Source organism: Arthrobacter sp. 001422645 (genome assembly GCF_059816125.1).
Map to the genome: position 1 here is coordinate 343,569 of NZ_JCBANT010000001.1, position 111,764 is coordinate 455,332.

Below are 111,764 nucleotides of genomic sequence, written 5' to 3' on the forward strand. Positions count from 1 at the left end.
TACTTCGCGTCCTTCTCGGCCTTGGCGTCTGCTTCCTCAGCGGCCGGAGCCTCTTCGGTAGCTGCTTCAGTCTCGGCAGCTTCAGCGGCCGGAGCCTCTTCGGTTTCAGCGGCTTCGGTCTCGGCAACCGGAGCAGCTTCTGCCTTGTCAGCGTCCTTCTTGTCAGCATCGCGCTTGGCGGCGGACGTAGCCTCGGCTACAACTGCCTGCTTAGCGGAAACCGGCTCGAGAACCAGTTCGATGACAGCCATGGGAGCGTTGTCGCCCTTGCGGTTGCCGATCTTGGTGATGCGGGTGTAGCCGCCGTTGCGGTTCTCCACTGCCTGTGCAATATCGGTGAACAGCTCGTGGACGACGCCCTTGTTGCTGATCAGGCCGAGCACACGACGGCGGGAAGCCAGGTCGCCACGCTTGGCGAAAGTCACCAGACGCTCGGCGTAGGGCTTCAGTCGCTTGGCCTTGGTCACCGTGGTGGTGATCCGCTTGTGCTCGAACAGTGCGGCGGACAGGTTCGCGAGCATAAGACGCTCGTGAGCCGCTCCGCCTCCGAGGCGCGGACCCTTAGCGGGGGTAGGCATAATAGTTTCTCCTCATATGGAAGCCGTTGGGCTGCGCACACCGTGGTGCATCAGCCCGCGGGCCAAGATCTGTTTGTTAGAGCTCGTCGTCGCTGAAAGCGGCGTCGTCCTCTTCAATTGCTGCGGCGCGTGCTGCGAGGTCAAAACCGGGAGGCGAGTCCTTGAGGGACAGGCCCAGTTCAACCAGCTTTGCCTTGACCTCATCGATGGACTTCGCACCGAAGTTACGGATGTCCATGAGGTCGGCCTCGGAGCGGGCCACGAGTTCACCCACGGTGTGGATGCCCTCACGCTTGAGGCAGTTGTAGGAACGGACAGTGAGGTCCAGATCCTCGATCGGCAGGGCCATGTCCGCTGCCAGGGCAGCGTCCGTCGGCGACGGGCCAATCTCGATACCTTCAGCTGCGGTGTTCAGCTCGCGGGCCAGACCGAACAGTTCCACCAGGGTGGTACCTGCCGAAGCAACGGCATCGCGCGGAGCGATGGCCTGCTTGGTCTCGACGTCGACAATGAGCTTGTCGAAGTCAGTGCGCTGCTCAACACGGGTAGCTTCCACGCGGAAAGTAACCTTCAGGACCGGCGAGTAGATCGAGTCGACCGGAATGCGGCCGATCTCGGAGTCGCCGGACTTGTTCTGAGCTGCCGAAACGTAGCCGCGGCCGCGCTCGATGGTCAGTTCGAGTTCGAACTTGCCCTTCGAGTTCAGCGTGGCAATGTGCAGATCCGGGTTGTGGAATTCGACGCCGGCCGGCGGAGCAATGTCCGCGGCGGTGACGACTCCCGGGCCCTGCTTGCGCAGGTAAGCAACAACCGGCTCGTCGTGCTCGGAGGAAACCGACAGGTTCTTGATGTTCAGGATGATCTCAGTGACATCTTCCTTGACACCCGGAACCGTGGTGAACTCGTGCAGCACGCCATCGATCCGGATGCTCGTGACAGAGGCACCGGGGATGGAGGAGAGCAGGGTACGGCGGAGGGAGTTTCCGAGGGTGTAACCGAAACCGGGCTCCAGCGGTTCAATGATGAAACGGGAGCGGTTGTCGGAGACGACCTCTTCGGAGAGGGTGGGGCGCTGTGCAATGAGCACTTAGGTTTCCTTTCGGCGAGCATCCGCTATATGACGCAACACAGGTGGTGGAAAGATCGGTCTGAAGACTTAACGCCGCCGGGCCTGCCCGGACCCGAGAGGGTCCGGGCAAGCACCGGTGCGTTGGAAAGCCTTAGACGCGGCGGCGCTTCGGCGGACGGCAGCCGTTGTGGGCGCTGGGGGTGACATCCTGGATGGACCCAACCTCGAGGCCAGCGGCCTGCAGCGAACGGATAGCCGTTTCGCGTCCGGAACCCGGTCCCTTGACGAATACGTCGACCTTGCGCATACCGTGCTCCTGTGCACGCTTTGCGGCGGCTTCGGCGGCCATCTGGGCTGCGAACGGGGTGGACTTACGTGAGCCCTTGAAACCAACCTCACCGGACGAAGCCCAGGAGATGACAGCACCGTTCGGGTCCGTGATGGACACGATGGTGTTGTTAAAGGTGCTCTTGATGTGCGCCTGGCCCAGCGCGATATTCTTCTTGTCCTTCTTACGCGGCTTGCGAACCGCGCCACGAGTCTTCGGGGGCATTTTTTCTCCTACAGAAAGTTATCGGGGGAAGCCGAGTTAGTCCCTCAGGGACTAGCGCGTCTTCTTCTTGCCTGCGACGGTGCGCTTCGGACCCTTGCGGGTACGCGCGTTGGTCTTCGTGCGCTGTCCGCGTACGGGCAGGCCCTTACGGTGGCGAATACCTTCGTAGCTGCCGATTTCAACCTTGCGGCGGATATCTGCTGCTACTTCGCGGCGAAGGTCACCCTCAACCTTGTAGTTGCCTTCAATGTAGTCACGCAGCTGGACGAGCTCGGCGTCGGACAGGTCCTTGACCCGAACGTCCGCGCTGATGCCGGTGGCAGCCAGGGTTTCGTGTGCACGGGTCTTGCCCACGCCGTAGATGTAAGTAAGCGCAATTTCCAGCCGCTTTTCGCGGGGAATGTCTACGCCAGCGAGACGAGCCATAGTGGCAGTGCTCCTTGAATAAACCGGAGGTCGTAGGCAGTACACCCGCACGATCCGTACGGCCCCAGCCTCCGACCGGGGGTTAGCTGTCCGGACTCGTTAGTGCTCAATGTCCCAGATCAGCTTGTGCTGCCTTTATTTACTTGCGTGGGTTAGCAACCCAGGATTTCCCGAGAGGGAAATTAGCCCTGGCGCTGCTTGTGGCGCGGGTTCTCGCAGATCACCATGACCCGGCCATTACGGCGGATCACTTTGCACTTTTCGCAGATCTGCTTGACGCTCGGCTTGACCTTCATGGCATTCCTTTGCGTGTTGCAGTTGGTCAGCTGGACCGGCCTTCGGCTGTTGCTCTGGCCGCCCAGTGTTTATTTGTAGCGGTAGACGATACGACCACGTGTCAGGTCGTACGGGCTCAGCTCCACCACTACCCGGTCCTCAGGGAGAATCCTGATGTAGTGCTGGCGCATCTTTCCAGAGATGTGTGCCAGAACGATGTGCTTGTTGGTGAGCTCAACGCGAAACATCGCGTTGGGCAGCGCCTCGGTCACAACGCCCTCGATCTCAATGACCCCGTCCTTCTTGGCCATACCCTCCGCTAACTGTTGTTTGCCGCAGCCCTCTGGCTTGCACCGGAAATGACCGCGGACGTTTTTGATTGATTGGCTGATGCCTCCCGGCCACAAAAGGGCACAACAGGGCAGACAACCAACAGACAACACTACGCCATTACGGCCCGAATGTTAAATCCAGCAATCGTAGCGCACTCAGCGGCCGTATGCACCAAATTCGCCCGCTGGCGTGCTCACGGACTCCGCGCAGCCGATCCCGTCAAGGATGGCGAGCCGCACGACGTCCGCTGCCGCACTCTGCAGCGTGATAAGACTCACCTGCCGGGCGGCCTCGCTGCTGCGGTCCAGCGCGAGCGCGCCGGTGGCGAGGCAAAAGACGGTGTCCCCGTCCGCCAGGGTGTGGCTGGGATCCAGCGCCCGGGCCAGGCCGGCGTGGGCAGCCGACGCCGTGCGCTTGCATTCGGCCTTGTCCAAGATGGCGTTCGTGGCGACGACGACGAGGGTCGTGTTGAGCGCGGGCGGCTGCGGCACCTCGCCTGGCGCGGTGGCCGTGGCGGCTTCCGCCGCCTCGGCCGAAACCCTCGGCGTGCTCGCTCGTTCCTCGCTTAGACGCACGCTGCCGGGTTCCCCCCGCGCCGGCGATGTGCCAAATGGCAGTCCCAGCGCGTTGACCACGGCCAGCGCTCCTACGACGACGCCGTTTTCCAGGGTGATGGAGGCTGTGCCTACTCCCCCTTTGTATTTTCCTCTGCCGATGAGGGCTCCGGTGCCTGCTCCTACGTTGCCGCGTTCGACGTCGTGCTGGATCTTGCGGGCGGCGGCGCCTGCCGTGGCTGCGTAGCCCATGGCCGCGTCCGGGCGGGCGGCGAAGTCGCCGCCGCGGCCGAGGTCGAAGATCGCTGCGGCCGGAACGATCGGGACCACACCGCCGGTCACGGCGAACCCCCGGCCGTTCTCCTCGCACCAGCGCTGGGCGCCGTGCGCCGCAGCGAGGCCGAACGCGCTTCCCCCTGTCAGGACCACGGCGTCCACGGTGCGGGTCAGGGTGGTCGGGTCGAGGGCGTCGGTCTCGTGCGTCCCCGGACCGCCTCCCCGGACATCGACGGACCCCACCGTCCCCGCAGGAGGCAGCACCACCGTCACCCCGCTCAGCCAGCCATCGCCGGTCCGGCCGGCGTGGCCCACTCTCAGTCCCGGCACGTCCGTAATCGCAGTCATGGGACCATTGTGCGCCCTCGCGGCGGATACCCTCTCGCGATACGACAAATCCCTGGCGCTGCCGTGCTCCTGCGTCGCCAGGGATTTCTCGTGTCGCAGGGCAAGGTGTGCGTCGCCGGCGGTAACGCAGGGATCGGGTCGGGCGGTTGGTGCCATGACGGTCGCGCACCGGACGTGAGAGCGGATCTAACCGGGCGATGTTGTGTAGCCAAAGTCTTCGAGAGTGTAGATTTTCTCGTTGACTTCGACTCGTGTGTATCGCCGATTCGGGACTTTGAATCCGTTGTACGCCGACCCGAAAACAACCAGGGCTTCTGCAGCGACCGTCATCCAGAACTCCTTCGCCAAGTCGTCCGTGAAGGTGCAGTTGATCAGGTGCTTGGTCCGCAGTTGTGCCCTCACTGCGCTGCCGAAGGTGATGAATCTGAACACTAGGAACGGCAACCCCGTGTGAGGGTCGACGCCATACTCACGGGAGGTTGTAAAGGGAATCATTCCGCCGGGATGGACGAGGTTGAAAACCTCCGTGGTGTACCGGCTCCCAGTCACCAGCCATTCAAGGTACACGCCGGTGTCAACATCCACTACCCGTTGATCGTAGCTGTCCGCAATCGCTTCAACTTTGAACATGTTTGCTTCACCCCCGGTGGACCAGAGGCGGCGTCACTCTCGCATTGTGCGAGCAATGATTTCAGCCCAGTGCAAACATTAGTCGCTGGCCCGGCTCCAACGTGGACTCCCGAGTATCCCTGGTTCGCCTTGTTGCCGTTGCCGAGACAACCAAAAGCCCGACGGGGTCATGGAATCGGGACGGACCCGGCGGACGGGCCTGGTTTCGTGGCTGCAGTTTCCGTCCGACGCCCTAAATCCCTGGCGCTGCCGTACTCCGGCGTCGCCAGGGATTCTTCGCGTCGCCGGAGCCGAAGTGCGTCGCGTGCGCGTCGCCCCGTGCGGGCCCTAGGGGATCGGTACGGGCACGACGCCGAGCGGGGCCAGTTTCGCCGCTCCCCCGTCCGGGGCGGACAAAACCCAGATGCCCTTGTCGTGGACCGCGACGGAGTGCTCCCACTGGCAGGACCGCTTGCCGTCCGTTGTCACAACGGTCCAGTCGTCGTCCAGTACGGCTGTTTCGATGCTTCCGCGGACCAGCATCGGCTCGATGGCCAGGCAGAGTCCCGGGCGGATCTTGGGACCGCGGTGGTTGGTGCGGTAGTTCGGCACATCCGGCGCCATATGCATCTCGGAGCCGATCCCGTGGCCCACGTAGTCCTCAAGGATGCCCAGGGCCTTCCCGGGGACAGAGGAGACGTAGTCGTCCACGGCATTTCCGATGTCGCCGATGAACTTCCCGGTCGCCAGGGCAGCGATCCCGTGCCACATCGCCGCCTCGGTGACCTCGGAAAGCCGCTGATCCTCGGGGTCGGCGGTGCCCACGATCACGGTGCGGGCGGAGTCGGAGTGCCAGCCGCCCAGGATTGCGCCGCCGTCGATGGAGAGGATGTCACCGTCCTGCAGGACGCGGCTGCCGGGGATTCCGTGCACCACTTCCTCGTTGACCGAGGTGCAGATGGTGGCGGGGAAGCCGTGGTAGCCGAGGAAATTGGACGTGGCGCCGGCGTCCTTGAGCACCGCGGCGAACACGGCGTCGAGGTCCTTGGTGGTCTTCCCCGGTGCGGCGGCCGCAACGGCGGCGTCCAGGGCGCGGCTGAGGACGAGCCCGGCCTGGTGCATGGAGCGCATCTGGGCGTTGGTCTTGTATTCGATGCGTGGCTGGCCGAATGCCATCCGCAACTTCCTTTCAATGGGGCTGTGCCGCCCTGGGAGGCGGGCGGCCAAATGGCTGAGGCTCCTCCCGGTGTTCCGGGAGGAGCCTCGAAGTGCACGGGCCGATCAGGCCGACTGGGCCTCTTTGATGGCCTGCATGACGCGGTCGGTGACCTCGTCGATGCCGCCGATGCCGTCGACCCGGGTCAGGATGCCGCGGTCGGCATACTTGGCCACCACAGCTTCCGTCTGGCCGTGGTACAGGTCCAGGCGGTGCCGGATGACGGCTTCGTTGTCGTCAGTGCGCCCGGTCTCCTTGGCGCGGCCCAGCAGGCGGGTGACGAGTTCCTCGTCGTCGGCCGTGAGCTGCAGGACGACGTCGAGCTTCTGGTCGCCGTCGGCGAGGATTCCGTCGAGGTAGTCCACCTGCGCGGTGGTGCGCGGGTAACCGTCCAGCAGGAAGCCGTTCTCGACGTCGTCCTCGCTGAGACGGTCGCGGACCATCTTGTTGGTCACGCTGTCCGGAACGAAGTCGCCCGCATCCATGTACTTCTTGGCTTCGAGGCCAAGCGGCGTCTCACCTTTGACGTTGGCGCGGAAGATGTCCCCCGTGGAGATCGCAATGACGCCGAGGCGCTCTGAAATGCGCTCCGCCTGCGTTCCCTTGCCGGATCCGGGAGGTCCGATAATCAACATTCTCGTCATCGCAAAAGCCCTTCGTAGTGACGCTGCTGTAGCTGCGCATCAATCTGCTTGACGGTCTCCAAACCTACGCCGACCATGATCAGGATCGAGGTGCCACCGAACGGGAAGTTCTGGTTGGCGTTGATCAGGACCAGTGCGACCAGCGGTATCAGTGCCACAAATGCCAGGTAAATGGCGCCGGGAAGCGTGATCCGGGAGAGCACATACTGCAGGTAGTCCGCGGTCGGCTTGCCGGCACGGATACCCGGAATGAAGCCGCCGTACTTCTTCATGTTGTCAGAAACTTCTTCAGGGTTGAAAGTGATCGCAACATAGAAGTACGTGAAGAACACAATCATGGCGAAGTAGAGCAGCATGTAGATGGGGTGGTCGCCGCGGGTCAGGTTGTTGTTGACCCACTCAACCCAAGGGGCCACGGGCTCGCCGGGCTTGGGCTGGTTGAACTGCGAGATGAGGCCCGGCAGGTACAGCATCGAAGAAGCGAAGATGACGGGCACGACGCCGGCCATGTTCACCTTGATCGGGATGTACGTGCTGGTGCCACCCACGGTGCGGCGGCCGATCATGCGCTTGGCGTACTGCACCGGGATGCGGCGCTGGGACTGCTCCACGAAGACCACCGCGGCCACGGTCAGCAGGCCGATGACGAGGACCATAAAGAACGTGCCCGGACCCTGCGAGGTCCAGATGGCGCCGAGCGAGCCGGGGAAGCTGGCAACGATGGACGTGAAGATGAGCAACGACATGCCGTTGCCGACGCCCTTTTCGGTCACGAGCTCACCCATCCACATGATGAGGCCGGTACCGGCCGTCAGCGTGATGATGATCAGGAGCGTGGTGACGATGCTGTCATCCGGGATGATCGGCAGCTGGCAGTTCGGCAGCAGCTGGCCGGAGCGCGCCAGCGATACCAGCGTCGTGGCGTTCAGCAGGCCCAGGGCGATCGTGAGGTAACGGGTGTACTGCGTCAGCTTGGACTGGCCCGAAGCGCCCTCCTCGTAAAGCTGCTGGAACCGGGGAATGACCACCCGGAGCAGCTGCACGATGATGCTGGCCGTGATGTACGGCATGATGCCCAGGGCGAAAACCGACACCTGCAGCAAAGCACCGCCGCTGAACAGGTTGACGAGCTGGTAGATACCGCCCGAGGTCTCACCGGTCTGCAAGCATTGCTGGACATTCTGGTAGCTCACACCAGGCGAGGGGATGAAAGCACCCAAGCGGAAGATTGTGATGATTCCCAGCGTGAACAACAACTTGCGTCGCAGATCAGGCGTGCGAAAGGCCCGGCCAAATGCGCTAAGCAAGCGTCCTCCTGAGTATTAAGTAAAGTCGTGTGAGATAGGTCAAATAAACCCAACAACCGAGTCTAACGGGTGGACGCGCCCTGCGAACAATCGCCGGGCCGGAAAAACAGAAAAACTCCCGGCACCCGGGGCCGAAGCCCCGGTTACCGGGAGTTTTCACAACGGGCAACTGCCCCGCCGCCTCCTTAGAGGGCGGTGGTGCTTCCGCCTGCTGCTTCAATCTTTTCTGCGGCGCTGGCCGAGAATGCGTGGGCGGTGACGTTCACCTTGACGGTGATGTCGCCGGTGCCCAGCACCTTGACGGGCTGGTTCTTGCGAACGGCACCCTTTTCGACCAGGTTCTCCACGGTGACAGTGCCACCTTCCGGGAACAGCTCGTTGAGCTTGTCCAGGTTTACAACCTGGAACTCAACCCGGAACGGGTTCTTGAAGCCGCGCAGCTTCGGCAGGCGCATGTGCAGCGGCAGCTGGCCGCCGGCAAAGCCAGCCTTGATCTGGTAGCGGGCCTTCGTACCCTTGGTACCGCGCCCGGCGGTCTTACCCTTGGAACCTTCGCCACGACCAACACGGGTCTTGGCGGTCTTGGCACCCGGGGCGGGACGCAGGTGGTGAACCTTCAGTGCGTTCTGCTTCTCAACAGTGGCGCCCTGTGCCTTTTCGGCGGTTTTCTTCTCTGCCATTTACTTCGCCTCCTCTACCTTTACCAGGTGCGGAACCGTGTTGAGCATTCCGACGGTCACGGCGTCGGCGGTGCGGACAACGGTGTGTCCGATCCGCTTCAGGCCGAGGGACCGCAGGGTGTCGCGCTGGTTCTGCTTGCCGCCAATGGCGGACTTGAGCTGAGTAATCTCCAACTTTGCGTCGGAGACAAGCACGTTCTTAGCCATGACTCAGACACCTGCCTTCTGGTTCAAGAGAGCCTTTACCATTGCCGGCGGGGCGATCTCGTCGAGCGGGAGGCCGCGGCGTGCTGCCACTGCTGCCGGCTCTTCGAGTCGCTTCAGCGCGTCAACGGTCGCGTGAACGATGTTGATGGCGTTGGAGGAACCGAGCGACTTGGAGAGGATGTCGTGGATGCCCACGCACTCCAGTACCGCGCGGACCGGACCACCGGCGATAACACCGGTACCAGCGGAAGCCGGACGCAGCATAACAACGCCTGCGGCGGCTTCACCCTGAACGCGGTGAGGGATGGTGCTGCCGATGCGGGGAACGCGGAAGAAGGACTTCTTGGCCTCTTCAACGCCCTTCGCGATGGCGGCAGGAACTTCCTTAGCCTTGCCGTAGCCAACGCCGACCATACCGTTGCCGTCACCGACGACGACGAGGGCGGTGAAGCTGAAGCGACGACCACCCTTGACGACCTTGGAAACGCGGTTGATGGTTACGACGCGCTCTACGAACTGGCTCTTTTCGGCTTCGCGGCCACCGTCGCGGCCACCACGGCCACCACGGTCGCCACGGCCCTGGCCGCGGTCGCCACGCTCGCCACGACGAGCGCCACCACGGCGGTCGTCAGTGGTAGCAGGCGCAGCGGTCTCAGTTGCCGGAGCAGCTACAGCTTCAGTCACCTGAATGTCCTTTTCGTTATTTTCGGTCACAGTGCCAGCCCACCTTCACGTGCGCCGTCAGCGACGGCGGCGATCCGGCCGTGGTACTTGTTACCACCGCGGTCGAAGACAACTGCTTCGATACCGGCGGCCTTGGCACGCTCGGCGACGAGCTCGCCAACGCGCTTGGCCTTGGCAGTCTTGTCACCGTCGAATGCCCGAAGGTCGGCTTCCAGAGTGGAGGCGCTTGCCACGGTCAGGCCCTTGGTGTCATCGACAACCTGGACGAATACGTGGCGTGCGGAACGGTTGACGACCAGACGAGGACGTACAGCCGTGCCGGAGATGCGCTTGCGGATACGAAGCTGGCGACGGCTGCGCTGGGCAGACTTGCTCTTGTTCGTACGCTTCTTGTTAATTGCGATCGCCATGGTTACTTACCAGCCTTTCCGACCTTGCGGCGGATGACTTCGCCTGCGTAACGGATGCCCTTGCCCTTGTAGGGGTCCGGCTTCCGCAGCTTGCGAATGTTGGCAGCAACCTCGCCGACCTGCTGCTTGGAGATACCTGAAACAGAGAGCTTGGTCGGGGTCTCTACTGCAAAGGTGATGCCGTTCGGTGCCGTGATGTTGACCGGGTGGCTGTAGCCCAGAGCGAACTCCAGGTCAGCGCCCTTGGCCTGAACGCGGTAACCGGTACCGACAATTTCAAGCTTCTTCTCGTAGCCTGCGGTGACACCCTGGATCATGTTGGCGATCAGGGTGCGGGTCAGGCCGTGCAGCGAACGTGAGGCGCGCTCGTCGTTCGGGCGGGCGACAGTCAGGGTGCCATCTTCCAGGGAAACCTCGATCGGGCTGGGCACAGTGTGGCTCAGCTCGCCTTTGGAACCCTTGACATTGACGACAGAGCCGTCAACCTTGACCTCAACGCCGGCAGGAACGGTGATGGGGAGACGTCCAATACGTGACATTATTCTCTTCCTTTCCCGTTACCAGACGTAAGCGAGGACTTCGCCGCCCACGCCCTTCTTGCCGGCCTGCTTGTCAGTCAAGAGGCCGGAAGAGGTGGACAGGATTGCGACACCCAGGCCACCGAGCACGTGCGGCAGGTTGGTGGACTTTGCGTAAACGCGCAGTCCCGGCTTGGAAATACGACGAACGCCAGCGATGGAACGCTCGCGGTTCGGACCGAACTTGAGCTCGAGGGTCAGCTTCTTGCCAACCTCAGCGTCTTCTTCTTTCCAGGAGGCGATGTAACCTTCGGCCTTCAGGATGTCGGCAACGCGTGCCTTGAGCTTGCTGTACGGCATAGACACGGAATCGTGGTATGCCGAGTTTGCGTTGCGCAGACGCGTAAGCATGTCTGCGACGGGATCTGTCATTGTCATGGTGGGCTCTTGCCCTTCCTCATAACGGTTTCCGCCGTGCTGCTTTCCCGAGCAAAGCTCGGAACCAGCGCGGACGGACCTTTTACGTAGCTAGATTAATCTTCGGTCTTGAACGGGAAGCCAAGCGCCTTGAGCAGCGCGCGGCCTTCGTCGTCGGTCTTGGCAGTGGTCACGACGGTGATGTCCATGCCGCGAACGCGGTCGATGGAATCCTGGTCGATCTCGTGGAACATAACCTGCTCGGTCAGACCGAAGGTGTAGTTGCCGTTGCCGTCGAACTGCTTGCCGCTGAGGCCCCGGAAGTCGCGGATACGCGGCAGAGCCAGCGTGACCAGACGGTCCAGGAATTCCCACATGCGGTCCCCACGCAGAGTTGCGTGTGCACCGATCGGCATGCCTTCGCGCAGCTTGAACTGTGCGATCGACTTGCGGGCCTTGGTTACCTGGGGCTTCTGGCCGGTGATCAGGGTCAGATCGCGGACAGCGCCGTCGATCAGCTTGGAGTCCTTGGCGGCATCTCCAACACCCATGTTCACAACGACCTTGACCAGACGGGGAACCTGGTTGACGTTCTCGTACTTGAATTCCTCAACGAGCGAGCTCTTGATGGAATCCGCGTACTTGGTCTTCAGACGAGGAACGATCTTGCTTGCCGGAGTCTCGAGAGTCTCAGTCATTAGATGTCCTTCCCTGAGCTCTTGGCCACGCGGACACGCACTTCGCGCTTCACGCCATCGCGCTCAACGGTCTCGGTGCGGAAACCGACGCGGGTGGGCTTCTTGGTGGACGGGTCAACCAGAGCCACGTTGGAGATGTGGATCGTAGCCTCGACGACTTCGATGCCACCGGTCTTGGTGCCGCGCTGCGACTGACCGACCTTGGTGTGCTTGGTTACGCGGTTAATTCCTTCGACCAGCACGCGGTTGGTCTCGGGGAACACGCGCAGAACCTTGCCCTGCTTGCCCTTGTCGCCGCCGCGCTCAGCCTTGGCGCCAGTGATGACCTGAACGAGGTCACCCTTTTTGATCTTAGCCATGGACTAAAGCACCTCCGGAGCCAGAGAAACGATCTTCATGAACTTCTTATCGCGAAGTTCACGACCAACCGGTCCGAAGATACGGGTACCGCGGGGGTCACCGTCGTTCTTCAGGATCACAGCTGCGTTCTCGTCAAACTTGATGTAGGAACCATCCGCACGGCGGCGTTCCTTCTTGGTACGGACGATGACAGCCTTGACGACGTCGCCCTTCTTTACGTTGCCGCCCGGAATTGCGTCCTTGACGGTAGCGACGATTACGTCGCCAATGCCTGCGTAGCGACGGCCAGATCCACCGAGAACGCGAATGGTAAGGATTTCCTTAGCACCCGTGTTGTCGGCGACCTTGAGTCGCGACTCCTGCTGAATCACTATTTACTCCTTGCGTCGCGCTGGTTCTCAGACCGAAAATCTTCCTACGGAATGAGCCTTGCGGAACGGTTGATCGGGGTGTCTCTTGACCTGCCTGGATTTTGCCAGACCAGGCCTAAACTCCCGTGCCAAAAACATTTGCTTCCCAACCGGATCCCGACGAGTCGGGGCGCAAGGGGGCACTATGCCGTGGCACGATTGTTTACGAGGTTGATGACAGCGCACAGATAGCGCCATACAAACTCAAAATCTTAGCACGTTTTGGGCATATCCCCATATCACAGCTGCCCTGCCGCCGCACAGGTGAAGCCGTTACGGCAGCGCCCCCTACCCCGGCAACGGAGAAACCCCCGTTCCCAGAAGGGAACGGGGGTTTCGGCGCAGATCCCCTCGCGGGGAGGCTGCAGGTGTTACTTGGCCTTCTCGAGGATCTCCACCAGACGCCACCGCTTGGTAGCGGAGAGCGGGCGGGTCTCGGCGAGGAGAACGAGGTCGCCGATGCCGGCGCTGTTCTCTTCGTCGTGAGCCTTGATCTTCGTGTTGCGGCGGATGACCTTGCCGTAGAGGGCGTGCTTCACGCGGTCTTCGACCTGGACAACGATGGTCTTTTCCATCTTGTCCGAGACGACGTAGCCGCGCTTCGTCTTACGGTAACCGCGCTCGTCAGCCTTGGCTGCGTCGGAAACAGTTTCCGTCACGTTCTCGTCCTTTTCACTCACTTGGCATCCTCCTCGGTGTCAACCGTTTCAGCCTTTTCGGCCTTCTTGGTTGCAGCCTTCTTGGACTTCTTCTCTTCCTTGGCTTCCACAACCGGTGCGGCAACCTCGGCACGAATGCCCAGTTCGCGCTCACGGAGAACGGTGTAGATGCGGGCGATGTCCTTCTTTACCGCGCGCAGACGACCGTGGTTCTCCAGCTGACCGGTGGCGGACTGGAAACGCAGGTTGAACAGCTCTTCCTTGGCCTTGCGGAGTTCTTCAACGAGACGCTCGTTGTCGAAACCGTCCAGCTGTGCGGATGCAAGTTCCTTGGATCCTACTGCCATTTCTACTCACCACCTTCGCGACGCACAATGCGTGCCTTCAACGGCAGCTTGTGGATTGCCAGGCGCAGGGCCTCGCGAGCTACCTCTTCACTGACACCGGAGAGTTCGAAGAGAACCCGGCCCGGCTTGACGTTTGAGACCCACCATTCCGGAGAACCCTTACCGGAACCCATACGGGTTTCGGCAGGCTTCTTCGTCAGCGGACGGTCCGGGTAAATGTTGATCCAGACCTTGCCGCCACGCTTGATGTGGCGGGTCATCGCGATACGGGCAGATTCGATCTGACGGTTCGTGACGTATGCCGGGCTCAGAGCCTGGATACCCCATTCACCGAAGGAGACCTTGGTGCCGCCCGTAGCAGCGCCGGAACGACCCGGGTGGTGCTGCTTACGGTGCTTGACTCGACGTGGGATAAGCATTTAAGCCTGTCCTCCTTCTACAGCCTGTGCCGGAGCGGCAGCAGCTGCCTCAGCTGCCGGCGCTTCAGCAGCAGGTGCTGCGTCGGCTGCCGGGCGGTCGTTACGACGACGGCGGTCACCACGGTCAGCGCCACCCGGGCGGCCCGGGCGGTCGCTGGCACCACGGCCGCGGGACGGAGCAGCAGCTGCCTGCTGAGCCAGTTCCTTGGCGGTGACGTCACCCTTGTAGATCCAGACCTTCACGCCGATGCGGCCGAAGGTGGTCTTGGCTTCGTAGAAGCCGTAGTCGATGTTCGCGCGGAGGGTGTGCAGGGGCACACGGCCTTCGCGGTAGAACTCCGAGCGGGACATTTCTGCGCCGCCCAGTCGACCCGAGCAAGCGATACGGATGCCCTTGGCACCTGCACGCTGTGCGGACTGCATGGCCTTCTTCATCGCACGGCGGAAAGCCACGCGGGAAGTCAGCTGCTCAGCAACGCCCTGGGCAACAAGCTGTGCTTCCATCTCGGGGTTCTTGACCTCGAGGATGTTCAGCTGAACCTGCTTGCCGGTGAGCTTTTCGAGCTCGCCGCGGATGCGGTCTGCTTCTGCGCCGCGGCGGCCGATGACGATGCCCGGACGTGCCGTGTGGATATCCACACGGACACGATCGCGGGTGCGCTCGATTTCAACCTTGGCGATACCGGCGCGCTCCATGCCCGTGGACATGAGCTGGCGGATGCGGATGTCTTCGCGAACGAAGTCCTTGTACCGCTGGCCGGCCTTGGTGCTGTCAGCAAACCAGTGCGATACGTGATCGGTGGTGATGCCGAGTCGGAACCCGTGCGGGTTAACTTTCTGTCCCACTTAGCGAGCCTCCTCTTTCTCCGGGGTAGCGACTACCACGGTGATGTGGCTCGTGCGCTTCTTGATCTGAAATGCACGACCCTGGGCTCGCGGCTGGAACCGCTTCATGGTCGGGCCTTCATCAACAAACGCTTCGCTGATGATGAGGTCACCTTCGTCAAACGCCACGCCGTCGCGGTCCGCGAGGACCCGGGCGTTGGAGATTGCCGACTGAACTACCTTGAAAACCGGCTCCGAAGCTGCCTGCGGGGCAAACTTCAGAATTGCCAGAGCCTCATTCGCTTGCTTACCACGAACAAGGTTGACGACGCGCCGGGCCTTCATAGGCGTTACGCGGATGTGACGCGCAATTGCCTTGGCTTCCATTGCTTTCCTTCTCTCGTCTTTGACGTAAGTGCAGGCGCCTAGCGGCGCTTGCCCTTACGGTCGTCCTTGACATGGCCGCGGAATGTCCGCGTGGGAGCGAATTCGCCGAGCTTGTGCCCGACCATCGACTCAGTGACAAACACGGGGATGTGCTTGCGTCCGTCGTGTACGGCGATCGTGTGGCCGAGCATGTCGGGGACGATCATCGAACGGCGGGACCAGGTCTTGATGACGTTCTTGGTGCCCTTTTCGTTTTCCCTGGCTACCTTCACAAAGAGGTGCTGGTCAACGAAAGGACCTTTTTTCAGGCTGCGTGGCATGTGTCCAGGCTCCTATCGCTTGTTCTTGCCAGTACGACGGCGACGAACAATAAGCTTGTCGCTCTCTTTGTTGGGACGGCGGGTGCGGCCTTCGCGCTTACCGTTCGGGTTGACGGGGTGACGTCCACCGGACGTCTTACCCTCGCCACCACCGTGGGGGTGGTCGACCGGGTTCATGGCGACACCACGGACGGTCGGGCGAACGCCCTTCCACCGCATACGGCCGGCCTTGCCCCAGTTAATGTTCGACTGCTCGGCGTTGCCGACCTCGCCGACGGTTGCGCGGCAGCGCACGTCAACGTTGCGGATTTCACCGGAGGGCAGACGCAGCTGGGCGAAACGGCCTTCCTTGGCAACGAGCTGGATCGACGCGCCGGCGGAGCGGCCCATCTTGGCGCCGCCACCCGGACGCAGTTCAACTGCGTGGATTACGGTACCGACCGGGATGTTGCGCAGCGGAAGGTTGTTGCCGGGCTTGATGTCAGCGTCGGCACCTGCCTCTACGGTGTCACCCTGGGCCAGCTTGTTCGGGGCGATGATGTAACGCTTGGTGCCATCAACGTAGTGCAGGAGGGCGATGCGAGCCGTGCGGTTCGGATCGTACTCGATTTCGGCAACGCGGGCGTTGACACCGTCCTTGTCGTGACGACGGAAGTCGATCAGACGGTACTGGCGCTTGTGGCCACCACCCTTGTGACGGGTCGTGATCTTACCGGTGTTGTTACGGCCACCCTTTTTCGGGAGGGGACGTACCAACGACTTTTCCGGCGTCGACCGCGTGATTTCAGTGAAGTCCGCTACGCTCGAGCCGCGACGGCCCGGGGTAGTCGGCTTATATTTACGGATTCCCATAATTTATTTCCTCGTTAAAGTGGTCTCCGCTACGAGAGCGGACCGCCGAAGATGTCGATAGTGCCTTCTTTGAGGCTCACAATTGCACGCTTGGTGTTCTTGCGGGTACCCCATCCGAATTTGGTGCGCTTGCGCTTACCGGCACGGTTGATGGTGTTGATCGAGTCGACCTTGACGGAGAAGATTTTCTCCACGGCCAGCTTGATTTCGGTCTTGTTCGAGCGGGGGTCCACCAGGAAGGTGTACTTGCCCTCGTCGATCAGGCCGTAGCTCTTTTCCGAGACGACGGGTGCAAGCACGACGTCGCGCGGATCCTTGAGGGTGGCTGCACTCACTTGGCATCCTCCTGGTTCTTTGCCACTGCCCGGTCAGCAACGAATGCTTCGTAGGCAGCCTTGGTGAAGACAACGTCATCGGAAACGAGAACGTCGTAGGTGTTCAGCTGGTCTGCGTACAGAACGTGAACATCCGTGAGGTTGCGCACGGAGAGTGCAGCAACATCGTTGGCGCGCTCGATGACGACGAGCAGGTTCTTGCGCTCGGAGACACCTCGCAGAGTTGCCAGTGCAGCGCTGGAGGACGGCTTGGTGCCGGCTACCAGTTCAGCGACAACGTGGATGCGGCCGTTGCGGGCGCGGTCAGAGAGAGCGCCGCGCAGTGCAGCAGCAATCATCTTCTTGGGGGTGCGCTGGCTGTAGTCACGCGGCGTGGGGCCGTGGACAACGCCACCACCGGTCATGTGAGGAGCACGGATTGAACCCTGACGGGCGCGGCCGGTGCCCTTCTGCTTGAACGGCTTGCGACCTGCACCGGAAACTTCGGCGCGGGTCTTGGTCTTGTGGGTACCCTGGCGAGCAGCAGCGAGCTGTGCAACGACGACCTGGTGCAGCAGCGGCACGTTGGTCTGTACGTCGAAGATCTCTGCAGGCAGGTCAACCTTGACAGTGCTAGTCATTGAACTAGGCTCCCTTCACGGCGGTGCGTACGAGTACGACCTGGCCGCGGGCGCCGGGGACGGCGCCCTTGATCAGGAGCAGCGACTTCTCGACGTCAACCGCGTGGACCGTGAGGTTCAGCGTGGTGTGACGAACGGCGCCCATGCGGCCGGCCATTTTCATGCCCTTGAAGACGCGGCTCGGGGTGGATGCGCCACCGATTGAACCGGGCTTACGGTGGTTCTTGTGGGCACCGTGGGAAGCTCCAACGCCGTGGAAGCCGTGACGCTTCATAACACCGGCGAAGCCCTTACCCTTGGTGGTGCCAACGACGTCGATCTTCTGGCCGGCTTCGAAGAGCTCTACAGAGAGCTCCTGGCCCAGCTCGTAAGAGTCAGCATCTGCAGTGCGCAGTTCTACGACGTGGCGGCGAGGCGTGACGCCTGCCTTTTCAAAGTGACCAGCCAGCGGCTTGGTGACCTTGCGGGGATCGATCTGGCCGTAGCCGATCTGAACGGCGACATAGCCATCAGTGTCTGCATTGCGCAGCTGCGTGATGACGTTCGAGTCAGCCTGGACCACAGTGACGGGGATGAGCTTGTTGTTCTCGTCCCAGACCTGGGTCATGCCGAGCTTCGTGCCCAGCAGGCCCTTTACGTTACGGGTTGCGGTCATAGTCTCTCAGCACCTCCCTACAGCTTGATTTCGATGTTCACGTCGGCCGGCAGGTCGAGACGCATCAGCGAATCAACAGCCTTGGGCGTGGGGTCGATGATGTCGATCAGACGCTTGTGAGTACGCATTTCGAAGTGCTCACGGCTGTCCTTGTACTTGTGCGGAGAGCGGATGACGCAGTAGATGTTCTTCTCCGTCGGCAGCGGCACAGGGCCTACTACCGTGGCGCCTGCGCGCGTGACCGTCTCAACGATCTTCCGTGCTGAAACGTCAATGACCTCGTGGTCATATGACTTCAGCCGGATGCGGATTTTTTGTCCCGCCATGTCGCCTGACTCTCTTTCAGTCTGTGCTTCCCCTGTTTGGGGCTGCCCTGTTTACTTACGCGTTGTGTGGCTGCCGAAGCAATTGAAGTCGTAACTACCACCCGCCGCACAAGCTGAATCCGGATGAATCCGGGTTCCTCAACCTGCCGGCGTAACCGACCCCCGCGGTCGGGCGTGTCGCGCTGTGCACGCGTACTCGTCCGCAGTTCCATGGGGAGTGGGTTATGTTTGGGCTCCTACCTGGACCCTGACACCCGGCATTATCCGGATCGGGACGCGAAAGAGCGCTTGAACAACTCATCTAGTATGCCGGAATTAACGGGCATAAGCCAATCAGCGGCCGCGCTCGGGTGGCCACGACGCCCGCGGGGAGCACTCGTCGGGGCCCGGGCGACTGCAGGACCGGCGTTCCGGTCATTGCCTTCAGCGGACGGCGTGGGCATGATGGGGTCATGTCTGTGCAGGATTCCGTAGCGGTCCAGGCCCTGGCCGCGCGCCTGAGCCCGGATTTCCAGCTGGGCGTGGCCTCGGCCGCATTCCAGATCGAGGGGTCCCTCGCGGCCGGCGGCCGCGGGCCTTCCGGCTGGGACGCCTTCGTCGAGAAACCCGGAAGCATCCAGGATGGCCACTCCCCCGCGGTCGCGTGCGACCACTACAACCGCGCCACCGAGGACGTCGAACTGATGCGCACCCTCGGCGTCGACTCGTACCGCTTCTCCATCTCCTGGCCGCGGGTCCAGCCTGATGGCACCGGGCTGTTCAACAGCGAGGGACTCGATTTCTACGACCGGCTCATCGACCAGCTGCTTGAGGCCGGCATCTCCCCGATGGCCACCTTGTACCACTGGGACACTCCCCTGCCGCTGGAACACCGCGGCGGCTGGCTGAACCGTTCCACGGCGGAACGCTTCGCCGAGTACAGTGCGGCAGCCGGCCGGCGCTTCGGCGACCGTGTGGCCCAGTGGGTCACGCTGAACGAACCGGTGTCAGTCACCCTCAACGGCTACGCCCTCGGGGTCCACGCCCCGGGCCATGACCTGCTCTTCGACGCCCTGCCAGCCGTTCATCACCAGCTGCTCGCCCACGGCCTCGCCGTGCAGGCGTTGCGTGCGGAGGCGGTCACGGGCGCCGTCGGCGTCACCAACCTGCATTCCCCGGTACGGCCCGCAACCCGCTCCATTTCGGACAAGTTCCTGGCCGGCATTTTCGACCTGACCCTGAACCGCGTGTACGCGGACCCGCTTCTCCTGGGCCGGTACCCCAAGGTTCCGCTCGTCGCCAAGCCGTGGTTCCGTTCGCTGGGGAAGGTCTCCGACGCCGACCTGCGGACCATCCACCAGCCCCTGGACTTCTACGGACTGAACTACTACTACCCCGTTAAAGTCGCCACCGGACGCGGTCCGGGCGAAAGCCCCGTGGGCAACACCGAGGCGATGCTCAAGATGCCGTTCCATATGGCCGCGTTCCCGGAATACGCCACCACGGGCTTCGGCTGGCCCGTGGCTCCGGACCATCTGGGCCCGCTGCTCCGGGAACTGAAGGACAGGTACGGCGGGGCGCTCCCACCGCTGTACATCACAGAAAGCGGGGCCAGCTTCCCCGAACCCGACCATGTGTCCGGTCCCATCGCCGATGCTGACCGGATCAACTACATCGCGTCCCATCTGGGCCATGCCCTGGAGGCCACGGCACCCGGCGGGATCGCTGAGGATGTTGAACTGCTGGGCTACTACGTCTGGACCCTGATGGACAACTTCGAGTGGGCGGCCGGGTATTCACAGCGATTCGGTCTGGTCCATGTGGACTTCGACACCCAGGAACGGACGCCCAAGGATTCCTACTACTGGTACCAGGCGCTCAGCCGGGCCCGCAGAGCCTGAGCCCGCGGGCCTACTTGTCCTTGTTGGCCCGGTTGATGCGCTTGGCCCGCTCAATCTCGTGGCGGAAGTGGTTCTTGGCCCAGAAAACGCCGGCGACGACGGCAACAGCCACCAACAGGAAAATCAACCAGCCCATTGTGAGCTCCCTTCGATTGGAAGCAACGATATCAGCGCTTGGCCCCGGTCAACCACGGTCCGCCGGCCCTCGTGCCGGCGCACGGCGGACCTTCGCCTCGGCGGGGGTCAGCGGACGCCCTCCCACAGGGCCCGCTCCCACGGCCGGGGATCCTCCACCACCTGGGAGACCGCGCCAAACCGCATGGTTGCCCTCCGCCGAAGGTCATACCTTGGCCAGCCCGGGTCCCCGGTGCCGGCGAAGGAAACCCACGCGGCGTGCATGCTGCGCGCCAGTTCTTGCGGCGGGTCGTTTCCCAGCAGCGGTCCGAAGAGCGGAGCATCCGTGGCGGCCGTGTCGAATACAAAGGGAACTTCGACGGCGTGGACCGCGCCGAGGCCCGGCGAGGCCCAGTCGAACTCGTACATGAACGTGCCTGCGCCCGCACTGCCGGCGGTGGCGTGGGCGTCGGCAAGCCGTATGGCGGGGATCCGCATCCACCAGTCCGTCTGGACCGCGGCCAGCAGTTCACCGGGCGGCGCTTCGGGGTATCTCATCCGGTAGGCGGACAGGGCCTGTTCGGCCGGCAGTCCGTAAGCCGCCAGGGACTGATAGCCGTAGGCACGGACCGGACCGGACCGGATTCCCACGGTAATGCGGGCCATCGCCCCGCTGGCCACCAGCCACAGCCGCCAGTCATCGGTATTGGTGCCGACGATGACGTCCACCGCTCCCCCGGCTCCCGCCGCGATCCGCTCTATCGGCGGGCCCGGCAGGATGTCGCCGTCGACGACCGGCTGCCCCGGCATCACGCTCGCGACGACGGCCTGTCCCCAGCGTTCCGGGTCCGGGTCGGCGAGCAAGTCATCCTTCAGCGCGGCCTGCGCCGCGAGGAGCCGTTGGACTCCGACGGCGGCGATCGCATCCCGGGTGGCGGGCACCCCCAGCTTGCCGGCCAGGTATCCGGCGATGCGCAACGCATCAACAGCCGGCGTGACCTGGTGGGCCGCGCCGCTCTGCAGGATGGCTCTGTTGAACAGCCGCTCTGCGCGGGGCATCGCCAGCAGCATGCCAATACTCATCGCCCCGGCGGACTCGCCGAAGACCGTGACGTTGCCGGGGTCCCCGCCGAAGGCGGCGATGTTCGCCCGCACCCACTGCAGCGCCGCGACCTGATCGAGCAGGCCAAGGTTGGCGATGCCGTCGTCGAGGTAGAGGAACCCCTCCGCGCCGGGACGCCAGTTGATGACAACACAGACCACCCCGTCCCGGGCGAAGCGGCTCCCGTCGTAGGCCGCCGTCGAGCTGAGCTCGAACATGCCGCCCTGGATCCACACCATCACGGGGAGCTTCGTGGCGCCGGGATCCGGCGTCCAGACGTTGAGGTTGAGGCAGTCCGCCGAGGGGGCAGCGCGTTCCACCGCCGCGAACGCGGAGCTGACGTCCGTCCAGTTCTCCGAGGCACCGGTCTCCGGACCGCCGGTGGCGGGAGGCGCCACCTGCGGGGGCTCCGGCCCAAGCGTCGTGGCGTTCCGGACGCCGGACCACGGCTCGGCCGGCTGTGGCGGCCGGAGCCGGTTCGCGCCGAAAGGCGGTGCGGCGTACGGGACTCCGAGAAAGGAATGTACGCCGGCCGCAGTGCTGCCGCGCAGCTCGCCGCCAATAGTCTTGACCACTACGTTCATCACACCATCGTGGGTCCTGACGCCGGGTACCGAAAGGGGCGTTGGTCCTTCAGCGGCAAGAGGGCACAAAAAAACAGCCCCGCTGCAAATGCAGCGGGGCTGTTCCTTACTTCACGGAGGCCGTCAGACGGCTGTACCGATCAGAGATCTAAACACAGATCAGCAAGTATTACTTGAGGATCTTGGTAACGCGTCCCGAACCAACGGTGCGGCCGCCTTCGCGGATAGCGAAGCCGAGGCCCTCTTCCATGGCGATGGGCTGGATGAGCGCAACGGTCATCTCAGTGTTGTCGCCGGGCATAACCATTTCCGTGCCTTCCGGCAGGGTGATAACGCCGGTTACGTCCGTGGTGCGGAAGTAGAACTGCGGGCGGTAGTTGGAGTAAAACGGGTTGTGACGTCCGCCTTCGTCCTTGGAGAGGATGTAGACGTTAGCCTCGAAGTCGGTGTGCGGGGTGATGGAACCCGGCTTGACGACAACCTGGCCACGCTCGACATCGTCGCGCTTCAGACCGCGGAGCAGGAGGCCACAGTTCTCGCCGGCCCATGCTTCGTCGAGCTGCTTGTGGAACATCTCGATACCGGTAACCGTGGTCTTCTGGACCGGGCGGATGCCGACGATCTCGACCTCGGAGTTGATGGCAAGGGTTCCACGCTCGGCGCGGCCCGTAACAACGGTGCCACGGCCGGTGATCGTGAAGACATCTTCGATCGGCATCAGGAACGGCTTGTCACGGTCACGTACGGGGTCCGGAACGGACTCGTCGACAGCTTCCATGAGGTCCTCGACGGACTTGACCCACACCGGGTCGCCTTCGAGAGCCTTCAGGCCGGAGACGCGGACAACCGGAGCTTCATCGCCATCGAAGCCCTGAGCCGAAAGCAGCTCGCGAACTTCCATTTCGACGAGGTCGAGGAGCTCTTCGTCCTCAACCATGTCCGACTTGTTCAGCGCGACCAGCAGGTAGGGAACACCAACCTGGCGGGCGAGCAGGACGTGCTCGCGGGTCTGAGCCATCGGGCCGTCAGTGGCGGCAACCACAAGGATTGCACCGTCCATCTGAGCGGCGCCGGTGATCATGTTCTTGATGTAGTCGGCGTGACCCGGAGCGTCTACGTGTGCGTAGTGGCGCTTCTCGGTCTGGTACTCAACGTGGGAAATGTTGATGGTAATGCCGCGCTGACGCTCTTCGGGAGCAGAGTCAATCGACGCGAAGTCGCGCTGCTCGTTGAGAGTCGGGTACTTGTCGTACAGCACCTTGGAAATCGCGGCCGTCAACGTCGTCTTACCGTGGTCAACGTGACCAATGGTGCCGATGTTAACGTGCGGCTTAGTCCGCTCGAACTTTGCCTTTGCCACAGGTTCCTCCTAGAACGTTTTCAAATGACTTACCCTTCAACCGCGCTTGTCGCGGCAGAAACTCCAGTAAGTCTACTTGGGGGGCTTTGGTTTGATGAAATTGCAGATTCAGGAACTAATACTAGTCCCACGAGTCTGTCGGTGCAGATGGCCGGATCCGGCCTGACCGGTAAGCGGCGGACCGGGGACCGGCCATCTGCACCAGGTGAATCTCCGTAGTTAGAGACGCACCCGAGTTTTTTGTAGCTGCGAGAGTCGCGGGGACTATTCGCCGCGGTTCTTCTGGATGATCTCGTCGGCGACTGCTTTCGGGACCTCGGCGTAGCTGTTGAACGTCATGGAGTACACAGCGCGGCCCTGGGTCTTGGAACGCAGGTCACCGATGTAGCCGAACATGCCGGACAGCGGAACGTGCGCACGGATGACCTTGACGCCCTGGGCATCTTCCATGGACTGCATCTGGCCACGGCGGGAGTTGAGGTCACCGATAACTTCACCCATGTATTCCTCAGGGGTGCGGACCTCTACATCCATCAGCGGTTCGAGCAGGACAGGGTTCGCCTTGCGTGCGGCTTCCTTGAAAGCCATACGGCCGGCGATCTTGAACGCCATTTCCGAGGAGTCAACATCGTGGTACGCGCCGTCAATCAGCGTGGCCTTGATGCCGACAACCGGGTAGCCGGCCAGGACGCCGTCGTTCAGTGCATCCTGGATACCGGCGTCAACGGACGGAATGTATTCGCGCGGAACGCGGCCACCAGTGACCTTGTTCTCGAACTCGTACATCTCGCCTTCGGACGTGTCCAGCGGCTCGATCGCGATCTGGATCTTTGCGAACTGGCCCGAACCACCGGTCTGCTTCTTGTGCGTGTAGTCGTGACGCTCTACAGCACGCTTGATGGTTTCGCGGTAAGCAACCTGGGGCTTGCCCACGTTTGCCTCGACCTTGAACTCGCGGCGCATGCGGTCCACCAGGATGTCCAGGTGGAGCTCGCCCATGCCGGCGATGATGGTCTGACCGGTGTCTTCGTTGAGGGAGACCTGGAAGGTCGGGTCCTCAGCGGAGAGCTTCTGGATGGCCGTGGAGAGCTTCTCCTGGTCACCCTTGGTGTTCGGCTCGATCGCAACAGAGATCACGGGCTCCGGGAAGCTCATGGACTCGAGGACGATCTGGTTCGAAGAATCGCACAGGGTGTCGCCCGTGGTGGTGTCCTTCAGGCCGATCGCTGCGTAGATGTGGCCGGCGGTAGCGCCGTCAACGGGCATTTCCTTGTTGGCGTGCATCTGGAACAGCTTGCCGATGCGCTCCTTCTTGCCCTTGGTGGAGTTGACCACCTGGGCGCCTGCTTCCACGTGACCGGAGTACACGCGGATGAAGGTGAGCTGGCCGAAGAAGGGGTGAGCAGCAATCTTGAACGCCAGGGCCGAGAACGGCTCCTCGGAGGACGGCTTGCGGGTCAGTTCCTTCTCTTCGTCGCGAGGATCGTGACCGATCATCGGGGGGACGTCGAGCGGGTTCGGCAGGTAGTCCACGACGGCGTCAAGCATCGGCTGTACGCCGCGGTTCTTGAACGCGGAGCCACAGAAGACCGGGTAGAGCTCGGAGTTGATCGTCATCTTGCGGATGCCGGCCTTGAGCTCGTCCTCGGAGATTTCTTCGCCTTCGAGGTACTTCTCCATGAGCTCTTCGGAGGACTCTGCAACGGTCTCAACGAGCGTTGCGCGGTACTCTTCAGCCTTTTCCTTGAGGTCAGCCGGGATCTCCTGGATCTCGTACTTGGCACCCATGGTGACGTCACCCTTGGAGTCGCCGGGCCAGACCAGGGCACGCATGTAGAGCAGGTCGACGACGCCGATGAAGTCGTTCTCGGCGCCGATCGGCAGCTGCATAACGAGCGGCTTGGCACCGAGGCGGCTGATGATGGTGTCGACGGTGAAGTAGAAGTCAGCGCCGAGCTTGTCCATCTTGTTGACGAAGCAGATACGCGGAACGTTGTACTTGTCAGCCTGGCGCCAAACAGTCTCAGACTGCGGCTCCACGCCTTCCTTGCCGTCGAACACGGCAACTGCACCGTCGAGGACGCGCAGGGAGCGCTCAACCTCAACCGTGAAGTCCACGTGGCCGGGGGTGTCAATGATGTTGATCTGGTTGTTTTCCCAGAAGCAGGTCACGGCGGCAGACGTGATGGTGATGCCGCGTTCCTTTTCCTGTTCCATCCAGTCAGTCGTCGAAGCGCCGTCGTGCGTTTCGCCGATCTTGTGGTTCACACCCGTGTAGAACAGGATGCGCTCGGTAGTAGTGGTCTTGCCGGCATCGATGTGGGCCATGATGCCGATATTGCGGACCTTGCTAAGGTCGGTAAGCACGTCCTGTGCCACGGTGTCTCCCTTTCGGATGGACTGCACGTTCGCCGCCGGCTCGGTTGAGCCGGCGGCGTCCGGGAAGTATTACCAGCGGTAGTGTGCGAAGGCCTTGTTGGACTCGGCCATCTTGTGGGTGTCTTCGCGACGCTTCACAGCGGCACCGAGACCGTTGGAGGCATCCAGAATCTCGTTCTGGAGGCGCTCGGTCATGGTCTTCTCGCGGCGGGCCTTCGAGTAGCCAACCAGCCAGCGCAGGGCGAGGGCGGTGGAGCGACCCGGCTTGACCTCAACCGGAACCTGGTAGGTGGCGCCACCGACACGGCGGGAGCGGACCTCGAGGGAAGGCTTGACGTTCTCCATGGCCTTCTTGAGGGCTGCAACGGGGTCGCCGCCGGACTTGGCACGAGCACCTTCGAGTGCACCGTAAACGATGCGCTCTGCGGTGGACTTCTTGCCGTCAACGAGCACCTTGTTGATCAGCTGGGTGACCAGCGGGGAGCCGTAAACGGGATCTAGAACTAGCGGCCGCTTGGGGGCCGGACCCTTGCGAGGCATATTACTTCTTCTCCATCTTTGCGCCGTAGCGGCTACGAGCCTGCTTACGGTTCTTGACACCCTGGGTATCGAGGGCGCCACGGACGATCTTGTAGCGGACACCCGGAAGGTCCTTAACGCGGCCGCCACGGACGAGCACAATGGAGTGCTCCTGCAGGTTGTGGCCTACACCGGGGATGTACGCGGTGACTTCAACGCCGCCGTTGAGGCGCACACGTGCAACCTTACGCAGAGCCGAGTTCGGCTTCTTCGGGGTCGTCGTGTACACGCGGGTGCAAACACCGCGGCGCATCGGGCTGCCGTTAAGCGCGGGAGCCTTGGTCTTCTTGACCTTAGGCGTGCGGCCCTTGCGGACCAGCTGGTTAATCGTAGGCACTCTCGTGTTCTCCGTTTTATCCGGAGCGGCCGTTGGCAGCCGCTCTCTTGTCGCTGCGCCCCGCCGCTCGAGCTTTGAAGTTCTCTCCAGAGCAGCTGAGGCGAAGCCTTAATAGTCGGACCGCACGCCGGGATCCACGGACTTCCATCCTGAATTGCCCCTAGGCATGCGAAAATGTGGCATACGTTGCACAAGAACCCTGCAAACCGGAAACGTCGTCCTGGTTCAGCCTTCAGCTCTCAGCTGTCTAACTAAACCGGCGCACTCATCCACTGCCACAATAACAATTAGTCTCAAGTCTAACACGGACGGGTCCCAGCCCTTAATCGGCGCGGAACCGGGCTCCTCCGACGTCGGCCGCTCCCCGGTTTAAACGGGGATGGTCCCCCACCTTGCGGCGAGGGACCATCCCGTGGTTCAGGCGTTGAACTACCAAGGGCAGGGTGGCCGGGTCCCTACGTGGCGCGGAACGCGACACGAAAGGGCCCGCCCTGCCCGTTAGCGGAAGTCGCTGCCCAGATCGTAGTCATCCAGCGGGATGGCGTGGAACTCAGGAGCTCCGTCGCCGCCCAGGGAATCGTAGGAGAAGTCACTGAACGCGCTGGGGCCGGTGAACAGATTGGCCTTTGCTTCTTCAGTGGGCTCCACGGTGACCTCGGTGTAGCGCGGGAGACCCGTGCCGGCCGGGATGAGCTTACCGATGATGACGTTTTCCTTGAGGCCGAGCAGCGGATCGCTCTTGCCTTCCATGGCCGCCTGCGTCAGGACGCGGGTGGTCTCCTGGAAGGAAGCTGCGGACAGCCAGGACTCGGTCGCCAGGGACGCCTTGGTGATGCCCATGAGCTCGGGACGGCCGGAAGCCGGCGTCTTGCCCTCGGACACAACGCGGCGGTTGGCATCCTCGAAGCGGCTGCGCTCGGCGAGCTCGCCGGGCAGCAGATCCGATTCGCCGGACTCGATCACCGTGACGCGGCGCAGCATCTGGCGGACGATAACCTCGACGTGCTTGTCGTGGATACCGATGCCCTGGCTGCGGTACACGCCCTGGACCTCGTCCACCAGGAACTTCTGCGCGGCACGGGGGCCCATGATGCGCAGAACCTGCTTGGGGTCGACCGGGCCGTTGATGAGCTTCTGGCCGACGCTGACGTGATCGCCGTCTTCGATGAGAAGACGTGAACGGCGCAGCACCGGGTAAGCGATCTCTTCGGATCCGTCATCCGGGGTGATGACCAGGCGCATCTGGCGCTCGGACTCTTCGATGGCGATGCGGCCGGCTGCTTCAGCAATCGGTGCGACACCCTTCGGAGTACGGGCTTCGAAGAGCTCCTGGATACGGGGCAGACCCTGGGTGATGTCGTCGCCACCGCTGGAGGAAACAGCACCACCGGTGTGGAACGTACGCATGGTCAGCTGGGTACCCGGCTCACCGATGGACTGTGCGGCGATGATGCCGACTGCCTCACCGATGTCGACGGTCTTACCCGTGGCCAGCGAACGGCCGTAGCACAGGGCGCAGGTGCCGACGCTGGACTCACAGGTGAGTACGGAGCGGACCTTGACCTCGGTGATGCCGGCGGCGAACAGTTCGGCAATGACGACGTCGCCGCAGTCAGTGCCGCCCGCGGCCAGGACCTTGCCCTTGGAGTCAACGACATCCACGGCCAGGGTACGGGCGTACGCGCTGTTCTCGACGTTCTCGTCCAGGACCAGCTCGCCGTTGGCGTCAGCCACGGCGATGGCGGTCATGAGACCGCGCTCGGTGCCGCAGTCCTCTTCACGGACGATGACATCCTGCGACACGTCCACCAGACGACGTGTCAGGTAACCCGAGTTGGCGGTACGCAGCGCGGTGTCAGCCAGACCCTTACGGGCACCGTGCGTGGCGATGAAGTATTCCAGCACCGACAGGCCCTCGCGGTAGGAGGACTTGATCGGACGCGGGATGATCTCACCCTTAGGGTTGGCCACCAGGCCACGGATACCCGCGATCTGGCGGACCTGCATCCAGTTACCACGTGCGCCGGAGGACACCATGCGGTTGATGGTGTTCATCGGGGACAGGCTGTCACGCATCGCCTGGGCGATTTCGTTCGTTGCCTTGTTCCAGATTTCGATCAGTTCCTGGCGACGCTCGTCGTCGTCGATCAGGCCCTTGTCGTACTGGCCCTGAATCTTGGCAGCCATGGTCTCGTAGCCGGCGAGGATCCGCGGCTTGTCCTGGGGCACCTCGATGTCGGAGATGGCGACGGTGACGCCGGACCGGGTGGCCCAGTAGAAACCGGCATCCTTCAGGTTGTCCAGCGTTGCGGCCGTGACCACCTTCGGGTAGCGCTCCGCGAGGTCGTTGACGATCCGGGACAGCTCGCCCTTGTCGGCTACATCCTCAACCCACGGGTAGTCCTCGGGCAGGGTCTCGTTGAAGAGGACCTGGCCCAGGGAGGTCTGGACGAGCACGGTCTGACCCGGCTCCCAGCCTTCCGGAGCTTCCCAGCCGGCGTAAGGCACAAAGCCCTCAAGCCGGATCTTGACCTGGGAGTTCAGGTGCAGCTCGTGCAGGTCGTACGCCATGATGGCTTCCGACACGGAGGAGAAGATCCGGCCCTCGCCAGCTGAACCGACACGCTTGGTGGTCAGGTGGTAGAGGCCGATGATCATATCCTGCGAAGGCAGCGTCACCGGGCGGCCGTCAGACGGCTTCAGGATGTTGTTCGAGGACAGCATCAGGATGCGGGCTTCAGCCTGGGCCTCGGGGCTCAGCGGCAGGTGGACTGCCATCTGGTCGCCGTCGAAGTCAGCGTTGAAAGCGCCACAAACCAGCGGGTGAAGCTGGATTGCCTTGCCTTCAACAAGCTGCGGCTCGAACGCCTGGATGCCGAGACGGTGCAGGGTAGGTGCACGGTTCAGCAGCACGGGGTGCTCGGTGATGATCTCTTCGAGGACGTCCCAGACCTGCGGGCGGTAACGCTCGACCATCCGCTTGGCCGACTTGATGTTCTGCGCGTGATTGAGGTCAACCAGGCGCTTCATCACGAACGGCTTGAAGAGCTCCAGTGCCATCTGCTTCGGCAGGCCACACTGGTGCAGCTTCAGCTGCGGGCCGACGACGATCACCGAACGGCCGGAGTAGTCAACGCGCTTACCCAGGAGGTTCTGGCGGAAACGACCCTGCTTGCCCTTGAGCATGTCGCTCAGGGACTTCAGCGGACGGTTGCCCGGTCCGGTGACCGGACGGCCGCGGCGGCCGTTGTCGAAGAGGCTGTCAACAGCTTCCTGAAGCATGCGCTTCTCGTTGTTGACGATGATCTCCGGAGCACCCAGATCAAGCAGTCGCTTGAGGCGGTTGTTGCGGTTGATCACGCGGCGGTACAGGTCGTTGAGGTCGGAGGTCGCGAAGCGGCCGCCGTCCAGCTGGACCATGGGGCGCAGTTCCGGCGGGATCACCGGGACGGCGTCCAGCACCATGCCGAGCGGGCTGTTGTTGGTGGTCAGGAACGCGTTGACCACCTTGAGCCGCTTCAGGGCGCGGGTCTTGCGCTGGCCCTTGCCGTTGGCGATGACGTCACGGAGCATGTCCGACTCGGCCTGCATGTCGAAGTTCTCAAGACGCTTCTTGATCGCCTCGGCACCCATGGAGCCTTCGAAGTACATGCCGTAGCGGTCGCGCAGTTCGCGGTACAGGCCCTCGTCACCTTCAAGGTCGGCGACCTTGAGGTTCTTGAAGCGGTCCCAGACCTGCTCGAGGCGCTCGATCTCAGCATCCGCGCGCTTGCGGACGTTGGCCATCTGGCGGTCAGCGGAGTCGCGGGCCTTCTTCTTGTCGGCAGCCTTGGCGCCTTCGCCTTCGAGACGGGCAAGCTCGTTCTCAAGGTCGCGGGCGATCGTGGCGATGTCGGAGTCGCGGTTGTCGATCAGCTGCTTCTTTTCGATGTCGTGCTCAACCTGGAGGTTGGGCAGTTCTTCGTGGCGGCTGTCGGCGTCGACGCTCGTGATCATGTAGGCGGCGAAGTAGATGACCTTTTCGAGGTCCTTCGGTGCCAGGTCAAGGAGGTAGCCCAGGCGGGACGGAACACCCTTGAAGTACCAGATGTGCGTGACCGGGGCGGCCAGCTCGATGTGGCCCATGCGCTCACGGCGGACCTTTGCACGGGTGACCTCAACGCCACACCGCTCACAAATGATGCCCTTGAAGCGCACGCGCTTGTACTTACCGCAGTAGCATTCCCAGTCGCGGGACGGGCCGAAGATCTTCTCGCAGAAGAGGCCGTCCTTCTCAGGCTTGAGCGTGCGGTAGTTGATGGTTTCCGGCTTCTTAACCTCGCCGTAAGACCAGCCACGGATGTCTTCCGCGGTGGCGAGGCCGATCTGCATGAGGCCGAAGGAGGATTCGCTGGACATATGGTCCCTGTTCTCTCTTGTTCTCTAAATTCTGAAGTCTTGGGTTACGGGAAGAGGGAGGAGGCGCCGGGGAAAAGACAGCGCGGCGGGGCCGCTTGCTTTTCCCCGACCCCTGCCTGCTAAACCTCTTCTACGGAACTGGGCTCTGCACGAGACAGATCGATGCCCAGTTCTTCCGCAGCCGTGAAGACTGCGTCATCAGAGTCACGCATTTCAATTGTGGTTCCGTCCGTGGAAAGAACTTCCACGTTCAGGCACAGCGACTGCATTTCCTTGATCAAGACCTTGAAGGACTCAGGAACGCCCGGCTCCGGGATGTTCTCGCCCTTGACGATGGCTTCGTAGACCTTCACACGACCATGGATGTCATCCGACTTGATCGTGAGGAGCTCCTGGAGCGTGTATGCGGCGCCGTAAGCTTCGAGCGCCCACACTTCCATTTCACCGAAGCGCTGGCCACCGAACTGTGCCTTACCACCCAGCGGCTGCTGCGTGATCATGGAGTACGGGCCGGTGGAGCGCGCGTGGATCTTGTCGTCCACCAGGTGGTGGAGCTTCAGGATGTACATGTAGCCGACCGAGATCGGATCCGGGAACGGCTCGCCGGAGCGGCCGTCGAACAGACGGGTCTTGCCTGAGGAGTTGATCAGGCGGTCGCCGTCGCGGGTGACGTTGGTGGAGTCGAGGAGACCAGTGATTTCCTCTTCACGCGCACCGTCGAAGACCGGCGTTGCAACAGTGGTCGAGCCACTCTCGCGCGGCAGGTTCGGCAGCTGCTTGACCCACTCGGGCTCGCCTTCGATCTTCCAGCCGGTCTTGGCAACCCAGCCAAGGTGCGTTTCCAGCACCTGGCCGACGTTCATACGGCCCGGGACACCCAGCGGGTTCAGGACGATATCAACGGGGGTACCGTCGGCAAGGAAGGGCATGTCCTCGATCGGGAGGATCTTGGAGATAACACCCTTGTTGCCGTGGCGGCCGGCGAGCTTGTCGCCGTCGGTGATCTTGCGCTTGGCAGCCACGTAGACACGGACCAGCTGGTTGACGCCCGGGGGCAGCTCGTCGTCGTTGTCGCGGTCGAAGACCCGGACACCGATCACGGTGCCGGACTCGCCGTGCGGAACCTTCAGGGAGGTGTCGCGCACTTCGCGGGACTTCTCACCGAAGATGGCGCGCAGCAGGCGCTCTTCCGGGGTCAGCTCGGTCTCGCCCTTCGGCGTGACCTTTCCGACCAGGATGTCGCCGGCTTCGACCTCGGCACCGATGTGGATGATGCCACGCTCGTCCAGGCCGGCCAGGACTTCCTCCGACACGTTCGGGATGTCACGGGTGATTTCCTCGGCACCAAGCTTGGTGTCGCGGGCATCGATTTCGTGCTCCTCGATGTGGATGGAGGAAAGGACGTCCTCAGCCACGATGCGCTGGGACAGGATGATGGCATCCTCGAAGTTGTGGCCTTCCCATGACATGAATGCCACGAGCAGGTTCTTGCCAAGGGCCAGTTCGCCCTGGTCCGTTGCCGGGCCGTCGGCGATGATGCCGCCAACTTCCAGGCGCTGGCCTTCGCTCACCAGAACGCGGTGGTTGTAGCAGTTGCCCTGGTTGGAGCGGGCGAACTTGTTGATGCGGTAGTTGGTTTCCGTACCGTCGTCGTTGAGCACGATGACCAGCTCAGCGGAGACCTCGGTCACCACGCCTGCCTTCTTCGCGATGACAACGTCACCGGCGTCGACTGCAGCGGCGCGCTCCATGCCGGTACCGACGAACGGCGCCTCGGAACGGACCAGCGGCACGGCCTGGCGCTGCATGTTGGCACCCATGAGTGCGCGGTTAGCATCGTCGTGCTCGAGGAACGGGATCAGGGCCGTAGCAACGGACACCATCTGGCGCGGGGAAACGTCCATGAACTCGACGTCGGCGGCGGGAACCAGCACAGGCTCGCCTCCACCACCACGGGCGCGGACGAGGACGGTCTCTTCGGCGAACTTCTTGTTCGCGTCGAGCGGAGCGTTGGCCTGGGCAATCAGGACCTCTGCTTCATCGTCGGCCGTGAGGTACTGGACCTCATCGGAGACGACACCCTCGGACACAAGGCGGTACGGGGTCTCGATGAAGCCGAACGGGTTGATACGTCCGTAGGAAGCCAGCGAACCGATCAGACCAATGTTCGGGCCTTCAGGGGTTTCGATGGGGCACATACGTCCGTAGTGGGACGGGTGAACGTCTCGGACTTCCATGCCTGCACGGTCACGGGACAGACCACCCGGGCCAAGCGCCGACAGACGGCGCTTGTGGGTCAGACCCGACAGCGGGTTGTTCTGGTCCATGAACTGGGACAGCTGGGACGTTCCGAAGAACTCCTTGATGGCTGCCACGACGGGGCGGATGTTGATCAGCGTCTGCGGCGTGATGGCCTCGACGTCCTGAGTCGTCATACGCTCGCGGACAACGCGCTCCATACGGGACAGGCCGGTGCGGACCTGGTTCTCGATGAGCTCGCCGACGGCGCGGATGCGGCGGTTGCCGAAGTGGTCGATGTCATCGATCTCAACGCGCAGCTCGTGGTCCTGGCCGTCGCGCTTGCCCGTGAGGGTCTTCTCACCGGCGTGCAGTGCGACGAGGAACTTGATCATGGCGACGATGTCTTCAACGTGCAGGACAGACGCTTCCTTGTCACCAAGGGAGCGGTCGATGCCGAGCTTGCGGTTGATCTTGTAGCGGCCAACCTTGGCCAGATCGTAGCGCTTGGAGTTGAAGTACAGGTTGTCCAGCAGAGACTGGGCAGCCTCGACCGTGGGCGGCTCGCCCGGTCGCAGCTTCCGGTAGATGTCCAGCAAGGCGTCTTCGCGGGTTTCGGTGGCGTCCTTCTCCAGCGTTGCGCGCATGGAGTCGTACTGGCCGAACTCTTCGAGGATCTGGCCTTCGGTCCAGCCGAGGGCCTTCAGCAGCACCGTGACGGACTGCTTGCGCTTGCGGTCGAGACGGACGCCGACCTGGTCGCGCTTGTCGATTTCAAGTTCGAACCAGGCACCGCGGGACGGGATGATCTTCGCAGTGAAGATGTCCTTGTCACTGGTCTTGTCGGCGGTGCGCTCAAAGTAGGCGCCCGGGGAGCGGACCAGCTGGGAGACAACAACACGCTCGGTGCCGTTGACAACGAAGGTGCCCTTCTCGGTCATCAGCGGGAAGTCACCCATGAACACGGTCTGCTGCTTGATTTCGCCCGTGTTGTTGTTCATGAATTCGGCCTTGACGTACAGCGGAGCCGAGTACGTTGCGTCCCGGTCCTTGCACTCGGCCATCGTGTATTTCGGATCAGCGAACTCCGGCTCGGAGAAGCTCAGGGACATGGTGCCCTGGAAATCCTCGATCGGGGAGATCTCTTCGAAAATGTCGGACAGACCCGAGGAGGTGGCGACGCTGAGGTCGCCTTCTTCGACGGCCTTGGCTACGCGTGCCTGCCAGCGTTCGTTTCCGACCAGCCAGTCAAAGCTGTCGGTTTGCAGGGCAAGCAGATTCGGAACGTCAAGCGGTTCGTGAATCTTTGCGAATGAGAGCCGGCGGGTTGCACCGTCGGTGCTGTCGGCATTGATAGCGGTTGCAGCGTTGTTTACATTAGAGGTGCTCGAGGCGACCAAGAGGGATCCTTCCACAGACCTTCAGGCGTTTTCAGATCTCCCCCGTTATGCACCCTGCAGAGTGACTCCGCAGTGCTACCAGTCCGGTTCCGCTATATGACCCGGGACCCGCGCTGACCATGATGGTGCCGTTGTTGACGGCACATTGATGGCGCAGCTGCCAGGCTAAGCCCACCGCTATATGAAGGCTGAAGGTAAACAGGGAAGACGCAAATATCTACGATACGGCAAAGCAACCTACTTGTCTACCCCACTTCGCCCGGGATTGCAAACATCGGCCGGGCCCCCGGATGCGGCAGACAGGGCGGCAGAGCGCGCGGACCACGCGCCGGCGGGCTCAACCGGCGCTCAAATGGCTCCGTGACGGGGGTCACGATAACCTTGCTGTATATCGTCCAAGATCGGAAGAGAAAACCATGAGCAACTCTGCAGACGACAATGATGTTGTCATCCTCGCCGCCGCCCGCACCCCCCAGGGCCGCCTGAACGGGCAGCTCGCCAGCTTCACGGCCGTGCAGCTCGGTGCCCACGCCATCAAGGCAGCCCTGGCCGCCAGCGGCGTCAAGGCCGAGCAGGTGGACTCGGTGATCATGGGCCAGGTACTGCAGGCCGGGGCGGGCCAGAACCCCGCCCGCCAGAGCGCCGTCGGCGCCGGCATCGGCTGGAACGTGCCCACCGTGACCATCAACAAGGTCTGCCTGTCCGGGTTGACCGCCGTGATCGACGCGGCCCGGATGATCCGCAGCGGCGACGCTACAGTGGTGGTGGCCGGCGGCCAGGAGTCCATGACCCGCGCACCGCACCTGCTCCCCGGCTCCCGGCAGGGCTGGACCTACGGTTCCATCCAGGCCCTCGACGCCGCAGCCCACGACGGCTTGACCGACGCCTTTGACGGCCAGTCCATGGGATTGTCCACCGAGAGCAGGAACCTCACGCTGGGGATCGACCGCGCATCCCAGGACGAGGTGGCGGCTGCGTCCCACCAGCGCGCCGCCCGGGCCGCCAAGGACGGCGTGTTCGACGTCGAAATCTCCCCAATCAGCGTCAAGCAGCGCAAGGGCGAACCGGTCATCCTGGCCGCGGACGAAGGCATCCGGCCGGACACGACCGCGGGTTCCTTGGCCGGCCTGCGGGCAGCGTTCGCCACGGACGGCACCATCACCGCCGGCAACTCCTCTCCCCTGTCCGATGGCGCCTCCGCCCTGGTGCTCTCCTCGCGGCGGTTCGCCGAGGACAACGGTCTGGAGTACCTCGCCGTCGTCGGCAAGCCCGGGCAGGTTGCCGGGCCGGACAACTCGCTGCACTCCCAGCCCTCCAATGCCATCAAAAGCGCCCTGGGCAAGGCCGGCTGGTCCGCCGCCGACCTGGACTTCATCGAGATCAACGAGGCCTTCGGCTCCGTAGCCGTGCAGTCGCTCAAGGACCTCGACTACCCGCTGGAGAAGTGCAATCTCCACGGTGGCGCGATCGCCTTGGGCCACCCCATCGGAGCGTCCGGCGCCCGGCTTGCGCTGCATGCCGCACACGAGCTCAAGCGCCGCGGCACCGGGAAGGCGGCTGTGTCCCTGTGCGGCGGCGGCGGCCAGGGCGAAGCCCTCCTGCTGTACCGCGACTGAGCGCTGTGACGGATCCCGCAGCGCCTGGAAAGGGCCGGGCCGGTGAAAGTGCGGACGACGGCGGACCCGTCGGCCGGGAGCGGTTCCTGGCCGCCGCCGCCGCGCGGGGCCTCAACGTCCGGCTCGTCGAGCGGCTGGCCGCGAACAGCCTCGAGGAGGCGGCACGGATCCTGGGGATCCAGCCCGGGGATATCGTGAAGTCGCTCGTGGTCAAGCACAAGGACGGCAGCTTCCTGTTCGCCCTCATCCCGGGCGACCGGCAGATCTCCTGGCCCAAGCTCCGGGCGCTGCTCGGAGTCAACAAACTCTCGCTGCCGACGGCGGAAGTCGCCCTGGATGCCACGGGCTATGAGCGGGGCACCATCACCCCGCTGGGGAGCACCGTGGCTTGGCCCGTGTACGCGGACCGGAGCATCACGGGCCGCCGGATTTCCATGGGTGCCGGCGAACACGGCTACAGCGCCTTCGTGGACGCCGACGCCCTGACCGCCGCGCTCGATGCGGTCGTCGCTGACATCTCCGAACCGAATTGACCGGCCACCCGATATAACCCGGCCGATCTAACCCGGCCGGGTTAACTGGGCCGGGTTAACAACCAGCGCGGGGTCACTTCGCGTCCGTCCCACACCTGGGATGGGCCGGAGTGACCCCGCGTTGCTTGTCTGCGGACGCTGGCACCGGTGTGCCGGAACGTCAGGCACCGGTGCGCCCGGAACGCAGGAAACCCCGCCCACCGGAGTGGACGGGGTTTCCCGGAGCAGAACGGGAACACGAGGTTCCCGGCCGGTTCCAGAAGCGGCGAGTTACTTGAGGGTAACGCGTGCGCCGGCTTCTTCGAGCTGTGCAACAGCCTTCTCGGCAGCTTCCTTGGTGACGCCTTCGAGAACAGCCTTCGGAGCGCTGTCAACCAGGTCCTTGGCTTCCTTGAGGCCGAGGGAAGTGATTGCGCGAACTTCCTTGATCACTGCGATCTTCTTGTCGCCAGCAGCTTCGAGGACGACGTCGAATGCCGTCTTCTCCTCTTCTTCTGCAGCAGCGCCGGCAGCGGGGCCAGCAACTGCAACAGCAGCAGCGGTAACTTCGAAGGTCTCTTCGAAGAGCTTGACGAACTCAGAGAGCTCGATGATGGTCAGTTCCTTGAAAGCTTCAATGAGCTCTTCGTTGGTGAGCTTCGCCATGGTGTGGCGTCCTTCCTATAGTGGTGCGCGGCGGCCCGGAGGCTCGCCTTTACACCGGAGTCTGGTTTAGAGAGTTAGTTCTCTTCGGGGGCTGCGGCGTCGGCCGGAGCCTCAGCAGCTGCGTCAGCGGGAGCGTCGGCCGGGGCTTCTTCAGTGGCGGGCGCTTCGGCTTCGGCCGGTGCACCGTTCTCTTCTTCAAGCTTGAGGCGCAGCGCGTCGATGATGCGTGCAGCGGCGGCAGCAGGAGCCTTGAGGATGCCTGCAACCTTGGCGAGCTGCAGCTCGCGGGACTCGAGTGCTGCCAGGGCAGCAACTTCGCTGGCGTTCAGTGCCTTGCCCTCGAAGTAACCGGTCTTGATAACCAGCTGCTTGTTGGTCTTGGCAAAATCCGTCAGGCTCTTGGCAGCGGCAACTGCGTCACCCTTGATGAACGCGATTGCAGTGGGGCCGGCGAGCTGACCGTCGAATGCTTCGACACCAGCTTCCTTGGCTGCAATGGCGGTCAGGGTGTTCTTGACGACCGAGAACTTGGTGTCCTGGCCGAGAGAGACACGCAGCTGCTTGAGCTGTGCAACGGTGAGCCCGCGGTATTCGGTCAGGACAGCGGCGTTCGATTCCTTGAAATCGTTAGTGATCTCAGCTACTGCTGAAACCTTGCTAGGCGTTGCCATAACCCTCCTTCCGGGGATAGTGCCGGTGTTTCCCGGTCCCCGCTCAAAAGAGCTAAAAACTAAAAACGCCCCGCGCAGATGCACGGGGCTTGTCTCGACGCAGTCCATGACTGCGGAGCTTTGCTTCGTTCACCTGCGCCGGCCGCCCTCTGTTCAGGGTCCTTCGTCTGAAAATCCACTGGCCCTCCCGGCGCGACTGCAGAAGTGAGTCTTGCTTGGGAGAGTGGATTTCCAACAACCGACGGTCTTTGGTTCACCCAGCTTACGCGAGACGTGGCACCCAGTCCAAATCGGCGGCCCGGCCGGCCGGTCAGCTGCTGCTCGGGCCGAAGTCCGGGAGTTCCTTCTGCCAGATCCCCGTCACGCCGGCGGTGGTGAACCCGAGCTGCAGGTTGACCTTGAGCAGGTACCGGTTCTCGGGGGCGTTCCAGGTATAGAGGACCCGGGCATCCGGGAACTGCTCAGAGAGCCGCTCCATGTTTGCGACCTTGATCAGCAGGCCCAGCTTGTTCCCGCGGTGCTCCCGCAGGACCACCGTGTCGTCCTGGAACACCACGTCGGGGCGCAGCGCGAGGACGCTGATGGTGGTCAGCCCAACGAGGCCGCCGCTGGCGAGATGCTCGACGGCGGTGACCACCGTTCTGCGGCCCTGCGCGATGGCGACGTCCTCCGCCTCACGGAGGATGCCGCCGTCGAACACCATGACCGTGTCATCAACCCCGGGCACGCCGTCTTCGCCGGCGCTGTTTTCCAGCGCGGCGACCGCCTCAAGCCACTCGTCGGGACACCGGTCCGTCCAGTGATGCAGCCGGTACCGGCCGCCGTTGGCTTCTTCCGCCTCGGTCTCCAGCTCCTCGACCAGCGCGCTGTCGAGGGGAAGTGTGCAGGCACTGAATTGTTCGATGTGCTGCAGGGTGTAGCCGCTGTGACGGGCGAACTCCACCTCACGGCTGTTCATCGGTACGAAGCCGAGGCCCGTGCCGGGCACCAGCTGGCCCTCCGCGTTGTCCCCCAGCGAGGAACTCGGATGGTTCGTATCGATGAGGATGGTGTGCCGGCCCTCGTCACGAGCGAAGTGCTCCGCGGCTTCAAGAAGCTGCCGGCCCACGCCCCGGCCCTGGAACTCGGGCAGGATGTCGAGGGCGAACTCCGCCAGATCGAGGTTGTCCGCGAGCGGCAGGGCGATGTCAACGGTCCCGACGATCTCGCCGTCGACCTTGGCCACGAGGATGACCTGGCGCTCGTAGGGGTCCGCCATCTCCAGGAGTTTTTCCTGCGGCGCATAGGCGAGGTCATCGCTCCCCCAGGTCTGCATGCGCACCTTGCGGCCCACTTCGACGGCGGCGATGAAGTCCGCAGCGTCCTTCCCGGCCAGCGAATCGGGGATCCACAGCTGTTCAATCCGTACGTCGTTTGCCATAGAGGGCATCATCCCAGCCGTTCTGCCGTCCACCACGTGTGCCGGAACCCGGCGTCAGCCGGGCTTTCACCCGTCAGCATATGCCGGTTTCGGTCACCGTTCCATGGGTTACGCCGTCACCACCTTCTGCCATTCGCCGTCCCAGCCCGCGGGCCGGAAACCAAGGGCGACATTGATGGCGAGCATGTGGTCGTTTTCCGCCGCGTTGAAGGTGATGACGCGTTCCACCGCCGGGTACTCCGCCAGCAGGCGGCGGAGGTTCCGGATCTTGACCAGCATGCCCAGGCGGTGTCCGCGGTGGCTTGCCGCGACGAGGGTGTCGTCCTGGTCGGCCAGCCACGGTTTGCTGGGCGCCAGCTCCAGCACGGAGTACGCGGCCAGTTCGCCGTTTTCGCGGTGCCTTGCGGCGGTGACGAGGGAGATGTTTCCGGCCTGCATCCAAGTCTCCTCAACGTTGCGGACGCGGGCAACATCCCAAGTCTCTTCCTCATAGCTGAGCCCGCCCGTCGGCGCATCCGTGCTCATCCGGGACATCAGCACGGCAAGCTGCTCGGCGTACTCATCCGGGCAACGGTCCGCCCAGGTGACCAGCTCGTAGTCCTCGGCTTTGGCCAGCGCTTCCCGCTCCAGGGCGTCCAGCAGCGCCGGAGCCGGCGGCATGCTGAGGCTGCTGAACCGCTCCACCTGCTCCAGCCGGTAGCCCGCTGCCGTGGCGAAGCGGACGCCGCGGGCCGCCGTCGGCAGCGCGCCGGTGCCGGTCAGCGGCGTGATCACCTCCGGGCCGTCAGCGTCGAAGTCCGCCGGGTGTTCCGTGAAGGTCATCAGGATGCTGCGGTTGTCGGCGGCGGCCAGCGCTTCGGCGTGTTCGAGCAGGGCGCGGCCGATCCCGCTGCCGGTGTAGCCGTTCAGGACGTCCACGTGGAGGAGCGCGCTGCCGAGGTTTTCCTGCAGCTCGCAGCGGATCCAGGACCGTGCGACCATCCGGCCGTCCACCCGGACGAAGAAAAGCCGCATGCGCGTGTACGCGTCGTCCTTCCAGTACCGCAGCCGCGCCTCGGGCGGTGCGGCCCGGTCGAGGTTGCCCCAGCTCTCCAGGACCAGGGCGTCGCTGAGCCGGCTGAAGTCCAGGAAGTCACCGGCGTCCGGCGCGTCGATGGATTCCGGCAGGATCAGGGGTTCTACGTGGTAGGTCGGTGCATTCACCGGGACAGCGTAACCGGCGCCCGGAATGCAGAAAAGACCGCCCCGCGGAGGCGGGACGGTCTTTTCGCTGCTTCTTACGGCAAGCCTGGTGAGGCTTAGACCTCGGTCAGGACCTTGGTGACGTTGGGGTCAACCGAGATGCCCGGGCCGAACGTCGTGGCGACGGTGGCCTTCTGGATGTAGCGGCCCTTGGAAGCGGACGGCTTGAGGCGGAGAACCTCTTCCAGAGCGGCGGCGTAGTTCTCGGCCAGCTTCATGGCGTCAAAGGAAACCTTGCCGATGATGAAGTGCAGGTTCGAGTGCTTGTCGACGCGGAAGTCGATCTTGCCGCCCTTGATGTCGTTGACGGCCTTGGCGACGTCAGCGGTCACGGTGCCGGTCTTCGGGTTCGGCATCAGGTTACGCGGGCCCAGGACCTTACCGAGGCGGCCAACCTTGCCCATGAGGTCAGGGGTGGCGACGGCGGCGTCGAAGTCGGTCCAGCCGGCTGCGATCTTTTCGATCAGGTCATCGGAACCAACGAAGTCGGCGCCGGCAGCGATTGCTGCTTCAGCCTTGTCGCCCGTTGCGAAAACGAGGACGCGGGCGACCTTACCGGTGCCGTGCGGCAGGTTGACGGTGCCGCGGACCATCTGGTCAGCCTTACGCGGGTCTACACCCAGGCGGAAAGCGACCTCAACGGTGGCGTCGAACTTGGACGGGTTGGTGTCCTTGGCCAGCGTCACTGCCTCGAACGGCGCGTAGAACTTCTCCGCGTCGATCTTGGCTGCGGCTGCCTCATATGCTTTGCTGCGCTTTGCCATGCTGCTTATTTCTCCTTGTGCAGTTGTGGTCTGCGGACCGCGCTGGGCCCTGCCACAGTCGGGGCTCCGAACGGTTTATCCGTTCCGGGGTCCCGCTCTTGAATGTTTAGGTGGTGCCGGTTGCCCGGCGGTGCTGATCGGCGTCGTGCACGGTTTCCCGGACGCGGCGCATCAGCGGTGAGGAATTAACCCTCGACGGTGATACCCATGGAGCGGGCGGTGCCGGCGATGATCTTGGCGGCGCCTTCCAGGCTGGTGGCGTTGAGGTCTTCCATCTTGGTGGTGGCGATCTCGTTGACCTGGGCCTGGGTCAGCTTGGCAACCTTGACGGTGTGCGGGGTAGCCGAACCCTTGGCGACGCCTGCAGCCTTCTTGATGAGCTCTGCAGCCGGCGGGGTCTTGGTGATGAACGTGAATGAACGGTCCTCGTAGACCGTGATTTCAACCGGAATAACGTTGCCGCGCTGGGCTTCCGTCGCAGCGTTGTACGCCTTGCAGAATTCCATGATGTTGACACCGTGCTGGCCAAGCGCAGGACCGATCGGCGGGGCCGGGTTAGCGGCACCTGCCTGGATCTGCAGCTTGATGAGGCCGGTGACCTTCTTCTTGGGAGCCAATGTAGGGTCCTTCTCTCAATTACGTCCTGGGACACAGGAGCGTGCCTCAGGTTGGTGGCCGCCATGGCGAGGCGGCCGGCCGCCCCTGACTGCTAAAGCGGGCAGTCCGGGGCGAATTCTGTGGGGGTAACTAGATCTTGCTGACCTGGTTGAATGCCAGCGTGACCGGGGTCTCGCGCTCGAAGATGGAAACCAGCACCACGAGGGTCTGGGAATCCACCTTGATTTCGGAGATCGTGGCCGGAAGGGTCTCGAAGGGACCTTCCTTGACGATGACCGACTCGCCAACTTCGAAGTCGACGTCGATCTGTGCGGCGGCGTGCTTGACCGGCTTGCCCTTCTCGGCCTGCTCTTCTTCGAAGACTGGGGCGAGCATGGAGAAGACCTCGTCAAGGCGCAGCGGGACCGGGTTGTGGGCGTTGCCCACGAAGCCGGTGACACCGGGGGTGTGGCGGACGGCGCCCCAGGAGGCATCCGTCAGGTCCATGCGGACCAGGACGTAGCCGGGGATGCGGACGCGGTTAATGACCTTGCGCTGAGCGTTCTTGATCTCAACGACTTCCTCCATCGGAACCTGGATTTCGAAGATGTAATCTTCCATGTCCAGGGTCTGGATGCGGGTTTCAAGGTTGGCCTTCACGCGGTTTTCATAACCTGCGTAGGAGTGGATGACGTACCAGTCACCTTCCTGGCGGCGCAGCTTAGCCTTGAATTCATCGGCCGGATCAACCTCTGCGGCGGCAGCAGCAGCGGCCAGCGCGTCGCCGGACTCGCCCTCAGCTTCTTCGCCGGCGTCGTCGCCCGCCTCAGCGGCTTCAGCCGTATCAGCAGCCTCGTCAGCGACGTCGGATTCGGGCGCAGCAGACGCAGCCTCGGACTCTTCCCCGGCTTCCACCGCGGCGTCCTGGCTCTTATCCAGCTCAGTCTCAGTTACCTCGAGCTCCTGCTCTGACACTTGGTCTCCTGCTTCCTCATTGCCTAACATGCCTATTTAAATGACTCAATTCCGCACACCCCGCGGATTCCCCGGAATCCCGGTGGTAATCCACGCAGTCTGCGGACCGGTCGCCTTAGCTGTCCGTGGGGCCCGTGCCGCCGAAGACCCAGCCCACGGCAGTCCCGAAGGCCAGATCCAGCAGGGTGACGATGAGCATCATGATGACCACGAACACCAGCACCACGAGGGTGTAGTTGATCAGTTCCTTGCGGGTCGGTGCGACGACCTTCTTCAGTTCGCCGATGACCTGGCGGACGAAGAGCGCGATTCGAGCGAAGAAGCCCGCCTTGGGGGCGTTCTTGGCGGGGCGGCCACTGGAGCTGCTTGCAGCCGTTTCGGTCACCTGGTCCTCACTCATCCTCGCAATGTCGGATACCCGGCTCTGAACTGAACCATGGTTGCTGCGCTTGTTCCGGAGAAACCGGAACAGCTTGCGCAGGGCAGACAGGACTCGAACCTGCAACCTGCGGTTTTGGAGACCGCTGCGCTACCAATTGCGCCACTACCCTATGGGTCGAAAAACTGGTTCCGGCCCGTTTCCCCAGACTTCCCTGAGGCGCAGACCATCATCGTGTTTTCAACACCGGAGAACCAGTCTACGCAACAACTGCGCCTACGTCGAACCGGCCTCACCGGACGCTCCGTGTCACCGGGAAAATAAGCCGCGAAGTCGCCACCGCGTGCGCAGTCACAATTCCCGGCCGGCACCCCGGACCGTCCGCAGATCAGCATAGAGTAGATTTCGTCGAATCCCACAAACAGCCCCCGAGGCTGCTAGCGAAGAATGGACCCGCGATGCCTGCCGCCCGCATTTCACAGCGAATTTCCGCCATAGCCGAATCCGCCACGTTGGCCGTTGATGCCAAGGCGAAGGCACTGAAGGCGGCCGGCCGCCCGGTCATCGGCTTCGGCGCCGGGGAGCCTGACTTCCCGACCCCCGGGTACATCGTGCAGGCAGCCATCGAAGCCGCCAGCCAGCCCAAGTACCACCGCTACTCTCCGGCCGGCGGGCTGCCGGAGCTGAAGCAGGCCATCGCGGAGAAGACGTTCCGGGATTCCGGTTACAAGGCCGAAGCGTCCCAGGTGCTGGTCACCAACGGCGGCAAGCAGGCCGTGTACAACACCTTCGCCACACTGCTGGATCCGGGCGACGAGGTCATCGTCCCCACGCCGTTCTGGACCACCTACCCGGAAGCCATCCGGCTCGCGGGCGGCGTTCCGGTCGAGGTCTTCGCAGGACCGGAGCAGGAGTACCTGGTCACGGTGGAGCAGCTCGAGGGCGCCCTCACCGACCGCACCAAAATCCTGCTCTTCGTCTCCCCGTCCAACCCCACGGGGGCCGTGTACTCCCCGGAACAGGTCAGGGAGATCGGCCAGTGGGCCGCTGCCAAGGGCCTCTGGGTGGTCACGGATGAGATCTACGAGCACCTGACCTATGACGGCGTGCCCTTCACTTCGATCGCCACGGCCGTCCCGGAGCTGGGCGACAAGGTGGTCATCCTCAACGGCGTCGCGAAGACCTATGCCATGACCGGCTGGCGCGTGGGCTGGATGATCGGCCCGGCCGATGTCATCAAGGCCGCAACCAACCTGCAGTCGCACGCCACCTCCAACGTCTCCAACATCCCGCAGGTGGCAGCCCTCGCCGCAGTGTCCGGCCCGCTGACCGCCGTCGATGAGATGAAACTGGCGTTCGACCGCCGCCGCAAGGCCATCGTGGCCGGGCTGAACGCCATCGAGGGCGTGGAATGCCCGACGCCGAAGGGCGCCTTCTACGTCTATGCCGACGTCCGCGCCCTGCTCGGCAAGGAGTTCCCCTCCGCGAACGGACCGGTCCGGCCGTCGACGTCAGCCGAGCTTGCCGCCCTGATCCTGGACGAGGTGGAGGTGGCGGTGGTTCCGGGCGAGGCTTTCGGCCCCTCGGGCTACCTGCGCCTCTCCTACGCCCTCGGCGACGAGGACCTGGCCACCGGCGTCGCCCGGCTGCAGGACTTCCTCGGCAAGGCGCAGTAGGACGCCCCCTCAGGTCCCGCAGCAAAAACCCGGACGCTCCCTCAGGTCCTGCACGAGTCCTACGAACGCTCCCGCACTCGTTGCGGGAGCGTTCGTCGTAGGACAGCCGAACCTGCGGGAGCGTTAGGAGTTAAGCCCCCAAACCTGCGGGAGCGTTGTGGTTAGAGGAGGCGGCGTTCGGCGGCCCAGCGGGTGAGTTCGTGCCGGCTGGAGAGCTGGAGCTTGCGCAGCACTGCCGAGACGTGGGTTTCCACCGTCTTGATCGAGATGAACAGCTCCTTGGCCACTTCCTTGTAGCTGTAGCCGCGGGCGATCAGCCGCATCACCTCCAGTTCGCGGGCGGAGAGCCGGTCCAGTTCGTCGTCGGCGATGTCCGCCGGCGCCGTTCCGAAGGCATCCAGCACAAAGCCTGCCAGCCGCGGCGAGAAGACGGCGTCCCCGCCCGCGACCCGGCGGACGGCGTCGGAGATTTCCGCTCCTGAAATGGTTTTCGTGACATAACCGCGGGCCCCGGCACGGATCACGGAGACCACGTCCTCGGCGGCGTCCGAGACGCTCAGGGCCAGGAACCGCGTGCTGCCCAGCAAAGGCGCGGAGCCGGCCAGCACGTCGCGCCCGCCGCCGCCGAGTCCGCCCGGCAGATGGACATCGAGGAGCACGACGTCGGGACGCACCGCCGCGATCACGGCGACGGCCTCCTCCACCGTGCCGGCCTCGCCGGCCACGATAATGTTCGGGTCCAGATCGGCCTTCAGACCGGACCGGAAAATGGCGTGGTCATCCACGATCACCACCCGGATCCCCGGCGCCGGGCTCCCCGCTTCGGTACTGGTCACAGTCTTGCCTCTCCGTTGCTGTTACTGGCGGCGGCCGCTGACGCAACCGCTGACAGGGGAAGCCTGAGCCGCACCTCGGTGCCGTCCGGGCTGCTGGTGATGGTGGCGGTGCCTCCGTGGCGGTTCATCCGGCCGACAATCGACTCGCGTACGCCCAGCCGGTCGGCCGGGACGGCGTCCGGATCGAAGCCGGGACCGCGGTCCTTGACGAAGACCTCCGCCGCGTCGTCCGTGACTTCCAGGTAGACCGACACGGCGCCGCCGCCGTGCCGGGCGGCGTTCAGCATGGCCTCGCGGGCGGCCTGGACGAGGGCCTCGTGGCGTTCAGACATGGCGCAGTCGCCCACCGTGACGACCTCGACGGCGTGGCCCAGGGAATCCTCCACCTCCGCAGCCGCTGCGTTGATGCCCTCGGAGAGCTGTCCGGCGTCCTTTCCCGGATCCCGGTACAGCCAGCCCCTCAGCTCGCGTTCCTGGGCGCGGGCGAGACGGACGACGTCGGTCTCGTTGCCGGCGCGCCGCTGGATCAGTGCCAGTGTCTGCAGGACCGAGTCGTGGAGGTGGGCGGCGATCTCGGCCCGTTCCGTGGCGCGGACGCGGCCGGCGCGCTCCGTCTCGAGGTCGCGCCAGAACTTCAGCCCCCAGGGCAGGAGGACCAGGGCCACGCCGCCCAGCACCGCGACCGAGGACAGCAGGGCAAGCCAGGTCTGTTCCCAGGACCCGGAGCCCGACACCATGACCAGGACACCGGCCACCACGAGCGCCAGCCCGGCCGCGAGACGCGCCCAGCCGCCGGCCTGGTCCGCCTTGGTCTTGTCCACGAGGCCCGCCCGGCGCGTCTCATCCAGCTGCATCCAGGCGATGGCCGCGCCGCCCAGGATGGCCGCGACCGGAATGAGCGTGCCGAGGGGAACGTCAACGCCGAGCACGCGGGCGATCAGGATGCCGGCGGCCAGCAGCAAACCCGCACCCAGCAGGATCTCCTTGCCGTAACGCACGCCGGTGACCCTGTTCCGCCACGAATCGGCAGGAACGGCGCCCGCCGAGGCGGATGCCGCCGCCTGGGGGGTCGCTGCCGGCGACGGGGCCGCCGTCGGGGGCGCCGCGTAGGATGCGCTCACCGCCGGGGCAATGGGCGACGCCGGCTGCCGGGCGTTGCGCTTGGCGCTTTCGTCCGCGGTGGGAACCATGATCCAGAGCCAGGCGTAGAACACGACGCCGGCACCGCCGGCGAGCGCTGCGGCCACCATGCCGAGCCGGACCATCCGCACCGGCCAGCCGAGGTGACGGGCGAGGCCGGTGCAGACCCCGGCGATCACGCGGTCGCCGCCACGGACCAGCGGCGGGCGGGAAACGGCGGTTGTCATGACTCAATCCAAGCACGGATCAGGGTTTCCCGGACCCGATTCCAGCCCTAACCGGGGGCCACTCAGGGGCAGTTCAGGGTGTTCCCCAGTAGAGCGGACGGGTCTCAGGCGGAAGGATCGAAGTATGAATCCGCACACTGAGCACCCCGCTGAAGGCCGCGACCCCTCCGGCAGCACTCCCGGGACGCCCGCCGAGCCCGCCGGACAACCTGACGTAAAACCGGGCGGACAACCCGCCGGGCTGCCGGCAGGGCCCGCCGACGAAACTGCCGGCCGTGCCGGCGAGGCCCAGCGGCCCGCTGCAGACTCCTCACCCACCGCCCCGGTGGGTACCTCAGCCACCCTCCCGTTGGAATTCCCGGCGGGCACCGGACCGACAGGGTCCGCCGGTGGCGGAGCGCTTCCGCCGCCGCCCCCGTACTACGGCCCGACGCCCCCGCCGCCTCCGCCGCCCGGCAGCCAATCGCTGACGTTCTTCGACTGGATCCGCAGCCAGGGCATACAGCGGGGCCGTGATCGCTGGGTGGGCGGTGTCGCCAGCGGCATTGCCCATCGCTTCGGCGTCGACCCGCTGATTGTCCGCGGCATCCTGATCGTCCTGACGGTCTTCGCGGGCGTCGGCGTCCTGCTGTACGGCATCGCGTGGGCGCTGCTGCCCGAACCCGACGGCCGCATCCATGTCCAGGAGGCCGCAGCGGGCCGGTGGTCGTCGGGGATGACCGGCGCCCTGGTCACCACTGTCATCGGCTTCCCCAGCCTGGGCGTCGGAGTCTGGGGCTGGGACCGCTACGGCTTTGGCGCGTTCATCTGGACGGTCTTCTGGGTGGGGGGCGTCATTTACCTCATCTACTACCTGTCACAGCGCAACAAGTCCCTGAACGGAGTCACTCCCATGTCCTCGAGTCCGCAGCCGGGCGGCCCGGCTGGCCCCGCCTATCCGCAGAACCCGGCAACGCCGCCAACGCAGGCGGCTCCGTTCGCCGCGGCCGGGTACAGCGGCTCGGACGCGCTGCCCCGCTACGGCGAGTCAGCTGTGCCGGTCCCGGCCTGGGGCGCGCCCCCGCCTTCGGGTCCCGTCCCTCCCCCCGGCGGCGGCTACCGTCCGGTTCCCGGCGACGGCCCCGTCCCGCCGGCCAAACCCCGGAGCTTCGGCCCCGGCGCGCCCGCCGTCGCGGTCACCACCGGCCTGGCCCTGCTGGTGGGCGGCGGCATCAAGGCCCTCGACGTCGCGAACGTGATTGACCTCGGCACCTCCAGCAACGCCGTCGTCTGGGCCAGCGCCGCGGTGGTCCTGGGCCTCGGGATCCTCATCGCCGGGCTCAGGGGCCGCACCTCGGGCATCCTCGGCTTCTTCGCCGCGGTGGCGCTGATCGTCGGCGGGATCTTCAATGTGCTCCCCAACGGCGACCGCTTCCGCCCGCAGAACGCCAACTGGTCACCGGTGAGCATCGAGCAGGCCCGGGGTGGTTTCGACATCACGGCCGGCACCGGGACCGTGGACCTGTCGGGCGTTCCGCTCAACCCGCCGCTCAGGACCGATGTAGTAGTCCCTATCGACGCCACGGCGAGCAACCTCACGGTCATCATTCCGGATACCGTGCCGGTGCAGGTCCGCTCCGACATGACCATGGGCAACCTCAATGAGGGCAGCCAGAGCCACGGCGGCATGACCACCCGGCAAAGCAACTACAACACGGGCCAGCCGGGAGCGACGCTGATCGTGGAGATCGACGGCACTTTCAGCAACGTCACCATCAAGGAAGGGAACTGACATGAGCAGCTATGACGCACCGGCCGGCAGCCCGGAGCCGCAGGAGGATTCCCCGGCCCGCGTGGGCACCATCGTCTGGGGGCTGATCGTGGTGGCCCTCGCCGCGCTCATCATCGTCTCCCAACTCGGCCTTGTGGCCCTCAACGGTACCTACGTGGCGATCGGACTGATGATCGGCGCCGGGGCAGCACTCGTGATCGGCGGGCTGCTTTCGGCCCGGGGACGTGACAAACAATCACCAACAGGGAAGTCTTGAGCCATGGAAAAGTTCTTCAGCACCGTCAGGGGCATCGGCCTGAAACGTGGTCCGCAGCGCTGGTTGGGCGGTGTCTGCGGCGGGATCGCCGCCAAGCTCAACGTGGATGTCGCGTTCGTCCGCATCGCCTTCCTGCTCTTCGCACTGCTTCCCGGGCCGGCCTTCGTGTTGTACGTCGTGGCCTGGCTTCTTCTGCCAGACCAGCGGAACGCCATCGCCCTTGAGACGTTCCTGGCGAAGCGTTCGGCCAAGCCCTGAGCACCCGTTAGCGAGAACAAGAAGTGCCCCTGCCCGCGCGGCAGGGGCACTTCCGCGTTGTAACCGTTTGTGTCCTGCCACACATGCGCCACTAGACTCTAGGTGAGCTCAGCGTGGCGCTCTGCCTGTAAACGCCTGTAAACCTTCGAGCCAGGATTTGAGCCGAAACATGAAAATTGGAATCCTCACCAGCGGCGGAGACTGCCCCGGACTGAACGCCGTCATCCGTGGCGCCGTCCTGAAGGGCATCGCCGTCCACGGCCACGAATTCGTGGGATTCCTGGACGGGTGGCGCGGCGTCGTCGAGGGCGACACCATCGACATCCCCCGCAGCATGGTCCGCGGCATCGCCAAGCAGGGCGGGACCATCCTGGGCACGTCCCGCACCAACCCCTTCGAAAACAACGGCGGGCCCGAGGTCATCAAAGCCAACATGGACCGCCTGGGCATCGACGCCCTCATCGCCATCGGCGGCGAGGGTACGCTGGCAGCCGCCAAGCGGCTCACCGACGCCGGCCTGAAGATCGTGGGGGTCCCCAAGACGGTCGACAATGACCTCGACGCGACGGACTACACCTTCGGCTTCGACACCGCCGTCGAGATCGCCACCGAGGCGATCGACCGGCTGCGCACCACGGGAGAGTCGCACCACCGCTGCATGATCGCCGAGGTTATGGGCCGCCACGTAGGGTGGATCGCCCTGCACGCCGGTATGGCCTCGGGCGCCCACGCCATCCTGATCCCGGAGCAGAAGGCCTCGATGGAGCAGATCGCCGAATGGGTGGTGTCGGCCCGGGACCGCGGCCGCGCGCCGCTGGTCGTCGTCGCGGAGGGCTTCGTCCCGGACGGACAGGAGACACCGCACTCCGAGCGCGGCCTGGACACCTTCGGCCGCCCCCGGCTGGGCGGGATCTCCGAGCGGCTGGCCCCGGAACTGGAAGCCATGACCGGCATCGAAACCCGCGCCACTGTCCTGGGCCACATCCAGCGCGGCGGAGTCCCCACGGCGTTCGACCGCGTGCTCGCGACCCGCCTGGGCATGGCGGCCATCGACTCAGTGGTCGAAGAGCGCTGGGGAACCATGGTGTCCCTCAACGGCACCGACATCGTCCATGTGGGTTTCGACGCTGCGCTCGGCAACCTTAAGACCGTCCCGAAGTACCGCTACGACGAGGCCGCAGTCCTCTTCGGCTGAGCCGGACGCCGGACCCGCCACGCCGGTGGGTAGGGTGGAGCCATGACACTTGAGCCCGGTTCGGTCGACATCATCCAGCTCGCGTGGGCCCGCCGGCTGGGGCTCGACGACGGCGCGTTTGCGGCTGCCGCGGGTGAACGCATCACCCGTGCGGATGAGGCAGCCCGTGCTGTCCAGTTCATCCGCCTGTTCGGCAATTCCGTCCTCGTCGGCCCCCAATGGGCGCTGGACGCCGCCGTCGGGATGTCCGACGAGGAACTCGCGCAGCATGTCACCTTGTTGACCATCACGCGGGACCATGGCGGCCACGGTCTCGGCGCCGCCGCGCTGTTCTTCGCGGACGACCTCCCCCTCAAGCAGCCCTCCGAGGAAATGACCGTCTCGCACGGCAATCCCGAAGCGATCGAGCTGGAAGCCGCCTGCCCGCCCGACGACGTCAACGAAGTGGGCCTCTCGGACCTCGAGCACCGCTTCACCGTCATGCATGACGAGGACGGCAGCCGGACCCCTGTAGCCTGCGGCGCCTACACCGAATGGGAAGGCATCCTGGCGCAGATGGGGGTGCTGGTGGCTCCGGAGTGGCGCCGGCGGGGGCTGGGCTCACTGGCAGCCTCCATCGCGGCCCATGAGGCGCTCGCCTCGGGCCTGACCCTGCAGTGGCGCTCCGACGTCAGCAACAAAGGCTCCCTGGCCATCGCCCGGAGCCTGGGCTTCACCCCCGGCGGCATCCAGACGAGTGTGCTGCTGGGCTGATCCGGCAACCCGCACGGCGAGGCGTCAGCTGGCGCGTGCCCCGGCCCCCTCGGCGCCGGCCGACGCTGCCGGCAGCACCCCGGGTGTTCCCCAGCCCTGCAGCGGCTGGGGCTTGGCGAAGAACAGCGCCACGGCCGCGCCGATGAGGATGACGGCGGCGGGGAGCAGGATGGACTGGGCCATCGCCGTCGAGAATCCCTCGTGCAGGGACTCCGGCAGGGCTCCGGCGAACGACGTCGGAGCCGCTTCTCCGGATCCGCCCGGAACCGCGGGGAGTTCCGCTGCGAGCCGGGCCTGGATCAGCACCGCGATGGCGGCGCTGCCCAGGACGGCCCCGATCTGGCGCGTCGTGTTGTAGACGCCGGCGCCGGCACCTGCGAGCCTCGGCGGCAGGTTCCGGGTCGCTGTGGTCCCCAGCGGCGCCCAGATGCCGGCATTGGCGAAGCCCAGCACCGCGCTCGGCAGCAGGAAGAGCAGGATCGGCGTGTCCGGGTGCATCAGGAGGGCATTCCACGTCAGCGCCACGGACATCAGGAGCAGGCCGGACGCGGTGATGAATTTCGGGTTGACCCGGTCGATGATCCTGCCCACCACCGGGGCCAGTCCGCCCGAGATCAGCGCCATCGGCACCATCATCAGCGCCGATTCGGTGGGTGTCAGGCCCCGGACCAGCTGGAAGTAGAAAATCAGCGGCAGCGTGAAGGCTGTCACCGTGAAACCGACGGTGGTGATGCCGATGTTCGCCAGGGAAAAATTGCGGTCCCTAAACAGGGACAGCGGCAGCAGGGGCTCGCCCTTGTTCATCTTCTGCCACACGACAAAAACCACCAGCACGGCGATCCCGGAGATGATGAGCCCCCACACGGTGATGGGTCCGGCGATAGTGCCCCAGTCGTAGGTCTCGCCCTCCTGGATTCCGAACACCAGCAGGAACAGCCCGACGGCGCTGAGCAGCACGCCGGGGATATCGAACTTGTGCGGGTGGGTGCTCAGGGCCGGCACGTAGCGCAGGGCCAGGAAAAAGCCGATGACACCCACCGGGAGGTTGATGAAGAAGATCCACTCCCAGCCGAGGCCGTCGACGAGGACACCGCCGAGGATCGGCCCCACCAACGTGGCGACGCCGGCGGTGGCGCCCCAGATACTCATCGCCGCTCCGCGCCGGTCAGGCGCGAAGATCCGCGTGATGACGGCCATGGTCTGGGGTGTCATCAGCGCGGCGCCGAAGCCCTGGAACACCCGTGCCAGGATCAGGGTGTTCACGTCCCCGGAGAGCCCGCACCAGAGCGAGGCCGCGGTGAAGACCACAAGGCCGGACAGGTACAGCCTCTTCGGGCCAAAGCGGTCGCCCAGCCGGCCGGTGATCAGCAGCGGCACGGCGTAGGCGAGCAGGTAAGCGCTGGTCACCCAGATCACCGAGTTGATGTCGGCGTTGAGGCCCTCCATGATGCTGGGGTTGGCCACCGAGACAATGGTGGTGTCGATCAGGATCATAAAGAACCCGATGACAAGGGACCAGAGTGCCGGCCACGGCCTGGCAACGATTTCCATGGGATTCCTTAGGGTCAGGGTGCTGCCGTGGACCGGCGGACGAGTCAGCCTAGCAGCGCCAGGATGTCAAGCCGTTCGAACATCTGCGCGGCCGCCCGGGCGGAGGGCGTGCCGGCGTCGGGGTCCGCGCCGGCGTCGACCAGCATCTGGACCACATCCGGGTAGCCTTTGAAGACGGCTCCGGCGAGCGGCGTCTGGCCGCGGTCGTTGGCGGTATTCGCATCTCCGCCGTGCGCCAGGATCAGCCGGACGGTGTCCGGGTGGCCGTGATAGGCCGCGAGCATCAGCAGGGAATCGCCGGCCGCGTTCGTCATGGCCGCCGGCGCACCGGCCGTCAGGTACCCGGCGAGCAACGCGGTGTTGCCTTCCCGGGCCGCGTCAAAGAGGGCATGGGCCAGAGCCAGGGTTTCCGCGTCCGGCTCACCGGGGTTGGCGGCCGTCATCGGGTCCCCCGCAGGAAACCGGTCTGGCGTCCCACGACCTGGCCGGCGTCCGGCGCCACGATGACTTCCTGCGCGGCGGCGTAGGGCTCCTCGCCGTCTAGGACGGTCAAGACTTCTTCCGGCGCGACCGAGCGTTTGACCACGGCCAGGGCCACCGGCCCCATTTCGTAGTGCTGCGCCACGGACGTCACTGTGCCCACCTTGCGGTCACCTGCACGGACCTCGCTGCCCACTGCAGGCATGGTGTGCTGCGAGCCGTCCAGCTGCAGGAAGACCAGCCGGCGCGGCGGGTGGCCCAGGTTGTGGACCCGGGCCACGGTTTCCTGACCCTTGTAGCAGCCTTTGTTCAGATGAACAGCGGTGCGGAGGAGGTCAAGTTCGTGCGGGATGGTTTTGTCGTCGGTTTCGGCGCCCCAGCGCGGCCGCCACGCCGCGATGCGCAGGGCTTCGGCTGCCCACACACCGGCGAGCGGGCGTTCGCCGACCGTGGACTCCAGCGCAGCGGCCGGGACGAGGTACTCGAACCAGGGCCGTTCCAGCCCGGGGTGGGCGTCCTCCCCCACCACGGCGTAGGAGTAGCCGCCGGCGCCGACATGCGGCCAGGGGTCTTCCCAGACCAGCAGGCCGGACCAGTCCGGCACCCTGCGGGTGGACCCCAGCACGGCCCAGTCCCCCGACACGTCGGCGATCTCGACGCGGAGCATGAACTTCATCTTGTTGAGCCATTCGGCCAGCGGTCCGGCCTCTGCCGCCTCGACGATCAGCCAGGTGGTGGCGCCGTCGTCCACCACTCGCGCGTCGAACTCGATCCGGCCCTGGACGCTCAGCAGCAGCAGTTCGCTCGACTGCCCGGGCGCCAGGTTGGTGAGCTGCTGGGAAGACAAGGTGTTGAGCCAGCTCAGCCGGTCCGGCCCGGTCACGGTGACGACCCCGCGGTGCGAGAGGTCCACGACGGCGGTGCCGCCGGCCAGCGCCCGCTGTTCGCGCAGCGGTTCGCCATAGTGGGATGCGACGCCGGCGTCAGCACCGCCGGCTTCGACTGCGCCAGGGCGCGCCAGCAGGGGGCTCTTGATAGTCATATGTAGTAGAAGTCCTCAGGGGTTAGCGGTATTCCGGATTTTCGAAGTCAAACCTGGTTCCGGCTTTCCACGCTTCGGGCAGGTTTCCGTAGGCGGGGATGCCGCCTGCGTCCTTGAGCATCCGGGCGAGGTGCAGCAGGTTCCACGTCATGAAGGTCGTGTTGCGGTTGGTGAAGTCGCTTTCCGGGCCGCCTGAACCTTCATCGAGGTAACTCGGGCCCGGCCCCACGGCGCCGATCCAGCCGGCGTCGGCCTGCGGTGGGATGGTGAAGCCGATGTGCTGGAGGCTGTACAGGACGTTCATGGCGCAATGCTTGATGCCGTCCTCGTTACCGGTGATCAGGCAGCCGCCCACTTTCGGATAGAAGGCCCACTGGCCGTTGTCGTTGAGCTCGCCGGAGTGCGCATAGAGCCGCTCGATCAGTTTCTTGGTCTGCGAGGAGTTGTCGCCCAGCCAGATTGGTCCGGCGACGACGACGATGTCGGCTTCCCGGACGGCCGGATACAGCTCGGGCCATTCATCGGTGGCCCAGCCGTGCTCGCGCATGTCCGGGTACACGCCGCTGGCAATGTCGTGGTCCACCGTCCTGATGACCCGTGTGGTGACCCCGTGTTTGTCCATGATCCGGCGGCTGACATCGATCAGGCCCTGCGTGTTGGACGTCTCCGGGGACTTCTTGAGCGTGCCGTTGAAGAACACGGCTTTGAGGTCGCTGAAATCGGCAGGCATTCCTGACGTTCCAGGCATGGCAGCTGTGGCATTCACTTTGGTACTCCCTGCGGTCGCTACGGACAACGGAAAATCAGTGAGACCCTCAACCCCGGCGGCGTGTCGGCGGCCGCTCAGCCGGCTTGGTGCGCGCGGCCGATCAGGTGACTTTGTGGAGAATGGCGGACGCGTGAGCCTCCAGGCCGCTGCCCCCCGCAGGGCCCTTGCCCGTTGCCACGTCCCAGCGCCAGAGCAGGTTGCCGTCCACGAGTCCGAAGATCCTGGTGGCGGCCGTGTACTCCTTGGAGTGGCTGCCGCGCATCACCATGTCGGTGCTGAGCTGGATCTGCGGCCCTTTGATCTGGCCGTAGTAAAGCTCGGAGATCCCGCCGGGGTGGGAGATCGAGACGGAGATGTCGAAGCCGCCGTCCTTGTTGCGCAGGGCTTCGACTTCGTCGGCGCTCTTGAGCACGGGAACGATGTCGGCCGGGATGAGCCCGGGCCCGCCGTCTTCCTCGCGCTGTTTGCGCTCCAGGGCCCAAAAACCGGTTTCGACGGTCAACGGACGCAACCTGGTGCCTTCGTCGTCGGTCAGCCAGCTTTCCGCACGGTACTGCAGGTACGGCAGGCCGTTATGCGTGAAGGACACGTGCTGAACGAAGTGCTCGGAATCCTCTTCCCCGGCCCCCAGCCGGCCACGGCCCTCCCACTCACCAATGAGCCAGGACAGCGGAACGATTTCGGGTGTCAGATCTGTTGGAATTTCAATCGGCACAGCAGTTACCTCTGGAAACGACGGGACTATGCGGGGCGTTTACTTCTGGCTGTTACTTCTGGCCTTTGAAGAGCCGGTACACAACAAAACCGGCAAACCAGGCCATGGCCAGGCTGGCAACGCCGAGGAGGACAAGGAAGAAGATTTCAAATGCAAGTACGGACATGATGCCATCCTAACGCGTTAGAAGATGAGTAGTTTGTCTATGAAGTACGCCAGCGACCCGACGGCTGCGACCGGGCCCAGCCCCATGCCGAGGGCCGCCGCAAAGCTCAGCGACTCACCGCGGAGGATCACCAGGCGGCGGAAGCTCACCAGCACTGCGCCCACCACCACCCCGACGATCACGGCGGGCAACACTGCGATGTCGGAGAAGACGAGGCCCGCGAGCGGTCCGGCCAGCCCGGCGCCGATAACCCCCAGGGGCGCCACCACCCGGTCCGGCCAGCGGATCAGCCCCGCCAGCAGCGCGATCGCTGCGCTGATCGCCGCGACCAGGAGCATCTCGCGGACACCGTTAAAGCGGAAGCACGCAATCCAGCCGGCCCCCAGACAGGACAACATGACGCCCGCACAGGACCCCAGCGTGGACTCCAGGCGCTGCGCCTGGCCGGTTCCGCGGATCAGTTGCATCACAAAGACCGCCATAACGCCTGCGGCCATGAACGACGGCGTCCAGTCCAGGAATCCCGGGGCAGGAAGGTAGGTGGCGCCAATGGCGGAGCCAACCCCGGGCAGCCCGATCAGGACAGCCAGGGTTTTCCGGGCGGGAATGCCCAGGAAATGCGGCCAGCCGATTCCAACGCCGACGGCGGTGAGCACGCCTACGGCCAGGAGTGCCTCCGGCGAGGAGTAGGACGCCCCGACGATCGCGGCGAGTCCGGCCAGGCCAATGGCACCGATGGACCAAGACCTCACTTCGTACCCGACATCTGTTTATCCGTCATCCGTCTTCCGGTCATTGCCGTACCTTCGCTCACTGCGGACCCCAATTCGACCTGATTGCGTCAGGGGGCTGCGGGCCCCGACGGATCAATCCTGCCCTATATGACCGATTTGTGTCGCCAAAGGACTGGCCGGAGGTGAAGGAACCATGGCCGGTAAGGGTCGTTTAGGTATACTCAGACTCAGCTACAGACGCCCGAAGATGCGCGGACACCCCTTGGAGGAAACATGTCGCACATCCTGCTACTGACGAACAGCACCGGCTCATCGGTGGACGTCCTGCCTGCTTTGGAATTGTTGAACCACCGGGTCCACATTCTCCCCGCGGAACCGACCGCCCTGCTCGAGACCGACCCCTGCGACATCGTCCTCTTGGACGCCCGCAAAGACCTCGTCGGCGCACGCTCCCTGACCCAGCTGCTCAAGGCCACGGGCCTGAGCGCCCCGCTGATGCTCATCCTGACCGAGGGCGGCATGGCCGCGGTGTCCTCGGCGTGGGCCGTGGACGACATCCTGCTCGAGTCCGCCGGGCCCGCCGAGGTGGAGGCCCGGATCCGCCTGGGCGTCGCCCGGGCCGTGCCGGAGCAGGACGATGCGCCGACCGAGATCCGCGCCGCCGGCGTTGTCATCGACGAAGCCAGCTACACCGCCCGGGTCAACGGCGCACCGCTGAACCTGACCTTCAAGGAATTCGAACTGCTCAAGTACCTGGCGCAGCACCCCGGCCGGGTCTTCACCCGCCAGCAGCTGCTGACCGAGGTCTGGGGCTATGACTACTACGGCGGCACCCGCACCGTGGACGTCCACGTCCGGCGGTTGCGGGCCAAACTCGGCGCCGACCACGAGAACCTGATCAGCACGGTCCGCAACGTCGGTTACCGCCTGACCCTGGTCCGGCATCCGGAAGAAGAACTCACCGAGGCCTAGAAGCGGGCCCGAAATAGACCTGACACGCAGAAAGCCCCGGACCTGAGTCCGGGGCTTTCGCTGTTTTTCAGTGGAGGACATACGGGTCGAACGTATCGAGGCCACCCCAGTGGTGGATCCCCCTCGCATCCGCGCTGACGGTTCGGGAACCAAGGTCCCGCGCCGAACAAACCGGACGAGAAAAGACTATACGTAACTGTTCCGGAAACTTCAAAACCGGCCCCGGCCCGGCGCCAGCGTATAGCCTTGCACCATGAGTCCTGCGCATCCTGAGAACTGGCCCGTGCTCGCCGCCAAAGGAGCTGCGGATCCGCAGCTCCTGAAGGACGTCAAGGCCCTCGCCGCCGCCGCGGAGGAATCCGATGGCAATCCGCCCCTCTCCGAACAGACACTCGTGACGCTGCGCGCCTCGGACGCCGACGCCGGTTCGCACACGGTTCTGACGCTCGCCCTGTACAGCCCCGATGAGAAATCCGACCCGGCAACGGCGCAGGACCTGGCCGGAGTCGCCGTCGTCATCGAGGAACCGGACGGCACGGGCGTGCTGGAAATCGCGGTCCATCCCAGCTACCGAAACCAAGGCGTGGCGGACCGGCTGGTGGGCGAGCTCAAGAACACCCGCGGCTTCGCCGGCCTCAAGGCTTGGTCCCACGGCAACCACGAGGCCGCAGCAGACCTCGCCGCGCGTTACGGCTACGGTCCGGTCCGTGAGCTGTGGAAGATGCGCCTTACCACCGCGGCGGCGGAGCTGCCTGACGTCCCACTGCCGGACGGGGTGGCCTTGCGCGCCTTCGTGCCGGGCCGTGACGAGGACGCCTGGCTCGCCGCGAACCGGACCGCTTTCACGCATCACGCGGAGCAGGGCAGCATGACCCGTGCCGACCTGGACGCCAGGATGGCGGAGCCGTGGTTCGATCCCTCCGGGTTCCTGCTGGCCGTCGATTCGTCGGACCGGATCCTCGGCTTCCACTGGACGAAGGTGCACCCCCGGCACGGCGACCACCCGGCGATCGGCGAGGTGTACGTGGTGGGGGTATCCCCCGCCGCCCAGGGCACTGGGCTGGGGAAAGCATTGACGGTCGCCGGCATCCGGCACCTGCAGCATCAGGGCCTGCACGCCGTCATGCTCTACGTCGACGCGGACAACATTCCGGCCGTTTCGCTGTACCGGCGGCTGGGCTTCACCCGCTGGGACGTCGACGTCATGTATGCCCCATTGGAAGGGCGTTAATCCAATCGGCAGACATCTGGTTCCCACCGCGGGAAATCTGGGCCCTCCGAAAGCTGTCCGCGGTCTGATTGCTTGTAAGGTTGAAGCTAAATCGAGCCAGCATTAGGAGAGACCATGCAACCGGAATCTGCCCGGACCGCCACGTCTGGGGCCGCCACGTCGGACAAGAAAATCCGCCCCGCGCGTGCCCGGTTCGGCTCCTCCGAAGTGCCTGCCTCACGCGCCACCCAGGACCGGATCGACATCCCCGAATTCGCGCCCAACCTGGAGCCGGAGGGCGACTTCAGCCCCGACCGCTTCCTGGACCGCGAACTGAGCTGGCTCGCTTTCAACGCCCGCGTGCTGGAGCTCGCCGAAGACCCCGACCTGCACCTGCTCGAACGCGTCAGCTTCCTCTCCATCTTCGCGTCCAACCTGGACGAGTTCTTTATGGTCCGCGTCGCCGGGCTCAAGCGCCGGATCGCCACCGGCCTGGCCGTCCCCTCCCCTGCCGGGCTCAGCCCGGTGCAGGTCCTCGAGCAGATCGGCGACGAGGCACACCGCCTGCAGCAGCGCCACGCCCGTGTGTACGCCGAGCAGATCCGTCCGGCGCTGGCCTACGAGCACATCCACCTCATGCACTGGGAGGAACTCGATTCCCAGGCCAAGGACCAGCTCAGCGCCATGTTCGCCGAGAAGGTCTTCCCCATCCTGACGCCGCTGGCCGTGGACCCGGCCCACCCGTTCCCCTACATTTCGGGGCTCTCACTGAACCTCGCCGTCGTGGTCCGCAACCCGGTCAGCGACAAGGAACTTTTCGCGCGACTCAAGGTACCGGACCAGCTCCCCCGGCTGATCTCGATTGACGGCCCGCGCGCCGGTTCGGTGCCGGGCCGGGTAGCGCGCTTCATCGCCCTCGAAGAAGTCATCGCCGTCCACCTGGACCAGCTCTTCGCCGGGATGGAGGTGCTGGAGCACCACACCTTCCGCGTCACCCGCAATGAAGACGTTGAGGTCGAAGAGGACGACGCCGAGAACCTGCTGCAGGCCCTCGAGAAGGAACTGCTGCGCCGCCGCTTCGGCCCGCCGGTCCGGCTGGAAGTCACGAATGACATCAACCCGAACATCCGGGCGCTGCTGATCCGCGAACTCGGCGTCGAGGAATCCGAGGTCTACTCGGTCCCCGCCCCGCTGGATCTCCGCGGGCTCTCGGTCATCGCAGGAATCGACCGGTCGGACCTGCATTACCCCAAGCATGTCCCGCACACCTCCCGCCACCTCAACGAATCGGAAACGTCCAAGGCGGCAAACGTCTTCGCGGCCATGCGCCGGCGGGACATCCTGCTGCACCACCCCTACGATTCCTTTTCCACCTCGGTGCAGGCGTTCCTGGAGCAGGCGGCCTCGGACCCGAAGGTCCAGGCCATCAAGCAGACCCTCTACCGCACCTCGGGCGACTCACCGATCGTCGACGCCCTGATCGACGCCGCCGAGGCCGGCAAGCAGGTCCTGGCCCTCGTCGAGATCAAAGCCCGGTTCGATGAGCAGGCCAACATCTCCTGGGCCCGGAAGCTGGAGCAGGCCGGCGTCCACGTGGTCTACGGCATCGTGGGCCTCAAGACCCACTGCAAGCTCTCCCTGGTGGTGCGCCAGGAAGTGGACGGCCTCCGCCGCTACTGCCACATCGGCACCGGCAACTACCACCCGCGCACGGCCCGCTACTACGAGGACCTGGGCCTCCTCACTGCCAATGAGCAGGTGGGCGAGGACCTCTCCAGGCTCTTCAACCAGCTCTCCGGCTACGCCCCGAAGTCGACCTTCAAGCGGCTCCTGGTGGCCCCGCGATCGGTGCGCTCAGGACTCATCGACAGGATCGAAACCGAAATCCGGAACGCGCGGGCAGGCCTCGCCGCCCGGGTCCAGATCAAGGTCAACTCGATGGTGGATGAAGCCATCATCGATTCCCTGTACCGGGCATCCCAGGCCGGGGTTCCCGTGGACATCATCGTCCGCGGCATCTGCTCCCTGCGTCCGGGCGTGCCCGGCCTCAGCGAGAACATCACCGTCCGCTCCGTGCTGGGCCGCTTCCTGGAGCACTCGCGCGTCTTCGCCTTCGCCAATGGCGGGGACCCGGTGGTCTACATCGGTTCGGCGGACATGATGCACCGCAACCTTGACCGCCGAGTGGAGGCCCTCGTCCAGCTCACCAGCGGGGACGACACAAGCTACGTCATGGACCTGCTGCGCCGCTACATGGATCCGGATACCGCGAGCTGGCACCTGGACAACGCAGGCGAATGGACCCGCCACCACCTCGCCGAAGACGGACAGAGCCTCGAGGATATCCAGTCCTGGCTGCTCAATTCCCGTTCGCGTCAGCGCTCGTCCGGGCTGCGGTAGGGGCTCTGGCATTGAGTAGCGATGCACTGGTCGCCGACCAGACAGACCATCCCGGCGAGGAAATTGCGGTGGTGGCTGCGGGTGCCGTGCCGTGGCGCGTCACCGCGGGCGGCAAGGACCTTGAGGTCCTCCTGATCCACCGCCCGCGGTATGACGACTGGTCCTGGCCCAAAGGCAAGATCGACCCCGGCGAGACGGTGCCCGAGTGTGCCGCCCGCGAGGTGGACGAGGAAATCGGGTTGAAAGCGCCACTGGGCATCCCGTTGCCCCCCATCCATTACCACGTCCCCGCCGGCCTGAAGGTTGTCCATTACTGGGCGGTGGACGTCGACGGGGCGGCGCTGCTGCCGGACGGCAAGGAAGTGGACAGCGTCATGTGGTGCTCACCTGAGAAAGCGGCCCGGCTGCTGAGCAACCCGAGCGATGTGGGCCCGCTGGAGCATTTGGCGGCGGCCCACGCCCGGGGCGAACTGAAGACGTGGCCGCTCCTTATCGTGCGCCACGCCAAAGCCAAGCCGCGCTCGTCATGGTCCAAGGCCGAAGGGGACCGTCCCCTGGCCGCCACCGGTCTGCGGCAAGCGCAGGCGGTAGGGCGGCTGTTGCAGGCCTGGAAGCCCATGCGTGTCGTGTCCAGCCCCTGGCTGAGGTGCGTCGCCACCATCGCCCCCTACGCCAAGGCAACCGATGCAAAAGTGAAGCTGAATGAAGCCCTCACGGAGCACCGGCACGGCCGCCATCCGCACAAGACAGCCGCCGCCGTCGAGGGACTTTTCGACAAGCAGCGGGCCGTGGCGCTGTGCACGCATCGCCCTGCCCTCCCCACCGTGTTCGCGCAGCTCGCAAAGCACATGGGATCCCGGTTGCGGGGCCAACTGCCGGACTCCGATCCGTTCCTCGCCCCCGGCGAAATCGTGGTGTGCCACGTGGCGCATCACAGCAAGGACAAAGTGGTCGCGGTGGAGCGGTTCCGGCCCTTCGACGACTGAGGTCCTTGACCCTCCACGGTCCTGGCCGTAGTTTGTATCAAACACTTGATACATTGCCGCAGAATCTTTGGGGGATTTATGCCGGTCCAGTCCGACCTGACGCCGCTGCTGTTGCTGGGTCCGCTCCTCACCGCCGTCGTTGTCTACCTGGTGTTGCGCTGGGTGATCTGGGCGCCCAACACGGGAACGTCGCCGGCGTCGGTGTCGGAGCACGCGCTCTGGGTGGGCGTCATCGGCTGGCTGGCGAGCTCCCTGCAGGGGGCGGTAAACGTGGGTATCATTCCGGCCAACCCTTCCACCGGCGCTGCCCTGACCACCGCCGGGACCATCCTGCCGGCGCTCATGTGGCCGGTTCTGGGCTGCCTGACGGTGCATGCCCTGGGCCAGATCAGTTACCCGGGCCCCCGGCGGATGCGGCGGCAGGCCGTCCTGTCCGTCCGGCGGATCCGCGATTTCCTGCCCCGCAGGCTGGCACTGACCACGGCCGCCATCTTTGGCACCGCCGCTGCAGGTATTGCCGGGACCGCCACCCTCCCGGGATTCGCTGCCGTGGCGCCCACCCAGGTCAGCGACGGCCAATCCACCTACTACAACGGCGGCGGGGACGGACGCATCCCTGGGCCGGAAGTGGCCGGCTGGCTCGGCGGCGCCCTGCTGGTCTTGGCCGGTGGGACGTGGCTGGTGCTGTGGCTGATCGCCAGCCGCCGGCAGCTGGAGTCCCTCGACGCGGCGGACAACGCCGTCCTGCGGACCATCGCGATGAACCGGCTGCTCCGGACGGTCGCCACGGTGGCTGCCGGGTTGGCGGCCATCGCGGGGAACTTCGCGGCGCGGCCCGATCCGGCCCAGGGGATGACGTCGTGGGCGAATCCGGCCGGCCTGGCATGCACGGTGGTCCTGCTCGTGATGTGGTGGTGGCGGCCTCCGCGGTTGGCGGCAGCCGGGCTGGGCGTCCGGAACCGCCCGGAACCAGGGACCGCCGCCGTCCGGCAGCACCCGGCCGCCAGGCTGGTCTCCTCCCTCGGCGCGCTGCTGGGGCTGGCCGCCGCTGTGCCGCTGGTGGCCGGTGTATTCCTCACCCAGGCCCTCATGGCTGCCGCCACGTACGGTTTTGCGGGGTTCGTGGCGTTGATGGCCGCCTCCGTGCTGCTGGTCATTGCCGCCGGGGAACTGTTGCTGCAGCACAACTACGGCAGCCCTGACGCACCGCGCCGTTGGCCCCGGCAGCCGGTGAGCCCCGCCTTGCTGACAACCGCCGGCCTGGCGCTGCTCGTCTTCCTTATTGTTCTGGTTCTCACCGCGGCGGGGCAGGCCCGCCGCGGTGAGAGCCCGGACTGGGTTCCGGCCGCGCTCCTCACGGCCGGAGTGTTCGCTGTGTCCCTGCCCGCGATCGTCACGGCGAGGCGCCGCCGCGGAATTCCCGATGCCCCCGCCGGCCTGGACGCGGCCCTGCGGGCCGTCACGGTCCACCGTGTGGTGCGGACCCTCGCAGCCACCCTCACCGCCCAGGCCGCAGTGCTCCTGCTGACCCGGAGCAATGCCTGGGCGGAGCTGTTGGGTCGGGCTGCTTTCGGGGAGACCGACCCCGCCGCAACGTCCTGGTGGCCCGCGATCGCTGGCGGAGCCGTCCTCGGGGTCGCGGCCACAGTCATCGCGGTCATCCCGGTGCGGGCCCTGGCCCGGCCGGCCGCGGTTCCTCCCCTGCCGAGGCAGGAAGTCTCCGCATGACCGCAGGGATCTCCGTGGATCTGGGCTCGGCCACACCGCCGTTCGAACAGATCAGGGCGCAGATCGCCTCGCTGATCGCCCTTGGAACACTGGCGCCGGGCACCCGGCTGCCCACGGTCCGGAGCCTGGCCGCGGACCTCGGCATCGCGCCCGGGACCGTTGCGCGCGCCTACCGGGAACTCGAGCAGGCGGGGCTGATCGAGACCAGGCGCCGCAACGGCACGGTGGTCGCGGGGACGCTTGGGGACGCGAACCCGCCCGGCGTCCCAGCACCGGAGAACGTCGCCGGGGCGGTGACCACCGCCGTCGAGCACTACATTGCGGAAGGCCGAAAAGCGGGATTCGACGACGCCGCCCTGCTGGCAATCCTGCAGACGAAGCTCAGCCAGCAAGACGGATAAGGACGGAAAGCCAGTTCTCAGTAGACTGGGACGGTGAGCATTCCAACGCCCTATGAAGACCTCCTGCGCGATGTCCTGGAACACGGCACGCACAAATCGGACCGTACCGGGACGGGCACCCTGAGTGTGTTCGGCCGCCAGATGCGTTTCGATCTGAGCAAGAGTTTCCCCCTGATCACCACCAAGCGCGTGCACTTCAAGTCCGTCGCTGTCGAGCTGCTCTGGTTCCTCCGCGGTGACACCAACGTGAAATGGATGCAGGACCAGGGCGTCACCATCTGGAACGAATGGGCCGACGCCGACGGCGAACTCGGCCCGGTCTACGGCGTCCAGTGGCGCTCCTGGCCGACCCCCGACGGCGGTCACATCGACCAGATCGCCGAACTCATCGGGAACCTCCGGACCAACCCGGATTCCCGCCGTCACATCGTCTCGGCCTGGAACGTCGCCGAGCTTAAGGACATGGCGCTCCCGCCGTGCCACGCCTTCTTCCAGTTCTACGTGGCCGACGGCAAGCTCTCCTGCCAGCTCTACCAGCGCTCCGCGGACACTTTCCTAGGCGTGCCGTTCAACATCGCCTCCTACGCCCTGCTGACCTGCATGATCGCCCAGCAGACCGGCCTGGAACCGGGCGAATTCGTCTGGACCGGCGGCGACGTCCACATCTACGACAACCACATGGACCAGGTCCTCAAACAGCTCACGCGCACCCCCTACGAGTACCCGCAGCTCAAGATCACCCGCAAGCCGGACTCCATCTTCGACTACACCCTCGATGACTTCGAGGTGGTCGGATACCAGCACCACCCGACGATTAAGGCCCCGATAGCCGTATGAGCAACGACAAACTGCCGGGCCATCAGCCCGCCCACTTTTCCGACGCGCTGGCGGCCCTCACCGGGCTCGGCGTTGTTTGGGCCCAGACCAGCACCGGTGTCATCGGCAAGGACGGCGGCATGCCGTGGCGCCTGCCCGAGGACATGCTGCACTTCACCCGGCTCACTACCGGCCACCCGGTGATCATGGGCCGCAAGACGTGGGAGTCCTTCCCCGACAAATACCGGCCGCTGCCCGGGCGGACGAACATTGTCATCACCCGCCAGGAAGACTGGGGCGGGACCCCCGCGGCGGAAGGCGCCATCGCGGTTAAGTCTTTGGACGACGCGCTCCTGGAGTCCCAGTTCGCCCCGGGCAACGACATGGTCTGGATCATCGGCGGCGGCAACATCTACGCGCAGTCCATGGACCTGGCCAATGTCGCCGTCATCACCACGATCGACACCACCACCGAAGGCGATACCTTCGCCCCGGAGTTGGGCTACGACTGGACCATGGGCGCGAGCCTGCCGGCCGACGGGTGGCAGAGCGCCGAGAACGGCACCCGCTACCGCATCAACGTGTGGCGCCGGACGGAGGGCTAAGGAAATGCTGAAGAAACCCGAAACCCTCTTTGTCCTTGGCTACATGCTGCTCCCGCTGCTGGCGCTGCTGTCCGCGATCGTGGGGCTGACCATGATCCTGGGCGGCAACAAGATCGTCGGGGCAATCGTGCTGGTGGTCATCACCCAGGCGTTCGCTTTCGGAGCATTCTTCGCGCTCCGGAAGCGCAAGCATGCGCTGCTCACGGAGCGCCGCGGCGAGTGAGCCCGGTTTAGTCGGAGTGATGGGGAGATCACCCCATCGCCGGGCGCCGCGGTTCCGGCTACATTGGTCCCGGTTAGATACTCACGCCGGGATACAACAGGTTCCGGACGAAGCCGGTTAGGCTGATGCACGTCAAAGGGGGATGCCAGGATGGCAGGAAATTTGTGGGGCGCCGACGTCGCCCAGTTGCGGACACTCGCGCAACAGTTCGGCAAAACGTCCGAGACACTGCTGCAGCAGTCCACCACGCTGACCTCTGCCATCAATGGCAATACGTCGTGGAAAGGGGCCGACGGCGCGCGCTTCAAGTCCGAATGGAACGGAAACCACCGGGCCCTGATCCAGAAGACCGCGCTGGCCCTCAAGGCAGAGTCCAAGCGGCTGATGACCCACGCCGAGCAGCAGGAGAAGGCCAGCAATGCGGCTACGGGCGCCGGCGGCGGATCCGGGGTTGGACCTGCCGGCACCACCGGTTCCCATGCACCTCTCCCGGGCCAGGGCAGCAATGACCCGTGGGGCCCGGACTGGTTTGCGGACCCGGACTCCCCGTTCCGCGACGGCTGGGACATCTATGGCCTAACCAAAGCTCTTCCGAATCTCCGAGCCGGCCTCTTCGACCTGGCTCACTTCATCAGCAAAGCAGACGGCGTTTCCGAGTTCTTCTCCAAGGACTTCAGGAATGTGGCTAAGGCATTCCAGGACACGAACATGCTGAGCCAGTATTTCAACACTTCTTCTGAGCTGTTCGATGGCAGGTGGGATACGGCCCTGAACCTTGCCGACGGCGGGAAGGCAGCAACTTTTTTTGAGGTCGGAGGAAAAGCCCTCGGCGGAGTCGGCGTTGGCCTTGACCTGCTGGACACGGTCAACCACATCAGTGATGGTGACCAGGGTGCCGCCGTTTACTCTGGAATCAAGGCGGGTCTGGGCGTGGCAAGCTTCGCCCCGCCACCGGTAGGAACCGCGGCCATGGTCGCTTCCGGTGCACTTGCGATTTACGACAATGTGCCGGTGGTCAAGGAGACTGTCAATGCCATCGGCGGCTCCATCGCCGACAGCGCCGAGGCGGCCTGGGACGGCGCCGGGGACGCTGCCGACAAAGTTGGCGACTTCTTCGGGTTCTGAGCTCATAACGAAAGGTATCGACGATGACTGAAACTGCAACGGAGGCCACCGCCATACCGGATGCCATCGGCTTCGGGTTTGCCGAGATAGCTACCCTCGCAAGCCTGAGGGGCGGTGAAGCGGCGGTGCTTAGCGCCGAGGCGCTGAGGGTGGGCAGCTATCTGGGCGATACAGACATGGTGAGCGCAGGCGCCTCCTCCCTGGTGGCTCGCGGGCTGGCTGAGGCCGAAAGCGATGGCCTTCTTTCCGTAGCAGGACCCACTGCTGCCGTGGCCGCAGTGCTCAGTTCCGCAAGCCGCCGCATGGAGATCTCCCTGCTCACGGCGGACGGAGGTGACAGCGTCATCTGCATGGAAAGCGAGGACGTCCATCTGCTGTTCCAGCCCCGCGCCTACTTCACATGGTGGGCCATGGCGCAGAGGCCTGACGTCACCGCCGCTGAGGCCAATATGATGGTCATTAAGCAGCATCTGCACACTCATCCGCAGGGCGGAGCTACACTTCGCCGCCGGGAGGAGCCCACGGGGCAGACCCTCTACGTGAAAAAGGGCGGTGACGGGTCATGGACGATCGGCACGTCGAGCACGGGGCAGCAGGACATCGCTGAAACCACAGGCCTGGACGATACTGCCCTCCTTGACCAGATCCGCACCATCCGTCAGGACGAACTGTGAGCTTCGATCGCGAGCGTGAACGCCGCAACGATGACGTGTATGCCGAACACAAGGAGGCGCTCGCGCGGGGAGAGCAGCGCGTGCTGCGCAAGACCGACACCGGCGAACTGCACAGCTATCCCGCCGACGAAATCGGGTTTTCTCCCGGCCGTGGACAAGTGCAGGTCCGGTCCTGGTGGGGTATGGGAATCCTCACTGCCGTGATGGGACTCTTGATTATTCTGTCCCTGGTGATGCTGCTGGGCCCCGTGGGCCGCAACGAGCAGCCATTCTGGGGCGCACTATTCCTGACGGCGCTCGGAGGTTTTGGAGCCTGGTACACCTTCGGCATGGCCAGAGGCGAGTACCGGGCCAAGAAGCTACGGAAAGAGCGGCGGGTACCCGAGCCTGGCGCCGGGCACGTCTCCCAGTAATTCGCAAAGCCGGGCTCCGTGAGGCCGCCGCACAGGGCCGATAACGTCCCGAGGCCCGTCGAAGAGCGCGTTGGGCGCGGGCGCCTCGAAGATCCGGACGGGCGCCAACTGCTGGTCAAGCGGGCCGGCGGTTCTTGGAGCGTCGGCTACAGCGGCCCAGGCACCGGCACCATCGAGGAGATCGCCGGACTCGCTGACAACGAGGTCCTCGAACGCATCCGCTCAACCCGGAAAGACTGAAGACAATGGACAACGACGCAGCCCGCCGTCGCGAGGACGAACAGACCAGGGCTTGGCACGAACAAGCCGTAGCCGCCGGCGAAAAGCGCCTCCTGACCCGGACCATGGACGGCGGCAGGCTGCACAGCTACGCCGCGGATGAAATCGGGTTCGCCCGGGCCGGCTCCGGCCCCATCGTCACCACCGCCCCGGGCATGCTGGTCCTCGGCGCCGTTTTCGCTGCGGTGACGGCATTTTCTATCTTCCTGATCGCTGCTCCCACCGCCAACGGCCAGGACCCGCGGTGGGGAGCACTCGTGCTGACGATCGGCGGCATGGCCGGCCTGGTCTACGCCGTGCGGCTGGCGCTGTCCGAATTCCGGGCACGAAAAATCCGCCGGGAGCGGGGCCTCCCGGATCCCAGCCCGCGCCAGCTGAACTGAGAGTGACGTAACCGGCTGCGCCCCGGAGCCGCCAAAGTCTAAACTGGGCCAATGACTACAGCAGCTACTCCGTCCGTTGGACTTGTCGGTTGGCGTGGCATGGTCGGTTCCGTCCTGATGCAGCGCATGCAGGATGAGGGCGACTTCGCCAACATCAACCCGGTCTTTTTCTCCACCTCCAACGCCGGAGGTGCCGCCCCCTCCTTCGCTGGTCCTGCCGGGGGCGATGCCGGCAAGCTCGAGGACGCGTTCGACGTCGAGACCCTCGCCAAGCTGCCGATTATCGTGACCGCCCAAGGCGGGGACTACACCAAACAGGTCCACGGCGAGCTGCGCAGCCGCGGCTGGGACGGTCTCTGGATCGATGCCGCTTCCACGCTGCGGATGAACGACGATTCGATCATCGTGCTGGACCCGATCAACCGCGACGTCATCGACAAGGGCCTGGCCAACGGCACCAAGGATTTCATCGGCGGCAACTGCACCGTCTCCTGCATGCTGATGGGCCTCGGCGGGCTGTTCAAGAACGGCCTCGTCGAGTGGGGCACCTCCATGACCTATCAGGCCGCCTCCGGCGGCGGCGCCCGGCACATGCGCGAACTGCTGAACCAGTTCGGCACGCTCAACGCCCAGGTCAGCTCGGAACTGGATGATCCGGCGTCGGCCATCCTGGACATTGACCGCAAGGTCCTGGCCCACCAGCGCACCGACATCGACGCCTCGCAGTTCGGCGTCCCGCTGGCCGGATCGCTCATCCCGTGGATCGATGCGGACCTCGGCAACGGCCAGTCCAAGGAGGAGTGGAAGGCCGGGGTGGAGACCAACAAGATCCTCGGCACGTCCGGCGACGAGCACATCATCATGGACGGCCTGTGCATCCGGATCGGCGCGATGCGCTCGCACTCCCAGGCACTCACGCTCAAGCTCCGCGAAGACCTCTCCGTTGCTGAGATCGAGAAGCTCCTGGACGCGGACAACGAGTGGGCCAAGGTGGTGCCCAACACCAAGGACGCGTCCATGGCGGACCTCACCCCCGTATCGGCCTCCGGCACCCTCGACATTCCGGTGGGCCGCATCCGCAAGCTGGAGATGGGGCCGCAGTACATCAGCGCCTTCACCGTGGGCGACCAGCTTCTGTGGGGTGCCGCCGAACCGCTGCGCCGTATGCTCAACATCGCGACCGGAAACCTCTAGGGACGTCTCCGCCCCCGTTCAGGTGCCGACGAATCTCCGGTACTTCGCGGCCTGCAGCTCAAAGGATCTTTGGGCGGCAGGCCGCAGTCCGTTGATCTCGTCGAAGGGCTCCGGCACCACCACCACCGCGGCCTTCCCGTTGCGCGACACCTCCCAGGTGCCAACGACCTGGCCGCCGGCGACGATCGTCTTCCGGAAAACGCCGTTGCCGCCCGGCACGATCTTGTCGGCATGCTCCGGCGGCAGCACGAGCGACCGGTCCGTGTAGCCGAGCAGGAACTCGTCGAATCCGGGCAGCGCAAGCACCAGGCGCCCCGCGGGGACCCCTTCATCGAGGAGGGCCGCCGTTTCCGGGGAGAGCCAGTAGGTTGTCCCCTCGAACGTCAACTCCACCAGCTGGTTCTTCACCCGGGCCAGAGCCGCGCGGACCTCTTTCAGGGGGATGCCGGACCACCAGGAGAAGTCACGTTCCGTGGCGGGCCCGTGGCTGCGGAGATAGCGCAGCAGCCACTCTGCGATGCCCTCCGCGCGGTCCAGGGAGCGCGACCCGGTGATCCAGTCGTCGAAGGCCACCACTAATTGCTGGTTGCCGACGAGCGGCCCCTGCACCAGCCAACCGCGCTGGCACAGGACCCCCAGCAGGTGTATGCCGCGCTGGCCGGCCGTGCTCTGGCCGGCCCGCTCGAAGGCCTGGAACAGCTCCGCCCGGCTGGCGGCCGCCCCGCCGGAGACCAGCTGCAACGCGGTGTCCGCTGCGACGCCGACGTCCGCGGCACCAATCTCGAGCTCCCGGTGGCGCCCGGCCATACCCCGGATCAGCCGGTCGGAGGTGATGGCCAGCATCCACTTCAGGTCCTCGGGTGCCAGCAGGTGCAGCGTGCCGCGCATCGGCCAGGACCGCACAATCTCCCCGCGGTCCAGGGCGCTGCGGATATCCGTGACGCGGGACCCCGGCACCCGCTGACCGACGGCCCAGAGGGCCGCCTGCAGGTCCTGGGCCTGCATGGCCGTCATCCAGCGCACCGCTGCCGCGACACTGCGGAACCCGGACCCGGCCAGTCCCTGCGAGGCCAGCCGCAGCCGCCCCAGGATCCCCCGGCTGAGCCGGACACGCGCCGTTGCTGTCATGCACACCATGCTAGGACTCCTGGCGGCTGGTTCCCAGCAGCCTTCCAGCCGGACTGCCTACCCTTGATGGATGACCATGAGTGAGATGTGGCCGCTGCTGCGGCCCCTGAGCCGGAGCCTAGCCCTGCTGGGCTGGGCTTCCAGCGCAGCCGGCATGACTGCCGGTCTCGCCATTGCCATTGCCAGCGGAACACGCCTCTCCCCCATGATGAGCACCCTGCAGCTGGTGGCCATGGCGTCCACAGCGGTGGCGGTGGCCAGCTTCGTCACGGCAGCTTCCGTACAGCCGCGCCAGCGTGCGCTGGACGACGTTGCACCGGAGGACCTGGAATCCGGCGGCATGCCGGACACGGTGCAAAGCCTCCTGCTCGGCTCCGTGGCCCTGCTCGCCGGGGCGGGGGTCTTCGCCGTCGCGGGGCTTATGCTCCGCAGCGGGCCCAGCACGCAGTCCGTCGCCTTTTGCCAGGTGTTCTTCCTTGGCGCCGCCGCCTCCGGCTTGACGTTCCTGCTCTTCAGCAAAGTCGCCCCGCGCCGCAGCAGGAACTGACGAGGGCCGCAGCAGGAACTGACGAGGGCCGCGCCCTAGAGCTCCACGCCGATGAGCAGCGGTTCCGGATGAAGTTCGATCCCAAAGCGTTCGACGACGCCGCGGCGCACCTCGCGCGCGATCGCCAGCAGGTCCGCCGCAGTGGCCGATCCCCGGTTGGTGATGGCGAGCGTGTGTTTGGTGGACAGGGACGCCCGGCCGCCGGAGACGCTGTTCGGTTCCAGCCCGAACCCCTTGGCGTAGCCGGCCTGGTCAATCAGCCAGGCCGCCGAGAGCTTGGTCAGCCCGTCGGCGCCGCCCGGGTACCGCGGCGCACCGTCGGGCAGCGTAGCGGCGACCTCTGCCGGCACGACGGGGTTCGTGAAGAAGGAGCCGGTGGAGTAGGTGTCCCGGTCCGCCGCGTCCCACACCATTCCTTTGGACCCCCGGAGCCGGAGCACTTCGCGCCGGACGTCGGTGGAATAGGCGCGCTGGCCGGCTTCGACGCCCAGGGCACGGGCGAGTTCGGCGTAGCGGACGGGGGCACTCATGCGGCCCAGCGGCAACTGGAACTCGACCGTGAGGACGACGTAGCGCGGGGAGCCGTTGACGGTGGTCTGCTTGAGGACTGAATCGCGGTAGCCGAACTTCAGCTCCGAGTTCGTGAAGGTCTGCACGGCGTTGCGGTGCCGGTCCCAGGTCCGCACGGCGGCGATCGTCTGGGAGACGTCCGCGCCGTACGCTCCAACGTTTTGGACCGGGGTGGCTCCCGTGGCGCCGGGGATGCCGGAGAGCGCCTCGATGCCGGACCAGGCGTGCCGGACGGCGTGCGCCACCAGGGCATCCCAGTTGTGGCCGGCCTGGACCACAACGGCGACCCCGCCGCAGGAATCCTCCGCGCTGACGGTGAATCCCTCCGAGGCGATCTTCAGGACGGTGCCGGGGAACCCGTCGTCGGACACCAGCAGGTTGGAGCCGCCGCCGATGATCAGCAGCGGCTCGGCGGCGGCGTCCGCCGATCGGACGGCATCAATGATTTCGGCCTCGGTGCGGGCCTCGATGAAACGTCCGGCGGGGCCGCCGACGGCGGCCGTGGTCAGGGCGGAAAGCAGAGTCTGGGTCACCTGACCAGCCTAGCGGGGTTCCGGCGGCCTCCCCTAAGCCGGGCGCTTCCGCTAGCTGGCCTTCCGGGCCACCGGGGAGAGCAGGAAGCTGACCACCAGCATCACCATCACGGCCAGCAAGGAGTGCAGGATGCCCACGTGCTCCGCCAGCAGGCCGAGCAGGGGCGGGCCGCAGAGGAAAGCGCCGTACCCGATCGTGGACACCACAGAAACCCGGGCGGCCGCCTTCAGGGGGTCATCGGCAGCGGCGGACATGCCCACCGGGAAGCCGAGGGAGGCGCCGAGTCCCCAGACCGCGAGGGCGACGTAGGCAACCCAGGGCTCCGGCGCGAAGACGAACAGGCCCAGCCCCAGTACGGCCAGGGCCGCGCACCAGCGCATCACCGGGACCCGGCCGAAGCGGTCAAGGACTACGGTCCCCGCGAAACGGCCGATCGTCATGAACGTGACGAAGAGCCCGTACCCGGCGGCTCCTGCAGCGTCCGACTGGCCGTGGCCGTCGGCGAGCGCGAGTGCCACCCAGTCCCCCGCTGCGCCCTCGGCGAGGGCGAGTCCCAGCACGAGGACGCCCAGCAGGAGGGTCCGGCGGTCCCGCCAGGCCTGGGCGATCTGGCGTTTGTTGTCCAGCGGTTCATCGGGCTGGTCCGTCGCCGGCCGGATGACCGGGATCGGCCCGGTGGAGGGATCCTCGAACGTATCGAGTTCGCCCGGCTTGAAGGTCTGCCTGCCGTCCACCGGAGTGATGTCGGCGCGGAACCACGACGCGGCCGTGGCCACGGAACCCGCGACCAGCAGCCCCACGGCCCCGAGATGCCAGAAGACGGGAACGCCGGCACCGGCGGCCCAGGCGCCCGCCGCGGCGCCGGCCACGGTACCGAGGCTGAAGGAACCATGCAGCCGCGGCATGATGTGCCGGCCGACGGCGCGCTCCACGGCGGCACCCTCGACGTTGGAGGCAGTGTTCCAACTGGCGGTGCCAAGTCCGATCACGGCCAGCCCGGCGGCGACGGCGAGCGGGTTGACCAGGACGGAGGTTCCAAGTCCGGCGAGGATCAGTCCGGCGCCCACCATGATGCTGCCGATCCGGATGGTCTGATTCGAGCCGAACCGCAGCACGATCAGCCCCGATGCGGAGACCGAAATGAAGGAACCCAGGGTCATGCACAGCAGCAGCAGCCCGACGCTTCCGGGGGTGAGGTCCAGCCCGTCGCGGATGGCCGGCAACCGGGACACCCAGCTGGCGAACGCGATGCCGCTGACTGCGTAGGCGACCACGACGGCGTTACGCCAGTGCGTGACCTCCGCGGACTGGCCGGTGCGCACGCTCACAGCATCGCCATACGGTCAGGCCAGCCTGACGACAGCCTGGGCCTTCATCAGCACCTTCTGCCCCGCCGAGAGGACCGTCAGGTCGACGCGGGCGGTACCTGCGTCGGCGTCGAGCGCCCCGATGGCGCCGGAGACCTCGATGACGGCGCCGGCGTCGGGCGTCCCGGTGGTGTCCGCCACCGGAACGGGCTTGGTGAAGCGGGTCTGGAAATCGATGACGGCGGCGGGATCTCCGGCCCAGTCGGTGACGAGCTGGACGGCCGAACCCATGGTGAACATGCCGTGGGCGATCACGCCGGGCAGCCCCACGCTGGTGGCGAAGGCCTCGTTCCAGTGGATGGGGTTGAAGTCGCCGGAGGCGCCGGCGTACTTGACGAGGTCCGTGCGGGTGACGTCGATGCTGCGGCTGCCGATGTTCTGGCCGATAGTGAGTTCTGCAAGTGTGGGTGTCATGGCTACTGTCCCTCTCCGCGGACCAGGATGGACGAGGTGGCGGTGGCGACGGCTTCACGCGAATCGTCGCCTGCGGCGACGGCGTCTGCACCTGCGGTAAGTGCGAAGATCTCCGAGCGGGTGGTGATCATGGCACCGCCGCCCATCGCGCGGACGCCGTCGACATGGAGTTCCGCGACCAAGCGGTCCCCGGCCAGGATCGGGCGGTGGTGGACGAAGCGCTGGTCCGCGTGGACCACCCGGGAGAAGTCGATGCCGGCGTCCGGGTCCTCGATCAGCTGGGCGTCGGCCCGCTGGGCGACAATAATCGCGAAGGTCGGCGGTGCCACGAGGTCGCGGTGCCCCAGCGCGGCGGCGGCCGCCACGTCGAAGTGGGCGGGGTGCGTGGCCTTCACCGCGCGGGCGAACTCGCGGATTTTCTCGCGGCCGACGTCGTACACCTCTGCGGCAGGGTAGCTGCGGCCCTGCAGATCCGGATTGATAGTCATGGGAACCAGCCTATCGCCACGCCGCCGGGCCTCCCGCGCCGATGACCGGGGATGAACAGGATGACGAGATACGGTATGATGAAAACATCATTTCATCAATTCATGGCCGGCCCCGGGTAGCGGCGATGAGAAAGCACAGGCCGCGATGATTTCACCAGCGCAGACCCCCTTGTACGAAATCAAAGCCAACCTGTTCAAGGCCCTTGCCCACCCGGCACGGATCCGGGTCCTTGAGCTGCTGTCTGCCGCGCCGGACCATTCGGCGCCCGTCAGCTATCTGCTTTCCGAGACCGGCCTGGAAGCGTCGCATCTTTCCCAGCACCTCGCCACGCTGCGCAGGCACGGGGTGGTGACCTCGTCCCGGTCAGCCAACGCCGTGACCTACCGGCTGGCGCATCCGAAGATCGCCGAGCTGCTGGCCATCGCCCGGACCTTCCTCCTCGACAGCCTGGCCGATTCCAACGAACAGCTAAAACTCGCGCAGGGACTGCCCAGCGAGCATCTCAAGGGCGCCGATTCGTGAGTGCCGTCCCCGGGCATCTCCGCCGGTTCCTGCCTTCCCGCCGCGACTACGACGGGCTGCGCTCCTCCTGGAAAACGGATCTGCTGGCGGGCATCACCGTCGGGATTGTGGCCCTGCCGCTGGCGCTGGCCTTCGGAGTGAGCTCCGGTGTGGGCGCAGAGGCCGGGCTCATCACCGCCGTGGTGGCCGGCCTGGTGGCAGCGGTCATGGGCGGCTCCCACGTGCAGGTGTCCGGGCCTACCGGCGCCATGGTGGTAGTGCTGGCCCCGGTGGTCGCGCTCCACGGCCCCGGCAGCATCGCCCTGGTCTCCCTGCTGGCCGGCCTGCTGGTCGTCATGCTGGGCATCAGCGGACTGGGCCGGGCGGTGGCCTTCATTCCGTGGCCCGTCGTGGAGGGCTTCACGCTCGGTATCGCCGCGATCATCTTCCTCCAGCAGGTCCCGATGGCGACCGGCACCGCGGGGATCCCGGGGCACAACACCCTGCTGGCCGCCGTCGAGAGCGCCTCCCAGGCGACCTTGCCCACCGTGCTGCAGACCCTCGGCGTCGTCGCGGGGGTGGCGGCGGTGATGCTGCTGCTTCCGAGGCTGAACAAAGCCCTGCCCGCGAGCCTGATCGCCGTGCTCCTGGCCACGGCGACCGCCGAGCTGCTCCAGCTGGACATTCCCCGGATCGGAGCCTTGCCGCAGTCCCTGTCCGCGCCGTCGATGCCCGCCCTGGATCCGGCGACCATGGGCGGGCTGCTGATGCCCGCGGTGTCCATCGCGATGCTCGCGGCCATCGAGTCCCTGCTGTCCGCACGGGTGGCCGCCGGCCTGGTGGGTCCTGACGGGAGGCCCTCCGGGGCTTACAGCCCGGACCGGGAACTCACGGGGCAGGGACTCGCCTCGATCGCGGCGGGGTTCTTCGGCGGCATGCCCGCCACGGGCGCCATCGCCCGGACCGCGGTCAACGTCCGGTCCGGGGCCAGGACCCGGCTCTCCGCCATTGTGCACGCCCTGGTTCTGCTGGCCATCATCTACTTTGCGGCCGGGCTGGTCGGGAAGATCCCGCTGGCGGTCCTCGCCGGGATCCTGATGGTCACAGCCAGCCGGATGGTTTCCAGGCACACGGTGACAGCCATCATGCGTTCCACCCGCGCCGACGCCTTTGTGTTCGTCTTGACAGCCCTCATCACCGTGGCATTCGACCTGATCGTGGCCATCGAGATCGGCCTGGTCGCCGCGGCCCTCTTCACGCTGCGGAAGTTCGCCTCGCTCAGCGGGGTGAAACGCGAGGAAATCCCGGGACCACCTGAACCGGGCGACGAACACATCGCGATCTTCCGGCTGGACGGGGCCATGTTCTTCGGCGCCGCGGAGCGCGTCCTGCAGGAAATCAGCCAGGTCAAGGACATCCAGGTGGCCATCATCCGGCTGTCACAGGTGCGGATGCTCGACGCCACCGGGGCCCACACACTGGTGGAGGTCATTTCAGCGCTGGAGCTGCGCGGCGTGACGGTTCTCCTCAAGGGCGTCCAGCCACAACACCTCGATCTTGTGACCAACGTCGGGGTGATCCGGTCGCTGCGGCACCACAAGCACCTGTTTACGTCGCTGCCCGCGGCCGTGGAACATGCCCGCAGCCATGTCCGCCGGAATGCCGCCGCTAACGTTTGAGGTTTTTGCGGATCGTCTGGCCGCGGACCACAATCCCGGCGATGTGCAGGATGAGGCCGGCTCCGATCACAGCGAGGGAGGCAACGGCGAGGTCCTGGTTGCCCGTGCTGTTACCCACCAGGTTGAGGACGATCCCGATCCCGAGCATCCCCATGGCGCTGAAAACCAGCACCTTATAGGTGGTTGATGCGGTTTCCCAGAATTCTTTCAGCACCGTGCCAGTCTACTGGGGACCGCCGGCAACTCCGCGAGCCGTGAAATTCCTGGCGACACTCAAAATGCCTGGCGACGCGGGAGTACGGGAGCGTCCGGTATTTGGCGCATCGCGGGGCACTTCCAGCGTCAGAACAGCGACTCCTGGACCGCCGGAACGTCCGTCCCATGGTCGCCGAAGACAATGGTCCGGGCCTTTAACTGGCCGAGGTTGACGACGAACTCAAGGTCGGCCCCGTCGAGCCGGGCCAGTGCGATGCTGCCGCTCAGCGAGTCGATCCGGAAGCCGTGGGTTCCCGTGCTGAGCTCATGCGGGTAGGCGTGCCGGACGGCCGGCGCGCAGGCCGCGTCCGACAGTCCCGGCCGGATCCATGGCTCGTCGACGACCTCGAATCCGCCTCCCCCGACGCCGGCCAACAGCTCACGGACGCCGCCGGCCAGCCTGCTGTTCAGGGTGTCCAGCCCGACGGCGGGGACCGGGCCGGTCAGGGCCGCGGCCTTGGCAGCCGACCGGATCTGCTGCGGCAGGCCGGCGTCGCGGGTCACCATGTCCTCCAGGAGCCTGACCACCCGGCCGTCGTCGGCGCGGGCGACGTAGCGGGCGACGACAGCGCCCTGCTCGGCGAGCCGTTTCCATTTCCGCAGGTCCGCCGCGGTGCCCACTTTGCTGGCGCCGCCGGCGAACGTGGCGATGTACAGCCAGTGCGGCTGCATCAGGTAGGCCCGCAGTCCGGGCGGCACGCGTCCGCCGCGGTGGAAGTCGTGGATGAGCCGGCAATCGTCCACCACGAAGCACCGTTCGCACTGGCTTCCTTTCACCGCGTGCGCCCGGGCCGCGCAGAGGACGTGGTCCCGGTCCGCGGGTCCATGCACCTTGTGGTGGCCCAGGCAGCGCTTCCCCGGCGTGGGGACGCGGAAACCCAGCCGGGTGCCGGCTTCCAGCGCCAGGCCGGTGACTCCGCCGTCGGGGTCCTGGAGGCGCATCACCGGGTGCACCCCGCCGGAGGGGCCGGCTTCCGCCGGTTTGGAGCCGGGTCCGGAAAGTTCGGCATCCCAAAAGACCCCGTGGACCAGATAGCGGGTATCGGTCACGGGGTCTCCTTGGTTCGGGGCGGGCTACAGGGCCGGCTGCACCCCAAAGGCTACCGCGAGCTTCATGATCTTCTCGGCGCGGCCCAGGCGCGGCAGGTCCGAACCGTCGCGGATCACGCGGCCGTTGGCCTCGAAGTCGGCCATGAAGTCAGTGGCCCAGGCGACGTCGGACGGCGTCGGGCTGATGACCTCGTTGATGACGTGGGTCTGGTCGATCGCGAGGCACAGCTTGCCGGTCATGCCCATCATGACCGTGATGCCGGTCTGCTCGCGCAGGATCGGGTGGTTGGTGCCCACCGTGGGCCCGTCGATGGGGCCGGGCAGGTTGCCCACGCGGCTGGCCACGACCAGCTTGGCGCGCGGGTACGCCATGGCTTCCGGGGTGGCTGCCATGCCGGTGTCGCGGCGGAAGTCGCCGGAGCCGAAGGCGAGCCGGAACGCGCCCTGGGCCTTGGCGATGTTGTTGGCTTCCTCGATGCCGACGGCGGACTCGACGAGGGGGATGACGGGCGTTTTGCCGTCCATCCGGTGGAAGCTCTCGGTGACCTGGTCCGCGGACTCGGTCTTGGCGAGCATCACGCCGAGCAGGCCGGGGGTGCCGCGCAGCCCGGCGAGGTCGTCGGCCCAGAAGGGGCTCGTGGCGTCGTTGATCCGGACCCAGGCGTTGCCGCCGGCGGTCAGCCAGTCCACGACGTTGGCGCGGGCTGCGTCCTTCTGCGAGGGGTCCACCGCGTCTTCGATATCCAGGATGATGGCGTCCGCCCGGGAGACGGAGGACTGATCGAAGAGTTCGGTTTTCATTGCGTTCACCAGCAGCCAGGAGCGGGCGATTTCAGCTGGAATGTTGCGTTGAGGCCGGACGGTCCCGGCGGTGGTGGTGGAGGTCATGTATCTACGCTATCCGTTCCGGGGTGTCTCCCGCGAAGTATTCCGGCCCCCGACGGTGTCCAATACGACCAATATCACAGCCCCGCCCGGGTAACCGGCAGCAGAAGCCCTTTTGAGCGCTCAAAAAGGCCCCTGCTGCCAGCTGCCCGGAAGGCGGAAGCCTTAAGGGATGTTGCTGCCCCGCGCCGTCACCCAGAGCCGGTACCACTCGGGCCGGGTCATGGCCGCGGCCACAGCGGCCGCGTCCGCGCAGGCCAGGATGCGGTCCGGATTGGCGGTGCCGATCACGGGGGCGATACCGGCCGGGTGCTTCATCAACCAGCCCAGCAGGATCGCTTCCCCGGTGGTTTGCTTCTCCGCGGCCAGCTGCGCCACGAGCGCGGTTGTCGCTTCTTCCGCCGCCGACGGAGTTGCGGCAGGCGCCCCGGTGTAGAGGCCCCGGGCCAGTGCGCCGTAAGCCTGCAGGGTGATCCCGTGCCGGACACCGTGCTCCACCGTGCCGTGCGGGAAGCTGTAGTCCGTCCCCTCGGCATGGTTGACCAGCACCGTGCTCTCCAGCCAGGCGCGCTTGAGCAGGCTCATCTCCAGCTGGTTGGCGACCACCGGAGTCTCGAGGCGGTCCTGCAGGACCTCGATCTGCGCCCCCGACATGTTGGACACGCCCAGCGCCCGGACCTTGCCTTCCGCCATCAGCTGCCCGACGGCGGAACCCACCTCCGCGGGGTCCATCAACGGGTCGGGGCGGTGGAGCATGAGCACGTCCACGTAGTCCGTGCGGAGCCGGGCGAGGCTTTCGTTGACGCGGGCCAGGATGGAGTCCCGGCTCAGGTCGTAGTAGCCCTCCAGCCCGTGTTCGTTGAGCCGGATGCCGCACTTGGTCTGCAGCCGGATACGTTCCCGCAGACCTGGAGTGTTGGCCAGCACATCGCCGAACACCGCCTCGGACTTGCCGCCGCGGTAGATATCGGCATGGTCGAAGAGGGTGATGCCCGCTTCGAGGGCAGCGTCGACGGCGGCCGCCGCCTCGTCCACCTGCGCGGACGAGTACGGCTCCAACGACCAGCTGCCGCCAAGGCCCATGCAGCCATAAATCAGCTCCTGGCCAGGGTTCGGTTGCTGGACAGGGTTCGATTGCAGGCCGGGGTCCGGTTGCTCGGCCGGCCTCTCCTGCGCCCCGGGGGTCACCGCAGCCAGACGGTGGTGTTGCCCGGCAGGAGGTTCCCGTCGAGCGGTCCGCTGCTGAGCAGCACAGTTCCGGCGGGAAGTTCAACGGGCATGTCGCCGAAGTTGGTCACTGTCTGCCAGCCACCGGGGCGGCTGAAGTGCAGGACGTCGGGGTTGGCCGCGGTGTGCCATTCGAGCTCCTCCGAGGTCTGGAGTTCCCGGCGCAGCTTCAGCGCCTGGCGGTAGAACTCCAGCGTGGAACCGTCCACGCCGTCCTCGGCCGTGACGGCGTAGCGGCCGAACCACTCCGGCTGCGGCAGGTGCGCCCCGCCGTCGCCGAAGCCGAAGGAGCTGCCCTCGGCGGCCCAAGGCAGCGGGACGCGGCAGCCGTCCCGGCCGATCTCCACGCCCTTGTTGCGGAAGAACGTCGGGTCCTGCCGCTCGGAGTCGGGGATGTCCGCGACCTCCTGCAGGCCGAGTTCCTCCCCCTGGTACAGGTACGCGGAGCCCGGCAGCGCGAGCATCAGCTGGGTGGCCGCACGGGCGCGGCGCAGGCCGAGGTCGACGTCGAGCTCCTCGGCGGGGGCACCGGCCAGCAGCCAGCCCTTGCCGTCCTGGCCCTTGGCGTGTTTGCCGCCGCCCTTGGGCAGGCCGTAGCGCGTGGCGTGCCGGACGACGTCGTGGTTGGAGAACACCCAGGTGGAGGAGGCGCCGGACTCGGTGGCTTCGGCGAGGTTCCGGGTGATGATCTCGCGGAACTCGTCGGCGTCGAAGTCGGCCTGCAGGAGGTCGAAGTTGAACGCCTGGCCCAGGCCCTCGGGGCTCGCGTAGCGGCCGCGGCGGCTGGCGTGGACCCAGGCCTCGGCGACGGCGGTGCGCGGCGGGTTGTACTCGTTGAAGACCTCGCGCCATTCGACGTAGATCTCGTGGACCTCGTCGCGGTCCCAGAACGGGTGCGAGCCATCGTCGAAACCGTCAGTGCCGCTGTTGGCCTCGCTCAGCTCGACCTTGGACAGCAGCGGCTCGGTGAGGTCCTTGGTGAGGGCATGGGCGACGTCGACGCGGAAGCCGTCCACGCCGCGGTCGGACCAGAAGCGCAGGGTCTTGAGGAAGTCGTCCCGGATTTCACGGTTGGACCAGTTCAGGTCCGGCTGTTCCTTGGCGAAAATGTGCATGTACCACTGGCCGGGGGTGCCGTCCGGTTCGGTGATGCGTTCCCAGGCGGGTCCGCCGAAGACGGATTCCCAGTCCGACGGCGGGATCTCGCCGTTCTCGCCCTTGCCGTCCCGGAAGATGTAGCGCTCACGCGCGTCGGAGCCGCGGGGGGACGCGAGGGCTTCCTGGAACCAGATGTGCCGGTTGGAGGAATGGTTGGGGACGATGTCGGCGATCAGCTTGATGCCGGCAGCGTGCAGCGCGGCGGACATTTCGTCGAAGTCTTCCAACGTGCCGAGCTTGGGGTCCACGTCGCGGTAGTCGTCGACGTCGTAGCCGCCGTCCGCGAGCGCTGAGGGGTAGAACGGGCTGAGCCAGACGGCGTCGATCCCGAGTTCCTTCAGGTAGGGGACCTTGGCGGTGATGCCCTTGATGTCGCCGAGGCCGTCGCCGTTCGAATCGGAGAAGCTCCGCGGGTAGATCTGGTAGACGGATGCCTGGCGCCACCAGTTGGGGTCGGCTGCGAGATCGGAACCGGACAGGGTTGCCAGCGTGGCGGTGTTGGACAAGGGAAGATCCTTCGGGTTCGGAGCAGTGCTTCTGATAATTTAGATACAAGCTAAATATATTGCCGGATCAATTATGGGTCCGTACTTACGGGGAGGTCAAGATTTGAAGCCGACGGCAGCCGCCGCCACGCCCCAGCTGCTGCGCCGGGTGAACGCCCAGTCGGTGCTCGGCTTCATCCGGAACACGGACGTGGCCACGGGAACGGAACTGATGAGCCGGACCGGACTGACGCGGGCGTCGGTCATTGCCGTCTGCGAAGACCTGATCCGGCGCGGCTGGATCCGTGAACTGGACACGCGGGACGAAGAACAGGCCCCGGGCCCGCGCAAAGGACGTCCCGCCCGGCGCTTCGAGCTCAATACACGGGCGGGTTTTGTCCTCGGCATCGATATCGGCGCCGCCACCACCACCGCGGCCGTCGCGGACCTCCGCGGCACCGTCATCGGACGCGCCAGCGGGAGCTTCCGGGCCACGGACATCCCCGCGGAGGAGCGGATCGACGTCGTCGACCGTGCCTGCCGCCGGGCGCTGGCAGCCGCCGGGACCGGGCCGGAAAAGGTCCTGGCCGTCAGCGCGGGCATCGCCGCGCCGGTGGACCGCGACGGGAATGTGCTGGCCAGCCAGCACTTCTGGAGCCTGTTCGACGTCGGGCTCCGGACGGCGCTGAAGGAACTGCACGGCTGGACGGTGTTGCTGGAAAACGATGCGAACCTTGCCGCCCTGGGCGAACGCTGGCGGGGTTCCGGCGCCGGCGTCGACGACCTGGTGGTGCTCCTGGCCGGAGAGCGGCTGGGGGCCGGGGTGATGGAGTCCGGGCGTCTGCTGCACGGCCGGGGCGGCGCGGCCGGCGAAATGGGGTACCTGGACCTCGTGGAGGGCGTCGGCTCCAGCGACGGCATCGCCAGCCTGGCCCGGCAGTGGTCCGCGGCCGGGGGCGGCCCCGCCTCCGGCGGTGAGGCGAGTGCCCGGCGCGTCTTTGAGGACGCCGCCGCCGGGGATCCCGGGGCGCTGGCCATCCTGGACAGGATTTCGGAGCGGATGGCCCGGGTCATCGCCTCCGTGGCGAGTTTCATCAACCCCGAGCAGGTGGTGATCGGCGGTGCGGTGGCCGAATCGGCGGCGGCGCTGCTGCCAGCGATCACTGCGCTGCTCCCCCGATTCACGGCGACGCCCCCGCGTGTGACGGTCTCACCGCTGGGCGACTCGATTGTCACGGTGGGCGCCGTCCGCCGCGCCCTGGACTACGTCGAAGCCAACGCGCTGGAGATCGCGCTCCCCCCGGAATAGCCCCGGGAACCAGGTCCGCCGCGTCATGGGGACTCAGGGACTTAGCTCAAGATTCGGCAACGATTCGCTACCTAAGACGAAAGATTCGTGCAAGTTACCGGGTCTGGCGGCGTGCCATCCGTAGACTGACCTCACTTCCCGGTCTCCCGGCCGCACCGCTGAGCAGTCAGTGATGCGGCGGTCTCATGAAAGACAAAAATTGATTTCAATACGGAAGACGACAGCGCTGATGACGGCGTTGGTCGTCACACTTGCCTCGCTCACCGCTGTGACGCTCACGCCTGCCCTCGCCGATCCGGCACCGGCACCGACGTCAACGGCGACGGCGACGGCGTCGGCGAAGTCCACACCGACGCCCGGCCTGACGGTTGGCCCGACGGCCACTGGATCCGCGGAGACTACTGCCGCGCCGGCGCCCACGGCCGAGCCGACGCCGGCAGCGGTATCCCCGGCAACCGTCGAGTCGCAGGCGTTGACAGCCCCGGAGCCGTTGTTCACGGAGGTCATTGGCGGCAACAACCCCACGTCCACGCACGGCGACGGGACCGCAGGGCACGGGAGCAAGGGTGCTGAACAGCACAAGGCGGCCACGGAGGCCTACTCCCTGGCCAGGAGCGGCAATATCAAGGTGAAGCTGGTCCTGGTCCAGCTGGCCGACCGGAAAGCGACCATCCCGGAGGCGGACGCCCGGGCCGCAATTAGTACCAGCAGCCAGTACTGGCAGGCCATGTCGAACGGCAGGCTGTCCATGAGCGTGGCCACGGTCGAAAAGCGGTCCAGCAAGGCGACCACGACCCAGAGCTATTCATCCATGATGAACACGATCTCCAACGAAATTGGGTGGACCCCCAGTTCGTACACGGCCCTCGTGGTGTTCGTTTCCACGCCCACCCTCTCCGACGGGGCGTACGGCGCGGGCTGGAGTTACAACGGAACCAGCGGGCGCGTGCTGATGCCGCTCCCGGCCACCCTGACCAAGAGCGTGCTGACCCACGAATTCGGGCACGTCCTGGGGCTCATGCACGCCAACAGGCTCACGTGCGCCAACGGTGCCGTGGACACAGCCAGCAACGCCGACGGCACCTTCGCCAACAGTTCGTGCAGCGTCCAGGAATACAAGGACAATCTCGATCTGATGGGTGTTTCCCAGGTCAGCCAGCCGGTGGTCAGCTCCCCGATCTATGAATTTGGCGGATTCGGAGCCGGCACCGAGGTCAGAAACCTGGGGACTGCAACGGGCAAAAAGTCCTACGAGCTCCGGGCCTGGGGAAGCGCGGACGCCAACCGTGCCGTCAAATTCACGGATCCCGTGAGCGGCGAGGTCTACTACGTTGAGCTCCGCCTCCCGGTGGGCAACGACGCGGCAACGGCCCTCGGCGGCAACCGCGGAGTCAAGGTTGTTCAGGGCTTCGGAGCTGGATCCATCGCGCTGCAGCCGAGCACCACAACCTTCAACGGCTTCTACAGCTACAACCAGACCTGGCAGGCCGGCCAGGTCTTCAAGACCCATGCAGGAACGCGGGTGAGCGTGGACTGGATTTCCTCCGCGGCGGCCGGCATCACCATCGAAACGTTGGATTCCCTCGCCGGCAAGGCGATCGACGCCGTCGCGGCCAAGACGCCGGCCCTGGGGACCGCGACGTCGGCTGTCGTCTGCGGGCTGCGCAACGGCGGCTGCTACAGGAACTTCCAGGGTGGATCCGTACACTGGAGCCCCAGCACGGGCGCCGTCGCCACCACGGGGCCGATCCGGGCCTCCTGGGCCAGCCTGGGCTACGAAAAGGGCAAACTCGGCTACCCCGCCGGCCCCCAGACGTGCGGCCTGGTTGGCGGCGGCTGCTACCAGAAATTCCAGGGCGGCAGCATCCACTGGTCCTCAGCCTCCGGCGCCTTCGCCACGTGGGGCGGCATGAGCACCGCCTGGGCCAGCACGGGTTACGAAAAGGGCAAACTCGGCTACCCGACGGGGAACGAAGTTTGCGGCCTGGTTGGCGGCGGCTGCTACCAGTCCTTCAAGGGCGGCAGCATCCACTGGTCCCCCGGCACCGGCGCCTTCCCCACCTGGGGCAGTATGCGCGCCACCTGGGCCAGCACGGGCTACGAAAAGGGCAAGCTCGGCTACCCGACAGGCAAAGAAACCTGCGGTCTGGTCAACGGCGGCTGCTACCAGTCCTTCAAGGGCGGCAGCATCCACTGGTCCCCGGCCACCGGCGCTGTCGCGACTTGGGGCGGCATGCGGTCCGCCTGGGCCGGCCTGGGCTACGAAAAGGGCAAGCTCGGCTACCCCGCCGGCAAGGAAACCTGTGGCCTGGTCAACGGCGGCTGCTCCCAGGCCTTCCAGGGCGGCAGCATCCACTGGTCCCCCGGCACGGGTGCCTACGCCACGGTCGGACCGATCCGGTCCGTCTGGGGAACACTGGGGTACGAAAAGGGCAAGCTCGGCTACCCGGCAAGCAAGGAAACCTGCGGCCTGGTCAACGGCGGCTGCGCGCAGAACTTTGTGGGCGGCGCCATCCTCAACGCCCCCGCCACCGGAGTATTCGCCACTGCGGGACCGATCAGTGCAACCTGGGCGTCACTGGGATCCGAAAAGGGCAAGCTCGGCTACCCGGCCGGCAAGGAAATCTGCGGCCTGACCAACGGCGGCTGCTCCCAGGCCTTCCAGGGCGGCAGCATCCACTGGTCCCCCGCCACCGGCGCCTTCGCCACGTGGGGCGGCATGCGCACAGCCTGGGCCAGCACGGGCTACGAGAAGGGCAAACTCGGCTACCCGACAGGCAAGGAAACCTGCGGCTTGGTTGGCGGCGGCTGCTACCAGTCCTTCACGGGCGGCAGCATCCACTGGTCCCCCGGCACCGGCGCCTTCGCCACGTGGGGCGGCATGCGCACAGCCTGGGCCAGCACGGGCTATGAAAAGGGCAAACTCGGCTACCCGACAGGCAAGGAAACCTGCGGCCTGGTTGGCGGCGGCTGCTACCAGTCCTTCACGGGCGGCAGCATCCACTGGTCCCCCGGCACCGGCGCCTTCCCGACGTGGGGCGGCATCCGCTCGACGTGGGCCGGCCTGGGCTACGAACGAGGCAAACTCGGCTACCCGACAGGCAAGGAAACCTGCGGCCTGGTTGGCGCCGGCTGCTACCAGTCCTTCACGGGCGGCAGCATCCACTGGTCGCCCACCACCGGCGCTGTCGCCACGACCGGTGCCATCCGCTCGACCTGGGCCAGCCTGGGCTACGAACGAGGCAAACTCGGCTACCCGACGTCGAACGAGAGCTGCAGCTCCGCCACCGGACCGTGCAGCCAGCGCTTCCAGCGCGGCACCATCACCTGGACGGCAGCCCGGGGAACTGAAGTCCTTCCCTAGGACTGTCTCCGAAGGTCTGAGTCCGCACAGAGCCGCCGGCAGCGAAGTGACGCTGCCGGCGGCTCTGTGGGTTTTGGCGGCTCTGTGCGTTGTGGAGGCCCGTGCGTGTCGGCAGCCGGACGCTGCGGTTAGCTCAGGTGCTCCAGGGCAGCCGCCACGGGCAGCGTGCCGTCGCGGAACTCGATGGTGCGCCCCGCGGTTGAGGGCAGCCCCAGAACCGCGGCCGCGACGAGGGCAACGTTGGCACGTGCCGTCTCTTGACCGCCGGAGGCATCCGCCGGGTTGACATCGATCAGGCCGTTGCCGGGGCCGTCAGTGAGCGCTCCAGGCCCCAGGATGGTCCAGTCCAGCTGCGTTCCGCGCAGGTAGGCGTCAGCAGCCGCCTTGGCTTCGGCGTAGGCGAAGAAGCCGTTGTCCGCGGGAACGCCGTGATCAGGCCCGGCTCCGAAGTAGGACACCATGATGTAGCGCCCGACGTCGGCCAGGGCTGCCGCATCCATCGACCGGATCGCGGCGTCCCGGTCCACGGCGTAGGTGCGGTCCGGGCTCCCTCCCCCGGCACCGGCGGACCAGACCACGGCGTCGTGGTTCCGAAGCGCCTCGGCGATCTCCGCCGTCGTCGAATTTTCAACGTCCAGGACAGCCGGGGTGGCCCCGGCTGCGGCGACGTCCTCCCGGTGGTCAGGGTTGCGGATGAACGACGTAACGTCGAACCCCTCCGCGGAGAGGATCCTGGACAGTTCCAAAGCCACTTTGCCGTGGCCGCCGATGATTGCGATTCGAGTCATGGACCCATTCTGTCCCACGGCGCCACGAGCCGCACCCGTTGAGCTATCACTTAGCGCGGCTCAGAGGCCCCTTGATGCACCCAAAGTGATAGCGCAACGGGGGTTAAACAAAAGGACCCTGCCGGCGATGCCTGCAGGGTCTTTCTGTAGCGGCGGGGAGGCTCGATCTCCCGACCTCACGATTATGAGTCGTGCGCTCTAACCAACTGAGCTACGCCGCCATAAATGAGGAAAACCTGCGCTAAGCCGGTCAAAAACCGCCTTGACACAGGCCCTCATTCAGAGCCCCCCACCGGAATCGATCCGGTGACCTCGTTCTTACCAAGAACGCGCTCTACCACTGAGCTAGGGGGGCAACGAGTAAATACTCTACCGGAAGATTCCCCTCCCAACAAATCGGTGCCGGGGAGGCCGAGAATGCGCCGAAATCAGCGGAAATCCGGGGTACAGAAGGCCTGGAGAGCATCCGGGAACGGGCCTTCGGCACCGCGGGACTCCCCGATGTGACCAAGGGAACTTAAACAAGAACGGGCCGGCTGTTGAGCCGGCCCGTTCTCACGGTGAATCAGTGCTTAGCAGCTGACGGTTACCACTTGTTGCGGGGCTTGAAGCCGCCTTCGGTGCGCGGCTTGCGGGCCGCGTCGGAGCCGACGCCGCGCTCGTTGCGGTCACTGAAGGAGCGTCCGCCGCGGTCAGCGGAGGACCGCTCGCCGTCGTTCTTGCGGAATTCGCGCTTGAAGCCGCCGTTGCCCTTGAAGTTGCCGCCACGGTCGCCGCCGCCTGAGTACCCGCCACGGTCGCCGCCGCGGCTGCCACCCTGGTAGCTGCCCCGGTCACCGGAAGGCTTACGGCCGTTGTCCAGTTCGAGGTGGATCAGCTCGCCGCCGATCCGGGTCCGGGACAGGGCCTTCAGCTGGTCGGAGCTGAGGTCCGCCGGGAGCTCCACGAGGGAGTGGTCCGCACGGATGTCAATGCCGCCGATCTGGGCCGAGGAGATGCCGCCTTCGTTGGCAATGGCGCCAACGATGGAACCCGGCATCACGCGCTGACGGCGTCCGACGGCGATCCGGTAGGTGGCGTTGCCCTCGGTCAGGGTGCGGGTCGGGCCGCGTGAACCGAAGCCGTCCTTGGAGCGCTCGCGCTTCTGGAATTCAGGAGCGGCCGGCAGTTCCTTGACCAGGAGCGGCTGGCCGCCCTGGGCCATCACTGCGAGTGCTGCGGCGATTTCCGAAGCCGGAACGTTGTGCTCTTCCTCGTAGGAGGAGATGAGGTCGCGGAACGACGCAACATCCTCGGAGGCGAGGGTCTCGGTGATCTTCTCAGCGAACTTGCCCAGGCGCAGGGTGTTGACCGTCTCCGCGGTCGGCAGGTGCATCTGCTCCACCGGCTGGCGTGTCGCCTTCTCGATGGAACGCAGCAGGTACTTCTCGCGCGGCGTCATGAAGAGGATCGCGTCGCCGGAACGGCCGGCGCGGCCCGTGCGGCCGATGCGGTGAACGTAGGACTCGGTGTCGTGCGGGATGTCGTAGTTGACCACGTGGCTGACGCGCTCGACGTCGAGGCCGCGGGCCGCGACGTCGGTGGCGACCAGGATGTCGATCTTGCCGTCGCGCAGGGCCTCGACGGTACGCTCGCGCTGCTGCTGCGGGATGTCACCGTTGATGGCGGCAGCCTGGAAACCGCGTGAACGCAGCTTGTCGGCGAGGTCCTCGGTGGCCATTTTGGTCCGCACGAAGGCGATGACGCCCTCGAACTCTTCAACCTCGAGGATGCGGGTCAGCGCGTCGAGCTTGTGCGGGCCCATGACCTGCAGGTAACGCTGGCGGGTGTTGGCGCCCGTGGTGGTCTTGGACTTGACCTGCACCTCGGCCGGGTTGTTCAGGTACTGCTTGGAGAGCCGGCGGATCTGGCTCGGCATGGTGGCGGAGAACAGGGCGACCTGGCGGCCCGCGGGGGTCTGCTGGAAGATCTGCTCCACGTCTTCGGCGAAGCCCATGCGGAGCATCTCGTCAGCCTCGTCCAGCACCAGGTACTGGAGTTCGGACAGGTCCAGGGAACCCTTGGCGATGTGGTCGATCACGCGGCCGGGGGTACCGACAACAACCTGGGCACCGCGGCGCAGGCCAGCGAGCTGGGGACCGTAGGCGGAGCCGCCGTACACGGGGAGGACGGTGAAGTCGTCGATGTGCTTGGCGTAGGAGGTGAAGGCCTCGGCGACCTGGAGGGCGAGCTCACGGGTCGGAGCGAGCACCAGGGCCTGGGTCTTGCGGGACGGGCCGTTGAGGTCGTGGAGCTCGGCCAGGCGGGACAGCGCCGGTACTGCGAATGCTGCAGTCTTACCGGTGCCGGTCTGGGCCAGGCCCACGACGTCGCGGCCTTCGAGCAGCAGCGGGATGGTTGCTGCCTGGATGGGGGAGGGCTTCTCGTAGCCGACGTCCTGCAGGGCAGCCAGGACGCGGCCATCGATGCCGAGGTCAACGAACTTGACGCCTTCTTCTTCGGCGTCTTCAGCCTTGGCCGGGGCGGCGGTGTTCGCAGAGGCCTCGGCCTGGGTGTCAGCCTGCGGTTCGGCTACGGCAGCGGCCGGAGCGTCGGTGTTCGCAGGGGCCTCGGTGAAGACCGGGGCGGAGCCGGCTGCGGGGGCAGCCGTTTCAGAAGTCTCGACGTCGACCTGGCTGTTCTCGGTGGCGAGTTCGGTGTCGACGGAGTTGTTCTGATTTTCGGGCATAGGTGAATATCCTCATTCATAGGGGCCAAGCGGCACAACCCGAGGTGAGCGGAGCCGCAGTACGCGTGACCGGAATCGCCGGACGTACTTTGACCGGCCGGTCACATAGAAGCCCGGCGCTTTCGCAATCCCGTGGCAGGACTTCCCGCTGCATCTCTTGGCTGCTATCCCAGCAGTCTGTACAGCGTTTTCTTTAGCCGGCTCTCCCTATGAAAATGCCCGCATCTCATTCGCGCGGGCCCCAACACTTACCAGTCTTGCCTCAAGAATTGGGCAGGAAATAAGGGATTTCCGGAGTGGGGGATATTTCAATTGTAGGGCATCGATCCGCGCATGGGTAACTCAGGGGCCGACGACGGCGGTGAGCTTGCGCACACGCCGCCCGCCCGGAGACGCCCGGGGCGGCGCTGCTACACGCCGAGGCGGCGCTGGAGCTTCTCAAACTCCGCGTGGTACTCGGGCTGGAGGCGGATCTCGCCGTCGGCGTCGGCGTCGCGCAGGGCCTCCATGTCCTCAACCGTGGGAGCGCTGAACCATCTGCCGATGGTTACCCCGTGGGTGGGGACGAATATCCGGTGGATGTGGTCCCCTGCCTGGATGCTGCCGACCCGCACGACGCGCAGATACGTTCCCACGCGGCCTGCCTCGCCGAACCGCTTGACCCAGTGCGGCTCGTGCATCCGGCGCTGGAAGGTGGCGCACGGGGTGCGGGGCGAGGTCACTTCGACTTCAACGTCCAGTCCGACCTTCCAGCGTTCGCCGATGATGGCGTCCGTGGCGCTGATCCCGGCAACGCGCAGGTTCTCACCGAAAATCCCTGGCGGGAGTTCGCGGCCGAGTTCCGCTGCCCAGTAGTCGGCGTCGTCCTGGGAGTAGGCATACAGCGCCTGGTCCTCGCCGCCGTGGTGCACGCGGCTGGCCTGGATGTCGCCATGCAGTCCGAGCCTGTGGACCTTGACCGGCCCATCCGCGGGGCGTTTGTCGATCGCGGTCACGCCCACACTGCCTGGATCGTCCAGCAACTGGTGTACGCGGCAGACGGCGAGAACGGATGCGGTGTCCATGGCACCAGTGTAGGCCTGGGGCCGCCCGGACTCCCCCGCAGAGCTCCTGCCCGGTTGCTTCCCTGCCGCTGGCGCGGACGGAGCCAGGACCGTATGGAGCGTCAGGGAGCCGTATCGGACACTGAGGTTTCCACAGCAGTCCAGGCAAAGGGCGTGCCCGCTGGCATCACGCCGTAATCCTTCGTGAGGACTTCGCGTTCCCCGATCAGCTGGCCCGTCTTGGGATCGATGATGATCTCTTGGCGGGTAAGAGTGCCTTCTGTCCGACCGATTGCCACGCCTGTTCGCCCGTCGAGGTTCGCCTGCCCTTCCATAATCGTCACCCCGGGAATCATGGCCGCGGCTTTGTACAGTGCGGCCCGCAGATCCGCAGGGACGAGTCCCGCTCGCAGGAGATCAGCGATGAAGACCAACGCTTCACCGTCCACTGATTGCCCTGCGCCCAGGGTCCGTATGTAGATGTGGTTCAGGAGTCGATAAGGGTCTCGGGGAAAGGTCGACATGTCCGTGGTGAGCGTGCCGCCTGGCTGGCCATAGAACTCTCCCTTTGGCGCCCGCAGCGTCTCGGGATGGGCTTGGATGCCCTGCTCCTGGACGTAATTTCGTGCCTTGTCGTCGTAGAACGTTGTAGGCACACGCCCCGAACGCAGCCACACCCACTCCGAAGTCCGGTCAGCCGGGATATACATATCCATCTTTTCTGTATCCAGCCACTGATATTTGGAACCGTCCTCGGGCCAGTCTTCCGTCGACCAAACGTTGGTGCTTCTGATCCTCAGATACTGGCCTGGATTCACGACGGGATCGGTGCTGGTAATTGCCGTTTCCGCCGCCGTATTGAGAACTTCAGCGGCTTCAGCGGTGGCGCTTCCTCGCCAGCCGGCAAGCCCTACGAGGTCCCCGGCAACAATCCCAGCGAGAACGGCTGCTGCAGCTACCGAAGTAACCCACTTCCGCCTCCGCCGTTGCCGCTCAACTGACAGCGAAACGACGGTCGGTGCGTGCTGCGGGCTGCCCGTCTTGGACATTTGGTCCAAGAGATTCGTCTCCGCCGTCTGGAAGGCTCTGAGGGAACGCTCCCTACTTGTGGCCAATTCCTGCTCCGCGATACTTGCTGCTGGATCTACAGTCGCTAGGTGGCGCCTTACCTGTTCCTCTAAGGCTCTCTGATTCATTTTTCTGCCCCCTCTGCTTGTAATAGGTGGGTCAGTGCTTTTCGGGCCCGATGCAGACGCATCCTGATGGCCGTGGCGCTGGTATTCAGTAAGTCGGATATCTCCCTGGAGTTGAAGCCGTCCCAGTAGGTCAGGAGGAGAACTTCTCGGTCCTCCGGACTCAATCGGTGCAGGGCTTCCTGAAAGAGATTCCCTCGAAAGGGCTTCGACGCCACCGTGATGCTCCGGTGGCCGAAGTTCTTCTATGAGTTTTGCGGAGCGGACTGACGACCGGTCATGGTTTCTTAGTACGTTACGAGCAACACCGAAAAGCACCATCACTGTCAGGGATTCGCTGTCAGTTGATTTCTCCCAAGCAATCCGAAAGACCTCTGCGCACAGGTCCTCAGCAGTCGCCGCATTCGCAGTTCGTCGGCGGAGATAGCGGTAGATGCGGTCGTGGGCGGCCGCGTGCGCTATCAAGAAATGCTTCTCCCGCTCCAAATCCGCTCTATCCTTCCGGACTGCTTGAAAGCTCATACCCGTTTAATGTCCGGCAACCCCGAAAGTGTAACGAGCCGTGGAAAGATTGGCCGTAATGCGCACCAACAAGAGCCATTGCGCTGAAGCTGCGCAGGTATGAATGCCTTTCACAACCTTTGGTGAAGCCCAGGCTTGTCTATAGGAAGAGCTCCTGCCCGGTCGCTTTCCTGCCCGGCACCCTATTCGCCCGCGACACCGGCGGGTCGCCCCGAATCCGTAGCCCGGTCCAGAAGCAACCGGGCAGGAAGGCCGGGCCAGCGGCAGCACCGAGACCGTAGGATGCTGGAATGAGCAACGAGGCTGGCCCCAATGGTTCCGAAATCTCCGACATCTCCGGAAATTCCCACGTCTCCGGCATCTCCGACGTCTCCGACGTGCTGGCGATCGATTCGCTGCTGAGCGCCGGGGAGCTGGCCGTACGTGAGCGGATCCGGGATTTCGCCGAACAGCGGATCCGTCCAGGCATCGCGGCCTGGTACGACGACGGGGTCTTCCCGCTCGAGCTGGCGCCGGAACTCGGAGAACTCGGCGTCCTCGGCATGCATCTGGACGGCTACGGATGCCCGGGCCGCTCCGCCGTCGAATACGGACTGGCAGCCATGGAGCTGGAAGCCGGCGATTCCGGGATCCGCACGTTCGTCTCCGTGCAGGGCTCACTGGCCATGACGGCCATCCACAAGTGGGGCTCGGAAGAGCAGAAGCAGGAGTGGCTCCCCCGGATGGCCGCCGGTGAGCTGATCGGCAGCTTCGCGCTGACCGAGCCCACCGCCGGCTCAGACCCCGCCGCAATGAAGACGTTCGCCCGCCGCGACGGCACTGGCGACGGCGCCGGCTGGATCCTGGACGGCGCCAAACGCTGGATCGGACTCGCGTCGGTGGCCGACGTGCTGGTCGTGTGGGCGATGACGGACGACGGGGTCCACGGGTTCCTGGTCCCCGCCGGGACCCCCGGGGTCACCGCGACGCCGATCGGACAAAAACTCTCGATGCGCGCCTCGATCCAGTGCGATGTCACGTTCGACGGCGTCCGGCTGGGTCCCGAGGCCCTGCTGCCGGCCGCCCGGGGCCTGCGAGGACCGTTCAGCTGCCTGAACGAGGCACGTTACGGCATCGCATGGGGTGCCATGGGCGCGGCCCGGGACTCCTACGAGGCCGCGCTGAAGTACTCACAGGAGCGGCTGCAGTTCGGCAGGCCGCTCGCCGGGTACCAGCTGACCCAGGAGAAGCTCGTCAACATGCTGGTGGAGATCCAGAAGGGCACGCTGCTGGCGCTGCAGCTTGGACGGCTCAAGGACGCCGGGAAGCTGCGGCCCGAGCAGATCTCGCTGGGCAAGCTCAACAACGTGCGCGAGGCGATCGTGATCGCCCGCGAGGCCCGGACCATCCTGGGCGGCAACGGCATCACCCTGGACTATTCGCCGCTGCGGCACGCCGCCAACCTTGAGTCGGTGCGCACCTACGAGGGCACCGACGAGGTCCACACCCTGATCCTGGGCCAGCACCTCACCGGGCTGGCCGCCTTCCGCTGACCCTACACCCTCCGCGAGTTGGCACGTCGCGGCAGTGTTGAGCGCGAACACTGCCGCGAAATGCCAACTCGGTGAAGGGCTGGGCGCCTCAGGCGGAGAACCCGCCGTCGGCCTTGACCAGCTGGCCCGACACCCAGCGGCCTTCGGGCGAGAGCAGGAACGCCACCGTCCCGGCCACGTCCGCCGGCGTTCCCAGCCGCCCGCCCGGCTGGCGCTGCGCCAGTTCGTCGCGCAGTTGCTGGTCCATCCAGCCGGTGTCCACCGGACCGGGGTTGAGCACGTTGGCGCTGATCCCCTGCGGGCCAAGTTCCCGGGCCGCCGCGATCACGATACGGTCCAGCGCGCCTTTGGATGCGCCATAGGACAGGTTGAAGGCGGTGTGGTCGCTGGTCAGAGCCACTACAGCGCCGCCCTCGGCCGGGACCTGCCGCGCAAACGCTGCGATCAGCTGCCAGCTGGCTCGGGCATTGACGGCGAAATGCCGCTCGAAGCTCTCCAGAGTGGTGTCCAGGATGCTCGAGTCCACGGATTCAGCGTGGCTTAGCACCAGTCCCTGCAACGGCCCGGCCTCCGCCGCGATAACCTCCATCAGCCGGTCCACGGCCTGCGGGTCCTGGAAATCTGCCGGCAGCGCCACGACGGCGGCGCCCGTGGCCTGGAGCTCCGCGGTGAGGCGTTCGACGTCGTCCGGCTGGACGCCCCAGGGCATCCGGGCGTCATAGTCCCGCCAGTACGTCAGCACGAGGTCCCAGCCGTCGGCCGCCAGCCGGCGCGCGATGCCCGCGCCAATCCCCGCCAGCCGGCCGACGCCGGTCACGAGGGCCGTCTTCCGGTGCGGCGTTGGGGGCGGGACCGGCGGAGTCTCGGGTGCGTTGGCGTCCATGCCGACCAGCCTAGCCGCGGACTGACGCTGGCCGGTTTCGGTCCTCGCTCCGGCTCTGGCCCTCGCCCTGGGCAATGCCCCGGTGGGCGTCGAACGCCGGCGCCAGCGACCCTCGCCGGAGCACCACGAGCCAGCAGACCAGGAGGGCGAGCGCGCAGAACACTCCGGCGCTGGAGGCCATGATCCAGAGGCCGGGTGTCTGGATGTCCAGGTTCTCCGCGCCCAGCGCCGTGCCAATGGTCTTGGGCGAGAACAGGAAGACCAGGACGGAGATCCCCAGCACTCCGCCCATGAGCCAGCGCAGCCCGCGGTGGCGCAACGGGGTCTCGCGGAGGGTCCAGGCGAAGGCCGGCAGCACGGCCGCGACCCAGACCCAGTGGTGTGACCAGGACACCGGGCTGATCAGCAGCATGGTCAGTGCGGTCGCCGAGATGGCCACCACACGCGATCCCTGGGCGCTCGCCAGCCTGATGACCGCGGCCGCCACCGCCACCACCAGCAGGCTCAGCAGGAGCCACGGCACGGTGACTGCAGCCTCGGGGACGCCAAAGTGCAGCAGCGCCCCCTTGAGGGAGAGGTTGTCGACGTAGCCCGCGCCGCCGATCCGGGACGTGTCCGGGAGGATCTGCAGCCAGAACTGCAGAGACTCCGCCGGACGGAGCAACCAGCCGACCAGCACTGTTCCGGCGAAGCCCGCGCCCATGTTCAGCAGTCCGCGCCAGTCCTTGCGCATCAGGAAGTACAGCCCGAAGACGAGCGGCGTCAGCTTGATGCCGGCGGCGACGCCCACCAGGAACCCGGTTCCGGGGAAACCGCTGGTCCAGCGCCGGCTCCGGGACAGCAGGTCCGCCACCATGAGGCCCAGAAGCAGGATATTGACCTGCCCGAAGGCCAGGGTTTCGCGCCAGGGACCCAGGTTCAGCACCGCCAGGACCAGCACCGCGGCGCCCCAGCGGTTACGCGCTGCGTTGAAGGTGCCCCGCCAGCCCGTCCTGCCGTGCCAGTACCGCACGGCGAGCAGGGCCAGCCACCCCGCCACAGCCGTGCCGGCCGCGTTGAACATGGTGAGGGCCACGGGTTCCGGCAGCCGGGCCAGCAAGCTGAAGAGCAGCGCGGCAAAGGGCGGGTACGTGAATGGCAGCTGGGGACCGCCGGCCCAGTCGATGTTGCCGCGGTAAAGGTCCGACGGCGTTGCCCCGGCCTCGTTGAGGATCTTGCCGCCGTGCCAGTAGACACTGAAGTCGAGTCCCTGCTTCGCCCAGACACCGAGCCAGGTCCACACCAGGAACAGCACCGCGGCCACGGCCAAGGCGGTGGAGAGCCGCAGCAACTGCGGCACCGGAAGCCGCTGCCCCAGCCGGGAGAGCTGCGCCGGCACGGACACGCGGGCCGGCCCGGACAGCCTAGCGGGCGGCGGTGCTGCGGCGGGCGGTGCGGGCCGGTTTTCGGCGTCGAGCAGTGACATGGATCCCCCAAAATCTGGCTGTTTCGAGGCCTGTCCGGGGCGCCGGTGGGGCGCCCGGCCTCGCTGCCCATCCTACCCAAGCCTTACGCGGGGACGGCGGCGGCTTCCTTCCTGGCGGCGTCCTTGCGGATACTCGCACTGACGACGGCGGCGATGGTGCACATCGCGGCGGCACCGAACCAGGCGTAGGTGTACTGCCCGGTGGCGTCCCGGATGGCGCCGGCCGCCAGCGCCGCGGCGGCCGCGCCGAGCTGGTGGGCCGCAAAGACCCAGCCGAACACGACGCTGCCGTCCGCCCCGAACACCTGGCGGCAGATGGCGGCGGTCGGGGGCACGGTGGCCACCCAGTCCAGTCCGTAGATCACCACAAACACGATCATGCTCGGCTGGACTGTGGCGCTGAGCAGCAACGGCAGCACCAGCAGGCCAATGCCGCGGAACTGGTAGTAGACCGCGAGCAGGATCCGGGGATTGAAGCGGTCCGTCAGCCAGCCGGAGGCGATTGTGCCGACGATGTCGAAGATTCCGACGACGGCCAGCAGGCCGGCCGCTGTGGTCTGCGTCATGCCGTGGTCGTGGGCGGAGGGGATGAAGTGGGTGCCGATCAGGCCGTTGGTGGTGGCACCGCAGATCGCGAACCCGGCAACGAGGGCCCAGAAGGTCCGCACTTTGCTGGCCCGTTTGAGCACCTGCAGGGCACGGACGGCGGCGTTGCGGCCTGGTTCGCCGGCCCCGCCCGCCGCGGTGCCCGGTCCCGGCACGGACCCGGGCACCGCTTCGGCGCCGTAGGGCAGCACGCCGACGTCGGCCGGTGAGTTCTTCAGGAATTTCAGGACCAGCGGCACCACAGCAAGGGCGCCGGCGGCGATCAACAGTGAAGCCTGCCGCCAGCCCGGGTCTTGGGCGAGGGCGGCGATGAACGGCAGGAAGACCAGTTGCCCGGCTGCGCTGCCGGCGGTGAGGATGCCGATGACGAGGCCGCGGCTTTTCGCGAACCAGGTGTTAGCTATGGTCGCGGCGAAGACCAGCGCCATAGACCCGGTTCCAAGACCAATGAGCAGACCCCAGGTGAGCAGGATCTGCCATGACTGCGTGACGAGCACGGTCAGGGCACTGCCGGCCGCGATCAGCACGAGTGCCACGGCCGTCACTGCGCGGATGCCGAAGCGCTCCATCAGGGCCGCGGCGAAGGGGGCGGTTAGGCCGAAGAGCACCAGGTTGATACTGACCGCGGCCGACAACACGGTGGTGGACCAGCCGAATTCCTCCTGCAGCGGCACCATCAGCACACCCGGAGCGGCCCGGAAACCCGCGGCCCCGACGAGAGCGAGGAAGGCCACCGCGGCGACGATCCAGGCCGGGTGGATCCTGCGCTTCGGAGCGGGCAGCAGGGTGGTTTCGGGGGCGCTCATAGGGCGGGTCCGTTCTCGGAAAGGGCGTTCACGGACTGGGCCGGGGAAGCGTAGGTGGCGGCAAGGGGCACGGGGGCGGGGGTCCTGGCGAGGCTGTGCCAGCTCGTGTTCCGGGCCGTGAGCCGTTCCCCGCACTCGGTGCAGCTGTCCGCGGACGAGGTCCGCGAGCCGCAGCCGGTGTGGATCACGAACATGTGCGCCTGTTTCGAGGGCGCTGGCAGGTGCTTTTCGGCCCAGATCACGACGGCGTTGAGCACCGGCAGGGTGTCCTCCCCCTTCGCGGTGAGCACGTACTCCTGGCGGGTGCGGCCGCCGTCGTCGTACGGGCGCCGGGTGAGCAGCCCCGCGTCGACGAGTGCGGCCAGGCGTTTGGTGAGGACGGAATCCGCCGCCCCGAGCCGGGATTTCATGGCGTCGAAGCGGCCGTTGCCGAAGAAGACCTCGCGGAGGACCAGCATGCCCCACGGATCGCCGAGGATGTCGAGGCCCCGGGCCATGCTGCAGTCCCGCCGGGACCAGTCGGATCGAAGTGCCATGCGGACAAAACTAGCTGACTATCTTCAAGAAAGCTAGATATTCCGCCCAGATGACATTTCGCCGCAGTATTTCGCGAAAACACTGCCGCGAAATTCACACTCGCGGGCCTGGCGGAGCCGGGCAAACCCGGCGCTACGCCCCCGTGCGGAGCGCGGCGCGGGAGGGGCGGTAGGCCAGTGCCCAGAAGACCAGCATGGCGACGCCGCAGAGTACGCCGAGGCTCGCCACGATGAGCTGCCACTGGGTCTGCGGGTCCTTGCCCCACTCGGCCGCGCCTGCCATGACGGACAGGTACTTGGGCGTCAGGTAGAACGCCAGGGCCGAGAAGGCGACGATGACCCAACCGGCGAGGCGCATCCGTCCGTTCCGGGACGGCACACGGTGGATCGCGAAGCCCATGCAGGGCAGTGCCACGGCCATCCACACCCAGTGGTGGGACCAGGACACCGGGCTGATCAGGAGCATCAGCACGGCGGTGGCTGAGACCGCCACGAAGTTCTCGTCCGCGGCCACCGCCCAGGTGATGACGAGCGCGGCCAGCGCGGCCAGCGCCAGGGACAGCACCAGCCACAGCAGGCTGGTCAGGCCGGAATCCGGCAGTCCCAGGTGCAGCAGCAGGCCCTTGACCGAGAGGTTGTCCACGTAGGCGGGCCCGCCGATCCGTCCGGTGTCCGGCAGGATCTTGGTCCAGAACGTGACCGAGGCCGTGGGCAGGATGGCCCAGGCCAGAGCGATCGAGCCGAAGAACCCGGCGGCCATCCAGCCGAGGGCCTTGAAATCGCGGCGGACCAGGAAGTACAGCCCGAACGCCAGCGGGGTGAGTTTGATCCCGGCCGCGATGCCGATCAGCAGCCCGGCGGGCCAGCGGATCTCCCCCGACCGGGCTTTCCCGTACAGCGCGAAGTCGGCCAGGATCAGTCCCATCAGGATGATGTTGATCTGGCCGAAGTCGAAGGTGTCCCGCCAGGGCCCCAGGAGCAGGATGGCGGCGGTCCCGGTCAGGGAAACGGCGCGGAACCGCCAGTCGGCGAACGCGTCCCGCCAGCCGCCGAGGCGGAAATAGTGCCGTGTAAGCCAAGCCGACACCACCCCGGCACCCAGCAGCGCCGTCGTGATGAACAGGAGACTGCCGCCGCTCTGGCCGAGGGTCGCCATGGCGGCGAACAGCAGCGCGGCGAACGGCGGGTAGGTGAACGGCAGTCCGTCGCGCGGCGCGTAGAGCTCGTTGACGCCGGCTTCCCCGGTCTGCAGCACCCGGTTGCCGCCGTAGAAGTACACCTCGAAGTCGTTCATCAGCGGGATGTAGGCCGAGTACAGGACCACCAGGGCGGCGACGACGGCGAGCGCGCCGGCCGCCGTCGCGACCCGGGCGCGCATGGTGGAGGCCGTGGCCCTGATGGTGGTGGTCACGGGTGCTTAGCTGCCTGACTCGCCGGGCGCGGTATCAATCTGCGAGAACGCCTGCTCGAGGTCGGCGATGAGGTCCTCGACGTCCTCGATGCCGCAGGAGAGCCGGATCAGGTTGACGGGGACGGCCAGTTCGGTGCCCTTGACCGAGGCGTGCGTCATCTCCGAGGGGTAGTTCATCAGGGATTCGATGCCGCCGAGGGACTCCGCGAGGGTGAATACGGAGGTCGATTCGGCCACCTTGCGCGCCGCCGCCTCGCCGCCCTTGAACTGCACGGAGATCATGCCGCCGAACTTCTTCATCTGCTTCCTGGCGAGCTCGTGCCCCGGGTGCGAGGGCAGTCCCGGGTACAGCACGGCCTCGACCTCGGGGCGCTGCAGCAGCCACTCGGCCACGGCCTGGGCGTTGTCGCTGTGCCGGTCCATCCGGACGCCAAGGGTCTTGAGCCCGCGCGTGGTGAGGAAGGCGTCCATCGGGCCGGAGATGGCACCGACGGCGAACTGCACAAAACCGATCTGCTCGGCCAGCTCCGCGTCGTTGACGATGATCGCACCGCCCACGACGTCGGAGTGCCCGCCGATGTACTTGGTGGTGGAATGCACTACGACGTCGGCGCCGAGGGCCAACGGGTTCTGCAGGTAGGGCGAGGCGAAGGTGTTGTCCACCACGAGGAGGGCGCTGGCGTCGTGCGCCACTTTGGCGAGGGCCTCGATGTCGGTGATCTTCATCATCGGGTTCGACGGCGTCTCAACCCACACGAGGCGGGTCTTGCCCCCGTTCGACCCGCCGGCCGCAACAGCCTCCGCGACGGCGTCAAGATTGGACATGTCCACTGGGGTGTTGCCGATGCCCCACTCCCCCAGCACCCGGCTGATCAGCCGGTAGGTCCCGCCGTAGGCGTCGTTGCCGAGGACGATGTGGTCACCGGGGCGGGTGAGCGCGCGGATCATCGAATCCTCGGCGGCGAGGCCGGAGCTGAAGGAGAACGCGGAGGTCCCGCCTTCCAGGGCGGCGAGCTGCTCCTGCAGGGAGTCACGGGTGGGGTTGGTCCCGCGGCCGTATTCGTAGCCGGCGCGCAGCACCCCGATCGCTTCCTGGGCGTAGGTGGAGGAGAAGTGCACGGGCGGCACGACGGCGCCGGTGCGTGGCTCGAACGCCTGGCCGGCATGCACGGCGCGGGTGTTGAAGCCGGGGGTGTTCGCGGAGGAGCTTTCTGGCAAAGACATGTGCGTTCCTTTCGGCCGGCGGCCGGGCGCCCCGGGCGGGCGGTCCGGTGTCCGGGTCAGTGGGCGGTCAGTTGCTGAGTCAGTTGCTCAGGTAGGCGAGCAGGTCGTGGCGGGTCAGGATCCCCACCGGGGCGCCGACGAACGTCACCATGAGGGTGTCCGCGTCGGAGAGAAGTTCCCGGGCCGTCGAGATCGATTCGAGCGAGCCGATCACCGGCAGCCGGGCCTCCATGTGTTCGGAGATCTTGTCCGACAGTTTGGCCTCGCCGCGGAAAAGCTTCGCGGTCAGGGTGCGTTCGTCGACGGCGCCGAGGACCTCGCCCATGACCACGGGCGGCTCCTGGGACAGCACCGGGATGTGCGAGACACCGTACTCGTTCATGATGTTGATGACGTCACGGACGCTCTCATTGGGGTGGATATGCACCAGGTCCGGCAGTTCCCCGGTCTTGGCCTTAAGGATCTCCCCCACGGACGCTTCGTCGCCGCTGGCCAGGAAGCCGTAGGAGCGCATCCACTGGTCGTTGAAGATCTTGGCCAGGTAGCCGCGGCCGGAATCCGGCAGGATCACGACGACGACGGCGTCGTCCGGCAGGTCCTTGGCGACCTGCAGGGCGGCGACGACGGCCATGCCGGAGGAGCCGCCCACCAGCAGTCCTTCTTCGCGGGCGAGCCGGCGCGTCATGTCGAAGGAGTCGGCGTCGCTGACGGCGATGACGTCATCCGGGACCGATTTGTCGTAGTTGGCGGGCCACATGTCCTCGCCGACGCCCTCAACGAAGTACGGCCGGCCGGTGCCGCCCGAGTAAACCGAACCTGCCGGGTCGGCGCCGATAATCTTGACCATGCCCCCGTCGGACTCCGCGCGCCCGGCGGAGACTTCCTTGAGGTACCGGCCCGTGCCGGTGATGGTGCCGCCGGTTCCGGCACCGATCACGCAGTGCGTGACTCGGCCGTCCGTGTCGCGCCAGATTTCAGGCCCGGTGGACTCGTAGTGACTGGCCGGGGCCGCCGGGTTGGAGAACTGGTCGGGTTTGTAGGCGCCCGGAATCTCGGTGACGAGGCGGTCCGAGACGCCGTAGTAGCTCTGCGGGCTGTCGGGGGCGACGGCGGTGGGCGTCACCACTACCTCGGCGCCGTAGGCCTGGAGCACGGCGCGCTTGTCCTCGCCCACCTTGTCCGGCACCACGAAGATGCAGCGGTAGCCCTTCTGCTGGGCCACGAGCGCCAGGCCGACGCCGGTGTTTCCGGACGTGGGTTCCACGATGGTGCCGCCGGGCAGGAGTTTGCCGGTGCGTTCGGCTTCCTCGATCATCTTCACCGCGATGCGGTCCTTGATGGAACCGCCGGGGTTCAGGTATTCCAGCTTCACCAGGACCGTGGCCCCGATGCCGTCGGTTACGTGGTGCAGCTTGACGAGCGGCGTATTGCCGATGAGGTCCAGAACGGACTGGGCGTACTTCATAGGTACAAAGTTACCGTCTCCACCCGCCAGGGGCGGATTCAGGCACGTCGGGGCGGCCTCCCGGCCGCGCCGGGTGCGAAGATTGTGCGGTGAACCGTGGATCCGGCCGATGAGGCTGAAAAGTTATCTGCTCCCCGCCGGCATGCTGGCTGCGGGGTGCGCGGCTCTATTCACCGGGTTCCTGCCCTGGCCGGCGTTCCAGGAACTGGCCGCCCGCACCGTACCCGTACTGGCGTTCGTTGTGGCCATGTCCCTCGTGACGGAAATGGTGGACGACGCCGGGCTGTTCCGGGTGGTGACGGAGCGTCTCGCCGCGCTGGGCCGGGGCCGGGTGTTCCTGCTGTGGTTGCTGGTGGTGGGCTTGGCCACCGTCTCCACCGTTTTCCTGTCGCTGGATACGACGGCGGTGCTGGTGACTCCCGTCGTCGTGCTGCTGGCGGTCCACGCCCGGATCCCGCCGCTGCCCTTCGCGCTGACCACGATCTGGCTCGCCAACACCGCGTCCTTGCTGCTGCCGGTCTCGAACCTGACCAATCTGCTGGCCCAGGACCGGCTCAATCTCAGCCCGGCAGCCTTCGCCGGGCTCGTCTGGGCGCCGGCGCTGGTGGGGATCCTGGTCCCGATCGGGCTCCTGTGGCTGGCGTTCCGGAAGGACCTGTCCGGCCGCTACGGGCCGCATCCCGTCCACAAGGCGCGTGACAAGGTGTTGCTGTATTCGGCGTCCGGGGTGATGGCCCTGCTGTTGCCCGCGCTCGTCTCAGGTGTGCCCGTGCAGTTCCCGGCGATCGCTGCGGCGGCGGTTTTGCTGGGCCTGTTCCTCTGGCGCCGCCGCTCGGCCTTGGGGTGGTCCATGGTTCCCTGGCGGCCGCTCATGCTCACGTCGGGGCTGTTTATGGTGGTGGAGGCCCTGCACGCGAACGGCTTGACACAGTTCCTGTCCGGAATCGCCGGTTCCGGTGAGGACCTGCCGGCCCTGCTGCAGCTCGCGGGCCTGGGCGCCGGTGCCGCGAACGCGGTCAACAACCTGCCGGCCTACCTCGCCCTGGAACCGGTAGGCGACTCGCCGGTGCGGCTCGCGGCCCTCCTGATCGGCGTGAACCTTGGCCCGCTGGTGACCCCGTGGGCATCGCTGGCCACGCTGCTCTGGCACGAACGGCTCCGCACCCTCAACGTCGAGATCCGGTGGGGAGGGTTCGCGGCCGCCGGGATCGCCGCCGTCGTGCTCACCGTCCCGCTGGCCGTTGTGGCGCTCTGGCTCGCCTCGGGCATGCCCTGACGCTGCCGGAGTTTCCTCAGGGGCCTCGGGTTCCTCAGGCGCCGACCGGGGTTTCCTCAGGCGCCGATGTCGTTCACCCCATTTTCCCCTGCGGCGGCTCCGCCGCCTTCGGGCACGGCGTTCTGCCAGAGACCGATGATGTTGCCTTCGGTGTCCCGGAAGTAGGCGGCCCAGCCCATGGTGCCGACTTCCTGCCGTGGCTGGACGGTGCTGCCGCCCAGGGACTTGATCTTCTCCAGCGACGCGTCGATGTCCTCAACGTCCACAGTGACCAACGGGGAGGTGAGGTGTCCTTCGCGGCGGAACATGCCGCCGTTGATGGAACCCGGCACCGAGGGCGTGCCCGTCTCATCCGACGGCGTTGTCATGAGCATTGCGTAACTCATCTCCGGCACGGGGCTGATCGTCCAGCCGAACGCCGAACTGTAGAACTCCCGCGCGCGTGTCTCGTCGTCCGCGGGGATCTCGAAATGTACTACTCCACCAGCCATCACACTCTCCTAAAAACAGGGATCCGGGCCTCCAGGCAGGCGTGGTGGCTCCACGCCACAGCCGAAGTCTAGTCCCGCCCAAACCGGGAGTTAAGGGCCACCGGTCGCACGCTTCGGACAGGCCGGAACAGCCGCTGTCAGGCGTTCGTGGAATCATGGTCAGATGACCATTGCAGACGTCCCCGCCGGCGTTGCCGCCGCGGCTGACGCCTCGCTGCGGTGGCACCCGGGCGGTCCTTTCGATTTGTCCCGGACCGTCGGCACGCTCCTGCGGGGGCACGGCGACCCGTCCATCCGCACCGCACCGGACGGCCTCTGGATGGCGTTCACAACGCCGTCAGGTCCCGCCACGCTCCGGCTGGCTGTGGCTTATCCGCGGGGCTGCCCCGCCGCCGATACCGCCGTCGATGTCCAGGCCTGGGGGCCCGGCGCCGCCGATGCCGCCGGTTCCGCGCCGCGGATGCTGGGCAGCGACGACGACTGGTCCGCCTTTGATGAGCCCGCGTTCCACGCCACGCTGCCCCGGATGGTCGTTGAGGCCCGACGCCGAAACCTCGCCGTGCGGCTGCCAGCCACCGGCCGCCTCATCGACTCCCTCGTGCCCACGATCCTGGAGCAGAAGGTTACCGTGATCGAGGCCCGGCGCGGCTACCGCTATCTGATGTACCGCTTCGGAACACCGGCGCCCGGCGCCGGGACGGTTGCCCCGGCGAATCTGTTGGTGCAGCCCACGCCCGAGCAGTGGCTGCGCATCCCCTCGTGGGAATGGCACAAGGCCGGCGTGGGTCCGCAGCGGTCGGCGACCGTCATGCGCGCCCTGCGCTCCGCCGTCGCGCTGGAACGGCTCGCCGCGCTGACGGCGGCGGAGGCCTCCGCGAAGCTGCAGACCATTCCCGGCATCGGCGTCTGGACCGCGGCGGAGGTGGTGCAGCGCACGCACGGCTGCCCGGACTCCATCGCGGTGGGCGACTACCACCTCGCGGCGTACGTCGGGGCGGCCCTGACCGGCCGCAGGACGGACGACGCCGGCATGCTCCGGCTGCTGGCCCCGTGGGCCGGGCACCGGCAGCGTGTGGTCCGGATGATCGGCCTCAGCGGCTTCCGCAAGCCGACCTTCGGTCCGCGGATGACCATCCAGGACCACCGCGGCCACTAGCACCGTCCCCCGCGCTGGGCTTAGAGCCCCAGCCGGGCCACCGCTTCCTGCCGCATGTCCACCTTGCGGATTTTCCCGGAGACGGTCATGGGGAAGCTTTCGCGTACGTCTACGTAACGCGGGATCTTGTAGTGTGCCAGCTTCCCGCGGCAGAACTCGGCCAGGCTGCCGGCTTCCAACGGCGCGGCACCGGGTTTGAGGATGATGCACGCCATCAATTCCTCCCCGTACTTGACGTCCGGCACCCCGATCACCTGAACATCCTGGATATCCGGATGCGTGTAGAGGAACTCTTCGATTTCGCGGGGATAGACGTTCTCGCCACCGCGGATCACCATGTCCTTGATCCGGCCTTCGATCACGATGTACCCGTCCTCGTCCATCCGGGCCAGGTCCCCGGTATGCATCCAGCCGTCGGCGTCAATGGCCTCGGCGGTCTTGACCGGCTGGTCCCAGTAGCCCTTCATCACGGAGTATCCGCGGGTGCACAGCTCCCCGATCTCACCGCGCTCCATCACCTCGCCGGTCACCGGGTCCACCACCTGGCTTTCCAGCCGCGGCATCGTCCGGCCGACGCTCTCGGTGCGTTGGGCCATGGTGTCCACGCTGCGGGTCATGGTGGACACAGGTGAGGTCTCCGTCATGCCGTAGCAGATGGCGACGTCCCGCATGTTCATCTCCGAGATGACGCGGTTCATCACTTCGATGGGACACAGCGAGCCCGCCATCACCCCCGTGCGCAGGGTGGAGAGGTCGTAGGACGCGAAGTCCGGCAGGGCGAGTTCGGCGATGAACATCGTGGGCACGCCGTACAGTGACGTCCCGCCGAAGTCCTGGACGGCTTCCAGCGCAGCGGCGGGCGTGAATCCCCGGCCCGGAATGATGGTGGCGCTGCCGTGGCTCAGGGCGGCCAGATTGCCGATCACCATGCCGAAGCAGTGGTAGAACGGCACCGGCAGCACCACCCGGTCGTGCTCCGTGTATTCCAGCAGCTCACCGATCGAGTACCCGTTGTTCAGGATGTTGTAGTGCGAGAGGGTGGCGCCCTTGGGGAAGCCCGTGGTGCCGGAGGTGTACTGCAGGTTGATCGCGTCGTGGGGGTCTAGTTCGGCCATGCGCGCCTTCAATGCGGAATGGGCGACGTCGTCGGCCCGCTTGAGCAGCTCCGCCCACGTCCGCTCCTCCTCCCGTGCCGGGACGCCGGCGGTGAGGCCGGGCTGGCCGGCGTCGGGCAGGAACACGAGTTCGCGCAGCTCGGGGCATTCGGCCAGCGCCTGCCGGGCCATATCGGTGTAGTCGCTGTTGCGGTCCGACGGCGCCGCGACCAGCATCCGCATGCCGTTCTGCTTGACCACGAACTCCAGCTCATGGCTGCGGTACGCGGGGTTCACGTTGACCAGGATCGCCCCGACCTTGGCAGTCGCGTACTGCAGGATGGTCCATTCAGCGCAGTTCGGGCTCCAGATACCGATCCGTTCGCCGCGGGCCACGCCCAGGGCCAGCAGCGCGCGCGCCACCCGGTCGACGTCGTCGTTCAGTTTGGTGTAGCTCCAGCGGCGGGCTTCTTCCCCCGGCACCGCGGCGGCCTCGATCAGGGCGTCCTGATAGGGGAACCTGGCCACGATCCGTTCGAAATTCTCGCCGATGGTTTCCTTGAGCAGCGGGACGTCAGTGTCCCCGGCTGTGTATGAAAGCATGGTGTGACGCTACCAACACTCGGCCGCCAAAAGAAGACCAAAGCTTGGATGTCCTACGAAATCTTCGGGACAAAAAGCCGCCGCCCGGTATTGTGAAAACCATGAGCGCACCCATTGACCTTCAGGCCATCTTCATCCCCAACGACGGCGAGTTCTTCCGCGTGAAGCTCGCGCTGGAGATCGCGATCGACGAGGTGGTCAACGAACCCGGCTGCATCCGGTACGAACTCACCGAGGCCAGCGAGGACAAGCTGGTGCTGACCGAACGGTGGGCCTCGCAGGAGGATCTGGACAAGCACTCGAAGGGCACGGCGGTCCAGGACCTCAACGAGTCCCTCAGCGCCCTGCTGGCCGAGCCGGTCCAGCTCGTCACACTCTAGGCACGGCACGTACCCGGTCCCGGCCCCGGAAGCAACAACGCGGGGGCACTCCCCGCCCATCAATCTCAGGATCATGGGCGCGGAGTGACCCCGCGTTGCTGTAGGTCGGGCTGCTCTGCTGTTCGGGCGGGAGCGGCCGTTAGGGCTGGGGGCGCTCAGGCCTCCGGAATCTGGCTGCCGTCCTGCTTGCTGGCCGCAGCGGCCGCCTCGGCCTGGGACCGGGCCACGTGCGCGTGGACTTCCTCCATGTCGAGGGCCTTGACGGCGTCAACCACCTGCTCCAGCTGCTGGGCGTTCAGGGCGCCCGGCTGCGAGAAGACGAGGACCTTTTCGCGGAACGCCATCAACGTCGGGATGGACGTGATGCCGGCCTCGGCGGCGAGCTGCTGCTCGGCCTCGGTGTCCACCTTCGAGAAGACAACGTCCTGGTGCTTCTCGGAAACTGCGGCGTATGTGGGTCCGAACTGCTTGCACGGGCCGCACCATTCGGCCCAGAAATCAACGAGGACAATGTCGTTGTCCTCGACGGTCGATGCGAACTGTTCACCTGTAATGTCAACGGTAGCCATGGGTCAACGGTACGCGAGCAGCCCGGCCTTGTCCCCTGCATTTCGCTGTTGGCACATCCATATGACGGCCCATCAAAACCCCGGGCGTGCCCCGCCATCTGGGCCGGGGCCCTTGGACCCTAGCCCGCACAACGCCCACGGCCTACCATCGGCGCCATGCCTCCAGCCCCGGGAAACACCGCCAGCCAGGCCATCACGGTTGGCTCCATGACCAAGAAGTTCGGCCACCGCGAAGTGCTCCACGGCATCAGCTTCGGCATCGAGAAGGGCTCCGTCTTTGGCGTGATCGGGCCCAACGGTGCAGGGAAGACGACCGTCATGAGGTGCCTGCTGGACATCATCCGGCCCACGTCCGGCACGTCGACGGTACTCGGCGAGAACCCCCGGGCCGCAGGCCCGTCGCTCCGCCGCCGGATCGGCTATCTGCCCGGCGAACTGTTCCTGGAGGGACGGATCACCGGGCGCAAACTGCTGTCCCATTATGCGGACATCAGCGGACCCGTCAGGCCGGGCCGGGTCGATTCCCTGGCGGAACGGCTGGGCCTGGACCTGGACCGCCACACCCGCAAGCTCTCCAAGGGAAACAAACAGAAGCTGGGACTCGTCCAGGCGTTTATGCATGATCCCGAGCTGCTGGTGCTGGATGAACCGACCAGCGGGCTGGACCCACTCGTCCAGCAGGAATTCCTCGCCATGGTCCGCGAGGCCCAGGCCAACGGCCAGACAGTCTTTCTTAGTTCGCACGTGCTCAGCGAAGTCCAGCAGGCCGCCGACGAGGTCGCGATTCTCCGTGACGGCCGGATCGTCACCGTCGCCACGGTGGACAGCCTGCGGCAAGGTGCGGTGCGGCACGTGCGGTTCACCGCCTCCGGGATTTCGACGGCCGACGCCGGCGCGCTGCTGGCACGGGTGCCCGGGATCGGGCACCTTGAGGTGCTGCCGGCGGGCGACGGCGTCGAGCTGTCCGCCACGCTGGGCGGCGCGATCCAGCCGTTACTCCGGGTCCTCGCCGGCCTCGAACTGACCGAGCTGGTGCTGGAGGAACCGGACCTCGAGGAGTCGGTCCTTGAGCTCTACGGAACCATCCGCGGCAATGGCCCCGGCACAGCCGACGTTAACGGGAACGGACGCCGCCGCCGCCGGAGAGGACACGGCGCATGAAGCGGCCGTTGCCCCTCTTCAGGAGGGCCTTCGTGGACTCCTGGCACTCTACGCTCGGGTGGGCGGCAGGGCTGGCCGCAACGATCTTCATCTACCTGCCGCTCTACCCCTCGATCGGCGGAAGCCCCGAGATGCAGGGTGTGATGGACGCCTTTCCGCCGGAGATGATCAAGGCCCTCAACTACGACCAGATCACCTCAGGACCCGGGTACACCCAGGCCACGATGTTCGGGCTGATCGGTTTCCTGCTGATGACCATCGCGTCGGTGGCGTGGGGAGCGGCGGCCGTCGGCGGGGACGAGGAATCGGGCCAGCTTGAACTCACGCTGGCGCACGGCGTGACCCGCACGCAGGTGGTTCTGGAGCGGGCGCTGGCCATCCTGTTGCGGGTGCTGCTGCTGGTCACCCTGGTGTTTGTCCTGATCCTCCTGCTGACCGATTCCGCGCAGCTGAACATCAGACCGGAAAACCTCCTCGGCACCTCCGTGCTTTTTGCCGGGCTGATCATGCTCTCGGGCAGCACGGCGCTCTTCCTCGGCGCGGTGACGGGACGGAAGACGTACGGTGTGGCCGCCGGCGCCGGCGTCGGCGTCCTGGGTTACGTGTTCAACGCCGTCGGCAGGCAAAGCAAGGAGGTCGACTGGCTCCTGAACCTTTCGCCCTACAGCTGGGCCTACGAAAACAACCCGGTAGCCAACGGGGCTGACTGGGCGGCCGCCGGCTGGCTGTGGGGTATTTCGGCCGCCCTCGTGGCACTCAGCGCCGTGGCCCTCAGCAGGCGGGACGTCGGGACCTAGGCGCGGCCGGGCTTAGGTGCTGGCCGTCTCAGGCCCAGACGTGCGGCGCCGGGCGCCGCGCCCCGGGCAGGGCGTTGGTTTCCCGCCATTCGTGGATCCATTCGGGCAGTTCGAGGTCCGCCGGAGGCGCCCCGAACTCACGGATGATCTCCTCCTGGCTGACCGGCTTGCCCTTGCTGACCAGGCGGGTGGCGATGAATGCGCGGGCGTAGATTTCCCCGTCCACCACCATGCGCTGCTCGAAATAGATGGCCTTCTCGTCGAGGCCGATGATCTTCGTTTCGATCGTGTACCGCTGCCACAACTGCAGCGAACGTCGAAAGGCGATGGTTTCCCCGGCCGCCACCGGGCTCCATCCCCTGCGGCGCATGGCCCTCCAAGTTCCGCTGCGGGCCATCAGATCGAACCGGCCCAGATCCATCAGGGAGAAATACATGCCGTTGTTGACATGCATCGCAATGTCAATGTCGGTCGGCAGGACCTTCAGCGGAAGTGACGACGTGTCCCAGATGCTCAGCGGCGAACGGCGCGAGGACGTGAAGAGCAGGAGAAGCGTGCGGAGAA

At 65.9% G+C, this 111,764-nt stretch carries 116 protein-coding genes and 3 tRNA genes (2 of these 119 cut by a window edge); 35 read left to right on the forward strand and 84 right to left on the reverse strand.

Going from position 1 to position 111,764, the window contains the following annotated elements:
- The 31 genes from rplQ to rpsJ form a co-directional block, all read right to left on the reverse strand.
- Window positions 1-578, reverse strand: partial view of a 50S ribosomal protein L17 gene (rplQ, locus tag AC6EUH_RS01525; RefSeq protein WP_056425271.1) — the 5' portion only. The gene continues 1 nt to the left of window position 1, outside the view; only the first 578 of its 579 coding nucleotides appear in the window; its start codon is at window positions 576-578; its stop codon straddles the left edge of the window (only 2 of its three bases are visible, at window positions 1-2).
- Between the two features lie 76 nt (window positions 579-654).
- The gene (locus tag AC6EUH_RS01530) at window positions 655-1,665 is read right to left on the reverse strand and encodes a DNA-directed RNA polymerase subunit alpha (protein ID WP_024366109.1); all 1,011 of its coding nucleotides are present in this window, start codon (window positions 1,663-1,665) and stop codon (window positions 655-657) included.
- A gap of 133 nt (window positions 1,666-1,798) precedes the next feature.
- The gene (rpsK, locus tag AC6EUH_RS01535; protein ID WP_018773682.1) at window positions 1,799-2,200 is read right to left on the reverse strand and encodes a 30S ribosomal protein S11; all 402 of its coding nucleotides are present in this window, start codon (window positions 2,198-2,200) and stop codon (window positions 1,799-1,801) included.
- A gap of 51 nt (window positions 2,201-2,251) precedes the next feature.
- The gene (rpsM, locus tag AC6EUH_RS01540) at window positions 2,252-2,626 is read right to left on the reverse strand and encodes a 30S ribosomal protein S13 (protein ID WP_024366110.1); all 375 of its coding nucleotides are present in this window, start codon (window positions 2,624-2,626) and stop codon (window positions 2,252-2,254) included.
- 182 nt (window positions 2,627-2,808) lie between these two features.
- Entirely contained in the window at window positions 2,809-2,922 is a 114-nt protein-coding gene (gene rpmJ / locus AC6EUH_RS01545) for a 50S ribosomal protein L36 (protein ID WP_009358722.1), read from the reverse strand.
- A gap of 69 nt (window positions 2,923-2,991) precedes the next feature.
- Complete coding sequence (gene infA / locus AC6EUH_RS01550) at window positions 2,992-3,213, reverse strand: translation initiation factor IF-1 (protein ID WP_009358723.1); 222 nt, start codon at window positions 3,211-3,213, stop codon at window positions 2,992-2,994.
- Window positions 3,214-3,390: 177 nt separating this feature from the next.
- Window positions 3,391-4,413, reverse strand: coding sequence for a P1 family peptidase (locus AC6EUH_RS01555; RefSeq protein WP_056425268.1), 1,023 nt, complete (start codon window positions 4,411-4,413; stop codon window positions 3,391-3,393).
- A gap of 186 nt (window positions 4,414-4,599) precedes the next feature.
- Window positions 4,600-5,043 (reverse strand): hypothetical protein, encoded by a 444-nt coding sequence (locus AC6EUH_RS01560; protein ID WP_499737619.1) that lies wholly within the window; start codon window positions 5,041-5,043, stop codon window positions 4,600-4,602.
- A gap of 327 nt (window positions 5,044-5,370) precedes the next feature.
- Window positions 5,371-6,198, reverse strand: coding sequence for a type I methionyl aminopeptidase (map, locus tag AC6EUH_RS01565; protein ID WP_056425261.1), 828 nt, complete (start codon window positions 6,196-6,198; stop codon window positions 5,371-5,373).
- Between the two features lie 105 nt (window positions 6,199-6,303).
- The gene (locus AC6EUH_RS01570) at window positions 6,304-6,873 is read right to left on the reverse strand and encodes an adenylate kinase (protein WP_200912986.1); all 570 of its coding nucleotides are present in this window, start codon (window positions 6,871-6,873) and stop codon (window positions 6,304-6,306) included.
- Window positions 6,874-6,878: 5 nt separating this feature from the next.
- The gene (gene secY, locus AC6EUH_RS01575; protein WP_056425255.1) at window positions 6,879-8,189 is read right to left on the reverse strand and encodes a preprotein translocase subunit SecY; all 1,311 of its coding nucleotides are present in this window, start codon (window positions 8,187-8,189) and stop codon (window positions 6,879-6,881) included.
- A gap of 185 nt (window positions 8,190-8,374) precedes the next feature.
- On the reverse strand, window positions 8,375-8,869 hold the full coding sequence (rplO, locus tag AC6EUH_RS01580; RefSeq protein WP_056425252.1) for a 50S ribosomal protein L15: 495 nt from the start codon (window positions 8,867-8,869) through the stop codon (window positions 8,375-8,377).
- Window positions 8,870-9,076 (reverse strand): 50S ribosomal protein L30, encoded by a 207-nt coding sequence (gene rpmD / locus AC6EUH_RS01585; protein WP_056425250.1) that lies wholly within the window; start codon window positions 9,074-9,076, stop codon window positions 8,870-8,872.
- 3 nt (window positions 9,077-9,079) lie between these two features.
- Window positions 9,080-9,760 (reverse strand): 30S ribosomal protein S5, encoded by a 681-nt coding sequence (gene rpsE / locus AC6EUH_RS01590; protein WP_173403037.1) that lies wholly within the window; start codon window positions 9,758-9,760, stop codon window positions 9,080-9,082.
- A gap of 26 nt (window positions 9,761-9,786) precedes the next feature.
- A complete protein-coding gene (gene rplR / locus AC6EUH_RS01595; RefSeq protein ID WP_018773674.1) occupies window positions 9,787-10,170 on the reverse strand; it encodes a 50S ribosomal protein L18 in 384 nt (127 codons plus the stop codon).
- 2 nt (window positions 10,171-10,172) lie between these two features.
- Window positions 10,173-10,709, reverse strand: a complete 537-nt coding sequence (gene rplF / locus AC6EUH_RS01600) for a 50S ribosomal protein L6 (protein ID WP_056425247.1) — start codon at window positions 10,707-10,709, stop codon at window positions 10,173-10,175.
- Between the two features lie 18 nt (window positions 10,710-10,727).
- A complete protein-coding gene (gene rpsH, locus AC6EUH_RS01605) occupies window positions 10,728-11,126 on the reverse strand; it encodes a 30S ribosomal protein S8 (protein ID WP_056425243.1) in 399 nt (132 codons plus the stop codon).
- Window positions 11,127-11,221: 95 nt separating this feature from the next.
- The gene (gene rplE / locus AC6EUH_RS01610; RefSeq protein ID WP_056425240.1) at window positions 11,222-11,803 is read right to left on the reverse strand and encodes a 50S ribosomal protein L5; all 582 of its coding nucleotides are present in this window, start codon (window positions 11,801-11,803) and stop codon (window positions 11,222-11,224) included.
- Window positions 11,803-12,162, reverse strand: a complete 360-nt coding sequence (gene rplX / locus AC6EUH_RS01615; protein ID WP_056425237.1) for a 50S ribosomal protein L24 — start codon at window positions 12,160-12,162, stop codon at window positions 11,803-11,805. The genes rplE and rplX overlap by 1 nt, the downstream gene beginning before the upstream one ends.
- A 3-nt stretch (window positions 12,163-12,165) precedes the next feature.
- On the reverse strand, window positions 12,166-12,534 hold the full coding sequence (gene rplN / locus AC6EUH_RS01620; RefSeq protein WP_003803789.1) for a 50S ribosomal protein L14: 369 nt from the start codon (window positions 12,532-12,534) through the stop codon (window positions 12,166-12,168).
- 410 nt (window positions 12,535-12,944) lie between these two features.
- A complete protein-coding gene (rpsQ, locus tag AC6EUH_RS01625; protein ID WP_056425236.1) occupies window positions 12,945-13,253 on the reverse strand; it encodes a 30S ribosomal protein S17 in 309 nt (102 codons plus the stop codon).
- Window positions 13,250-13,579, reverse strand: a complete 330-nt coding sequence (gene rpmC, locus AC6EUH_RS01630; protein WP_056425235.1) for a 50S ribosomal protein L29 — start codon at window positions 13,577-13,579, stop codon at window positions 13,250-13,252. The genes rpsQ and rpmC overlap by 4 nt, the downstream gene beginning before the upstream one ends.
- Before the next feature lie 2 nt (window positions 13,580-13,581).
- On the reverse strand, window positions 13,582-13,998 hold the full coding sequence (gene rplP, locus AC6EUH_RS01635) for a 50S ribosomal protein L16 (RefSeq protein ID WP_011692803.1): 417 nt from the start codon (window positions 13,996-13,998) through the stop codon (window positions 13,582-13,584).
- The gene (gene rpsC / locus AC6EUH_RS01640; protein ID WP_056425234.1) at window positions 13,999-14,844 is read right to left on the reverse strand and encodes a 30S ribosomal protein S3; all 846 of its coding nucleotides are present in this window, start codon (window positions 14,842-14,844) and stop codon (window positions 13,999-14,001) included.
- A complete protein-coding gene (gene rplV / locus AC6EUH_RS01645) occupies window positions 14,845-15,210 on the reverse strand; it encodes a 50S ribosomal protein L22 (RefSeq protein ID WP_003803798.1) in 366 nt (121 codons plus the stop codon).
- A 38-nt stretch (window positions 15,211-15,248) separates the two neighbouring features.
- A complete protein-coding gene (rpsS, locus tag AC6EUH_RS01650; RefSeq protein ID WP_018773666.1) occupies window positions 15,249-15,530 on the reverse strand; it encodes a 30S ribosomal protein S19 in 282 nt (93 codons plus the stop codon).
- Window positions 15,531-15,542: 12 nt separating this feature from the next.
- Window positions 15,543-16,382: a 50S ribosomal protein L2 gene (gene rplB / locus AC6EUH_RS01655; RefSeq protein ID WP_024366131.1), complete on the reverse strand. Its 840-nt coding sequence runs from the start codon at window positions 16,380-16,382 to the stop codon at window positions 15,543-15,545.
- A gap of 29 nt (window positions 16,383-16,411) precedes the next feature.
- The gene (gene rplW, locus AC6EUH_RS01660; RefSeq protein ID WP_056425233.1) at window positions 16,412-16,717 is read right to left on the reverse strand and encodes a 50S ribosomal protein L23; all 306 of its coding nucleotides are present in this window, start codon (window positions 16,715-16,717) and stop codon (window positions 16,412-16,414) included.
- Entirely contained in the window at window positions 16,714-17,337 is a 624-nt protein-coding gene (rplD, locus tag AC6EUH_RS01665; RefSeq protein ID WP_056425230.1) for a 50S ribosomal protein L4, read from the reverse strand. The genes rplW and rplD overlap by 4 nt, the downstream gene beginning before the upstream one ends.
- Window positions 17,338-17,341: 4 nt before the next feature.
- On the reverse strand, window positions 17,342-17,992 hold the full coding sequence (gene rplC, locus AC6EUH_RS01670) for a 50S ribosomal protein L3 (protein ID WP_024366134.1): 651 nt from the start codon (window positions 17,990-17,992) through the stop codon (window positions 17,342-17,344).
- A 17-nt stretch (window positions 17,993-18,009) separates the two neighbouring features.
- Window positions 18,010-18,318 (reverse strand): 30S ribosomal protein S10, encoded by a 309-nt coding sequence (rpsJ, locus tag AC6EUH_RS01675; protein WP_038464699.1) that lies wholly within the window; start codon window positions 18,316-18,318, stop codon window positions 18,010-18,012.
- Between the two features lie 452 nt (window positions 18,319-18,770).
- On the opposite strand from rpsJ, the gene AC6EUH_RS01680 reads away from it, so the two are divergent.
- Window positions 18,771-20,198 (forward strand): GH1 family beta-glucosidase, encoded by a 1,428-nt coding sequence (locus AC6EUH_RS01680; protein ID WP_499737620.1) that lies wholly within the window; start codon window positions 18,771-18,773, stop codon window positions 20,196-20,198.
- A gap of 10 nt (window positions 20,199-20,208) precedes the next feature.
- Here the strand turns inward: AC6EUH_RS01680 and AC6EUH_RS01685 are convergent, their stop codons facing one another.
- From AC6EUH_RS01685 to rpoB, 8 genes are all read right to left on the reverse strand, one after another.
- Window positions 20,209-20,334, reverse strand: coding sequence for a hypothetical protein (locus AC6EUH_RS01685; RefSeq protein ID WP_268753730.1), 126 nt, complete (start codon window positions 20,332-20,334; stop codon window positions 20,209-20,211).
- Window positions 20,335-20,441: 107 nt separating this feature from the next.
- Window positions 20,442-21,998 (reverse strand): carboxylesterase/lipase family protein, encoded by a 1,557-nt coding sequence (locus AC6EUH_RS01690; RefSeq protein ID WP_499737621.1) that lies wholly within the window; start codon window positions 21,996-21,998, stop codon window positions 20,442-20,444.
- Window positions 21,999-22,167: 169 nt separating this feature from the next.
- Window positions 22,168-23,358 (reverse strand): elongation factor Tu, encoded by a 1,191-nt coding sequence (gene tuf / locus AC6EUH_RS01695; RefSeq protein WP_346925349.1) that lies wholly within the window; start codon window positions 23,356-23,358, stop codon window positions 22,168-22,170.
- 264 nt (window positions 23,359-23,622) lie between these two features.
- Entirely contained in the window at window positions 23,623-25,737 is a 2,115-nt protein-coding gene (gene fusA / locus AC6EUH_RS01700; RefSeq protein ID WP_056425214.1) for an elongation factor G, read from the reverse strand.
- 69 nt (window positions 25,738-25,806) lie between these two features.
- Window positions 25,807-26,277 carry a 30S ribosomal protein S7 gene (gene rpsG, locus AC6EUH_RS01705; protein ID WP_011692813.1) on the reverse strand — a complete coding sequence of 157 codons (471 nt, stop codon included), beginning with the start codon at window positions 26,275-26,277 and terminating at the stop codon, window positions 25,807-25,809.
- A 1-nt stretch (window position 26,278) separates the two neighbouring features.
- Window positions 26,279-26,653 (reverse strand): 30S ribosomal protein S12, encoded by a 375-nt coding sequence (rpsL, locus tag AC6EUH_RS01710; protein WP_011692814.1) that lies wholly within the window; start codon window positions 26,651-26,653, stop codon window positions 26,279-26,281.
- A 498-nt stretch (window positions 26,654-27,151) separates the two neighbouring features.
- A complete protein-coding gene (locus tag AC6EUH_RS01715) occupies window positions 27,152-31,051 on the reverse strand; it encodes a DNA-directed RNA polymerase subunit beta' (protein ID WP_056425211.1) in 3,900 nt (1,299 codons plus the stop codon).
- 119 nt (window positions 31,052-31,170) lie between these two features.
- Complete coding sequence (rpoB, locus tag AC6EUH_RS01720; protein ID WP_056425206.1) at window positions 31,171-34,689, reverse strand: DNA-directed RNA polymerase subunit beta; 3,519 nt, start codon at window positions 34,687-34,689, stop codon at window positions 31,171-31,173.
- 416 nt (window positions 34,690-35,105) lie between these two features.
- Here rpoB and AC6EUH_RS01725 point away from each other — a divergent pair, with 416 nt between their 5' ends.
- Both AC6EUH_RS01725 and AC6EUH_RS01730 read left to right on the forward strand, forming a co-directional pair.
- On the forward strand, window positions 35,106-36,305 hold the full coding sequence (locus AC6EUH_RS01725; protein WP_499737622.1) for an acetyl-CoA C-acetyltransferase: 1,200 nt from the start codon (window positions 35,106-35,108) through the stop codon (window positions 36,303-36,305).
- A gap of 5 nt (window positions 36,306-36,310) precedes the next feature.
- Window positions 36,311-36,838, forward strand: a complete 528-nt coding sequence (locus AC6EUH_RS01730) for an aminoacyl-tRNA deacylase (RefSeq protein WP_056425198.1) — start codon at window positions 36,311-36,313, stop codon at window positions 36,836-36,838.
- Between the two features lie 270 nt (window positions 36,839-37,108).
- Here the strand turns inward: AC6EUH_RS01730 and rplL are convergent, their stop codons facing one another.
- The 9 genes from rplL to AC6EUH_RS01775 all read right to left on the reverse strand — a co-directional run bounded on the left by rplL (window position 37,109) and on the right by AC6EUH_RS01775 (window position 43,703).
- Window positions 37,109-37,483 (reverse strand): 50S ribosomal protein L7/L12, encoded by a 375-nt coding sequence (rplL, locus tag AC6EUH_RS01735; protein WP_056425195.1) that lies wholly within the window; start codon window positions 37,481-37,483, stop codon window positions 37,109-37,111.
- Between the two features lie 74 nt (window positions 37,484-37,557).
- Window positions 37,558-38,154, reverse strand: a complete 597-nt coding sequence (gene rplJ / locus AC6EUH_RS01740; protein WP_499737623.1) for a 50S ribosomal protein L10 — start codon at window positions 38,152-38,154, stop codon at window positions 37,558-37,560.
- Window positions 38,155-38,464: 310 nt separating this feature from the next.
- Window positions 38,465-39,574 carry a GNAT family N-acetyltransferase gene (locus AC6EUH_RS01745; protein ID WP_499737624.1) on the reverse strand — a complete coding sequence of 370 codons (1,110 nt, stop codon included), beginning with the start codon at window positions 39,572-39,574 and terminating at the stop codon, window positions 38,465-38,467.
- A gap of 108 nt (window positions 39,575-39,682) precedes the next feature.
- Window positions 39,683-40,777, reverse strand: a complete 1,095-nt coding sequence (locus AC6EUH_RS01750) for a GNAT family N-acetyltransferase (RefSeq protein WP_499737625.1) — start codon at window positions 40,775-40,777, stop codon at window positions 39,683-39,685.
- 95 nt (window positions 40,778-40,872) lie between these two features.
- Complete coding sequence (rplA, locus tag AC6EUH_RS01755; RefSeq protein WP_056425191.1) at window positions 40,873-41,580, reverse strand: 50S ribosomal protein L1; 708 nt, start codon at window positions 41,578-41,580, stop codon at window positions 40,873-40,875.
- Between the two features lie 185 nt (window positions 41,581-41,765).
- Complete coding sequence (gene rplK / locus AC6EUH_RS01760) at window positions 41,766-42,197, reverse strand: 50S ribosomal protein L11 (protein WP_018773647.1); 432 nt, start codon at window positions 42,195-42,197, stop codon at window positions 41,766-41,768.
- Window positions 42,198-42,327: 130 nt separating this feature from the next.
- Window positions 42,328-43,152, reverse strand: coding sequence for a transcription termination/antitermination protein NusG (gene nusG / locus AC6EUH_RS01765; protein WP_056425188.1), 825 nt, complete (start codon window positions 43,150-43,152; stop codon window positions 42,328-42,330).
- A gap of 115 nt (window positions 43,153-43,267) precedes the next feature.
- Complete coding sequence (gene secE, locus AC6EUH_RS01770) at window positions 43,268-43,552, reverse strand: preprotein translocase subunit SecE (RefSeq protein ID WP_056426579.1); 285 nt, start codon at window positions 43,550-43,552, stop codon at window positions 43,268-43,270.
- 78 nt (window positions 43,553-43,630) lie between these two features.
- A tRNA-Trp gene (locus tag AC6EUH_RS01775) sits at window positions 43,631-43,703 on the reverse strand.
- A 286-nt stretch (window positions 43,704-43,989) separates the two neighbouring features.
- Here AC6EUH_RS01775 and AC6EUH_RS01780 point away from each other — a divergent pair.
- Window positions 43,990-45,207: a pyridoxal phosphate-dependent aminotransferase gene (locus AC6EUH_RS01780; protein WP_499737626.1), complete on the forward strand. Its 1,218-nt coding sequence runs from the start codon at window positions 43,990-43,992 to the stop codon at window positions 45,205-45,207.
- A 161-nt stretch (window positions 45,208-45,368) separates the two neighbouring features.
- On the opposite strand, the gene AC6EUH_RS01785 is transcribed toward AC6EUH_RS01780, so the two are convergent.
- Together AC6EUH_RS01785 and AC6EUH_RS01790 are read right to left on the reverse strand one after the other, a co-directional pair.
- On the reverse strand, window positions 45,369-46,043 hold the full coding sequence (locus tag AC6EUH_RS01785) for a LuxR C-terminal-related transcriptional regulator (protein WP_235500069.1): 675 nt from the start codon (window positions 46,041-46,043) through the stop codon (window positions 45,369-45,371).
- Window positions 46,040-47,410 carry an ATP-binding protein gene (locus tag AC6EUH_RS01790; RefSeq protein ID WP_499737627.1) on the reverse strand — a complete coding sequence of 457 codons (1,371 nt, stop codon included), beginning with the start codon at window positions 47,408-47,410 and terminating at the stop codon, window positions 46,040-46,042. Before AC6EUH_RS01790 ends, AC6EUH_RS01785 begins: the two co-directional genes overlap by 4 nt.
- 124 nt (window positions 47,411-47,534) lie before the next feature.
- Here AC6EUH_RS01790 and AC6EUH_RS01795 point away from each other — a divergent pair, with 124 nt between their 5' ends.
- The 5 genes from AC6EUH_RS01795 (at window position 47,535) to AC6EUH_RS01815 (ending at window position 51,643) form a co-directional block, all read left to right on the forward strand.
- Window positions 47,535-49,181, forward strand: coding sequence for a PspC domain-containing protein (locus AC6EUH_RS01795; protein ID WP_499737628.1), 1,647 nt, complete (start codon window positions 47,535-47,537; stop codon window positions 49,179-49,181).
- A 1-nt stretch (window position 49,182) separates the two neighbouring features.
- A complete protein-coding gene (locus AC6EUH_RS01800; protein WP_056425179.1) occupies window positions 49,183-49,437 on the forward strand; it encodes a hypothetical protein in 255 nt (84 codons plus the stop codon).
- 3 nt (window positions 49,438-49,440) lie between these two features.
- On the forward strand, window positions 49,441-49,695 hold the full coding sequence (locus tag AC6EUH_RS01805; RefSeq protein ID WP_499737629.1) for a PspC domain-containing protein: 255 nt from the start codon (window positions 49,441-49,443) through the stop codon (window positions 49,693-49,695).
- A gap of 169 nt (window positions 49,696-49,864) precedes the next feature.
- The gene (locus tag AC6EUH_RS01810) at window positions 49,865-50,890 is read left to right on the forward strand and encodes a 6-phosphofructokinase (RefSeq protein ID WP_056425173.1); all 1,026 of its coding nucleotides are present in this window, start codon (window positions 49,865-49,867) and stop codon (window positions 50,888-50,890) included.
- 42 nt (window positions 50,891-50,932) lie between these two features.
- A complete protein-coding gene (locus AC6EUH_RS01815) occupies window positions 50,933-51,643 on the forward strand; it encodes a GNAT family N-acetyltransferase (RefSeq protein WP_056425163.1) in 711 nt (236 codons plus the stop codon).
- 24 nt (window positions 51,644-51,667) lie between these two features.
- Here the strand turns inward: AC6EUH_RS01815 and AC6EUH_RS01820 are convergent, their stop codons facing one another.
- The 6 genes from AC6EUH_RS01820 to AC6EUH_RS01845 form a co-directional block, all read right to left on the reverse strand.
- Window positions 51,668-53,194: a DHA2 family efflux MFS transporter permease subunit gene (locus AC6EUH_RS01820; RefSeq protein ID WP_056425161.1), complete on the reverse strand. Its 1,527-nt coding sequence runs from the start codon at window positions 53,192-53,194 to the stop codon at window positions 51,668-51,670.
- Window positions 53,195-53,238: 44 nt separating this feature from the next.
- Window positions 53,239-53,637: an ankyrin repeat domain-containing protein gene (locus tag AC6EUH_RS01825; RefSeq protein ID WP_499737630.1), complete on the reverse strand. Its 399-nt coding sequence runs from the start codon at window positions 53,635-53,637 to the stop codon at window positions 53,239-53,241.
- Entirely contained in the window at window positions 53,634-54,716 is a 1,083-nt protein-coding gene (ygfZ, locus tag AC6EUH_RS01830; protein WP_056425155.1) for a CAF17-like 4Fe-4S cluster assembly/insertion protein YgfZ, read from the reverse strand. Before ygfZ ends, AC6EUH_RS01825 begins: the two co-directional genes overlap by 4 nt.
- Window positions 54,717-54,738: 22 nt before the next feature.
- On the reverse strand, window positions 54,739-55,446 hold the full coding sequence (locus AC6EUH_RS01835) for a flavodoxin family protein (protein ID WP_156367474.1): 708 nt from the start codon (window positions 55,444-55,446) through the stop codon (window positions 54,739-54,741).
- 139 nt (window positions 55,447-55,585) lie between these two features.
- Complete coding sequence (locus AC6EUH_RS01840) at window positions 55,586-56,200, reverse strand: nitrobindin family protein (protein ID WP_056425148.1); 615 nt, start codon at window positions 56,198-56,200, stop codon at window positions 55,586-55,588.
- A gap of 183 nt (window positions 56,201-56,383) precedes the next feature.
- Complete coding sequence (locus AC6EUH_RS01845) at window positions 56,384-57,118, reverse strand: hypothetical protein (protein WP_056425144.1); 735 nt, start codon at window positions 57,116-57,118, stop codon at window positions 56,384-56,386.
- A gap of 255 nt (window positions 57,119-57,373) precedes the next feature.
- Here AC6EUH_RS01845 and AC6EUH_RS01850 point away from each other — a divergent pair, with 255 nt between their 5' ends.
- The 15 genes from AC6EUH_RS01850 to asd all read left to right on the forward strand — a co-directional run bounded on the left by AC6EUH_RS01850 (window position 57,374) and on the right by asd (window position 70,509).
- Window positions 57,374-58,072 (forward strand): winged helix-turn-helix transcriptional regulator, encoded by a 699-nt coding sequence (locus tag AC6EUH_RS01850; RefSeq protein ID WP_056425141.1) that lies wholly within the window; start codon window positions 57,374-57,376, stop codon window positions 58,070-58,072.
- 253 nt (window positions 58,073-58,325) lie between these two features.
- Window positions 58,326-59,303 carry a mycothiol synthase gene (gene mshD / locus AC6EUH_RS01855; RefSeq protein ID WP_499737631.1) on the forward strand — a complete coding sequence of 326 codons (978 nt, stop codon included), beginning with the start codon at window positions 58,326-58,328 and terminating at the stop codon, window positions 59,301-59,303.
- 114 nt (window positions 59,304-59,417) lie between these two features.
- On the forward strand, window positions 59,418-61,682 hold the full coding sequence (locus AC6EUH_RS01860; protein ID WP_056425135.1) for an RNA degradosome polyphosphate kinase: 2,265 nt from the start codon (window positions 59,418-59,420) through the stop codon (window positions 61,680-61,682).
- Between the two features lie 11 nt (window positions 61,683-61,693).
- A complete protein-coding gene (locus AC6EUH_RS01865; RefSeq protein ID WP_499737632.1) occupies window positions 61,694-62,668 on the forward strand; it encodes an NUDIX hydrolase in 975 nt (324 codons plus the stop codon).
- A 78-nt stretch (window positions 62,669-62,746) separates the two neighbouring features.
- On the forward strand, window positions 62,747-64,396 hold the full coding sequence (locus AC6EUH_RS01870; RefSeq protein WP_499737633.1) for a hypothetical protein: 1,650 nt from the start codon (window positions 62,747-62,749) through the stop codon (window positions 64,394-64,396).
- Entirely contained in the window at window positions 64,393-64,797 is a 405-nt protein-coding gene (locus AC6EUH_RS01875) for a GntR family transcriptional regulator (protein WP_499737634.1), read from the forward strand. The genes AC6EUH_RS01870 and AC6EUH_RS01875 overlap by 4 nt, the downstream gene beginning before the upstream one ends.
- 33 nt (window positions 64,798-64,830) lie before the next feature.
- Window positions 64,831-65,634, forward strand: coding sequence for a thymidylate synthase (locus AC6EUH_RS01880; RefSeq protein WP_056425131.1), 804 nt, complete (start codon window positions 64,831-64,833; stop codon window positions 65,632-65,634).
- Window positions 65,631-66,218, forward strand: coding sequence for a dihydrofolate reductase (locus AC6EUH_RS01885; RefSeq protein ID WP_499737635.1), 588 nt, complete (start codon window positions 65,631-65,633; stop codon window positions 66,216-66,218). The genes AC6EUH_RS01880 and AC6EUH_RS01885 overlap by 4 nt, the downstream gene beginning before the upstream one ends.
- 4 nt (window positions 66,219-66,222) lie before the next feature.
- Complete coding sequence (locus AC6EUH_RS01890) at window positions 66,223-66,441, forward strand: NF038396 family protein (RefSeq protein ID WP_056425129.1); 219 nt, start codon at window positions 66,223-66,225, stop codon at window positions 66,439-66,441.
- 150 nt (window positions 66,442-66,591) lie between these two features.
- Complete coding sequence (locus AC6EUH_RS01895; RefSeq protein ID WP_499737636.1) at window positions 66,592-67,566, forward strand: WXG100 family type VII secretion target; 975 nt, start codon at window positions 66,592-66,594, stop codon at window positions 67,564-67,566.
- Between the two features lie 23 nt (window positions 67,567-67,589).
- Window positions 67,590-68,240: a hypothetical protein gene (locus AC6EUH_RS01900; protein WP_056425125.1), complete on the forward strand. Its 651-nt coding sequence runs from the start codon at window positions 67,590-67,592 to the stop codon at window positions 68,238-68,240.
- Window positions 68,237-68,653 (forward strand): COX15/CtaA family protein, encoded by a 417-nt coding sequence (locus AC6EUH_RS01905; protein ID WP_056425123.1) that lies wholly within the window; start codon window positions 68,237-68,239, stop codon window positions 68,651-68,653. Before AC6EUH_RS01900 ends, AC6EUH_RS01905 begins: the two co-directional genes overlap by 4 nt.
- A gap of 18 nt (window positions 68,654-68,671) precedes the next feature.
- Window positions 68,672-68,893 carry a hypothetical protein gene (locus AC6EUH_RS01910; protein ID WP_499737637.1) on the forward strand — a complete coding sequence of 74 codons (222 nt, stop codon included), beginning with the start codon at window positions 68,672-68,674 and terminating at the stop codon, window positions 68,891-68,893.
- Window positions 68,894-68,898: 5 nt separating this feature from the next.
- Window positions 68,899-69,315: a hypothetical protein gene (locus AC6EUH_RS01915; protein ID WP_056425120.1), complete on the forward strand. Its 417-nt coding sequence runs from the start codon at window positions 68,899-68,901 to the stop codon at window positions 69,313-69,315.
- 51 nt (window positions 69,316-69,366) lie between these two features.
- The gene (gene asd, locus AC6EUH_RS01920) at window positions 69,367-70,509 is read left to right on the forward strand and encodes an aspartate-semialdehyde dehydrogenase (RefSeq protein ID WP_056425118.1); all 1,143 of its coding nucleotides are present in this window, start codon (window positions 69,367-69,369) and stop codon (window positions 70,507-70,509) included.
- A gap of 18 nt (window positions 70,510-70,527) precedes the next feature.
- Here asd and AC6EUH_RS01925 read toward each other — a convergent pair whose 3' ends face one another.
- Window positions 70,528-71,637 carry a winged helix DNA-binding domain-containing protein gene (locus tag AC6EUH_RS01925; protein ID WP_056426569.1) on the reverse strand — a complete coding sequence of 370 codons (1,110 nt, stop codon included), beginning with the start codon at window positions 71,635-71,637 and terminating at the stop codon, window positions 70,528-70,530.
- Between the two features lie 70 nt (window positions 71,638-71,707).
- On the opposite strand from AC6EUH_RS01925, the gene AC6EUH_RS01930 reads away from it, so the two are divergent.
- Window positions 71,708-72,184, forward strand: coding sequence for a hypothetical protein (locus tag AC6EUH_RS01930; protein WP_499737638.1), 477 nt, complete (start codon window positions 71,708-71,710; stop codon window positions 72,182-72,184).
- Window positions 72,185-72,219: 35 nt separating this feature from the next.
- Here the strand turns inward: AC6EUH_RS01930 and AC6EUH_RS01935 are convergent, their stop codons facing one another.
- From AC6EUH_RS01935 to AC6EUH_RS01950, 4 genes are read right to left on the reverse strand one after another with little or no spacing between them, the layout of a single operon-like run.
- Window positions 72,220-73,287, reverse strand: a complete 1,068-nt coding sequence (locus AC6EUH_RS01935) for a UDP-N-acetylmuramate dehydrogenase (protein WP_499737639.1) — start codon at window positions 73,285-73,287, stop codon at window positions 72,220-72,222.
- Window positions 73,288-73,338: 51 nt separating this feature from the next.
- The gene (locus AC6EUH_RS01940) at window positions 73,339-74,616 is read right to left on the reverse strand and encodes an MFS transporter (protein WP_499737640.1); all 1,278 of its coding nucleotides are present in this window, start codon (window positions 74,614-74,616) and stop codon (window positions 73,339-73,341) included.
- A gap of 15 nt (window positions 74,617-74,631) precedes the next feature.
- Window positions 74,632-75,069, reverse strand: coding sequence for a MaoC family dehydratase (locus AC6EUH_RS01945; RefSeq protein ID WP_499737641.1), 438 nt, complete (start codon window positions 75,067-75,069; stop codon window positions 74,632-74,634).
- Between the two features lie 2 nt (window positions 75,070-75,071).
- A complete protein-coding gene (locus AC6EUH_RS01950) occupies window positions 75,072-75,557 on the reverse strand; it encodes an FAS1-like dehydratase domain-containing protein (protein ID WP_056425109.1) in 486 nt (161 codons plus the stop codon).
- 145 nt (window positions 75,558-75,702) lie between these two features.
- Here AC6EUH_RS01950 and AC6EUH_RS01955 point away from each other — a divergent pair, with 145 nt between their 5' ends.
- Both AC6EUH_RS01955 and AC6EUH_RS01960 read left to right on the forward strand, forming a co-directional pair.
- Window positions 75,703-76,080: an ArsR/SmtB family transcription factor gene (locus tag AC6EUH_RS01955; RefSeq protein WP_056425106.1), complete on the forward strand. Its 378-nt coding sequence runs from the start codon at window positions 75,703-75,705 to the stop codon at window positions 76,078-76,080.
- Window positions 76,077-77,738 carry a SulP family inorganic anion transporter gene (locus AC6EUH_RS01960; protein WP_499737642.1) on the forward strand — a complete coding sequence of 554 codons (1,662 nt, stop codon included), beginning with the start codon at window positions 76,077-76,079 and terminating at the stop codon, window positions 77,736-77,738. Before AC6EUH_RS01955 ends, AC6EUH_RS01960 begins: the two co-directional genes overlap by 4 nt.
- Here AC6EUH_RS01960 and AC6EUH_RS01965 read toward each other — a convergent pair.
- The 5 genes from AC6EUH_RS01965 to AC6EUH_RS01985 form a co-directional block, all read right to left on the reverse strand.
- Window positions 77,728-77,952 carry a DUF3188 domain-containing protein gene (locus AC6EUH_RS01965; RefSeq protein WP_056425101.1) on the reverse strand — a complete coding sequence of 75 codons (225 nt, stop codon included), beginning with the start codon at window positions 77,950-77,952 and terminating at the stop codon, window positions 77,728-77,730. The two genes, AC6EUH_RS01960 and AC6EUH_RS01965, sit on opposite strands and share 11 nt — an antisense overlap.
- Before the next feature lie 128 nt (window positions 77,953-78,080).
- Window positions 78,081-79,043: a DUF2797 domain-containing protein gene (locus tag AC6EUH_RS01970; protein ID WP_499737643.1), complete on the reverse strand. Its 963-nt coding sequence runs from the start codon at window positions 79,041-79,043 to the stop codon at window positions 78,081-78,083.
- A 24-nt stretch (window positions 79,044-79,067) separates the two neighbouring features.
- Window positions 79,068-79,931, reverse strand: a complete 864-nt coding sequence (locus AC6EUH_RS01975; protein WP_056425099.1) for an HpcH/HpaI aldolase/citrate lyase family protein — start codon at window positions 79,929-79,931, stop codon at window positions 79,068-79,070.
- A 162-nt stretch (window positions 79,932-80,093) separates the two neighbouring features.
- Window positions 80,094-81,068 carry an aldo/keto reductase gene (locus AC6EUH_RS01980; protein ID WP_499737794.1) on the reverse strand — a complete coding sequence of 325 codons (975 nt, stop codon included), beginning with the start codon at window positions 81,066-81,068 and terminating at the stop codon, window positions 80,094-80,096.
- A gap of 44 nt (window positions 81,069-81,112) precedes the next feature.
- Window positions 81,113-82,819, reverse strand: a complete 1,707-nt coding sequence (locus AC6EUH_RS01985) for a glycoside hydrolase family 13 protein (RefSeq protein WP_499737644.1) — start codon at window positions 82,817-82,819, stop codon at window positions 81,113-81,115.
- 73 nt (window positions 82,820-82,892) lie between these two features.
- Here AC6EUH_RS01985 and AC6EUH_RS01990 point away from each other — a divergent pair, with 73 nt between their 5' ends.
- The gene (locus AC6EUH_RS01990) at window positions 82,893-84,107 is read left to right on the forward strand and encodes an ROK family transcriptional regulator (protein ID WP_499737645.1); all 1,215 of its coding nucleotides are present in this window, start codon (window positions 82,893-82,895) and stop codon (window positions 84,105-84,107) included.
- Window positions 84,108-84,336: 229 nt separating this feature from the next.
- Window positions 84,337-87,471: a M43 family zinc metalloprotease gene (locus AC6EUH_RS01995; protein ID WP_499737646.1), complete on the forward strand. Its 3,135-nt coding sequence runs from the start codon at window positions 84,337-84,339 to the stop codon at window positions 87,469-87,471.
- Between the two features lie 128 nt (window positions 87,472-87,599).
- Here the strand turns inward: AC6EUH_RS01995 and AC6EUH_RS02000 are convergent, their stop codons facing one another.
- From AC6EUH_RS02000 to AC6EUH_RS02030, 7 genes are all read right to left on the reverse strand, one after another.
- Window positions 87,600-88,259, reverse strand: a complete 660-nt coding sequence (locus tag AC6EUH_RS02000) for an NAD(P)H-binding protein (RefSeq protein ID WP_499737647.1) — start codon at window positions 88,257-88,259, stop codon at window positions 87,600-87,602.
- A gap of 147 nt (window positions 88,260-88,406) precedes the next feature.
- Window positions 88,407-88,480, reverse strand: a tRNA-Met gene (locus AC6EUH_RS02005).
- 62 nt (window positions 88,481-88,542) lie between these two features.
- Window positions 88,543-88,614 (reverse strand) — tRNA-Thr (locus tag AC6EUH_RS02010).
- A 231-nt stretch (window positions 88,615-88,845) separates the two neighbouring features.
- Window positions 88,846-90,987 (reverse strand): DEAD/DEAH box helicase, encoded by a 2,142-nt coding sequence (locus tag AC6EUH_RS02015; protein ID WP_056425075.1) that lies wholly within the window; start codon window positions 90,985-90,987, stop codon window positions 88,846-88,848.
- A 410-nt stretch (window positions 90,988-91,397) separates the two neighbouring features.
- Window positions 91,398-92,051 carry an MOSC domain-containing protein gene (locus AC6EUH_RS02020; RefSeq protein WP_499737648.1) on the reverse strand — a complete coding sequence of 218 codons (654 nt, stop codon included), beginning with the start codon at window positions 92,049-92,051 and terminating at the stop codon, window positions 91,398-91,400.
- Window positions 92,052-92,152: 101 nt separating this feature from the next.
- Window positions 92,153-93,079, reverse strand: coding sequence for a CU044_5270 family protein (locus AC6EUH_RS02025; protein WP_499737649.1), 927 nt, complete (start codon window positions 93,077-93,079; stop codon window positions 92,153-92,155).
- Window positions 93,080-93,222: 143 nt separating this feature from the next.
- Entirely contained in the window at window positions 93,223-93,441 is a 219-nt protein-coding gene (locus AC6EUH_RS02030) for an RNA polymerase sigma factor (RefSeq protein ID WP_499737650.1), read from the reverse strand.
- Between the two features lie 594 nt (window positions 93,442-94,035).
- Here AC6EUH_RS02030 and AC6EUH_RS02035 point away from each other — a divergent pair.
- Window positions 94,036-95,277 carry an acyl-CoA dehydrogenase family protein gene (locus AC6EUH_RS02035; RefSeq protein ID WP_499737651.1) on the forward strand — a complete coding sequence of 414 codons (1,242 nt, stop codon included), beginning with the start codon at window positions 94,036-94,038 and terminating at the stop codon, window positions 95,275-95,277.
- A gap of 88 nt (window positions 95,278-95,365) precedes the next feature.
- Here the strand turns inward: AC6EUH_RS02035 and AC6EUH_RS02040 are convergent, their stop codons facing one another.
- The 7 genes from AC6EUH_RS02040 to AC6EUH_RS02070 all read right to left on the reverse strand — a co-directional run bounded on the left by AC6EUH_RS02040 (window position 95,366) and on the right by AC6EUH_RS02070 (window position 103,673).
- Window positions 95,366-96,160: an SDR family oxidoreductase gene (locus AC6EUH_RS02040; RefSeq protein WP_499737652.1), complete on the reverse strand. Its 795-nt coding sequence runs from the start codon at window positions 96,158-96,160 to the stop codon at window positions 95,366-95,368.
- A 10-nt stretch (window positions 96,161-96,170) separates the two neighbouring features.
- A complete protein-coding gene (locus AC6EUH_RS02045) occupies window positions 96,171-97,625 on the reverse strand; it encodes a glycosyltransferase 87 family protein (RefSeq protein WP_499737653.1) in 1,455 nt (484 codons plus the stop codon).
- Between the two features lie 83 nt (window positions 97,626-97,708).
- A complete protein-coding gene (locus AC6EUH_RS02050; protein ID WP_499737654.1) occupies window positions 97,709-99,037 on the reverse strand; it encodes an MFS transporter in 1,329 nt (442 codons plus the stop codon).
- Entirely contained in the window at window positions 99,034-99,573 is a 540-nt protein-coding gene (locus tag AC6EUH_RS02055; protein ID WP_499737655.1) for a winged helix-turn-helix transcriptional regulator, read from the reverse strand. Before AC6EUH_RS02055 ends, AC6EUH_RS02050 begins: the two co-directional genes overlap by 4 nt.
- Window positions 99,574-99,706: 133 nt before the next feature.
- Window positions 99,707-100,984 carry a glycosyltransferase 87 family protein gene (locus tag AC6EUH_RS02060; protein WP_499737656.1) on the reverse strand — a complete coding sequence of 426 codons (1,278 nt, stop codon included), beginning with the start codon at window positions 100,982-100,984 and terminating at the stop codon, window positions 99,707-99,709.
- A gap of 6 nt (window positions 100,985-100,990) precedes the next feature.
- Window positions 100,991-102,208 carry a cystathionine gamma-synthase gene (locus AC6EUH_RS02065; protein ID WP_499737657.1) on the reverse strand — a complete coding sequence of 406 codons (1,218 nt, stop codon included), beginning with the start codon at window positions 102,206-102,208 and terminating at the stop codon, window positions 100,991-100,993.
- A gap of 79 nt (window positions 102,209-102,287) precedes the next feature.
- Window positions 102,288-103,673 (reverse strand): cystathionine beta-synthase, encoded by a 1,386-nt coding sequence (locus AC6EUH_RS02070; protein ID WP_056425050.1) that lies wholly within the window; start codon window positions 103,671-103,673, stop codon window positions 102,288-102,290.
- Window positions 103,674-103,782: 109 nt separating this feature from the next.
- Between AC6EUH_RS02070 and AC6EUH_RS02075 the strand changes: the two genes are divergently transcribed.
- Window positions 103,783-104,949, forward strand: coding sequence for an SLC13 family permease (locus AC6EUH_RS02075; protein WP_499737658.1), 1,167 nt, complete (start codon window positions 103,783-103,785; stop codon window positions 104,947-104,949).
- A gap of 56 nt (window positions 104,950-105,005) precedes the next feature.
- Here AC6EUH_RS02075 and AC6EUH_RS02080 read toward each other — a convergent pair whose 3' ends face one another.
- Window positions 105,006-105,440, reverse strand: a complete 435-nt coding sequence (locus tag AC6EUH_RS02080) for a VOC family protein (RefSeq protein WP_499737659.1) — start codon at window positions 105,438-105,440, stop codon at window positions 105,006-105,008.
- 163 nt (window positions 105,441-105,603) lie between these two features.
- Between AC6EUH_RS02080 and AC6EUH_RS02085 the strand changes: the two genes are divergently transcribed.
- A complete protein-coding gene (locus AC6EUH_RS02085) occupies window positions 105,604-106,596 on the forward strand; it encodes a DNA-3-methyladenine glycosylase family protein (protein WP_056425045.1) in 993 nt (330 codons plus the stop codon).
- A 20-nt stretch (window positions 106,597-106,616) separates the two neighbouring features.
- Here the strand turns inward: AC6EUH_RS02085 and AC6EUH_RS02090 are convergent, their stop codons facing one another.
- The gene (locus AC6EUH_RS02090; RefSeq protein ID WP_499737660.1) at window positions 106,617-108,293 is read right to left on the reverse strand and encodes an AMP-binding protein; all 1,677 of its coding nucleotides are present in this window, start codon (window positions 108,291-108,293) and stop codon (window positions 106,617-106,619) included.
- A gap of 101 nt (window positions 108,294-108,394) precedes the next feature.
- Between AC6EUH_RS02090 and AC6EUH_RS02095 the strand changes: the two genes are divergently transcribed.
- Window positions 108,395-108,673, forward strand: a complete 279-nt coding sequence (locus AC6EUH_RS02095) for a putative quinol monooxygenase (RefSeq protein ID WP_056425040.1) — start codon at window positions 108,395-108,397, stop codon at window positions 108,671-108,673.
- A gap of 155 nt (window positions 108,674-108,828) precedes the next feature.
- Here AC6EUH_RS02095 and trxA read toward each other — a convergent pair whose 3' ends face one another.
- A complete protein-coding gene (gene trxA / locus AC6EUH_RS02100; protein WP_056425038.1) occupies window positions 108,829-109,242 on the reverse strand; it encodes a thioredoxin in 414 nt (137 codons plus the stop codon).
- Between the two features lie 156 nt (window positions 109,243-109,398).
- On the opposite strand from trxA, the gene AC6EUH_RS02105 reads away from it, so the two are divergent.
- Window positions 109,399-110,403: an ABC transporter ATP-binding protein gene (locus AC6EUH_RS02105; RefSeq protein WP_056425035.1), complete on the forward strand. Its 1,005-nt coding sequence runs from the start codon at window positions 109,399-109,401 to the stop codon at window positions 110,401-110,403.
- Window positions 110,400-111,200, forward strand: coding sequence for an ABC transporter permease subunit (locus tag AC6EUH_RS02110; RefSeq protein WP_499737661.1), 801 nt, complete (start codon window positions 110,400-110,402; stop codon window positions 111,198-111,200). The genes AC6EUH_RS02105 and AC6EUH_RS02110 overlap by 4 nt, the downstream gene beginning before the upstream one ends.
- 28 nt (window positions 111,201-111,228) lie before the next feature.
- On the opposite strand, the gene AC6EUH_RS02115 is transcribed toward AC6EUH_RS02110, so the two are convergent.
- Window positions 111,229-111,764 carry the 3' portion of an acyl-CoA thioesterase gene (locus AC6EUH_RS02115; protein WP_056425029.1) on the reverse strand. It continues 10 nt past the right edge of the window, so only the last 536 of its 546 coding nucleotides appear in the window; the start codon falls outside the window, past its right edge; it ends in the stop codon at window positions 111,229-111,231.

Excerpts from the sequence above, each read along its gene's own strand:
- rpsK (WP_018773682.1), bottom strand. The coding sequence starts at position 2,200 with ATGCCCCCGAAGACTCGTGGCGCGGTTCGCAAGCCGCGTAAGAAGGAC.
- rpsM (WP_024366110.1), bottom strand. The coding sequence starts at position 2,626 with ATGGCTCGTCTCGCTGGCGTAGACATTCCCCGCGAAAAGCGGCTGGAA.
- rpmJ (WP_009358722.1), bottom strand. The coding sequence starts at position 2,922 with ATGAAGGTCAAGCCGAGCGTCAAGCAGATCTGCGAAAAGTGCAAAGTG.
- infA (WP_009358723.1), bottom strand. The coding sequence starts at position 3,213 with ATGGCCAAGAAGGACGGGGTCATTGAGATCGAGGGCGTTGTGACCGAG.
- AC6EUH_RS01555 (WP_056425268.1), bottom strand. The coding sequence starts at position 4,413 with ATGACTGCGATTACGGACGTGCCGGGACTGAGAGTGGGCCACGCCGGC.
- AC6EUH_RS01560 (WP_499737619.1), bottom strand. The coding sequence starts at position 5,043 with ATGTTCAAAGTTGAAGCGATTGCGGACAGCTACGATCAACGGGTAGTG.
- map (WP_056425261.1), bottom strand. The coding sequence starts at position 6,198 with ATGGCATTCGGCCAGCCACGCATCGAATACAAGACCAACGCCCAGATG.
- AC6EUH_RS01570 (WP_200912986.1), bottom strand. The coding sequence starts at position 6,873 with ATGTTGATTATCGGACCTCCCGGATCCGGCAAGGGAACGCAGGCGGAG.
- rplO (WP_056425252.1), bottom strand. The coding sequence starts at position 8,869 with ATGGCAGAGAAGAAAACCGCCGAAAAGGCACAGGGCGCCACTGTTGAG.
- rpmD (WP_056425250.1), bottom strand. The coding sequence starts at position 9,076 with ATGGCTAAGAACGTGCTTGTCTCCGACGCAAAGTTGGAGATTACTCAG.
- rplR (WP_018773674.1), bottom strand. The coding sequence starts at position 10,170 with ATGGCGATCGCAATTAACAAGAAGCGTACGAACAAGAGCAAGTCTGCC.
- rplF (WP_056425247.1), bottom strand. The coding sequence starts at position 10,709 with ATGTCACGTATTGGACGTCTCCCCATCACCGTTCCTGCCGGCGTTGAG.
- rpsH (WP_056425243.1), bottom strand. The coding sequence starts at position 11,126 with ATGACAATGACAGATCCCGTCGCAGACATGCTTACGCGTCTGCGCAAC.
- rplE (WP_056425240.1), bottom strand. The coding sequence starts at position 11,803 with ATGACTGAGACTCTCGAGACTCCGGCAAGCAAGATCGTTCCTCGTCTG.
- rplX (WP_056425237.1), bottom strand. The coding sequence starts at position 12,162 with ATGGCTAAGATCAAAAAGGGTGACCTCGTTCAGGTCATCACTGGCGCC.
- rpmC (WP_056425235.1), bottom strand. The coding sequence starts at position 13,579 with ATGGCAGTAGGATCCAAGGAACTTGCATCCGCACAGCTGGACGGTTTC.
- rplP (WP_011692803.1), bottom strand. The coding sequence starts at position 13,998 with ATGCTTATCCCACGTCGAGTCAAGCACCGTAAGCAGCACCACCCGGGT.
- rplV (WP_003803798.1), bottom strand. The coding sequence starts at position 15,210 with ATGGAAGCCAAGGCAATTGCGCGTCACATCCGCGTAACGCCTATGAAG.
- rpsS (WP_018773666.1), bottom strand. The coding sequence starts at position 15,530 with ATGCCACGCAGCCTGAAAAAAGGTCCTTTCGTTGACCAGCACCTCTTT.
- rplB (WP_024366131.1), bottom strand. The coding sequence starts at position 16,382 with ATGGGAATCCGTAAATATAAGCCGACTACCCCGGGCCGTCGCGGCTCG.
- rplD (WP_056425230.1), bottom strand. The coding sequence starts at position 17,337 with ATGACTAGCACTGTCAAGGTTGACCTGCCTGCAGAGATCTTCGACGTA.
- rplC (WP_024366134.1), bottom strand. The coding sequence starts at position 17,992 with ATGACCGCAACCCGTAACGTAAAGGGCCTGCTGGGCACGAAGCTCGGC.
- rpsJ (WP_038464699.1), bottom strand. The coding sequence starts at position 18,318 with ATGGCGGGACAAAAAATCCGCATCCGGCTGAAGTCATATGACCACGAG.
- AC6EUH_RS01680 (WP_499737620.1), top strand. The coding sequence starts at position 18,771 with ATGTCTGTGCAGGATTCCGTAGCGGTCCAGGCCCTGGCCGCGCGCCTG.
- AC6EUH_RS01685 (WP_268753730.1), bottom strand. The coding sequence starts at position 20,334 with ATGGGCTGGTTGATTTTCCTGTTGGTGGCTGTTGCCGTCGTCGCCGGC.
- AC6EUH_RS01690 (WP_499737621.1), bottom strand. The coding sequence starts at position 21,998 with ATGAACGTAGTGGTCAAGACTATTGGCGGCGAGCTGCGCGGCAGCACT.
- rpsG (WP_011692813.1), bottom strand. The coding sequence starts at position 26,277 with ATGCCTCGCAAGGGTCCGGCCCCCAAGCGGCCGCTAGTTCTAGATCCC.
- AC6EUH_RS01715 (WP_056425211.1), bottom strand. The coding sequence starts at position 31,051 with ATGTCCAGCGAATCCTCCTTCGGCCTCATGCAGATCGGCCTCGCCACC.
- AC6EUH_RS01725 (WP_499737622.1), top strand. The coding sequence starts at position 35,106 with ATGAGCAACTCTGCAGACGACAATGATGTTGTCATCCTCGCCGCCGCC.
- rplL (WP_056425195.1), bottom strand. The coding sequence starts at position 37,483 with ATGGCGAAGCTCACCAACGAAGAGCTCATTGAAGCTTTCAAGGAACTG.
- rplJ (WP_499737623.1), bottom strand. The coding sequence starts at position 38,154 with ATGGCAACGCCTAGCAAGGTTTCAGCAGTAGCTGAGATCACTAACGAT.
- AC6EUH_RS01745 (WP_499737624.1), bottom strand. The coding sequence starts at position 39,574 with ATGGCAAACGACGTACGGATTGAACAGCTGTGGATCCCCGATTCGCTG.
- rplA (WP_056425191.1), bottom strand. The coding sequence starts at position 41,580 with ATGGCAAAGCGCAGCAAAGCATATGAGGCAGCCGCAGCCAAGATCGAC.
- secE (WP_056426579.1), bottom strand. The coding sequence starts at position 43,552 with ATGAGTGAGGACCAGGTGACCGAAACGGCTGCAAGCAGCTCCAGTGGC.
- AC6EUH_RS01780 (WP_499737626.1), top strand. The coding sequence starts at position 43,990 with ATGCCTGCCGCCCGCATTTCACAGCGAATTTCCGCCATAGCCGAATCC.
- AC6EUH_RS01790 (WP_499737627.1), bottom strand. The coding sequence starts at position 47,410 with ATGACAACCGCCGTTTCCCGCCCGCCGCTGGTCCGTGGCGGCGACCGC.
- AC6EUH_RS01795 (WP_499737628.1), top strand. The coding sequence starts at position 47,535 with ATGAATCCGCACACTGAGCACCCCGCTGAAGGCCGCGACCCCTCCGGC.
- AC6EUH_RS01800 (WP_056425179.1), top strand. The coding sequence starts at position 49,183 with ATGAGCAGCTATGACGCACCGGCCGGCAGCCCGGAGCCGCAGGAGGAT.
- AC6EUH_RS01805 (WP_499737629.1), top strand. The coding sequence starts at position 49,441 with ATGGAAAAGTTCTTCAGCACCGTCAGGGGCATCGGCCTGAAACGTGGT.
- AC6EUH_RS01810 (WP_056425173.1), top strand. The coding sequence starts at position 49,865 with ATGAAAATTGGAATCCTCACCAGCGGCGGAGACTGCCCCGGACTGAAC.
- AC6EUH_RS01815 (WP_056425163.1), top strand. The coding sequence starts at position 50,933 with ATGACACTTGAGCCCGGTTCGGTCGACATCATCCAGCTCGCGTGGGCC.
- AC6EUH_RS01820 (WP_056425161.1), bottom strand. The coding sequence starts at position 53,194 with ATGGAAATCGTTGCCAGGCCGTGGCCGGCACTCTGGTCCCTTGTCATC.
- AC6EUH_RS01825 (WP_499737630.1), bottom strand. The coding sequence starts at position 53,637 with ATGACGGCCGCCAACCCCGGTGAGCCGGACGCGGAAACCCTGGCTCTG.
- ygfZ (WP_056425155.1), bottom strand. The coding sequence starts at position 54,716 with ATGACTATCAAGAGCCCCCTGCTGGCGCGCCCTGGCGCAGTCGAAGCC.
- AC6EUH_RS01835 (WP_156367474.1), bottom strand. The coding sequence starts at position 55,446 with ATGCCTGCCGATTTCAGCGACCTCAAAGCCGTGTTCTTCAACGGCACG.
- AC6EUH_RS01850 (WP_056425141.1), top strand. The coding sequence starts at position 57,374 with ATGTCGCACATCCTGCTACTGACGAACAGCACCGGCTCATCGGTGGAC.
- mshD (WP_499737631.1), top strand. The coding sequence starts at position 58,326 with ATGAGTCCTGCGCATCCTGAGAACTGGCCCGTGCTCGCCGCCAAAGGA.
- AC6EUH_RS01860 (WP_056425135.1), top strand. The coding sequence starts at position 59,418 with ATGCAACCGGAATCTGCCCGGACCGCCACGTCTGGGGCCGCCACGTCG.
- AC6EUH_RS01870 (WP_499737633.1), top strand. The coding sequence starts at position 62,747 with ATGCCGGTCCAGTCCGACCTGACGCCGCTGCTGTTGCTGGGTCCGCTC.
- AC6EUH_RS01875 (WP_499737634.1), top strand. The coding sequence starts at position 64,393 with ATGACCGCAGGGATCTCCGTGGATCTGGGCTCGGCCACACCGCCGTTC.
- AC6EUH_RS01885 (WP_499737635.1), top strand. The coding sequence starts at position 65,631 with ATGAGCAACGACAAACTGCCGGGCCATCAGCCCGCCCACTTTTCCGAC.
- AC6EUH_RS01890 (WP_056425129.1), top strand. The coding sequence starts at position 66,223 with ATGCTGAAGAAACCCGAAACCCTCTTTGTCCTTGGCTACATGCTGCTC.
- AC6EUH_RS01895 (WP_499737636.1), top strand. The coding sequence starts at position 66,592 with ATGGCAGGAAATTTGTGGGGCGCCGACGTCGCCCAGTTGCGGACACTC.
- AC6EUH_RS01900 (WP_056425125.1), top strand. The coding sequence starts at position 67,590 with ATGACTGAAACTGCAACGGAGGCCACCGCCATACCGGATGCCATCGGC.
- AC6EUH_RS01915 (WP_056425120.1), top strand. The coding sequence starts at position 68,899 with ATGGACAACGACGCAGCCCGCCGTCGCGAGGACGAACAGACCAGGGCT.
- asd (WP_056425118.1), top strand. The coding sequence starts at position 69,367 with ATGACTACAGCAGCTACTCCGTCCGTTGGACTTGTCGGTTGGCGTGGC.
- AC6EUH_RS01925 (WP_056426569.1), bottom strand. The coding sequence starts at position 71,637 with ATGACAGCAACGGCGCGTGTCCGGCTCAGCCGGGGGATCCTGGGGCGG.
- AC6EUH_RS01930 (WP_499737638.1), top strand. The coding sequence starts at position 71,708 with ATGACCATGAGTGAGATGTGGCCGCTGCTGCGGCCCCTGAGCCGGAGC.
- AC6EUH_RS01945 (WP_499737641.1), bottom strand. The coding sequence starts at position 75,069 with ATGACACCCACACTTGCAGAACTCACTATCGGCCAGAACATCGGCAGC.
- AC6EUH_RS01950 (WP_056425109.1), bottom strand. The coding sequence starts at position 75,557 with ATGACTATCAATCCGGATCTGCAGGGCCGCAGCTACCCTGCCGCAGAG.
- AC6EUH_RS01955 (WP_056425106.1), top strand. The coding sequence starts at position 75,703 with ATGATTTCACCAGCGCAGACCCCCTTGTACGAAATCAAAGCCAACCTG.
- AC6EUH_RS01975 (WP_056425099.1), bottom strand. The coding sequence starts at position 79,931 with ATGACCTCCACCACCACCGCCGGGACCGTCCGGCCTCAACGCAACATT.
- AC6EUH_RS01990 (WP_499737645.1), top strand. The coding sequence starts at position 82,893 with ATGGGTCCGTACTTACGGGGAGGTCAAGATTTGAAGCCGACGGCAGCC.
- AC6EUH_RS01995 (WP_499737646.1), top strand. The coding sequence starts at position 84,337 with ATGACGGCGTTGGTCGTCACACTTGCCTCGCTCACCGCTGTGACGCTC.
- AC6EUH_RS02000 (WP_499737647.1), bottom strand. The coding sequence starts at position 88,259 with ATGACTCGAATCGCAATCATCGGCGGCCACGGCAAAGTGGCTTTGGAA.
- AC6EUH_RS02015 (WP_056425075.1), bottom strand. The coding sequence starts at position 90,987 with ATGCCCGAAAATCAGAACAACTCCGTCGACACCGAACTCGCCACCGAG.
- AC6EUH_RS02020 (WP_499737648.1), bottom strand. The coding sequence starts at position 92,051 with ATGGACACCGCATCCGTTCTCGCCGTCTGCCGCGTACACCAGTTGCTG.
- AC6EUH_RS02025 (WP_499737649.1), bottom strand. The coding sequence starts at position 93,079 with ATGTCCAAGACGGGCAGCCCGCAGCACGCACCGACCGTCGTTTCGCTG.
- AC6EUH_RS02035 (WP_499737651.1), top strand. The coding sequence starts at position 94,036 with ATGAGCAACGAGGCTGGCCCCAATGGTTCCGAAATCTCCGACATCTCC.
- AC6EUH_RS02040 (WP_499737652.1), bottom strand. The coding sequence starts at position 96,160 with ATGGACGCCAACGCACCCGAGACTCCGCCGGTCCCGCCCCCAACGCCG.
- AC6EUH_RS02045 (WP_499737653.1), bottom strand. The coding sequence starts at position 97,625 with ATGTCACTGCTCGACGCCGAAAACCGGCCCGCACCGCCCGCCGCAGCA.
- AC6EUH_RS02050 (WP_499737654.1), bottom strand. The coding sequence starts at position 99,037 with ATGAGCGCCCCCGAAACCACCCTGCTGCCCGCTCCGAAGCGCAGGATC.
- AC6EUH_RS02055 (WP_499737655.1), bottom strand. The coding sequence starts at position 99,573 with ATGGCACTTCGATCCGACTGGTCCCGGCGGGACTGCAGCATGGCCCGG.
- AC6EUH_RS02065 (WP_499737657.1), bottom strand. The coding sequence starts at position 102,208 with ATGTCTTTGCCAGAAAGCTCCTCCGCGAACACCCCCGGCTTCAACACC.
- AC6EUH_RS02070 (WP_056425050.1), bottom strand. The coding sequence starts at position 103,673 with ATGAAGTACGCCCAGTCCGTTCTGGACCTCATCGGCAATACGCCGCTC.
- AC6EUH_RS02075 (WP_499737658.1), top strand. The coding sequence starts at position 103,783 with ATGAGGCTGAAAAGTTATCTGCTCCCCGCCGGCATGCTGGCTGCGGGG.
- AC6EUH_RS02080 (WP_499737659.1), bottom strand. The coding sequence starts at position 105,440 with ATGGCTGGTGGAGTAGTACATTTCGAGATCCCCGCGGACGACGAGACA.
- AC6EUH_RS02085 (WP_056425045.1), top strand. The coding sequence starts at position 105,604 with ATGACCATTGCAGACGTCCCCGCCGGCGTTGCCGCCGCGGCTGACGCC.
- AC6EUH_RS02090 (WP_499737660.1), bottom strand. The coding sequence starts at position 108,293 with ATGCTTTCATACACAGCCGGGGACACTGACGTCCCGCTGCTCAAGGAA.
- AC6EUH_RS02095 (WP_056425040.1), top strand. The coding sequence starts at position 108,395 with ATGAGCGCACCCATTGACCTTCAGGCCATCTTCATCCCCAACGACGGC.
- trxA (WP_056425038.1), bottom strand. The coding sequence starts at position 109,242 with ATGGCTACCGTTGACATTACAGGTGAACAGTTCGCATCGACCGTCGAG.
- AC6EUH_RS02105 (WP_056425035.1), top strand. The coding sequence starts at position 109,399 with ATGCCTCCAGCCCCGGGAAACACCGCCAGCCAGGCCATCACGGTTGGC.
- AC6EUH_RS02110 (WP_499737661.1), top strand. The coding sequence starts at position 110,400 with ATGAAGCGGCCGTTGCCCCTCTTCAGGAGGGCCTTCGTGGACTCCTGG.